General features: G+C 46.4%; 94 protein-coding genes (1 of these 94 cut by a window edge). 34 read left to right on the top strand and 60 right to left on the bottom strand.

The window, feature by feature from the left end; translation table 11 throughout:
• The 13 genes from B5G42_RS18080 to B5G42_RS05165 form a co-directional block, all read left to right on the top strand.
• Positions 1 to 259 (top strand): hypothetical protein (locus tag B5G42_RS18080; protein WP_204247479.1); only part of this gene is annotated, 259 nt, incomplete at its 5' end.
• A gap of 15 nt (positions 260 to 274) precedes the next feature.
• Positions 275 to 502 carry a DUF6199 family natural product biosynthesis protein gene (locus B5G42_RS05220; RefSeq protein WP_087188394.1) on the top strand — a complete coding sequence of 76 codons (228 nt, stop codon included), beginning with the start codon at positions 275 to 277 and terminating at the stop codon, positions 500 to 502.
• Positions 503 to 756: 254 nt separating this feature from the next.
• Positions 757 to 1,530 carry a hypothetical protein gene (locus B5G42_RS05215; RefSeq protein ID WP_087267444.1) on the top strand — a complete coding sequence of 258 codons (774 nt, stop codon included), beginning with the start codon at positions 757 to 759 and terminating at the stop codon, positions 1,528 to 1,530.
• A gap of 105 nt (positions 1,531 to 1,635) precedes the next feature.
• Entirely contained in the window at positions 1,636 to 2,460 is an 825-nt protein-coding gene (locus tag B5G42_RS05210; RefSeq protein ID WP_087267440.1) for a helix-turn-helix domain-containing protein, read from the top strand.
• 141 nt (positions 2,461 to 2,601) lie between these two features.
• Entirely contained in the window at positions 2,602 to 2,916 is a 315-nt protein-coding gene (locus tag B5G42_RS05205) for a cell division protein ZapA (RefSeq protein WP_087188397.1), read from the top strand.
• Between the two features lie 43 nt (positions 2,917 to 2,959).
• Positions 2,960 to 5,044: a U32 family peptidase gene (locus tag B5G42_RS05200; RefSeq protein ID WP_087267437.1), complete on the top strand. Its 2,085-nt coding sequence runs from the start codon at positions 2,960 to 2,962 to the stop codon at positions 5,042 to 5,044.
• A gap of 6 nt (positions 5,045 to 5,050) precedes the next feature.
• Complete coding sequence (gene dut, locus B5G42_RS05195; RefSeq protein ID WP_087267434.1) at positions 5,051 to 5,500, top strand: dUTP diphosphatase; 450 nt, start codon at positions 5,051 to 5,053, stop codon at positions 5,498 to 5,500.
• 20 nt (positions 5,501 to 5,520) lie between these two features.
• Positions 5,521 to 6,111 (top strand): Maf family protein, encoded by a 591-nt coding sequence (locus tag B5G42_RS05190; protein WP_087267431.1) that lies wholly within the window; start codon positions 5,521 to 5,523, stop codon positions 6,109 to 6,111.
• A 48-nt stretch (positions 6,112 to 6,159) separates the two neighbouring features.
• Positions 6,160 to 6,972 (top strand): rod shape-determining protein MreC, encoded by an 813-nt coding sequence (gene mreC / locus B5G42_RS05185; protein WP_242961137.1) that lies wholly within the window; start codon positions 6,160 to 6,162, stop codon positions 6,970 to 6,972.
• Between the two features lie 23 nt (positions 6,973 to 6,995).
• Positions 6,996 to 7,508 (top strand): rod shape-determining protein MreD, encoded by a 513-nt coding sequence (gene mreD / locus B5G42_RS05180; protein ID WP_087267425.1) that lies wholly within the window; start codon positions 6,996 to 6,998, stop codon positions 7,506 to 7,508.
• 17 nt (positions 7,509 to 7,525) lie between these two features.
• Positions 7,526 to 8,995, top strand: a complete 1,470-nt coding sequence (locus B5G42_RS05175; protein ID WP_087267422.1) for a DUF6056 family protein — start codon at positions 7,526 to 7,528, stop codon at positions 8,993 to 8,995.
• 22 nt (positions 8,996 to 9,017) lie between these two features.
• A complete protein-coding gene (locus tag B5G42_RS05170; RefSeq protein ID WP_087267419.1) occupies positions 9,018 to 11,195 on the top strand; it encodes a penicillin-binding transpeptidase domain-containing protein in 2,178 nt (725 codons plus the stop codon).
• Positions 11,196 to 11,209: 14 nt separating this feature from the next.
• Entirely contained in the window at positions 11,210 to 13,057 is a 1,848-nt protein-coding gene (locus tag B5G42_RS05165) for a glycoside hydrolase family 13 protein (protein WP_087267416.1), read from the top strand.
• A 43-nt stretch (positions 13,058 to 13,100) separates the two neighbouring features.
• Here B5G42_RS05165 and B5G42_RS05160 read toward each other — a convergent pair whose 3' ends face one another.
• Both B5G42_RS05160 and B5G42_RS05155 read right to left on the bottom strand, forming a co-directional pair.
• Positions 13,101 to 14,177 carry a hypothetical protein gene (locus tag B5G42_RS05160; RefSeq protein WP_087267413.1) on the bottom strand — a complete coding sequence of 359 codons (1,077 nt, stop codon included), beginning with the start codon at positions 14,175 to 14,177 and terminating at the stop codon, positions 13,101 to 13,103.
• A complete protein-coding gene (locus B5G42_RS05155) occupies positions 14,174 to 14,647 on the bottom strand; it encodes an RNA polymerase sigma factor (RefSeq protein WP_087267410.1) in 474 nt (157 codons plus the stop codon). Before B5G42_RS05155 ends, B5G42_RS05160 begins: the two co-directional genes overlap by 4 nt.
• A gap of 148 nt (positions 14,648 to 14,795) precedes the next feature.
• On the opposite strand from B5G42_RS05155, the gene B5G42_RS05150 reads away from it, so the two are divergent.
• From B5G42_RS05150 to B5G42_RS05135, 4 genes are all read left to right on the top strand, one after another.
• Positions 14,796 to 15,596: a 7alpha-hydroxysteroid dehydrogenase gene (locus B5G42_RS05150; RefSeq protein WP_087267408.1), complete on the top strand. Its 801-nt coding sequence runs from the start codon at positions 14,796 to 14,798 to the stop codon at positions 15,594 to 15,596.
• Positions 15,597 to 15,693: 97 nt separating this feature from the next.
• Positions 15,694 to 18,318, top strand: a complete 2,625-nt coding sequence (locus tag B5G42_RS05145; protein ID WP_087267406.1) for a translation factor GTPase family protein — start codon at positions 15,694 to 15,696, stop codon at positions 18,316 to 18,318.
• Positions 18,315 to 19,016 (top strand): tRNA (N6-threonylcarbamoyladenosine(37)-N6)-methyltransferase TrmO, encoded by a 702-nt coding sequence (tsaA, locus tag B5G42_RS05140; protein WP_087267403.1) that lies wholly within the window; start codon positions 18,315 to 18,317, stop codon positions 19,014 to 19,016. The genes B5G42_RS05145 and tsaA overlap by 4 nt, the downstream gene beginning before the upstream one ends.
• 4 nt (positions 19,017 to 19,020) lie before the next feature.
• Positions 19,021 to 20,142 (top strand): hypothetical protein, encoded by a 1,122-nt coding sequence (locus B5G42_RS05135; protein WP_087267400.1) that lies wholly within the window; start codon positions 19,021 to 19,023, stop codon positions 20,140 to 20,142.
• A gap of 75 nt (positions 20,143 to 20,217) precedes the next feature.
• Here B5G42_RS05135 and B5G42_RS05130 read toward each other — a convergent pair whose 3' ends face one another.
• The gene (locus tag B5G42_RS05130; RefSeq protein ID WP_087188412.1) at positions 20,218 to 20,697 is read right to left on the bottom strand and encodes a deoxycytidylate deaminase; all 480 of its coding nucleotides are present in this window, start codon (positions 20,695 to 20,697) and stop codon (positions 20,218 to 20,220) included.
• Positions 20,698 to 20,905: 208 nt separating this feature from the next.
• Between B5G42_RS05130 and B5G42_RS05125 the strand changes: the two genes are divergently transcribed.
• Positions 20,906 to 21,295: a hypothetical protein gene (locus B5G42_RS05125; protein ID WP_242961136.1), complete on the top strand. Its 390-nt coding sequence runs from the start codon at positions 20,906 to 20,908 to the stop codon at positions 21,293 to 21,295.
• 62 nt (positions 21,296 to 21,357) lie between these two features.
• The gene (locus B5G42_RS05120) at positions 21,358 to 21,633 is read left to right on the top strand and encodes a metal-sensing transcriptional repressor (RefSeq protein ID WP_087267397.1); all 276 of its coding nucleotides are present in this window, start codon (positions 21,358 to 21,360) and stop codon (positions 21,631 to 21,633) included.
• A gap of 36 nt (positions 21,634 to 21,669) precedes the next feature.
• On the opposite strand, the gene B5G42_RS05115 is transcribed toward B5G42_RS05120, so the two are convergent.
• Entirely contained in the window at positions 21,670 to 22,404 is a 735-nt protein-coding gene (locus tag B5G42_RS05115; RefSeq protein ID WP_087267394.1) for a copper homeostasis protein CutC, read from the bottom strand.
• An 83-nt stretch (positions 22,405 to 22,487) separates the two neighbouring features.
• Between B5G42_RS05115 and B5G42_RS18840 the strand changes: the two genes are divergently transcribed.
• The gene (locus B5G42_RS18840) at positions 22,488 to 24,650 is read left to right on the top strand and encodes a transglutaminase-like domain-containing protein (protein ID WP_087267390.1); all 2,163 of its coding nucleotides are present in this window, start codon (positions 22,488 to 22,490) and stop codon (positions 24,648 to 24,650) included.
• A 1-nt stretch (position 24,651) separates the two neighbouring features.
• Here the strand turns inward: B5G42_RS18840 and B5G42_RS05105 are convergent, their stop codons facing one another.
• The gene (locus tag B5G42_RS05105) at positions 24,652 to 25,380 is read right to left on the bottom strand and encodes a nitroreductase family protein (RefSeq protein ID WP_087188417.1); all 729 of its coding nucleotides are present in this window, start codon (positions 25,378 to 25,380) and stop codon (positions 24,652 to 24,654) included.
• A 30-nt stretch (positions 25,381 to 25,410) separates the two neighbouring features.
• On the opposite strand from B5G42_RS05105, the gene B5G42_RS05100 reads away from it, so the two are divergent.
• Complete coding sequence (locus tag B5G42_RS05100; RefSeq protein WP_087267387.1) at positions 25,411 to 26,268, top strand: RluA family pseudouridine synthase; 858 nt, start codon at positions 25,411 to 25,413, stop codon at positions 26,266 to 26,268.
• Between the two features lie 3 nt (positions 26,269 to 26,271).
• Here the strand turns inward: B5G42_RS05100 and B5G42_RS05095 are convergent, their stop codons facing one another.
• Complete coding sequence (locus B5G42_RS05095) at positions 26,272 to 27,273, bottom strand: hypothetical protein (RefSeq protein ID WP_087267384.1); 1,002 nt, start codon at positions 27,271 to 27,273, stop codon at positions 26,272 to 26,274.
• 408 nt (positions 27,274 to 27,681) lie between these two features.
• Complete coding sequence (locus B5G42_RS05090) at positions 27,682 to 28,746, bottom strand: branched-chain amino acid aminotransferase (protein ID WP_087267381.1); 1,065 nt, start codon at positions 28,744 to 28,746, stop codon at positions 27,682 to 27,684.
• A 244-nt stretch (positions 28,747 to 28,990) separates the two neighbouring features.
• Between B5G42_RS05090 and ychF the strand changes: the two genes are divergently transcribed.
• Positions 28,991 to 30,100, top strand: a complete 1,110-nt coding sequence (gene ychF / locus B5G42_RS05085) for a redox-regulated ATPase YchF (protein WP_087267378.1) — start codon at positions 28,991 to 28,993, stop codon at positions 30,098 to 30,100.
• A gap of 117 nt (positions 30,101 to 30,217) precedes the next feature.
• On the opposite strand, the gene B5G42_RS05080 is transcribed toward ychF, so the two are convergent.
• Positions 30,218 to 32,122, bottom strand: a complete 1,905-nt coding sequence (locus B5G42_RS05080; protein WP_343286690.1) for a glycogen synthase — start codon at positions 32,120 to 32,122, stop codon at positions 30,218 to 30,220.
• Positions 32,123 to 32,549: 427 nt separating this feature from the next.
• Entirely contained in the window at positions 32,550 to 33,392 is an 843-nt protein-coding gene (locus tag B5G42_RS05070; protein WP_087267369.1) for a helix-turn-helix domain-containing protein, read from the bottom strand.
• A gap of 624 nt (positions 33,393 to 34,016) precedes the next feature.
• Here B5G42_RS05070 and B5G42_RS05065 point away from each other — a divergent pair.
• The 9 genes from B5G42_RS05065 to B5G42_RS05025 all read left to right on the top strand — a co-directional run bounded on the left by B5G42_RS05065 (position 34,017) and on the right by B5G42_RS05025 (position 41,687).
• The gene (locus B5G42_RS05065) at positions 34,017 to 34,241 is read left to right on the top strand and encodes a phosphoribosylglycinamide formyltransferase (protein WP_087267365.1); all 225 of its coding nucleotides are present in this window, start codon (positions 34,017 to 34,019) and stop codon (positions 34,239 to 34,241) included.
• A complete protein-coding gene (locus tag B5G42_RS05060; protein ID WP_087267362.1) occupies positions 34,210 to 34,854 on the top strand; it encodes a recombinase family protein in 645 nt (214 codons plus the stop codon). The genes B5G42_RS05065 and B5G42_RS05060 overlap by 32 nt, the downstream gene beginning before the upstream one ends.
• A 227-nt stretch (positions 34,855 to 35,081) precedes the next feature.
• Positions 35,082 to 35,471, top strand: coding sequence for a TM2 domain-containing protein (locus B5G42_RS18615; RefSeq protein WP_242961135.1), 390 nt, complete (start codon positions 35,082 to 35,084; stop codon positions 35,469 to 35,471).
• Positions 35,472 to 35,486: 15 nt separating this feature from the next.
• Entirely contained in the window at positions 35,487 to 36,470 is a 984-nt protein-coding gene (locus B5G42_RS05050) for an SPFH domain-containing protein (RefSeq protein ID WP_087267451.1), read from the top strand.
• Positions 36,471 to 36,493: 23 nt separating this feature from the next.
• Positions 36,494 to 37,255, top strand: a complete 762-nt coding sequence (locus B5G42_RS05045; protein WP_087267355.1) for an Ltp family lipoprotein — start codon at positions 36,494 to 36,496, stop codon at positions 37,253 to 37,255.
• 190 nt (positions 37,256 to 37,445) lie between these two features.
• Positions 37,446 to 37,862 (top strand): DUF3847 domain-containing protein, encoded by a 417-nt coding sequence (locus B5G42_RS05040; RefSeq protein ID WP_242961134.1) that lies wholly within the window; start codon positions 37,446 to 37,448, stop codon positions 37,860 to 37,862.
• 2 nt (positions 37,863 to 37,864) lie between these two features.
• Positions 37,865 to 39,337 carry a MobQ family relaxase gene (gene mobQ / locus B5G42_RS05035; protein WP_087267350.1) on the top strand — a complete coding sequence of 491 codons (1,473 nt, stop codon included), beginning with the start codon at positions 37,865 to 37,867 and terminating at the stop codon, positions 39,335 to 39,337.
• A 14-nt stretch (positions 39,338 to 39,351) separates the two neighbouring features.
• Positions 39,352 to 39,972, top strand: coding sequence for a hypothetical protein (locus B5G42_RS05030; RefSeq protein WP_087267347.1), 621 nt, complete (start codon positions 39,352 to 39,354; stop codon positions 39,970 to 39,972).
• Between the two features lie 77 nt (positions 39,973 to 40,049).
• Positions 40,050 to 41,687 (top strand): recombinase family protein, encoded by a 1,638-nt coding sequence (locus tag B5G42_RS05025; RefSeq protein WP_087267344.1) that lies wholly within the window; start codon positions 40,050 to 40,052, stop codon positions 41,685 to 41,687.
• 83 nt (positions 41,688 to 41,770) lie between these two features.
• On the opposite strand, the gene nifJ is transcribed toward B5G42_RS05025, so the two are convergent.
• The gene (nifJ, locus tag B5G42_RS05020; RefSeq protein ID WP_087267342.1) at positions 41,771 to 45,337 is read right to left on the bottom strand and encodes a pyruvate:ferredoxin (flavodoxin) oxidoreductase; all 3,567 of its coding nucleotides are present in this window, start codon (positions 45,335 to 45,337) and stop codon (positions 41,771 to 41,773) included.
• A gap of 470 nt (positions 45,338 to 45,807) precedes the next feature.
• On the opposite strand from nifJ, the gene B5G42_RS05015 reads away from it, so the two are divergent.
• Positions 45,808 to 46,641, top strand: coding sequence for a magnesium chelatase domain-containing protein (locus B5G42_RS05015; protein WP_242961133.1), 834 nt, complete (start codon positions 45,808 to 45,810; stop codon positions 46,639 to 46,641).
• Position 46,642: 1 nt separating this feature from the next.
• Here B5G42_RS05015 and B5G42_RS05010 read toward each other — a convergent pair whose 3' ends face one another.
• The 39 genes from B5G42_RS05010 to B5G42_RS04860 all read right to left on the bottom strand — a co-directional run bounded on the left by B5G42_RS05010 (position 46,643) and on the right by B5G42_RS04860 (position 84,150).
• A complete protein-coding gene (locus B5G42_RS05010) occupies positions 46,643 to 47,887 on the bottom strand; it encodes a phospholipase D family protein (RefSeq protein WP_087267339.1) in 1,245 nt (414 codons plus the stop codon).
• Between the two features lie 81 nt (positions 47,888 to 47,968).
• Complete coding sequence (locus B5G42_RS17830) at positions 47,969 to 48,460, bottom strand: hypothetical protein (RefSeq protein WP_162611046.1); 492 nt, start codon at positions 48,458 to 48,460, stop codon at positions 47,969 to 47,971.
• A gap of 93 nt (positions 48,461 to 48,553) precedes the next feature.
• On the bottom strand, positions 48,554 to 49,246 hold the full coding sequence (locus B5G42_RS05005; protein ID WP_087267336.1) for a hypothetical protein: 693 nt from the start codon (positions 49,244 to 49,246) through the stop codon (positions 48,554 to 48,556).
• Positions 49,247 to 49,259: 13 nt separating this feature from the next.
• Complete coding sequence (locus tag B5G42_RS05000; RefSeq protein WP_087267333.1) at positions 49,260 to 49,556, bottom strand: hypothetical protein; 297 nt, start codon at positions 49,554 to 49,556, stop codon at positions 49,260 to 49,262.
• Positions 49,557 to 49,573: 17 nt separating this feature from the next.
• Positions 49,574 to 50,257: a hypothetical protein gene (locus B5G42_RS04995; RefSeq protein WP_087267330.1), complete on the bottom strand. Its 684-nt coding sequence runs from the start codon at positions 50,255 to 50,257 to the stop codon at positions 49,574 to 49,576.
• Between the two features lie 221 nt (positions 50,258 to 50,478).
• Complete coding sequence (locus tag B5G42_RS04990) at positions 50,479 to 51,306, bottom strand: hypothetical protein (protein ID WP_087267328.1); 828 nt, start codon at positions 51,304 to 51,306, stop codon at positions 50,479 to 50,481.
• A 114-nt stretch (positions 51,307 to 51,420) separates the two neighbouring features.
• A complete protein-coding gene (locus B5G42_RS04985) occupies positions 51,421 to 52,035 on the bottom strand; it encodes a hypothetical protein (protein ID WP_162611045.1) in 615 nt (204 codons plus the stop codon).
• A gap of 14 nt (positions 52,036 to 52,049) precedes the next feature.
• On the bottom strand, positions 52,050 to 52,745 hold the full coding sequence (locus B5G42_RS17825; protein ID WP_140399808.1) for a hypothetical protein: 696 nt from the start codon (positions 52,743 to 52,745) through the stop codon (positions 52,050 to 52,052).
• Complete coding sequence (locus tag B5G42_RS04980) at positions 52,732 to 53,163, bottom strand: hypothetical protein (protein WP_087267322.1); 432 nt, start codon at positions 53,161 to 53,163, stop codon at positions 52,732 to 52,734. The genes B5G42_RS17825 and B5G42_RS04980 overlap by 14 nt, the downstream gene beginning before the upstream one ends.
• Positions 53,163 to 53,801: a recombinase family protein gene (locus tag B5G42_RS04975; protein WP_087267319.1), complete on the bottom strand. Its 639-nt coding sequence runs from the start codon at positions 53,799 to 53,801 to the stop codon at positions 53,163 to 53,165. The genes B5G42_RS04980 and B5G42_RS04975 overlap by 1 nt, the downstream gene beginning before the upstream one ends.
• The gene (locus B5G42_RS04970; protein WP_087267316.1) at positions 53,802 to 54,188 is read right to left on the bottom strand and encodes a hypothetical protein; all 387 of its coding nucleotides are present in this window, start codon (positions 54,186 to 54,188) and stop codon (positions 53,802 to 53,804) included.
• Between the two features lie 5 nt (positions 54,189 to 54,193).
• Entirely contained in the window at positions 54,194 to 55,228 is a 1,035-nt protein-coding gene (locus B5G42_RS04965; RefSeq protein WP_087267313.1) for a hypothetical protein, read from the bottom strand.
• Positions 55,229 to 55,409: 181 nt separating this feature from the next.
• Positions 55,410 to 55,904 carry a hypothetical protein gene (locus B5G42_RS17820; protein ID WP_140399807.1) on the bottom strand — a complete coding sequence of 165 codons (495 nt, stop codon included), beginning with the start codon at positions 55,902 to 55,904 and terminating at the stop codon, positions 55,410 to 55,412.
• Positions 55,905 to 56,770: 866 nt separating this feature from the next.
• Positions 56,771 to 57,856 carry a hypothetical protein gene (locus B5G42_RS04960; RefSeq protein WP_087267310.1) on the bottom strand — a complete coding sequence of 362 codons (1,086 nt, stop codon included), beginning with the start codon at positions 57,854 to 57,856 and terminating at the stop codon, positions 56,771 to 56,773.
• A gap of 58 nt (positions 57,857 to 57,914) precedes the next feature.
• The gene (locus B5G42_RS04955) at positions 57,915 to 58,613 is read right to left on the bottom strand and encodes a hypothetical protein (RefSeq protein ID WP_087267307.1); all 699 of its coding nucleotides are present in this window, start codon (positions 58,611 to 58,613) and stop codon (positions 57,915 to 57,917) included.
• A 66-nt stretch (positions 58,614 to 58,679) separates the two neighbouring features.
• On the bottom strand, positions 58,680 to 59,429 hold the full coding sequence (locus tag B5G42_RS04950) for a hypothetical protein (protein WP_087267304.1): 750 nt from the start codon (positions 59,427 to 59,429) through the stop codon (positions 58,680 to 58,682).
• A 29-nt stretch (positions 59,430 to 59,458) separates the two neighbouring features.
• Positions 59,459 to 59,818, bottom strand: a complete 360-nt coding sequence (locus tag B5G42_RS04945) for a hypothetical protein (protein ID WP_087267301.1) — start codon at positions 59,816 to 59,818, stop codon at positions 59,459 to 59,461.
• A gap of 19 nt (positions 59,819 to 59,837) precedes the next feature.
• Complete coding sequence (locus B5G42_RS04940; protein ID WP_087267298.1) at positions 59,838 to 60,302, bottom strand: hypothetical protein; 465 nt, start codon at positions 60,300 to 60,302, stop codon at positions 59,838 to 59,840.
• Between the two features lie 17 nt (positions 60,303 to 60,319).
• Positions 60,320 to 60,553, bottom strand: a complete 234-nt coding sequence (locus B5G42_RS17815) for a hypothetical protein (RefSeq protein WP_140399806.1) — start codon at positions 60,551 to 60,553, stop codon at positions 60,320 to 60,322.
• Positions 60,554 to 61,052: 499 nt separating this feature from the next.
• Positions 61,053 to 61,256: a hypothetical protein gene (locus B5G42_RS04935; protein ID WP_087267295.1), complete on the bottom strand. Its 204-nt coding sequence runs from the start codon at positions 61,254 to 61,256 to the stop codon at positions 61,053 to 61,055.
• A gap of 15 nt (positions 61,257 to 61,271) precedes the next feature.
• The gene (locus tag B5G42_RS04930) at positions 61,272 to 61,535 is read right to left on the bottom strand and encodes a hypothetical protein (protein WP_087267292.1); all 264 of its coding nucleotides are present in this window, start codon (positions 61,533 to 61,535) and stop codon (positions 61,272 to 61,274) included.
• 6 nt (positions 61,536 to 61,541) lie between these two features.
• The gene (locus tag B5G42_RS17810; protein ID WP_162611044.1) at positions 61,542 to 62,159 is read right to left on the bottom strand and encodes a hypothetical protein; all 618 of its coding nucleotides are present in this window, start codon (positions 62,157 to 62,159) and stop codon (positions 61,542 to 61,544) included.
• Positions 62,160 to 62,389: 230 nt separating this feature from the next.
• Positions 62,390 to 63,151 carry a hypothetical protein gene (locus tag B5G42_RS04925; RefSeq protein WP_087267289.1) on the bottom strand — a complete coding sequence of 254 codons (762 nt, stop codon included), beginning with the start codon at positions 63,149 to 63,151 and terminating at the stop codon, positions 62,390 to 62,392.
• A 157-nt stretch (positions 63,152 to 63,308) separates the two neighbouring features.
• Positions 63,309 to 67,058, bottom strand: a complete 3,750-nt coding sequence (locus B5G42_RS17805; protein WP_140399804.1) for a leucine-rich repeat domain-containing protein — start codon at positions 67,056 to 67,058, stop codon at positions 63,309 to 63,311.
• Positions 67,059 to 67,214: 156 nt separating this feature from the next.
• Positions 67,215 to 71,096 (bottom strand): hypothetical protein, encoded by a 3,882-nt coding sequence (locus tag B5G42_RS17800; protein WP_140399803.1) that lies wholly within the window; start codon positions 71,094 to 71,096, stop codon positions 67,215 to 67,217.
• A 245-nt stretch (positions 71,097 to 71,341) separates the two neighbouring features.
• On the bottom strand, positions 71,342 to 72,808 hold the full coding sequence (locus tag B5G42_RS04905) for an S-layer homology domain-containing protein (RefSeq protein WP_087267286.1): 1,467 nt from the start codon (positions 72,806 to 72,808) through the stop codon (positions 71,342 to 71,344).
• Positions 72,809 to 72,813: 5 nt separating this feature from the next.
• A complete protein-coding gene (locus B5G42_RS04900; protein ID WP_162611043.1) occupies positions 72,814 to 73,353 on the bottom strand; it encodes a signal peptidase I in 540 nt (179 codons plus the stop codon).
• A 13-nt stretch (positions 73,354 to 73,366) separates the two neighbouring features.
• Entirely contained in the window at positions 73,367 to 73,654 is a 288-nt protein-coding gene (locus B5G42_RS17795) for a hypothetical protein (protein WP_140399802.1), read from the bottom strand.
• Between the two features lie 84 nt (positions 73,655 to 73,738).
• Positions 73,739 to 74,290, bottom strand: a complete 552-nt coding sequence (locus B5G42_RS04895; protein ID WP_087267281.1) for a hypothetical protein — start codon at positions 74,288 to 74,290, stop codon at positions 73,739 to 73,741.
• A gap of 20 nt (positions 74,291 to 74,310) precedes the next feature.
• Positions 74,311 to 75,435, bottom strand: coding sequence for a hypothetical protein (locus B5G42_RS04890; RefSeq protein WP_087267278.1), 1,125 nt, complete (start codon positions 75,433 to 75,435; stop codon positions 74,311 to 74,313).
• Positions 75,436 to 75,494: 59 nt separating this feature from the next.
• Entirely contained in the window at positions 75,495 to 75,779 is a 285-nt protein-coding gene (locus tag B5G42_RS17790) for a hypothetical protein (RefSeq protein ID WP_162611042.1), read from the bottom strand.
• A 274-nt stretch (positions 75,780 to 76,053) separates the two neighbouring features.
• Positions 76,054 to 76,656 (bottom strand): hypothetical protein, encoded by a 603-nt coding sequence (locus B5G42_RS17785; RefSeq protein WP_140399800.1) that lies wholly within the window; start codon positions 76,654 to 76,656, stop codon positions 76,054 to 76,056.
• A 53-nt stretch (positions 76,657 to 76,709) separates the two neighbouring features.
• Positions 76,710 to 80,177, bottom strand: a complete 3,468-nt coding sequence (locus B5G42_RS17780) for a hypothetical protein (RefSeq protein ID WP_162611041.1) — start codon at positions 80,175 to 80,177, stop codon at positions 76,710 to 76,712.
• A gap of 305 nt (positions 80,178 to 80,482) precedes the next feature.
• Positions 80,483 to 80,920: a hypothetical protein gene (locus B5G42_RS04880; RefSeq protein WP_087267273.1), complete on the bottom strand. Its 438-nt coding sequence runs from the start codon at positions 80,918 to 80,920 to the stop codon at positions 80,483 to 80,485.
• 24 nt (positions 80,921 to 80,944) lie between these two features.
• Complete coding sequence (locus B5G42_RS17775; RefSeq protein WP_140399798.1) at positions 80,945 to 81,451, bottom strand: hypothetical protein; 507 nt, start codon at positions 81,449 to 81,451, stop codon at positions 80,945 to 80,947.
• 185 nt (positions 81,452 to 81,636) lie between these two features.
• A complete protein-coding gene (locus tag B5G42_RS04875; protein WP_087267270.1) occupies positions 81,637 to 82,275 on the bottom strand; it encodes a hypothetical protein in 639 nt (212 codons plus the stop codon).
• A gap of 18 nt (positions 82,276 to 82,293) precedes the next feature.
• Positions 82,294 to 82,767, bottom strand: coding sequence for a hypothetical protein (locus tag B5G42_RS04870; protein WP_087267267.1), 474 nt, complete (start codon positions 82,765 to 82,767; stop codon positions 82,294 to 82,296).
• Between the two features lie 17 nt (positions 82,768 to 82,784).
• On the bottom strand, positions 82,785 to 83,579 hold the full coding sequence (locus tag B5G42_RS04865) for a hypothetical protein (RefSeq protein ID WP_087267265.1): 795 nt from the start codon (positions 83,577 to 83,579) through the stop codon (positions 82,785 to 82,787).
• Between the two features lie 16 nt (positions 83,580 to 83,595).
• Positions 83,596 to 84,150: a hypothetical protein gene (locus B5G42_RS04860; RefSeq protein ID WP_087267262.1), complete on the bottom strand. Its 555-nt coding sequence runs from the start codon at positions 84,148 to 84,150 to the stop codon at positions 83,596 to 83,598.
• Between the two features lie 835 nt (positions 84,151 to 84,985).
• On the opposite strand from B5G42_RS04860, the gene B5G42_RS04855 reads away from it, so the two are divergent.
• A complete protein-coding gene (locus tag B5G42_RS04855; RefSeq protein ID WP_087267259.1) occupies positions 84,986 to 85,219 on the top strand; it encodes a hypothetical protein in 234 nt (77 codons plus the stop codon).
• A gap of 36 nt (positions 85,220 to 85,255) precedes the next feature.
• Here B5G42_RS04855 and B5G42_RS04850 read toward each other — a convergent pair whose 3' ends face one another.
• The 5 genes from B5G42_RS04850 to B5G42_RS04835 form a co-directional block, all read right to left on the bottom strand.
• Entirely contained in the window at positions 85,256 to 85,804 is a 549-nt protein-coding gene (locus B5G42_RS04850) for a 5' nucleotidase, NT5C type (RefSeq protein ID WP_087267256.1), read from the bottom strand.
• Positions 85,805 to 85,926: 122 nt separating this feature from the next.
• Positions 85,927 to 86,208, bottom strand: coding sequence for a hypothetical protein (locus B5G42_RS04845; protein ID WP_162611040.1), 282 nt, complete (start codon positions 86,206 to 86,208; stop codon positions 85,927 to 85,929).
• A gap of 41 nt (positions 86,209 to 86,249) precedes the next feature.
• Positions 86,250 to 86,735, bottom strand: coding sequence for a hypothetical protein (locus B5G42_RS17770; protein ID WP_140399797.1), 486 nt, complete (start codon positions 86,733 to 86,735; stop codon positions 86,250 to 86,252).
• Positions 86,725 to 87,597, bottom strand: coding sequence for a HipA domain-containing protein (locus B5G42_RS04840; RefSeq protein WP_087267250.1), 873 nt, complete (start codon positions 87,595 to 87,597; stop codon positions 86,725 to 86,727). The genes B5G42_RS17770 and B5G42_RS04840 overlap by 11 nt, the downstream gene beginning before the upstream one ends.
• A 94-nt stretch (positions 87,598 to 87,691) precedes the next feature.
• Positions 87,692 to 88,351, bottom strand: coding sequence for a hypothetical protein (locus B5G42_RS04835; RefSeq protein WP_140399796.1), 660 nt, complete (start codon positions 88,349 to 88,351; stop codon positions 87,692 to 87,694).
• Between the two features lie 784 nt (positions 88,352 to 89,135).
• Between B5G42_RS04835 and B5G42_RS04830 the strand changes: the two genes are divergently transcribed.
• The gene (locus B5G42_RS04830) at positions 89,136 to 89,534 is read left to right on the top strand and encodes a DUF3846 domain-containing protein (RefSeq protein WP_087267244.1); all 399 of its coding nucleotides are present in this window, start codon (positions 89,136 to 89,138) and stop codon (positions 89,532 to 89,534) included.
• A gap of 37 nt (positions 89,535 to 89,571) precedes the next feature.
• Here the strand turns inward: B5G42_RS04830 and B5G42_RS04825 are convergent, their stop codons facing one another.
• The 6 genes from B5G42_RS04825 to B5G42_RS04810 all read right to left on the bottom strand — a co-directional run.
• Positions 89,572 to 90,051, bottom strand: a complete 480-nt coding sequence (locus tag B5G42_RS04825; protein ID WP_087267241.1) for a hypothetical protein — start codon at positions 90,049 to 90,051, stop codon at positions 89,572 to 89,574.
• Positions 90,052 to 90,056: 5 nt separating this feature from the next.
• Positions 90,057 to 90,356: a hypothetical protein gene (locus B5G42_RS04820; RefSeq protein WP_087267237.1), complete on the bottom strand. Its 300-nt coding sequence runs from the start codon at positions 90,354 to 90,356 to the stop codon at positions 90,057 to 90,059.
• Positions 90,357 to 90,359: 3 nt separating this feature from the next.
• Positions 90,360 to 91,118: a ParA family protein gene (locus B5G42_RS04815; protein ID WP_162611039.1), complete on the bottom strand. Its 759-nt coding sequence runs from the start codon at positions 91,116 to 91,118 to the stop codon at positions 90,360 to 90,362.
• A 610-nt stretch (positions 91,119 to 91,728) separates the two neighbouring features.
• A complete protein-coding gene (locus B5G42_RS17765) occupies positions 91,729 to 92,130 on the bottom strand; it encodes a hypothetical protein (RefSeq protein ID WP_140399795.1) in 402 nt (133 codons plus the stop codon).
• Positions 92,131 to 92,150: 20 nt separating this feature from the next.
• Positions 92,151 to 92,762, bottom strand: a complete 612-nt coding sequence (locus B5G42_RS17760; protein ID WP_140399794.1) for a hypothetical protein — start codon at positions 92,760 to 92,762, stop codon at positions 92,151 to 92,153.
• Positions 92,763 to 92,774: 12 nt separating this feature from the next.
• Positions 92,775 to 93,192, bottom strand: partial view of a hypothetical protein gene (locus tag B5G42_RS04810; RefSeq protein WP_140399793.1) — the 3' end only. 3,482 nt of this gene lie beyond the right edge of the window; only the last 418 of its 3,900 coding nucleotides appear in the window; the start codon falls outside the window, past its right edge — the gene reads right to left on this strand; it ends in the stop codon at positions 92,775 to 92,777.

Here is a 93,192-nt window from a genome sequence, read left to right as displayed (position 1 = left end):
GCCCTCCCCCGGACAAAAAGCCCCCCTCTGCCGGGTGGGCTGGACCTGCCTGCGGATTCTGGCCGCGGCTGGGCTGCTGGTCCTGTTCCTGAAGGATCTGCTGCCCCTTTGGGCGGTGTTCCTCCTGCTGGGCGTGGTGATCCTGCTGATGGTTCTGATTGCCTGGCGCTTCTGCCGCTGCCCCCGCTGCGGCGGGCGGCTTCGGGAGCGGGATGTGGGCGCAGAAGGTATTTGCCCCCACTGCGGGGCCCGGTTATGAGGGAGGTAATCTAGGATGGGCGTGTTTGAATGGCTGGTTGTAATCGTCCTTGCGCTGGCCGGTCTGGTCAGCCTGATCTGTCCGGGCGCAATGTGGGAGCTCTGGCGGATCAGCCGCAGTCCCTGGATCAAGTCGGCGGAACCCACCCACCTCTTTCTCATTTCCACCCGCATTTCCGGCGCTCTCTTTCTGCTGTTTGACCTGATCATGGTCCTTCGGCTGTGCCGGGTCTTGCGCTTCTGACCTCAATCTATTCGATCCCATGAGCGGAATCCATGGATTCCGCTCATGGGATTTTTATTTGCATTTCCTCAGCAGACAATCTGTTTTCCCTTGAAAAACCGCACAAAATGTGGGAGCAACGCTCCGTTGCCCCCGCTGCAACGGGAAAATGGTTTACAAATAACAGCCCTTGCACTACGATGTTGGCGCGGTGGAGGCGATGGAGCCTGCGCCGCAGGAAGGAACATCAACGCAAAAAGTTAGGAGGGTATTATATGAACAAGAAACGTCCTGTCATTCCGTTTTTAAGCGGCGTCCTGGCCACGGTCCTGACCATGGGCTGCGTCACCACCGCCCTGGCCGCCTCCGGCCTGGTGCAGTTCAGCCCCGTGGGACTCCAGTTGAATGGTAAGGCCATCTTCGCGGCGGGCGACAGCGTGAACACAGAGAGCGGGCAGTCCGTCCCCTCCAGCATCGTCTACACCGACGAGGCAGGGGGCGGCACCACCTATCTGCCCCTGCGGACCATCGCCGATCTGCTGGACGTACCCATCACCTGGGACGGGGCCGAAATGACCGTCGTGCTGGGCCGGGGCGATGGGGGCGGCATTACGGTGGAACCGGGTACCGGGGCGTCCGCGTGGGATTCCCTTCCGCTGCATCAGGCGGGAAAGACCGCAGGGCCCTTTGCCGAGGTCCAGCCCGACGCCCGGAAAGGCGGCATCATGCTGCTGGAGGAGACTCAGTTCCGCTCGGGCAGCGATTTTAGCCGGGACATCCCCTTTGTGGGCGGAAATGGCCGCTATGTCAGCATCACCGTAACCAACAACGGTACCCAGCCCCTGCTGTTCCAGGCCGGGCACCTGTATGCCACGGGGCGGGATATGCTCGCCACCCAGATCCCCGCCGGGGCCACCGTCACCCGCACCTTTGAGGCGCTGGAGAGCAATGCAGCCATTCAACCCCGCTTCGGCGTAGACATCTCCACCGGCAGCGGAGATGGCGGAACGGTGGATATTCAGATCTCCGCGGTACAGTTCAACGGGTAACGTCCCGAATCTTACCAGATTCAGGCGGGTTGCGGAATAGGGAAAAGAACAGTAGAATGAGAGGTACTAACTCCTGCATACGCTGCGCTGTTGAGGTGAAAAAACATGGATTTGACAGAAAGACTGGCCCAAGCCCGGAAGGCCAGGGGGCTTTCCCAAGCCGAGGCGGCGGAGCGGCTGAACGTATCCCGGCAGGCCATCTCCCGGTGGGAGACCGGAACGGGGATGCCCACCCTGGATAACCTGATCCAGATGGGCAAGCTGTACCAGGTGTCGCTGGATGAGCTGGTATACGGTGTGGGAGGAGCGGAGGTCCCGGAAGAGATTCCGGAACCGGCGGCATTGACGGAAGAGCCGGAGCCGGTACAGGCCCACAAAGGCCGGCGGCACCTTCTGCCGGTGGTGTTGGGGCTGGTGGCCGTGGGGATCCTGGCCCTGGGGATTTGGGCCAGCGGTCTGATGAACAGCAGCAAGAGCAAACAGAGCGGCTCGGTCATCGTGGTGGGCGGAATGGAGCAGGATTGGGACAAGCTGCCGCTGGACCGGGCGGGGGAGCAGGTAGGCCCCTTCGGCGAGGTGGAGCCTGTGGAGCAGGAAATGGGCATCCATGTGCTGGAGGATACCGAATACCGCTCGGGCAGCGATTTTGAACGAGATATCTCTTTTATAGGCGCCAATGGCCGCTATCTCAGCGTCACCGTCACCAACAATGGTACCCAGCCCCTGCTGTTCCAGGCCGGTTACCTGCAAGAAAACGGGCGGGATATGCTGGAAACTCAGATTCCCGCCGGAGCCACCGTCACCCGCACTTTTGAGGCGCTGGAGAGCGGCGGGGATAACCAGCCACGCTTCGGCGTGGACATCTCCCCCGCCAGCGGCGCGGGCGGTACAGTGGACATCCAGATCTCTGCGGTGCAGTTCAAAGGATAAAGCGCTAAGGCCCGTGGGCGGAATGAATCATTCCGCCCACGGGCCTTTTGCGCGCCCTCGAAAATTCACGAAGAATTTGTTTTTCTTCCAGGGCTGGATGTGATATAATACTGTAAATTATTATGGTCAGGAGGGGTTTGCATGAAAAACCGCGTCGCCGTTACCATCGCCGGGCAGGAGTACACCCTGGTTGGCACCGAGGACGCCGGCTATACCGAGAAGGTGGCAGCCCACGTGGACGAAAAGGTGCGGGAGGTCATGGAGGGCGCCCGCGTCTCTCTGGTGGACGGTGCCGTCCTGGCGGCGGTGAACATTGCCGACGAATATTTTAAAGAGGTGGAGGCGGCGGAGAACCTGCGCCGCCAGCTGAAGGAATATCTGGAGGAAGCCACCAAGCTGAAGATGGAGCTCTCTGAGGCGAAACGGGAGATCTTCAAGCTGCAGAATAAGAAGTAAGGAAATGGGGGGCGTCCTGCCCCCCTGCTCCGGGAGGGATCGTATGTTGGAACTGCTCGCCCCCGCCGGGTCCATGGAGGCCGTGGCGGCGGCTGTACAGAACGGCGCGGACGCCGTCTATTTGGGATACGGAGATTTTAATGCCCGCCGCAACGCGAAGAATTTCTCCCGGGAGGAATTTGCGGCGGCGGTTTCTTATTGCCATGTGCGGGGAACCAAGGTGTATCTGACCCTGAACACCCTGCTCACCGACCGGGAGCTGCCTCAGGCCGCCGACTTTGCCGTGGAGGCCAGCACCCTGGGAGCCGACGCGGTGCTGGTGCAGGACATGGGCGTACTGCGGATGGTCCGCCAGGTGGCTCCCGATCTGCCCATCCACGCCTCCACCCAGATGACCGTCCACAATCTGGACGGCGTCAAAATGGTGGCCGATCTGGGCATGACCCGTGCGGTGCTCTCCCGGGAGCTGTCCCGGGACCAGATCGAATATATCTGCCAGCACTCCCCCATTGAGATCGAGGTATTTGCCCACGGAGCCCTGTGTATGTGCTACTCGGGCCAGTGCTTCCTCTCCTCCGTCATTGGGGGCCGTTCCGGCAACCGGGGCCTGTGCGCCCAGCCCTGCCGACTGAAATACGGCTGGGAGGGTAGGGCGGACTCCTACCCCCTGTCCCTGAAGGACCTGTCCCTGGCGGGCTACCTGCGCCAGCTGCGGAAGATGGGGGTAAAATGCGTCAAGCTGGAGGGCCGGATGAAGCGGCCTGAGTATGTGGCGGTGGTCACCGGCATCTTCTCCCGGGCCATCCATGAGGACCGGGAGCCCACCCCCCAGGAGATGGAGCAGCTTCAGGCGGCCTTCTCCCGTCAGGGCTTCACCCAGGGCTACTACCTGGACCAGCAGGGGAGCCATATGTTTGGCGTACGGGAGGAGACCCGCGAGCCCAAGGAGCTCTTCGCCGCCGCCCGCAACACCTACCAGAGCGGCGAGGCCCAGCGGGTGCCCGTCACCTTCTATGCCATGCTCCGCCCCGGCGAGCCTGCCCATGTGGGCGTGAAGGACCCCGAGGGCCGGGTATCCACAGTGGAGGGTCCTGTACCCGAGGAGGCCCGCACCCGTCCCCTGACGGCAGACGCGGTGGAGAAGCAGCTTGCCCGCACCGGTGGTACCCCCTACCGGGCGGAGCGGATGCGGGTGCTGGTGGAGGACGGTCTGTCCCTCCCCCTGTCCACCCTCAATGCCCTGCGGCGGGATGCCCTGGACGGTCTCACAAAGCAGCGGGAACAGCTGCCCCAGCGCCGCACCGGCGAATACCACCCCGGCGCCCGGTATGAGAACCGGCGGGAGACCCCTGCTCTCACCATTTCGGTGCGCTCCGCGGATCAGGTCACCCAGGAGCTGCTGGACCTGGGCCCCGCCATGGTGTATATCCCCCTGGAGGAACTGGCCGCCCATCCGGAGAAAGCCAACGCCCCGGCGGGCACCTCTATCGGGGTAATCCTGCCCCGTATTGCCTGGGATCGGGAGTTCCCCCAGATGGTGGAGAATCTGAAAAAGGTGAAGGACCTGGGGGTAAAAGATGCCCTGGTGGGCAACCTGGGCATGATTCAGGTGGCTAAGGAACTGGGCTTCACCCTGCGGGGAGATTTCGGTCTGGAGGTCTATAACGCCCAGGCTGTGAAAGAATATAAACGTCTGGGCTTTGAGTCCCTTACCCTGTCCTTCGAGCTGAAGCTGCCCCAGATCCGGGACATTTCCAAGAGCCTGGACACGGAACTGATCACCTACGGCCGGCTGCCTCTGATGATTATGGAGAACTGCATCATTCAAAACCGCACCGGCGGCTGCAAGCAGGGCTGCCAGGGCACCAACATTCTGACCGACCGGAAGGGCGCCAAGTTCCCGGTGGTGAAGGCCCCCGGCTGCCGCAACGAGCTGCTCAACTCCCAGAAGCTCTTCCTGGCGGACAAGGCCGCCGACTACCGCCGCATCGGCCTTTGGGCCCAGCGGCTGCTGTTCACCACCGAAACCCCTGACGAGTGCGTCCAGGTGACCCGGCGCTATCTGGAGCAGGGCAGCTGGAGCCCCAACGAGTACACCCGTGGTCTTTATTATCGAGATGTGGAGTAACCATAGATGAAGCTGAAAATCAAAGCGGTGTCCCCCAGAATCGGCCGGGACCTGCCCTGGCCCAGCCGGGCCACCGCCGGCTCCGCCGGTATGGACCTGTCTGCCTGCATCGAGGAAGATATCATCATCGCACCCCGGCAGCTGGTGAAGATCCCCACCGGCATTGCCATCGCTCTGCCGGGGCCGGAGTATGTGGCTCTGGTGTTCGCCCGCTCGGGGCTGGGCATCAAGCACGGCATCTCCCTGTCCAACGGGGTGGGTGTCATTGACAGCGACTACCGGGGTGAGATCATGGTGGGGCTCACCAATCTGTCTGAGGAGCCCTACACCATCCACCCCGGCGACCGGATCGCCCAGCTGGTGGTGACCCCGGTGGTACTGCCCCAGCTGGAGCTGATGGCCGAGCTGGATGAGACCGACCGGGGGACCGGCGGCTTTGGGTCCACCGGGCAATAATGGAAAGGAACGAAAATCGCATGGATATCATTCTGGCCTCCAAAAGCCCCCGGAGACGGGCGCTGCTGGAGCAGATGGGGGTGCGGGATTTCCGCATCGTCACCCCCGACATTGACGAGCATATGGACCGGGACCTGCCTCCGGCGGAGCTGGTGCGGCAGATCTCCCTGGAAAAGGCCCAGGCGGTGGCCGCCCAGGCCGACCCCAACACGGTGGTCATTGCCGCCGACACGGTAGTGGCCCTGGACGGGGTAGTGCTGGGCAAGCCTGCCGACAAAGAGGAGGCCTTCCGGATGCTCTCCCTGCTGTCGGGCAACCGGCACCAGGTATACACCGGCCTCACCGTACTGCGGGGAGAGCAAGTGTTCAGCCAGTGGGAGGAGACCGCCGTCACCTTCCGCTCCCTGACCGCTGAGGAGATCGAGGCCTATATCGCCACCGGCGAGCCCATGGACAAGGCGGGGGCCTACGGCATCCAGGGCTACGGGGCCCTGTTCATTGAGGGCATCAGCGGCGACTATTATAATGTGATGGGTCTGCCGGTGTGTCGTCTGGGTCAGATCCTGGGACAGCTGGGCATGGACTGTATGGCCCTGGCCGCAGCACGGTAAGAAAGGCTGGATGCAGGCGTGAAGGACTTTTTCCGGCGTAACGGACTTTTGATATTGATCGCCGCCATCCTGCTGGCACTGGTGACGACGGTAGTCTCCATGCTGCTGGGAGGCAAGGCCAACCCGGTGGCCAACTTTGTCAATTTCATCACCACCCCGGTCCGCAACGGCATCAGCGCCGTCACCAACTGGGCGGAGGAGCGCTATTCCGACGCCTTTGAGCTGGAGCAGATGAAGACCGAGCTGGCGGATCTGAAGAAGGAGAACGCCGAACTGCAGGCCAAGATCCGGGAGGCGGAGGCCGCCATCCAGGAGAACGAGCGGCTGTACAACCTGCTGGAGCTCACCCCCAAGGGTAAAGAGTTCACCAAGGAGGCCGCCATGGTCACCGCCCGCTCCACCTCCAACTGGGAGTCCACCCTCACCCTGAGTAAAGGTTCTGCTCAGGGGATCGAAGTGGATGACTGCGTGGTGGACGAATACTGGAATCTGGTGGGTATCGTGGCCGAGGTGGGCGAGAACTGGTGTACCGTCCGCACCCTCATTGACGCCAACACCGAGATGGGCGGTCAGCTGGTCCGTACCGGCGGCGCCGCCATTCTGGAGGGCGACCTGGCCCTCATGGGCGAGGGCAAGCTGAAGCTGACCTACCTGCCGGAGAACAGCCAGCTCATGTCGGGCGACCTGGTGACCACCTCGGGCCGGGGCGGCGTCTATCCCTCCGGGCTGGTGGCCGGCCATGTGGAGGAGGTACGCACCGACGCCTCCGGTATGACCGACTATGCCGTCATCGTCCCCGAGACTGACTTGGGCAACCTCCAGCAGGTCTTTGTCATCAAGGACTTTACCATTGTGGAGTAGACCCTGAAGGAGGAACGTACCCTGTGACCAGACAGGATTTTTTCATCAAGTGGGGCGTATATGCCCTTGCCCTGCTGCCGGTGTGGTTTTGTGAGGTCTATATCCTCAACCGCTTTCCCCTGTTTGGGGTGGCCCCCATGCTGCTGCCTCTGGCCGCCATCGCAGTGGCGGTGCTGGAGGGTACCGTGGCCGGTGCCGGGTTTGGCCTGGGCGTGGGCATTCTGTGCGACGCGGTCTATTTCAACCCCGACGGCGCCATGACTCTGGGCCTGTGTTTGCTGGGCTTCGGCGCCGGGGCGCTGGCCCAGTATGTGCTGCGGCAGAACCTGCTGGGCTGTCTGCTGTGCTCCCTGCTGGCCCTGGTGTGTATCGACGCTGTGCGCATCCTCTCCCGGCTGCTGGCGGGCACAGCCACTCTGCCCGCCATGCTGTCCCTGGCCGGGCGGGAGATCGCCTGGTCCATGGTATTTGTATTTCCGGTATACGCTCTCTTCCTGTGGGTGTTTCACCGGGTCCCCAAGAAAACCGTTCTATAGGAAAAGAGAGAATAACGATGCAAGGTATCCATTCGGCCTGGAAAAAATACGGGCCCTGGCTGCTGCTGGCTCTGCTGGCGATCAGCCTGATCCCCATCCTGCTGCTGGGCCGGTACGACTGGCCCTCCGCCGACGACTACAGCTACGCCCTGTTTCCCCATGAGTCCATCCTCAAGGGGGAATTCCCCCTGGTGGGCAGCTGGAACTATATCCTGAGATGCTATACGGGGTGGCAGGGTACTTTCTCCGCCATTGGTATGATGACCCTGACCCCCCTCACCTTTTCGCCCTTCCTCTACTGGCTCACCCCGGTGGTCATGCTGGCCTCCCTGTGCATCGGCACCTTCAAGCTGGCGGACACCCTGGCCCGCCGGGCTCTGGGCGGCACCTGGCGGCAGAGCGTCTTTCTGGCCGTCCCCATCCTGCTGCTCTCCATCCAGTTCGTGGTCTCTCCCAAGGATACCTTCTACTGGTGGAACGGGGCGGTATACTATACCTTTACCTACGGTATTTTCCTGCTGCTGATGGAGCGGATGGTGGCCCTCAAGCTGGCCGCCACCCGGCGGCAGCTCCTGTGGGCGGTGATTCCCGGCGTGCTGGCCGCCCTGATGGTGGGCGGAAGCAACTATGTCTCCGCGCTGCTGGGCACCCTGCTGTGCGGACTGTTCCTGCTGTGGTTTCTGTGGAAGGACCGGAAAAAGTTCCTTCCCGCCCTGATTCCCACGGCGGTGCTGGTGGCTGGCTTCCTGATCAGCGTGGTCGCCCCCGGCAACCAGGTCCGGCAGGCCACCGTGGCGCCCCCCATCGGGGCGGTGGACGCGGTGTGCCGCTCCATTGAACAAGCATGGGCCGATGTGCTGGAGTGGTTCAGCTGGCCCATTCTGCTGGTGTTCCTGCTGATGATCCCCCTGCTGTGGGCCCTCACAAGCAAGGTGAAGTTCACCTTCCCCCTGCCTGTGGTCTTTTCGGTCTTTACCTTTCTCCTCTTCGCCGCCCAGAACGCCCCCCACTTCTACGCTCTGGGGGAGGCCGGACCGGAGCGGCTGCGGAGCATTGTGTTTTATTCTTTCTTCTGGCTGGTGACCGCCAACCTGTGGTACTGGCTGGGCTGGATTCGCCGGGCAGTGCTGCCCCGGCTGGCCGGTGGGGAGAAGGTGCTGCGCCGGGCCTGGGTGGCCGTGCCGGTGCTGCTGGCCCTGCTGGCCTTTACCACTGTTTACTACCACTACTACGACATGAGCACCGCCGGCCGGACCGCCGCCGCCCTGGCCGACGGCTCGGCAGAATACTACTGGCAGCAGCAGGTGGACCGCCTGCCTCTGCTGGAGGACCCCACCGTTACCGATGTGGTACTGAAGCCGTTGGACGTGCCGGCTAACCTGAATGATCTGCTCTTCAACGGCGACCTGAAGGAAGACCCCGCCATCTGGGTCAACCAGGCGGTGGCCAACTTCTACCACAAAACGACCGTTCGCATTCGCCCCTGACCCCGGAAGGAGACCTGAACTCGTGGAAGGCAAGCAATTCAACATCCGTACCCTGATTATTTCCATCCTTCTGGCATTGCTGTTGATTGGCTTTGTCATGGTCCTTTACAATCTGCAAATCGTTAAGGGCGATGAATACCGGGCCGCTTCCACGGTAAAGATCGCCAACACGGTGACCGTGGAGGCCGCCCGGGGAGAGCTCCTGGACCGGTACGGCCGTTCTCTGGTGGGCAACCGTGCCACCTATGAGATCACCCTCAACTCCTCCCTCATGGGGGCGGAGGCGGAGCGCAACGCCAATTTGATGGAGCTGATCACCATCTGCCGGGAAAATGATCTGGAATGGACCGATACCCTGCCCATCTCCAAGGACGCCCCCTTTACCTACACCGACGAAAACGCCCTGGTGTACACCAACAGCGAGGGAAAGGTCAAATTCAGCTACCTGGGATCTCTGCTGAACGCCCTGCCCCTGGGGGACAAGATCCTGCCCAACCGCTGGGACAGCGACGACCTGGCCGCCGCCTCCAGCGTGGCTGACCTGGGAGAGGGCCCCACGGCGGAAGAGGTCATCGACGGCCTGCGGCAGTACTTCCTTATTGACGAGTCTCTCTCCGACGCCGACGCCCGTGCCCTCATCGGCGTGCTGTACGAGCTCAATCTCCGCAGCCAGAACGTGAAGCAGACCGAGTATATCTTTGCCCAGGATGTGGATATCGACGTGATCTCAGCCGTGAAAGAGCGGAGTCTCACCGGCGTGAATATCTCCGCCACCACCGTCCGGCAGTACAACACCACCAGCGCCGCCCATCTTCTGGGCCGGGTGGGCTCCATTCAGAGCGCAAACTGGGAGACCTACAAGGCCAAGGGCTATAATATGAATGATAAAGTGGGCATCGACGGCATGGAGGCCGCCTTTGAGGACTACCTCCGGGGCAAGTCGGGCACCCTGATCCAGGAGATGAACACCAGCGGCAAGGTGGTCAGCGAGAGCTGGATGGTGGACGATGAGACCGGCGAGGCTATGGAACCCGAGCCGGGCAACCATGTCATGACCACCCTGGACCTGCGGCTCCAGGAGAAGGTGGAGGAGGTGCTGGCCAACACCATCGAGAGTCTGGCCGACACCAAGGAGAAGGGCGCCATCATCGTGCAGAGCGTCAACGACGGCGGCATTCTGGCCATGGCCTCCTACCCCACCTACGACCTGTCCACCGTATACAGCAGCACCGAGGCCTATAAAGCGGTGTCCGACGATCCCCGCAACCCCTTTGTCAACCGGGCCACCAGCGAGATCTACTATCCCGGTTCCACCTTCAAACCTCTGGTGGCCATTGCCGCCCTAGAGGAGGGGCTGGTGACCCCCACCGAGGAAATCCAGGACACCGGTGCGCTCCAGCTGCCCGAGGAGGAGCACTATCCCTACGGCGACTACCATCCGCAGTGCTGGATCTACCGTCAATACCGGGGCACCCACGGCTGGGAAAATATGGCCGACGCCCTGCGGGACTCCTGCAACATCTATTTCTACACCCTGGGCCACCGGCTGGGCATTGATAAGATCGACGAGTACGCCGCCATGTTCGGCCTGGGCCAGAAAACCGGCCTGGAACTGAGCGAGGCGGAAGGCTATGTAGCCGGCCCGGAAACCAGCGCCATGCTGGGCCAGGAGTGGTACGGCGGCAACCTGCTGTCCGCCGCCATCGGTCAGGACAACACCAAGATCACCATGCTTCAGCTGTCCAACTACATTGCCACCCTGGTCAACGGCGGCAACCGCTACCAGACCCACCTGCTCAAGACGGTGAAATCCAGCGACTTCTCCGAGACAGTGTATGAGTATGAGGCTCAGCCTGTGGAAACCCTGGACCTGGACCCCGCCTATGTGGAGGCGGTGAAGAAGGGTATGTGGGAGGTGGCCAACGACGAGGAGAGCACCGTGGACCAGTACCTGAGCAATCTGGCGGTGGAAGTGGGTGCCAAGACCGGTTCCGCCCAGGTGTCCGCCGATGAAAACGCCAACGCCGTGTTTGTCCTCTTCGCCCCCTATGACGATCCGGAGATCGTCATCTCCATGGTGGTGGAGGGCGGCGCCTCCGGTGCCAACCTGGCCAGCGCCGCCGGTGAGATCGTGAACTATTACTTCGGCAGCGAGCATACCATGGAATCCATTGGGACAGAAAATACCTTGATCCGCTGAAGGGAGTCTTTTCTTTGCTGGATGCAATGACCTTTGACAGCCGGGACAGCCGGTATAAACAGCCCTATGGCGCGGTGCCCTCGGGCACTCAGGTATCCCTCACCCTGCGCCCCCTCCGGACGGAGGGCTTCTCCCAGGCGGTGCTCATCGCCTACTTTGAGTCCTCTCAGGAGCGGCGGCTGGAGCTGCCCATGGCCTGGGACGGCATTGACGGGGACCGGGACGTGCTCAAGGTCATCCTGGACACCGGGGACCATGTGGGGCTGATCTGGTACTCCTTCCGCCTGGAAGGGCTGGACGGCCGCCAGGAGGAGCTGGGCCCCTATCAGCTGACAGTGTACGACGGCACCGACCAGGTGCCCGGCTGGTTTGGGGAGGGGGTCACCTACCAGATCTTCCCCGACCGGTTCCGCCGCACCAGAGTGCCCGATCCCACCGGGATGCCCGGGGGCCGCACCGTCCACACCAGCTGGCGGGAGGAGCCGGAGTACCGGCCCGACCAGAACGGCGAGGTCCGCAACCGGGACTTCTTCGGAGGCAACCTGAAGGGCGTTATGGAAAAGCTCCCCTACCTCCACGACCTGGGTGTGGAGACCATCTACTTCTGCCCCATCTTTGAAGCGCCGGAAAACCACCGCTACGGCACCGGCGACTATGAGAAGATCGACCCCATGCTGGGCACCGAGGAGGACTTCAAGGCCCTGTGCGACGCCGCCCACAAGCTGGGCATGAAGATCATGCTGGACGGTGTGTTCAACCACCAGGGCTATGTGAGCCGCTATTTTAACGGGGACGGCTCCTATCCGGAAAACGGAGCCTGCCAGTCCCAGGACAGTCCCTACTACAAGTGGTACCATTTCTCCCATTGGCCGGATAAATATGACTCCTGGTGGGGGATCTACTCCCTGCCCGCCGTCAACGAGGGGGAGCCCTCCTACCGGGACTATATCTTCGGGGATGAAAACAGCATCGTCCGCCGCTGGCTGCGGGCGGGGGCGGACGCATGGCGTCTGGATGTGGCTGACGAGCTGCCCGACGACTTTGTCCACGGCATCCACCAGGCCGTCCGGGAAACCAACCCTGAGGCGGTGGTCATCGGCGAGGTGTGGGAGGACGGCTCCACCAAGATTGCCTACGGCGTCCGCCGCAAGCACATTCTGGGAGGCCACTGTGACGGTCTGATGAACTACCCCTTCCGCAACAGCCTGCTGGGCTATCTGATGGGGGGCGACGCCGTCCACTTCAAGAACACCATGGAGGCCATCCGGGAGAACTATCCCCCCTTTGCCTTCCACTCCGCCATGAACTTTCTGGGCACCCATGACACCCCCCGCATCCTCACCCTGCTGGGTTACGGCGGAGACGGCCAGGACCACGACAAGGACTGGCGCTCCTCCTATTTCCTTACCCCGGAGCAATACCTGCTAGGCCGGTCCAAGCTGATGCTGGGGGCCCTGGTGCTCTTCTCCTTCCCCGGCTCCCCCATGATCTATTACGGGGACGAGGCGGGTATTGAGGGCTTTGAGGACCCCTTCAACCGCCGGACCTACCGCTGGGAGATGGCGGACGACGTGCTCCGCCGCTGGTACGCCAGCCTGGGCAAAGCCCGGAGGGAACTGCCCGCCCTGCGGCGGGGAAGCATCCGCTGGTGGAAGGCGGAGGGCAAGCTGCTCTCCTTCCTGCGGGAGGGGGAGGGCCAACCGGTGCTCACCGCCGTCAACATCGGCAAAGCTCCCGAGCTCATCACTCTGCCCTGGGCCGCCAAAGACTGGATGACCGGCATGGAGCTGCCTGCCGGGCAGGTGGCGCTGCCTCCCATGACCGGCTGGCTGCTCACCCCCTACCGGCCGGGGAACCGATAAAATCAAAAACGGGCCTGCTGCGCTTGCAGCAGGCCCGTTTGGTTTATGTTAAATCAATGACCCAGTTCAGGTCCCCATAGACCACGTCATCCTGGGTTCGGACGATGCCTCCTCCCGGACCGTCCCACCAGATATCATGCTCATAGACCAGCCTGATCGCCCCGATCTCCACCGCCACAATGGGTTCCTCCACCCAGTCGGGGGCAGAGGCCAGCTGGACGTTCACATGGCCGGAAGTGAAACTGCGGAAGCCCTCTCCCGCGTCGGGGTAACGCTCCCCGGAGGCCCCGATAAAGGTGACCTGATGGTGGAAGAGAGCAGCCCCCGTCAGCAGCAGGCCGTCGTCGTTCTCCTCCTGGTGGGCGTATACCGACAGCTGCCGTCCATCCTGGCTGACCAGGGCAGTAACCGTGCCCTCCTCAAAGGTCCGGCTGTCCGTGTGGGCAGCCAGGGTCTCCGCCGAGGTGAGTTCCAGCAATCCGGTGCGGGACCCGCCCGCCTCCAGGTCCAGCAGCTCATAGGTCACCTCCCGGGGCGTTTCCTCCGGCAGCCGATAGAGGAAGGCCATGTGGACCCGGGACTGGTAACCATCCTCCCGCCAGGCCACCTCCGGCCCACAGTCCAGGCCAGAGAGGGACACCCACGCCTGGCCCTGGGGAGCAAAGCCGTTGTAGGGCAGCCACTCGGAGTAGACCAGACACCCCTGTTCCAGGGGGGTGTCCCCGGCGTAGACCTGGAGCTTCCGGGTGGCCAGCTGATGCTCTTCCAACTCCGGGCTCACCAGGTAGAGTTCCAGCAGCAGCCACTCCCCCTGGCTCACCCCGTCCAGCTGGCACAGCCAATCCCCCTCAGTCCACTGGTCGGCCTCCTCCACCACCATGACGGGGGTCTCCGACGCCCCGGTACCGGCAAAGAACCGGATGATCTTTTGGACCCCCGCCGCCAGGGCCTGATAGTTGCCCACCCCCAGCACCAGGGCCAGACACACCAGGGCGGCCGCCAGCCGCTTGGCGGGGATGCTCTTCCGCCGGGGCCGCTCCGCCGCCGCCAGGGTATCCTCCACCAGATCCCGGCTGGGGGACGCCCGGTCAAACAGCGCCCGATAGTTCTCTTCCGTCATAGCTCTTCCGCTCCTTTCCATGCGTCGTGCAGCAAGGCCCTGCCTCGGGCCAGCTGACTGCGGACGGTGTTGGGACTGCGGCCCAGGATGGCCGCGATCTCCCCGGTGGCGTAGCCCTCGTAGTAGTAGAGGTGGAGCACCGCCCGGTACTTCTCCGGCAGGCCCTCTATCAGCTGGAGCAGCTCCCCCTCCTCCTCCGTCCGGGCGGGGATGGTCTCAGACAGGGCCGTGGTATGCCGCCTCCAGAAGGAGGTGTGGAATTTCTTACAGCAGTTCACTGTCACCCGCAGCAGCCAGGCCTTCCGGTGCTCCTCCTCCCGAAAGTCCGGCGCGGAACGGAGATAGCGGAGAAAGACCTCCTGAAAGACGTCGTCGGCGTCATGGCCGCTGTGGGTCTGGGCCAGCGCCAGGCGGTACACCATGTTCCCGTAGGTCTCCACCACCTGCCGCAGGCCGGTTTCCTCTGCCATTGCCCTCCCCCCTTTCGCCCCTAACATCCCTGAGGGGGCACTTTTGTTGCATCCGCTCCAAAAAATAATGCTTGCGCCCAACGGCGGATAGTGCTATTATCATAGTATCTTAATCATACCATATGGTTTAAAAAGGAGAATTACCATCATGAAAGAACTGGAACAAAAGGTCGCACTGGTCTCCTCCTCCACCCGCGGCATCGGCCTGGCCTGCGCCAAGGCTCTGGCCGCCCAGGGCGCCACCGTCTATCTGGGCGTGCGCCGTATGGACGCCGGTCAGCAGATCGCCGACGAGATCATCGCCGCCGGTGGGCGGGCCGGGGTGGTCTACTTTGACGCCGCCAACGAGGAGAGTTACTCCGGCATGGTGGACGAGGTGGCCAAGAAGGAGGGCCGGCTGGACATTCTGGTCAACAACTTCGGCGCCACCGACGTCAAGACTGACCTGGACGTGGTAACCGGCGATACCGACGACTTCTTCCGCATCGTCAACACCAACCTGAAGAGCGTGTACCTGCCCAGCAAGGCGGCGGTGCCCGTCATGGCCAAGAATGGCGGCGGTGCCATCATCAACATCGGCTCGGTGGGCGGCCTCTATCCCGACCTGAGCCGCACCGCCTACGGCGTCAGCAAGGCCGCCATCCACTTCCTCACCAAGGACATCGCCGTGCAGTACGCCCGGCAGGGGGTGCGGTGCAACGCGGTACTTCCCGGCTTCACCGCCACCGACGCGGCCCTGAACAATATGTCTCAGGCCTTTCTGGACCTGTTCCTGAAAAACGTCCCCCTCAACCGTCCCGGCCGTCCCGAGGACATTGCCGACGCCGTGGCCTTCCTGGCCAGCGACCGGGCCGCCTTCATCACCGGCGAGATCCTGCCTGTGGCCGGCGGCTTCGGCCTGCCCACTCCGCTGTACAGCTCCTATATGGGCGACGGCGCCAAAGGCTGATTCCAACTTCCCAAAAGGGCCCTTCGGGGCCCTTTTTATTTGCCCCGTTCCCCCGGACATGATATACTATCCTATCATACCGCAAAGGACGGCAGCTATGGAAAAATTAGTCGTGGGCATTCTGGCCCATGTGGACGCAGGCAAGACCACCCTCAGCGAGGGGTTGCTCTACACCTGCGGAAAATTGAAGAAGCTGGGCCGGGTGGACCACGGGGATGCCTTTCTGGACACCGACCCTATGGAGAAGGAGCGGGGCATCACCATCTTCTCCAAGCAGGCGGTGCTTCCTCTGGAGCATCTGGAGGTCACCCTGCTGGACACCCCCGGCCACGTGGACTTCTCCTCCGAGATGGAGCGCACCCTGTCGGTGCTGGACTGCGCCATTTTGGTGGTCAGCGGAGCCGACGGGGTCCAGGGTCACACCCATACCCTGTGGAAGCTGCTGGAGCGATACGGGGTACCCACCTTCCTCTTTGTGAACAAGATGGACCTGGCAGGGGCGGACAGGGCCGCTCTGCTGGGGGAGCTGAAGGGCAAGCTGGATGAGGGCTGCGTGGATATGGGGGACAAAGAGGCTCTCTGTGAGCAGGCCGCTCTGTGCGACGAGTCCCTGCTGGAGGACTATCTGGAGACGGGGAGCATTGCCGACGCTGCCCTCACCGCCCTCATCGCCCAGCGGAAGCTCTTCCCCTGCTGGTTCGGCTCCGCCCTGAAGCTGGAGGGGGTGGAGGACTTCCTCCGGGGCCTGGAGCAATATGCCCCCCGGCCAGTGTACGGCGAGGAGTTCGGCGCCCGCATCTTCAAGATCTCCCGGGACACTCAGAACAACCGGCTGGCCTGGATGAAGATCACCGGCGGCAGCCTGAAGGTAAAGACGGTGCTGGACGGCCCCGGCTGGAGCGACAAGGCCGACCAGCTGCGGGTATACTCCGGCCTGAAATTCCAGCCGGTGGACACGGCCCCGGCGGGGTCCGTGGTGGCGGTCACCGGTCTGGGCTCCGCCGCCGCCGGGCAGGGCCTGGGCTTTGAGGCTGAGGGTGCGCCCCCCGCTCTGGAGCCGGTACTCACCTATCAGGTGATCCTGCCCGAGGGCCAGGACCCGGTCACCGCCATGCAGAAGCTGCGCCAGCTGGAGGAGGAGGACCCCCAGCTCCATCTGGTGTGGAGCGAACGGTTAAAGGAAATCCACATCCAGCTCATGGGCCAGGTCCAACTGGAGATTTTACAGCGGCTCATCGCAGAGCGCTTTCATATGGAAGTGACCTTCGGTCAGGGGGGCATCGTGTACCGGGAGACCATCGCCGCGCCTGTTATCGGCGTGGGTCACTACGAGCCTCTCCGCCACTACGCTGAGGTCCATCTGCTGATGGAACCCGGGGAGCGGGGGGGCGGTGTGGTGCTGGATACCGCCTGCCCGGAGGACGTGCTGGACGGCAACTGGCAGCGGCTGATCCTCACCCACCTGGCCGAGCGGGCCCACCCCGGCGTGCTCACCGGCTCCCCCCTCACCGATGTAAAGATTACCCTGCTGGCAGGCCGGGCCCACCTGAAGCACACCGAGGGCGGCGACTTCCGGCAGGCCACCTACCGGGCGGTGCGCCAGGGACTGATGGAGGCGGAAAACATTCTGCTGGAGCCCTGGTATTCCTTCCGTCTGGAGGTACCCGCCCCCCAGGTGGGCCGGGCTATGAGCGACCTCCAGCGGATGGGGGGCGACTGCCAGCCCCCGGAGACGGCGGGGGAGCTGACCGTCCTCACCGGCTCCGCCCCGGTGGCGGGTTTGCGGGACTATGGCAGCGAGGTGGCCACCTACACCAGAGGCATGGGGCGGCTGAGCTGCACCCTGAAGGGCTACTACCCCTGCCATGACCAGCAAACTGTGGTGGAGGAGCTGGGCTACGACCCGGAGCGGGATGTGGATAACCCCACCGGCTCGGTGTTCTGCGCCCACGGGGCAGGGTACAACGTGAAGTGGGACCAGGTGAAGGAGATGGCCCATGTGGACAGCGGCCTGTCCCTGGACGCACCCCAGGAGCCTGAGACTTCCTCCGCTCCCGTACGGCGGAGCAGCTCCAACTCCGGCCTGTCCCTGGAGCAGGACAAGGAATTATTGGCCATCTATGAGCGCACCTACGGTAAGGTGGAGCGCAACTCCTTCCGGCCCCAGCCCAAGCCCGCCCGTACCAGCCTGGACCAGCGGAAGTACAATGTCCAGACCCAAAACAAAGGCCCGGAGTACCTGCTGGTGGACGGCTACAACATCATTTTCGCCTGGGAGGAGCTGAAATCGGTGGCCCAGACCAATCTGGACGCCGCCCGGCAGCTGCTGATGGATCTGCTGAGCAACTATCAGGGCTTCAAAAAATGCGTGGTCATCCTGGTATTTGACGCCTACAAGGTGCCCCGCAATGTACAGGATGTATTCAAATACCATAATATTTACGTTGTGTATACCAAAGAGGCGGAGACGGCGGACACTTATATCGAGCGGGCCACCTATGAGATCGGCAGACACCACCAGGTCAAGGTGGCCACCTCCGACGGGGCCGAGCAGCTCATCATTCTGGGCCACGGGGCCCTGCGTTTGTCCGCCACCACCTTCAAGGCGGAGTTGGAGCAGGTAGGCGGGCAGATCGCCGCCATCCTGGCCCGCAACAATAGGACCACCCCGTCCCGGCCGGTGGCCGCCGCCCTGAAGAAGGCACAGGAGGGAAGCAAATGATCCCCATGCACATCATTGCCCATATCCGCAGCGACTTCCCCACCAAGTTCGGCATCCCCCGGCAGAGCGGGCTGGTGGGGGAGTTGAAGGCCACCATCGTCTTTGAGCCTGAATACCGCAACCCGGACGCCCTGCGGGGACTGGAGGAGTTCTCCCACATCTGGCTCATCTGGCAGTTTTCTGAGGCGGTGCGGGACAAGTGGTCCCCCACGGTGCGGCCTCCCCGGCTGGGGGGCAACACCCGTATGGGGGTATTTGCCACCCGCTCCCCCTTCCGGCCCAACGCCATCGGCCTGTCCTGCGTGAAACTGGAGTCCATCCAGAAGGACCCCAAACTGGGTACCGTGCTGGTGGTATCAGGGGCCGACCTGATGGACGGCACCCCCATCCTGGACATCAAGCCCTATCTGCCCTACGCCGATGCCCATCCGGAGGCGCTGGGGGGCTTTACCGGCAACGTGGGGGGCAAGGTGCTGGAGGTGGAGTTCCCCCCGGAATTGCTCTCCCAGGTACCGGAGGACAAGCGGGAGGCGCTCATCGGGGTGCTGTCCCGGGACCCCCGACCCTCCTACCAGCACGACCCCGACCGGGTGTACGGTATGGCCTTCGGCGGGGTGGAGGTAGGCTTCTCGGTAGACGGAGAGACCCTCACCGTCCGTTTCGTCAAACACGCCTCCCCCGCCGAAACGAGGATGTGAACTTATGACGGAAAAAGAGATCCGCACCATCAAGAAGTACTATACCCGTCCTGTGACGGCGGCGGCCTATCTGTGTACAGGCCTGCTGTCCATGTTCATCTGGATCTTTCTGGACATGATCCGAAGCGTGGTGTTTCACCTGTCCGGTTCCAGCATGGAGGTAGCCTATGTGGCAATTGCCATTCTTCTGATCTATATGGTCCTGTTTTTATTTCAGGGTGTCAGCGTCATATGGGGAGTCAGAAGAAAAAAGTGGGAGGTCATTCAGGAAAAGGCCCACACCTATCTATCCTACACCGACCGCTCGGCGGAGGTACTGGCCGCCAACACCGCCATCGCCGCCGGGCGGCTCATGTCCCGCTCCGACGACGACAGAGTGAAGACTGCGGGCGACATCAGCACTGCCGTGGGCGGACTCATCGGACTGCACGCCATTGTGAGCATCCTGTTTGAGATCCGGAAAAGCGCCAAGCGCATTGCAGAAGCTCTGGGCATGAAGCTGCCCTCCGTCAAGCTGCGGGTGGCGGTCATCATCCTGGTTCCGCTGGTCCTGCAGCTAGCCGTGGCGACGCCGTACTATGTGCAGGCAGTCCGGGAGAGCCGGGAGGGGGCGGCCCGGGCGGCGGTGATACTGGAGAAGCTGGAGCAGATTTTTGAAGCCTCCTGTGACCGCGCATATGCCGACGACCCCATGGAGTATTACAAGGATTACGGGTACCGCGTAACGGGTTACCTGGAACATGAGGACAACGACACCCAGTCCTACCTGTCCGCCACGGTGAACAACGACGGCGTGGTGGAGGAAATTACCTACTCCCTGGACATCGACGTCAATGCCTCCAAGGAGGACAACATCGCTCAGGCAAAGGCAGATCTGGCCCGCCTGAACCAGGCCCTCCGTTCGGCGGATGTTCCCTTCCTGTCCCCCAACCTGGGGGAAGAGCACACCCTCAGGGAGGACTTTATCGCCCTCTTCCGGGAAAACTCCTACTACGAGAACTGCCGGTCCTATTATGATGAAGAGGGCCTGTTCATCGGCTACTATACGGAGAGCCAGGAGGACTACAACGACTACAGCTCCTCCTACATTTACATGACTGTGGAGCCGCCGGAAGAAGAGAGCTGACCGTCTGTTCCGTTAAAAAGGGCCTGCTGCACCATTGCAGCAGGCCCTTTGCCTGTCCATATTCCCCTTTCCGTCTCAGGTCTGGGGCAGGGAGTCGTCCTCCCGGACCCAGTCCTCCACATGGACCACGGAATAGTCGGTCTTGGTGTTACGGATGACCACCCGCTGGATACCCGCGTTGATGATGAGCCGCCGGCACATGGAGCAGGAGGTGGAGTTGGGGATCAGCTCCCCGGTGGCGGGGTCCACACAGGCCATGTACAGGGTGGCCCCGATGGTCTCGCTGCGGGCGGCGGAGATGATGGCGTTGGCCTCGGCATGGACCGAGCGGCATAGTTCATACCGCTCCCCGGAGGGAATATTCAGGGCCTCCCGGGTACAGTAGTTCAGATCCACGCAGTTTTTCCGGCCCCGGGGAGCCCCGTTGTAGCCGGTGGCAATGATCTCGTCGCTCTTTACCAGGATCGCGCCGTAGCAGCGGCGCAGGCAGGTGGCCCGCTCGGCCACAGTCTGGGCGATGTCCAGATAGTAATTTTCCTTGTCGATGCGGCCCATGGGGACCCTCCTTTGTGTCACTTCTCATTTGATACCGTCAGTATAGCGGTTTTTTCTCCAAACCGCAAGTACCGCCTTCTCCGCCGGTCCATCGTTCATGAAATGTTTACGGTTGTATCCTTGACGAAAAAAGCCGCAGGCGCTATCATATAGACATCAAAAGTGCACCCAATTCTTACGTCAAAGGAGACGACCGTATTTCATGCTCATGAATTTTTTGCGAAAATTGATGTACGGACGGTATGGCAGCGATCACCTCTCCTTTTTCCTGCTTTTCCTGTATGTGGTGCTGATTTTTATATCGGCACTGCCCCATATGGCATGGATCTCCTGGCTGGCACTGGCCGTGCTGCTGTGGAACCTGTTTCGGATGTTCTCCCGCCGCATTGACCGCCGTCGGGCGGAAAACGCCCGGTTTCTGGCCCTGTTCGGGCCGTTCATCCGCTGGTTCAAAATGCGGCGCACCATCCACCGGGACAAAGATCACCGCTATTTCAAATGCCCCAACTGCGGGCAGTATCTGCGGGTGCCCCGGGGCAAAGGAAAGATCACCGTCAACTGCCGCAACTGCGGCGCCAGTTTTGAGGAACGTAGCTGAATCCAGTCAAGGGCTGCTGCCGGACGCAGCAGCCCTTTTCATCACAGAAAGGGGGAGCGCCCATGAGACAGTGTATGGACGCTGACAATCTGCACCGCCGCTTGAAGAAGATCATCGGCCAGCTCAACGCCATTGACCGGATGGTGGACGAGGACGTACCCTGTGAGGAGATGCTCATGCAAATCAACGCCGCTAAAGGCGCCCTGCACAAGGTGGGTCAGGTGGTGCTGGAGGGTCATCTCAACCACTGTGTCCGGAACGGCATCGAGCACGGCGACGCCGACCGCACCATCGCTGAATTTGCCAAGGCCATTGAACACTTCTCCCGCATGAGCTAAGAGGTGTGCCCCACAGACATGGGGCACACCTCTTTTTTATTTACCCAAGGCACGGAGGGCCGCCCGGACGGCGGCGGCGTCGGTGACCGGCACCTGCTCCTCCGGGGGACATACCCCGCCGGAGAAGGACACCGCCGGGTTGTGGGTGGCAGAGATGTCGGTCCGGCTGGTCTTGAAGGAGCCGTGGAGCTGATGGCAGCCGGTGGCCGCCAGCAAGGCGGCGGCGTTGTCCGGTTTCACCCCGCAGCCGGGCAGAATCTGGATGCGTCCGGCGGCATACTCCTCCATGGCCCGGATGGTATCCGCCCCCGCCGGGGCGGAACTGGCCTGACCGCTGGTGAGCACCCGAGTCACCCCCAGCTCTATCAGCACATCCAGAGCCTCCCGCCAGTCGGGCACCACATCGATGGCCCGGCTGAACACGCTCTCCTTCTCTCCGATGACCTCCAGCATGGCGGCGCACCGGGCCTTGTCCACCCTGCCGTCGGGGTGGAGGCAGCCGAATACGATGCCGTCCGCCCCTGCCGCCAGCAGGGCGCGGGCATCGGCCAGCATGGCGGCAAATTCCATCTCGCTGTAGCAGAAGCCCCCCTCCCGGGGCCGCACCATGGCCATAATGGGGATGGACACCTGCCGGGCCACTGTCATGGCCCCGATGGAGGGAGTCAGTCCCCCCAGAAACAGAGCGGAATTCAGCTCCACCCGGTCGGCGCCGGCCTGTGCGGCAATCAGCACATCCTCTGCCGAGCCGCAGCACACTTCCAGAATCATGGCAACACCTTCTTTTCTTATCTGGGGCTATGATACCACAAAGAAATGTGATATCATAGCCCCATTCCAAAGGAGTGGATCATATGGATCAGGAACTGACTTTTATCCGGCAGGCCCTGCCGGAGGACTGGGACAGCTACCCCCAGTCCCTGTTTGAGGGCTTCGCCGCCCACAGCCATATGCTGCGCCAGACCGTCCCCTGGTGCGCTTCTCTCAGCCGGGAGGCCTACGAGCAGTACGTCCTCTGCCCCCGGGTCAACGACGAGGATCTGTCCGACCACCGGGCATTGTTTTACAGCCATCTGTGGAACCGGGTGAAGGACCTGTCCCAGGAGGAGGCCGCCCTGGAGGTCAACCGCTGGTGCCATGAGCAGGCCAGCTATCAGGCCCAGGACGACCGCACCGCCTCCCCCCTGACGGTATACCGCTGCGGCAGCGGCCGGTGCGGGGAGGAGTCCGCCTTCCTGGTGTCCGCCCTGCGTTCCGTTGGCCTAGCCGCCCGGCAGGTGTACGCCCCCCGCTGGTCCCACTGCGACGACAACCACGCCTGGGTGGAGGTGCTGTGTGAGGGCAAGTGGCGCTTCCTGGGAGCCTGCGAGCCGGAGCCGGTGCTGGACCGGGGCTGGTTCAACACCGCCGCCTCCCGGGCCATGCTGGTCCACAGCCACACCTTCGGCCCGGTGGCCGACCTGACCCTCCACGGCGCCCCTCTGGGCAGGCAGGGACAGGCCCTGTACCACAACCAGACAGCCCGCTACGCCCACACCAAGACCTACACCTTCCAGGCCGGGCCGGGGGAGACCATTACGCTGGAAGTCCTCAACGAGTCCCGCTTCTGCCCCATTGCCGCCCTTACCGCCGATGAAACCGGCAGGGTCCAGGTTGAGCTGGGGATAGGTGACCTCCATCTGTCCGCCGGTGAAAAGGAAGCCTTCTGCCACGGCCAGACCGAGGACGGGGCGGAGCTGACCCTCCCCTCCCCCTGCACGGACTGGACTCCCTTCGATTTCCGTGCCCCCCAGGACGCCCCCGTCAACCCCGCCCCTCTGGACCAGGCCCAGCGCCAGGAACGGGCAACAGTACTGGCGGCAGGGACCGCCAGGCGGCAGGCCCGGATTGCAAGCTATTTCGACGAGGAAAAGGCCCAAAACTATCCTCAGCAGCGAGAACTGCTTCAAGAGGCCCGTGGCAATTTTGGGGAGATCTATGCCTTTCTCAGCAGGGATCATGACCCGCTGCGCCCCGCTCTTCTCTCCTCCCTGTCCGACAAGGACCTGCGGGACGTGACTGCCCAGCTGCTGGAGGTCCATCTGGAACGGGCCCGGCCCTGGGCGGACCGGTACCCGGCGGAGATATTCCGGCGGTTTGTCCTCTGTCCCCGGGTGGCCTTTGAGCGTCTCACTGACTGGTCCATCCCCCAGCCCGGCGTGGCGGGTGAGGTCATTGCCCTGCGGCAGCAGGGGGTGCCTGCCCTGCTGCGCCCCCTGGACGGGGCGGTGCTGGTGTGGCAAAACGGGAAATTTGTCCCCAAGGAGCCGGAGGAATGTGGAAAAGTCACCTTCCGGAAGGCCCCGGTGGAGCGCTTTCTCTACCGGCAGAACTGGTCGCTGGACTTCTGGACGGGGGAAATGTGGAAACCCCTCAGGCTGACCGACCGGGCCTGGCACAAAAACAAGCTGAATGTCACCCTGCCCGCCGGACGCTACCGGGTGCTCACCGCCCTGCGGCTGCCGGCGGGGGACCAGTTTGCAAGCCGCCTGGAGTTCACCCTGGAGGCGGGGCAGGAGCGGGAAATCCCGCTGGAGCTGCGGGACTGCTCGGTGGACGATCTGATCTCTCCCCGGGAGCTGCCCCTGGCGGAGCTGGCCGGAGCCCATGAAAAAGCCGCCCTCCTCCTCTGGCTGGAGGAGGGGGCGGAACCCACGGAACATATTTTAAATGAACTCTCCGCCGCCCTGCCCGCATTTCAGGCCCTGGACGGGGACGTGGTCTTTTTCCTGCGGCGGCCCGGCGCAGAACAGCAGGCCACCCTGGCGGGGCTGCTGGACAAATGGCCCCAGGTACAGCTGGTCTATTCCGAGTGGGGCTATCAGGTGGAGACGGTGGCCCGCCATCTGGGTCTGGACCCGGACAAGCCGCCTCTGGCGGTGGTACGGGACCAGGAGGGCCGGGCGGCTTACGCCTGCTGCGGCTACCAGGTGGGGGCGGCGGACCTGCTGCGGCGGGTGCTGGAGCAGCTGGTGTAAGTTACTCCTTAAAGTTCTTCAGATACTCCTCCACCGACCGTGTCATCTCCCGGGAGAAGTCGGAGTTATACTTTCGGGCACAGAAGGCCTGGAGCCAGTCAGCATAGGGCCGCTGGCCCGCGTTATCAGCCAGCATCCGCTCCAGCTCCCCGGCGTTCATCCGGCGATAGCCGTTTTCATGAACCATGTAGGGCAGGGCCCGGCGGCGGGGCTTCTCCCGGCTCTGCTGCTGGGCGGTGGGGTAGCCGAACACCACCATGGCGGCGGGGAACACATAGTCCGGCAGGTTGAGCAGCTGCCGGTGGGTCTCGCACTGCTCCATCACGTCCCCGATGTAGCAGGAGCCGATGCCCAGGCTCCAGGCAGCGGTAACGGCGTTCTGGGCGGCGATGTTGGCATCGGAGCAGGCCAGCAGCAGGTCTCCCACCCCCGGCTTCCGGGGCTGGCAGCCGCCAGCGTCAAAGGCGTCGTACCACTTCTGACAGTCGGCGCAGAAAATCAGCACCAGAGGCGCCTGGGCGATAAAGGGCTGGTGGTCACAGGTCTCCGCCAGGGTATCTTTCAGCTTCTGATCGGTAATGTCCAGAATGGTGTACAGCTGCTGGTTGCCCGCTGTGGGGGCGGCGCAGGCGGCCTCCAGGATAGCCCGCTTGTCGTCGGGGGCAATGGGCTTTTCCAGATAGGCCCGCACCGATTTGCGGTCCCGAAGCTGATGCAAAACGTCATTCATTGACAAAACCTCCTGAATGGATGTGAAAATATGCAAGAAAAACGCTATTCCGTAGACGAGCAGGCCACCCTGCTCCCCTTCCTGCTGGCCCATGTGACCGGCAAAAGCCGCAACAGCGTCAAGTCCCTGCTCACCCGGGGCCAGGTCCAGGTGGACGGCAAGACCGTCACCCGCCACGACCATCCCCTCTTGCCGGGACAGATGGTGGTGGTACTTCCTCAGGGCGCGGGAGACAAAAAGGCCCCCTTCCCCATCCTCTACGAGGACGGCAGGCTGCTGGTCATCGAAAAGCCCGCCGGTCTGCTGAGCATGGCCACCGACAAGGAGAAGGCGCGCACCGCCTACCACATGGCCACCGACTACGTCCGCAAGGCCGATCCCCGGAACCGGATCTTCATTGTCCACCGGCTGGACCGGGCCACCTCCGGCGTGCTCCTCTTCGCCAAGGACGAGGAGACCAAGCGGGCCTTCCAGGACAACTGGGACAAGCTGGTGGGCCGCCGGGGCTATCTGGCGGTGGTGGAGGGCAGGCCTCCCAAGGACTCGGATACCATCCGTACCCTGCTGCGGGAGAACGCCGCCCACAAGGTATACTCGGTGCGCTCCGGCGGTAAGGAAGCGATAACCCATTATACCATGGTCAGCGCCGGAAAGGAATACGCCCTTCTGGAGATCGATCTGGACACCGGCCGGAAAAACCAGATCCGGGCCCACCTCAGCGAGCTGGGCTGTCCGGTAGCCGGAGACCGGGACTACGGAGCCGCCACCGATCCTCTGGGTCGGCTGTGCCTCCACGCCCATGAGCTGGTACTCACCGATCCCTTCACCGGCGAGGAGCGCATCTTCCGGGCGGAGGCCCCCGCCGGATTCCGGAAGCTGACCCGGTAAAACTTACAGCCCCAGCTTGGCCCGGGCCTGATCCCGGAAGGCCACCAGTTCCGGATAGTCGTAGAAAAAGTTCTGCTTCTGTTCCCACACCGACGTGCCGGTAGGCCTGTCGTAGAGCACGAAGTAGGAGAAGCACTCGGCGATGTCCTCGGAGGGGCTGGTGGCGGCGTAGCTGGTGATGAAGTCATCCTCATGCCGCAGATAGAAGTTGATGCTCTCCGGGTCGGCCAGCCGGTCGTCCAGATAGTCCTTCCAGAAGCGCTGGTAGAAGGCATTGAGGTAGGAGTCCGGGTTGCTTACCAGGTCGTTCTCCCCGTAGCAGTCGTAGCGCTTGGGCGCGCCGTAGGTCACCTGTTTGTCGTTCAGGGTCAGATAGTGGGCGTACTCATGGTATACCGTCTCGGTGAACTCCACGGGATCACCTGCGTCCTCCGGGTCCACCGCCAGCTCCCACTGGACGCCGTTGTCGTCCGCCGGGACCACATAGGCCAGAATTTCAGCCTCCCCGTCGGTGAAGATGGTGAAGCGGGCGAAGGGCTTCAGGCTCCCTTCGGGCAGCAGTTCATTGACCTTGTCCCACAGGGCCCGGTACTCCGCCTTGTCCGATTTATCCGGGATGAGGGTGCCGTCGGCTCCGATCTCATATTGGGCCAGGACGGGGAGCTCCTCTTCCTCCAAAGGCTCCTCCGGTTCCTCCAGATAGCGCTGGGTGAAGTCCTCATACAGCTGGTTAAGCTGCTCCACCAGCTCCTCCTCCTGAGGGAACAGTTCCCACCGGCCTACCTGGGCCCGGGCCTGCTGCAGAGGCACCAGTTCCTCCAGCAGGTTTTGGACCTGATCTTTCTCCATCTGGTTCAGCCGGTCCGCCAGCTGGCCCAGCTGAATGGTGGCCAAACGGGCCGCCTCGGTCTGGACGTCGGGACCAGTGACATCCGCCGCCGGTCTGGCACAGGCAGACAGGAACAGCAGAGGCAGTAAAAGCAAAATGGGATTGGCTCGTTTCATAACAAACACCTCGTTTTCGCCGGTCCGGAGGACCGGCGTAGTGGAGCGATTGTACCACAGTGAACCGAGCGCCGGAAGAAAGCTAAACAAATCTACAGGAAAACGTCAGATGTTCCATAGAAACGGCAGAAGGCCAGGGCCCTTGGGTCCCAGTCTTCTGCCTCAGGCTGCTGAAAAACCTCTGGCCAGAGGTTTCGGAGGGAAGGATAGTGTGAAAGGGAACCGTCAGGGTTCCCTTTCGCGTGCAGTCAAACAACTTTTGAGGACTTTTTGAAGGCCTCAAAAGTTTAACATCCTGTCAAAAAAGTGACCGCAGCCACTTTTTGACAGGATGCGGCAGAAGGACGGGACCATATGGTCTCGTCCTTCTGTCTGGGAAGGTATAGGAAGGCATAGAAGATAGCAAAGTTACAGCTTGACCACCCAGCCATAGGGATCGGGCTGGGTCCCCCACTGGATGCCGGTGAGGGTGTCGTACAGCTTCTGGGCCAGGGGGCCGATCTTGCCGCCATTGACCACAACGTGCTTGTCCTCCCAGCCCATCTCGCCGATGGGAGAGATGACAGCGGCGGTACCGGTGCCCCAGGCCTCCTTCAGGGTGCCGTTGGCGCCCGCCTCGAAGAGCTCCTCCGCGGTGATGAGCCGCTCCTCCACCTTCAGGCCCCAGCTCTTGAGCAGTTCAATGCAGGACTTGCGGGTGATGCCGGGCAGCACGGAGCCGGTGAGCATGGGGGTGACCACCGTGTCCCCGATCTGGAACATGACGTTCATGGAGCCCACTTCTTCAATATACTTGCGGTGTACGCCGTCCAGCCACAGCACCTGGGCGTAGCCCTTCTGCTCGGCCCGCTCGCCGGCCCGGATGGAGGCGGCATAGTTGCCGCCGCACTTGGTGTAGCCGGTGCCGCCCTTGACGGCCCGGACATCCTCGCTCTCCACATAGATTTTCACCGGATTGATGCCTTCGGCATAGTAGGCTCCCACAGGGCAGGTGATGATGGCGAAGATATAATCGTGGGCGGCGTGGACTCCCAGAGTGGGGGTAGTGGCGATGATGAAGGGGCGGATATACAGGGAGGTGCCGGGCTGATCGGGCACCCAGTCCGCCTCCAGCCGCACCAGCTGCTCAATGGCGGCCAGGGCGTCCTCCTCATCCAGGGGCGGGATGCACATACGCTCACAGGAAGAGTTGATGCGCTTGATGTTCTCGGTGGGACGGAAGAGCTGAATGGTACCGTCGGGAGAACGATAGGCCTTCAGGCCCTCAAAGACCTCCTGGGCATAATGGAACACCATGGCGGAGGGGTCCAGGGCAATGGGGCCGTAGGGAACGATGCGCCCGTCGTGCCAGCCCTGGCCGGCGGTATAGTCCATCAAAAACATATGGTCGGTAAAGGTTCTGCCAAACACCAGCGTGGAGGGATCGGGCTTGGGCTTGCCCACTGCGGCACGCTGAACAGGATATTCCTTCATCAGAATGGCCTCCTTGCAGTTTCATTGCTTGTATTCAGTATGACAGGGCAAAGAAAAAAAGAATGTAAACCGTGATACAATGCCGAAAATATACCGGCAGGTTTTCCTGTCTCCTTCTCCTGTATGGTAGCACAAACCGGCCGGAAAGACAACCGGGGCAAGAGTTCCTGCCCCAGCACTTGTAATTTGGCCGGGGATACGATATAATACTTGGGCTAATATGCCGAAAGAGGGTATTTAACCGATGAAATTAGGTATCGTGGGCCTGCCCAACGTGGGCAAATCGACCCTTTTCAACGCCATCACCAATGCCGGCGCTGAGAGCGCCAACTACCCCTTCTGCACCATCGACCCCAACGTGGGCGTGGTGGCCGTGCCCGACGCTCGTCTGGACGCGCTGACCGAGATGTACCACCCCAAAAAGACCACCCCCGCCGTGGTGGAGTTCGTGGACATCGCCGGTCTGGTCAAGGGCGCCAGCCAGGGCCAGGGTCTGGGCAACAAATTCCTGGCCAACATCCGGGAGTGCGACGCCATCGTCCATGTGGTGCGCTGCTTTGACGACGAGAACATCATGCACGTGGTGGCCGACACCAGCACCAACGTGCCGGTGGACCCCGCCGGGGATATCGGCGTCATCGACATCGAGCTCATCATGGCCGACGTGGAGATGGTGGAGCGCCGCATCGACAAGGCTCAGAAGGCCGCAAAGGGTGACAAGAAGTACCTGAGGGAGGTGGAGGTGTTCACCGCTCTGAAGGACTGGCTCAACGACGGCAACTCCGCCCGCTCCTTCGAGTGTGATGAGGACGACGCCGCCATCATCGCCACCGCCGAGCTGCTCTCCCTGAAGCCCATCATCTACGCCGCCAACCTGGACGAGGACGGCTTTGCCGACTGCCACAGCAACGCTTACTACAAGATCGTGGAGGATCTGGCCGCCAAGGAGGGCGCTCAGGTGATCCCCGTGTGCGCCAAGCTGGAAGCCGAGATCGCCGAGCTGGACGCCGACGAGAAGAAGATGTTCCTGGACGACCTGGGCATCGCCGAGTCCGGCCTGGACCGGCTCATCAAGGCCAGCTACGCCCTGCTGGGTCTGATCTCCTTCCTCACCTCCGGTGAGGACGAGTGCCGTGCCTGGACCATCAAGAAGGGCACCAAGGCTCCCCAGGCTGCCGGTAAGATCCACACCGACTTTGAGCGTGGCTTCATCCGGGCCGAGGTGGTCAACTTTGACGACCTGATGGCCTGCGGCTCCATGAACGCCGCCAAGGAAAAGGGCCTGGTCCGGTCCGAGGGCAAGGAGTACATCATGAAGGACGGCGATATCGTCCTCTTCCGCTTCAATGTTTAAGCCCCCTTTTCCCCATATGCCGCCACAAGCAGTTTGACAGCAAGGCTCCCTGATGCAGTGTCCTGCATCAGGGGGCCTTTTCTTATGGACCGGTTTCTATTTCTTCTTTTCAGAACTTTACCACTGAGTCAGTTCCAGGTACAGGTCCTTGTACTGGCGGGCAGACTTCTCCCAGGAGACGTCCTTGGCCATATCCCGCTGGACCACCTCGTCCCAATGGTAACGGTTGTTGAAGTAAAGCGACTTGGCCCGGTTGATGGCGTCCAGCAGCAGACCGGCGTCATACCGGTCAAAGGTGAAGCCGTTGCCCTCGCCATTGAACTCGTTGTAGGGCTCCACGGTATCCTTCAGTCCGCCGGTCTCACGAACGATGGGCAGGGTGCCATAGTGCATGGCGTTGAGTTGGGTCAGACCGCAGGGCTCAAAGCGGGAGGGCACCAGCAGGGCGTCCGCACCGGCATAAATACGGTGGGCTCTCCCCTCGTCATACTGGATGCAGGCGCTAAAGGTGCCCTTGTAGCTCCCTTCATAGGCCCGGAAGGCGTCCTCATACTGCTTGTCACCAGTACCCAGCACCACCACCTGTGTGTTGCCGTCCAGCACCTGGGGAACGATGGCGTTGACCAGATCCAGGCCCTTCTGGTTGGTGAGCCGGGAAATCAATCCAATGACAAATTTGCCGGTGTCCTGCTCCAGACCCAGTTCCTTCTGGAGGGCCAGCTTATTAGCCATCTTGTGGTCAAGCACGTTGCCCAGACCGTAGTTTTCCGCCAGGGCGGGGTCGGTCTCCGGGTTCCACATACCGTAGTCAATGCCGTTGACGATGCCCCGGAGCTTGTGGCTGTGATAGCGCAGGTGATCCTCCAGCCGCTCGCCGTACTCACTGGTCTGGATCTCCCAGGCGTAGGTACCGCTGACGGTGGTGATCCGGTCGGCGTAGGCCAGGCCGCCTTTGAGCATATTGGCCTCCACCCAGTCCTGCTTCAACGCGCCCATGCCGAAGGCCTCGTCAGGCAGGCCGGACCAGTACTTGATGGTGGGGATATTGTACACGCCCTGGAAGCGGAGGTTATGGATGGTGATCACCGATCTGGCCCGGCCCACCGGGGAGTCCTTGAACAGGGTACGCAGATACACCGGCACCAGAGCCGCCTGCCAGTCGTGGCAGTGGACCACGTCGGGAATCCAGTTCATGTAGTTCAGGGCAGCCAGGGCGGCCTTGCTGAAAAAGCAATACTTGGGGATATCGTCCACCAGATTGGTGTAGGGATTGCCCCAGGAGAAGAACTCCTCGTTGTCAATAAAGTCGTACACCACGCCGTCCCAGATGTACTCCATGATCCCCACATAGTAGCTGCGGCCGGTGTTGCCCAGGTCCATGTAGAATTCGCCCCGGTAGATCATCTTGTTCTGATACTCCTGGGGAATGCAGGCATAGCGGGGCAGGATCACCCGGACGTCACAGTTCAGCCGGGCCAGCTCCCGGGGCAGGGCATACATTACATCTCCCAGACCGCCTGTCTTTACAAAGGGATGGCACTCCGAGCCGATGAAGGCCACGCTCCGGCGGGGCAGGTTGGGCTCTTCCATCACCGGGGCAGTCTCGGCCACCGCGGGGGTGCTTTCCGGCTCGACCACAGGGGCCTTTGCCTTCCGTTTGTCGGCAGAGGCGGCCTTCTTTTTCGTGGACGCCGTCTTTTTGGCGGGCGTGGACTTTTTCGCGGCGGAGGCCGTCTTTTTAGCAGGCTCCGCTTTTTTCGTAGTGGGGGCTGCCTTTTGGGCAGGCTCAGCTTCCTTTGCCGCGGGAGCCGCCTTCTTGGCAGGCTCAGCTTCCTTTGCCGCGGGAGCCGTCTTCTTGGCAGACTCAGTTTCCTTCGTGGCAGGGGCCGCCTTTGGGGCGGGCTCAGCCTCTTTCGCGGCAGGAGCCGTCTTTTTCTTTGCGGCGGCTGTCTTTTCCGGGGCAGGCGCAGCCTCCTTCGCAGTGGAGGCGGGGCTTACTGCGGCGGGAATCTCCTTTTCCACAGGCTTCTTTTCAGCCGCAGCCTTTTTTACGTTCGCGGAGTCCGATTTTTCCCGTGCCATTCTAATTCTCCCTTTCACATATGATCCGAATGACAAAGCCCCTGCCACTTCAGAGATCTGCGTGCTCAATGCAGAGGCAAAATTTGCTGACGCTAAAAATATAACACATCTACGCTCATTTTTACAGTCCTTTTTGGTATATCCCAGCTGCAAATCCATAATTTTACTAAAGCATGATACATATAAGTGGATTGTTCCAGTTTTTTGCTTCACAGGGCAGAATAAAAAGACCCCCGGGCTGTTAGACGGGTGCTCGTAAGAAAGTAATTCACTCAAAATTACACTTACGGCATCTGTCAGACGGGATTGGGTAAATGAAATATGCTGGACATGGTTGATTTTAACCGTGTCCAGCATATTTTTTTGCCTATTTGCGCTTTCTTTTTCCTTTTCCGTGGGTCATGTTGGTTTTCCCCCGCTGGTTAATAGAGGATTTCAGATGTTTGGACAGTTTCAAGACCTCGATGATATTGATAAATTGCTCCATCGTGATCGCATCATAGTCAATACCAAAGGTTGCGAGGAAAATGCGGGCCTGCTTTTCCGCATTGCTGCCTTTGTAGTTCGTGGCTTCCTGCAAACTCTTTTGCATATCCAGCGCCGGGGAATGGCTGTCCGCAGTGGTTGCATCATTTTGATGGGCTTCCCGAATATCCCGAAGGATCAGTTTCAAATCGTCAGAAATAACATGGCCAAAATACTCGTCCTCTTGTATTTGTGCAAGTTCCAGCGTCCGCAGGTACAGATCATTTTCCGTTTCTCCCTGCTGCATCAGTACCATTTGGCGGACGGCTTGCAGTACGGCGTTCATATCGTTGATCCGCATATCTGCGATCCGATCCACATAAATCTCCGCATCCAGCATCATTTTCTGAAAATCATGGTGACTGATAATTTCCGACAGCAGCCGGTGGTTGAATTTCCCGGCTTTCAGAACATCAATCGCATCATCACTCAGGTGCAGAGCACTCAACTCTGTGTCTGAGTGATTTTTTTGTTCTGACACACCTAACAGATAGTCCGTAGTCACATGATAAAACTTTGCCAGCGTGACGATGGCAAAAGGGCTGATGTCTTTATAATCGTCATTCTCGTATTTGCCGAGTGCAGATTTGGAAAGCCCGGTCTGGTCGGCCAGCTGTTCTAAGGTAAGTCCGTGCTCCACCCGCAAATCCTTCAATTTTTCCTGAATCGTTAAGGTCGTATTCATGCCAAGCCTCCCCGCTGCTCCATTTCTTTTATTATAACACAGCTCGTCCATAAGCGTGGAAATTCCTGCTTTTTCAGGGCATTTTCCATCCTTTTGGATATACGGGAATGGTCATGTTTTTTCGCTAAAATGTACTTGTCGCAAGACTTCGCAGCTTGAAAAGTACATGACCGTCCGAATGGGATATGCCGGTTGGCGAAGCAGCGCCAGAATCAGCCTCGGGACAATTTGTCCCGAAGCTGCGAGCGTGCCAAGGCTGGGGATACGCCGGGGTGAGATTCCCGGGCAGGAACGGCATTCGGGAAAAACGGCGCTTAAAAACACAGGCAAAAATCAATCCATGTGAAATCAGCGAACAAACGGCAATTTTTGTATTGCCGCCCATACCAAAGAGCGTTGCACCGCACAGCGTACACAGTACAGCGTTCTGTGTGGATATTCGCTGTTTTACTTGATTTTGCACAAACCAGCAAAACGGGAAAGCGGGTGCTGTGAACAGGGCATCACAAGCAAAAATTCCAGTTTGAAATCGAGTTTTACCAAAACAATGCTTTGCAGTAAATGGAATTTATCACGGAATAGATTCTGTTCGCCGCAGAGCCAACAAAACAGGAGGACTTTTCTATGAGCAACCACGAGAATTACAGGAATGAGATCAAAGCCTACATTGTCAGGGCTGGCATGACCATGAGCGAGGTAGTGGAGATTTTGGCTGACGAATATGGATGGAGCAGCAGCGTCCCCAACCTGTCCGGGAAATTAAAGCGTGGTTCTTTACGCTATGGCGAGGCGGTGGAGTTGGCGGATGTGCTGGGGTATGACATTGTGTGGCAGAAACGGAGGAAATAAGATCGAGCAGAAAATTTATGGGTACATCCGTGTTTCCACCAGAGAGCAGAATGAAGATCGCCAAGTCATTGCCCTCCGAGAAGTGGGCGTACCTGAGAAAAATGTTTATATCGACAAACAGTCCGGCAAGGATTTCGAGCGTCCGCAGTATAAGAAACTGCTGCGAAGAATGAAAAAAGACGATCTGCTCTATATCAAGAGCATCGATCGTCTGGGACGCAATTACGCAGAAATATTGGAGCAATGGCGCTTTCTCACAAAGGAAAAAGGCATTGACATTGTGGTTCTGGATATGCCGCTTCTGGATACACGGAGAGGTAAGGATTTACTGGGAACTTTCCTCAGTGACATTGTGCTGCAAGTACTGTCTTTTGTGGCAGAGAACGAGCGCACCAACATCCGTCAGCGGCAGGCTGAGGGAATCGCAGCGGCAAAAGCCAAGGGCATTCGGTTTGGGCGGCCACCCAAACCGCTGCCCAAGAATTTCCATTCCGTTTACCAGCGTTGGAAAATGGGAGAAATCACCGGGACGGCAGCAGCAAAGGAATGTGGGATGCCCCTTGCCACCTTCCGCTACCGGGCAGAGATTTACGAAAAAGCCAAGTTGTTGTAAAGGGGGTGTTTTTACAGGAATGTGTACCTTTCTGTAAAAGGTGCAAAAGCTTAACAAATTTATTATATCATGCAGCAACAAAATTTTCCACATCAATTTGACGAAAAGCCACACAAAACAGCGAAGTAAAAACTGGTTATGTTTTCTTTACAGAAAGGTACACGATTTTGCATTTGTAATCCCAGCGAGAGCTTTTATCAATTTTAAGACAGGGAGAGGAATCAATTATGGCAGCAAAATGTCCGGTGTGTGGAGCACCGATGGAAAACAACAGCTGCGGATATTGCGGATACAAAGAAGAAACCATCCCCAATTCTGCAACTGTACCGCCTCAGCCGGGGCAGCCCTTTGTTCAATCGCAGGTTATTATCAACAATCAAACCATCCCCAATCCGGGGGTAGTGCCGGGAGTCAGCAAGAAAAATAAGATGGTCGCACTGTTACTTTGCATCTTCTTGGGCGTGCTTGGCGTACACAGGTTTTATGTGGGTAAGATCGGTACTGGCCTCCTCTACCTGTTTACGGTCGGTTTGTTTGGAATTGGCTGGATCATTGACATCATCTTGATTGCGGTTGGCTCCTTCAAAGATCAATTTGATTTGCCGCTGCGTCAGTAAGAAGGCGGTGGTTGTATGGGACTGTTGGATGCAGTAAAGGACCAGTTTCTTGATGTAATCGAGTATGTAGATCAGAGTAACAAGCTGATTGTTTCCAAATACCAGCGTGAAAGTGGAAATAATGAATTGAAACAGGGTTCCAAGGTAATCGTGCGGGAAAGTCAGAACGCTGTTTTTTTGAAGGGCGGAAAGCTTGCCGATATTCTGCCGCCCGGAACCTATTCACTGACAACGGATAACTTTCCGGTGCTGTCCAGCCTCAAGGCATTCCCTTATTTATTCGTTTCTCCGGTAATTGCCGATGTGTACTTTGTGAGCACCAGACAATTCATCGACAATAAATGGGCGACCAAGAATCCGATTATGAAGCGTGATAAGGACTTTAATATGGTTCGTATCCGTTCCTTTGGAAAATTTGCTTTTCGCATCACCGATGTTCCAGCTTTTATGAGGGAGATCTTTGGGACAAAGGGAATTGTGATGACCTATGATATTGTCGAATACCTTTCTTCCATGGTCACAGAAGCTTTCTCAACCGTAGTAGCGGAAAGCGAGATGTCCGTGCTTGATCTGGCCACAGAATATCGAAAACTATCTGGTGAGCTTCAACAGAGACTAAATGCACAAGCTGCTGCAATGGGTGTGCAGTTCAGTGATATTCTCATTGAAAATATCTCCCTGCCCGACGAGGTTGAAAAACTGATTGACGAGCAATCCGGGATTGGCATGGCAAAACAGGATATGACAACCTTTATGCAGTATCAGACCGCCAGAGCTATGCGGGATGCCTCCAAGCAGAGAGGCGGATTAGCTGGACTGGGTGCTGGTATGGCTTTGGGCAATACAATGGCACAAGGAATTCAGGCAACTGTTAATCCTGCCGCTTCCAAGAGCATGGTCGAACAACTGCGGGAATTGAAGGAACTACTGGACGAGGGCATACTGACACAGGACGAGTTTGATGCACAAAAGAAAGCAATTTTAGAAAAGCGGTCATAACCGTTGAGAAAGAGGAGAGAGAAATGGCGAAACAACCTAAAATTCGAGTGTGTAAAAATTGCAACAACCCACTTCCAGAGAAAGCGACTGTATGTCCGTCATGCGGGGCCAAAAACAAAAAGCCCATCTATAAGAAATGGTGGTTCTGGCTGATTATTGCCCTGATTGTGATTGGCGCAGCCTCAAGCGGCGGTACTGAGTCTGATCCTTCTGATAATCAGCCTTCTTCTTCGGTTTCTTCTGGAATCGACAATGATGCAACTTCTGGTGATGTTTCTTCTGGCGAGACGGAGGATGCTTCCTCGAACGAACCTTCTGAAACTGACTCCATCCCCAAAGAGTACAAATCCGCTCTGAAAAAAGCGGAATCTTATAGTGACATAATGCATATGTCAAAGGCCGCAATCTACGACCAACTCGTGTCTGAATATGGTGAACAGTTCTCAGAGGAAGCCGCACAGTATGCCATCGACAATCTGGTTGCTGACTGGAATGCAAATGCTTTGGCCAAGGCCGAGGATTACGCAAAGACCATGCAAATGTCGAAAGCTGGAATCTATGACCAGTTGATTTCTGAATATGGTGAGAAATTTACGCCAGAAGAAGCTCAATACGCCGTGGATAATGTAGAAGCCGATTGGAAAGCAAATGCACTTGCAAAGGCGGAAAGCTATCAGGAAATGATGAGTATGTCTCCCAGTGCAATCTATGATCAGCTGGTTTCTGAGTATGGAGAAAAATTCACTGCGGAAGAAGCGCAGTATGCTATTGATAACCTGAGTTGACAAATATCCCTTGGTAACAAGGGCGCACTTCTATACAGGGTAAACCCTGTATGCGTGCGCTCTGCGAGGCAAACAGCCCGGACGATGGAAGTCCGGGCTGTTTTGCGTCACTTCGTTCCGTACAAGGGGCTGTACCCCTTGCGCCGCTTATGCGGCTATCCCTGCCCGCTTTGGATGGGAATCAATCTGTTTGCACAGACAGTTTCCCATCCAAAGCCTAAAACTCAACACGCAAATTTTACCGCTTGTCCGAAAGACAGGCGGTATTTTTTATCTGCAAATAAAGGAGGAATCTACGATGCCAACAACCGAAAAACTGAAACAGGAGATCGCAGACGCAGAAAAGAGGCTGGCGCAGGAGCGCAGTAGGCTCCAGCGGCTGCAAAACCGGAAATCCTATTATGAGAAGGGAGACCGGAAGAAACGGGCGCACCGCCTCATTACCAGAGGGGCCGCCGTGGAGAGCATCGCACCGCTGGTAAAGGCTTTGAGCGAAACGGAGTTTTATGCTTTCACGGAAAAGGTTTTTACCTTGCCGGAAGTCAGGGCTTTGTTGATGGAGGCAGTCAATGCACACAATCAGGCAAGCCAGAAAGGAAAGGGATAAGTATCGCACTATTTCACTTCCATGTTACACAGATCAAACGCAGCGCAGGGCAATCCGCTGTTGCGTCCGCTGCTTACCGATCCGGTGAAAAGCTGCACAGCGAGTATTACGGAGAGGACAGTGACTACACCCAGAAAGGCGGTGTCCTCTGTTCTGAAATCCTGCTGCCGCCCCACGCTCCTCCTTCCTTCGCAGACAGGCAAACTCTGTGGAACGAGGTGGAAAAGGCAGAACGGGGCAAGAAAGCCCAGCTTGCATACAGTTTTGACATTGCCTTGCAGAACGAGTTTTCCATGCAGGAGAACATCGGCCTTGCAAGGCAATTTTTATTGGAGCAGTTTGTGAGCCGGGGCATGGTGGTGGATTTCTCCGTTCACGCCCCCGACAAGGAGGACGGCGGCATTGCCAACCCGCATTTTCATGTCATGTGTCCCATCCGTCCCCTGCTGCCCGATGGAAAATGGGGCAACAAGCAGCGGCGGGAATATCTCTTGGATGAAAACGGGGAGCGCATACGGGATGAAGCAGGAAACTATGTGTTCAACGCTGTCCCCACTACGGACTGGGGCAAACCGGAAACGCTGGAACATTGGCGGGAACAGTGGGCGGCAATGTGCAATGCTCGATTTGCCGGGAAAGGTCTGGAATGCCGCATCGACCACCGCAGCTACGAGCGTCAGGGTGTGGAGCAGCTTCCTACTGTTCATGAGGGGCCGGCGATCCGCCAGATGGAGGCAAGAGGTATCCGTACTGATAAGGGCGATTTCAACCGCTGGGTGAAGGCGACCAATGCTTTGATCGGCAAGCTGAAAAAGAAAATTACGGCGCTACTTGACTGGCTGAAAGAAGCGCATGGGGAATTGAGCAAACCGCAAGTCCCCAATCTGGCGCAGCTGCTCAGCGAGTATTACACCAACCGCAGCACAGGCGCATGGAGCCGGAAAGCGAAAATCGGAAATCTCAAAGAGTTCAATGAGATTTGTAATTATCTCATGCAGAACCATTTGACAACGCCGAAACAGTTGCAGGAGCGTGTATCTGCGCTGAGTGACCGCATTGACATTTTGAAAAGCACCCTGCGTGGCAAATCTGACCGCATGAAGGAGTTGGAGGAACTCCTTCGCATGGTGCAGTTTTACACCGACGGAAAGCCTGTTGCTGACAAGCTGGCAGCCATCAAGTGGAAAGGTAGGCGTGAGCAATTCATGTCTGAAAATGAAAATGCACTCCGCCTGTATCACATGGCAGAGCGCAAATTAAAACCGCATTTTAAGGACGGAAAATTGCCGGTCATTGCATGGCGCAAAGAGCATGACCGTCTGGAACAGGAATATAAGACGGGGCAGGCAGAACTTTCACCCATCTATGCGGAGGTGAAAAAGCTTTGGCAGATCAAATACAAGGTAGAACAAGTTGTTCGTGCGCAGGAAAATCACGAGCAGAGCCGCAGGAAACAGCAGCAGCTCGACCATTAAGGAGGATTTCAAAGATGGAACTCAACTGGAAAGAGGATCGTAACCTCATAAGGAAACTCGCAAAAATACTTCTCGGAGATACGCTGCCCAATGGTGAGCCTGTAAGTTCACTCATATCGCTTGATGATACTTCACGGGCTGAATTGCAGCGGTGGGCAAATATGAGTGATGCGGAATTTGCAGCCGCACAACTCAGCGGCGATTCCATCCGCATTGATGTGGATGATGTCATCAAACAACTGGAAGAAAAATATGCCCTTGACCCACAGTTGCTCGATGAATTGCTTTCGGGTTTTGATGCAGATGATTTGGAACTTTGGGAAGAAATCAGTCAATGGGAAGATTCTGCCCATGGCGAACCAACGGAATATTTTTTCTCCAATCCTGATCCCTATTTCAAGCCCGAATCGCTGCCGCCCGACCGCCCCACACACAATTTCTGGTTTGACGAGACTGGACATATCCGTGTGAAAAATCCATCTGCTTTCTGGCTGCCGGAGTTCACTTTACAGCGTGAGATCGGCGGCACCATTTACACCATCACGGGCAGCTATGACGGGACAGAAACGCTGGATAGAAAGATGGAGCGTATTCTGACTGAAAAGTTTACAGAAAATACGGAGGATGATGAATGACAAATACCGGGAATCTTGGTACAATAGAAGCAACCAATCCTGTACTGACAGTTGCCCCTTTGAAGGAGGATACAGAAATGTTACGGGCAACTGATAAAATCACCGCACTCTATTGCCGCCTCTCCCAAGAGGATGCCAACGAGGGCGACAGTAATTCCATCACCAACCAAAAGGACATCCTGCTCCGATACGCAAAAGAGCACCGCTTCCCGAATCCAACATTTTTTGTGGATGACGGATACAGCGGCACAAACTATGACCGCCCCGGATTTCAGCAGATGCTGTCAGAAATTGAAGCGGGGAAAGTGGCTGTTGTGCTGTCGAAAGACCTGTCCCGTCTGGGGCGAAATTCCTCGCTGACGGGCTTGTATATCAACTTCACTTTTCCGAAATATGGTGTGCGCTATATCGCCATCAACGACCACTTTGACACCATTGACCCCAACAGCACCGACAACGATGTTGCGGGAATCAAAAACTGGTTCAATGAGTTTTTTGCCAAGGATACCAGCCGCAAAATCCGTGCGGTACAGAAGGCCAAGGGCGAGCAGGGAATCCCGCTGACAACCAATATCCCCTTTGGTTACCGCAAAGACCCGGAGGATCGGACAAAGTGGGTCGTGGATGAGGCAGCCGCTCTTGTGGTCAAGCGTATCTTTAAGCTGTGTATGGAAGGCCGGGGGCCGATGCAGATTGCCAAACTCTTGCAGGCGGAACAGGTGCTCAACCCTACCGCCTATAAGCGGAGAGAGGGCATTAACACCCCAAGTCCTGAAACCGCTGATCCGTACCACTGGAACCCCAATACCGTTGTTCATATTCTGGAACGGCGGGAATACACCGGCTGTACGGTTAATTTCAAGACCTACACCAACTCCATCTGGGACAAGAAGCAGCGGGAAACGCCCATTGAGAAGCAGGCGGTATTCTACAACACCCATCCGGCTATCATTGAGCAGGAAGTCTTTGACAAGGTGCAGGAGATCCGCAAGCAGCGCCACCGAAGGACAAAAACCGGAAAGAGTAGCCTGTTCTCCGGCATGGTTTACTGTGCTGACTGCGGGGCAAAGATGCGCTACTGCACCACCAACTACTTTGAGAAGCGGCAAGACCATTTTGTATGCGCCAGCTACCGCAGCAACACGGGAACCTGTTCAGCCCATTTCATCCGGGCGGTTGTACTGGAAGAATTGGTCTGGATGCACATGAAAACGGTTATCTCCTATGTAACCCGGCATGAAGCGCATTTCCGGGCAGTGATGGAGCATAGACTCCGGTTGTCCAGCGAAGAAGCTGTCCGGGGATACAAGAAGCGTCTGGCGCAGGCAGAACGCCGTCTTGGGGAACTTGACCGGCTGTTCATCCGTATCTATGAGGATAATGTGGCCGGAAAGCTCTCTGATGAACGGTTTGCGCTGATGAGCAAGACCTATGAGGACGAGCAGATGCAGCTTAAAGCGGAAATCCAGACCTTGCAGCAGGAAATCGAAGTACAGGAACGACAGATTGAAAATTTGGAGCAGTTCATCCAGCGGGTACACAAATACGAGGATTTGCAGGAAATGACCCCCTACGCCTTGCGGGAGCTTGTCAAGGGCATCTACATCGAAGCACCTGACAAGAGCAGCGGGAAGCGCAGACAGGGCATCCGCATCTCTTATGACCTTGTGGGTTTTATCCCTGTGGACGAACTGATGAAACAGGAAACGGCATGACCAAAGCCATGCCGTTCCTGCAAAAAGTAATATTACTTTCTTATGACCCCCGGCCATTGCCCGGGGGTCTTTTTGGTGATCAATTACTTGTACAGCTCCACCAGACGGGTCAGGTGCTCCCAACGCTCCTTGGCGGCCTCTTCGTTCTGAGCGAAGAGCTCCTTGGCGCGCTCGGGGAAGGCACGGGTCAGGGAGGAGTAACGAGCCTCGTTCATCAGGAACTCCTGATAGCCGCCAGCGGGGGCCTTGGAGTCCAGGGTGAAGGGGTTCTTGCCCTCGGCCTTGAGAGCGGGGTTGTACCGGAACAGGTTCCAGTAGCCGCAGTCCACAGCCTTCTTCATCTCCTGCTGGCAGTTGGCCATGCCGCCCTTGATGCTGTGCATCTCACAGGGAGCGTAGCCGATGACCAGGGAAGGACCATGATAGGCCTCGGCCTCGGTGATGGCCTTCAGGGTCTGGTTGGGATTGGCGCCCATGGCGATCTGGGCCACATAGACGTAGCCGTACTGCATGGCGATCTCAGCCAGGCTCTTCTTGGGCTGGGTCTTACCGGCAGCGGCGAACTGAGCCACCTGGCCGATGTTGGAGGACTTGGAAGCCTGTCCGCCGGTGTTGGAGTACACCTCGGTGTCGAACACGAAGATGTTGACGTCCTCACCGGAAGCGATGACGTGATCCAGGCCGCCGTAGCCGATGTCGTAGGCCCAGCCGTCGCCGCCGAAGATCCAGACGGACTTCTTGTTCAGGTACTCCTTCTCCTTCAGGATCTCACGGACCAGGGTGCAGGCCTCGCAGGTGCAGCCCTCGCGCTGGCCGATAACGGCCTCCATGGCGGCGATGTAAGCCTTAGCGGCCTCGCCGTTGGCAATGCCGTCCTCCATGGTGTCCAGCCACTTCTGAGCGGCGGCGGCGATGGTCTCGTCCACATAGTCGATGGCGATCAGCTTGCGGGTCTGGTCGGCCAGACGGTCGCGGATGGCCTTCTGACCCAGGTACAGGCCCAGGCCGTGCTCGGCGTTATCCTCGAACAGGGAGTTGGCCCAGGTGGGACCCTTGCCTTCCTTGTTGACGGTGTAGGGAGAGGTAGCAGCGGGGCCGCCCCAGATGGAGGAACAGCCGGTGGCGTTGGAGACATACATCCGGTCGCCGCACACCTGGGTGATCAGGCGGGCATAGGCGGTCTCAGCACAGCCGGCGCAGGAGCCGGAGAACTCAAGCAGAGGCTGCTTGAACTGGCTGCCCTTGACAGTGGCGATATCCTCCACGTCGGCCTTGGGGGCAACCTTGGCCACCATGTAGTCGAAGACTTCCTGCTCGGCAGCCTGGGACTCCTGGGGCTTCATGGTCAGAGCCTTCACGGGGCAGGTGCTCACGCAGACGGTGCAGCCCATGCAGTCCAGGGGGCTGACAGCCAGAGCGAACTTGTACACGCCCTTGCCCTTGCCGGCCTTGATGTCCACGATCTTCGCCTGAGCGGGGGCGTTCTTGGCCTCCTCCTCGGTGAGGGCGAAGGGACGGATGGTGGCGTGGGGGCAGACATAGGAGCACTGGTTACACTGGATACACTTGGAGGCATCCCACTCGGGCACGGACACGGCCACGCCGCGCTTCTCGTAAGCGGCAGCGCCCTGCTGGAAGGTGCCGTCCTCGTGGCCGTTGACAAAGGCGGAAACAGGCAGGCTGTCGCCGTCCATGCGGCCCACGGGCTCCATGATCTCCTTGACCATCTTCACGGTCTCGGCCTTGCCCTCCAGGTGCTCGGCAACAGGCTTGTCCTCGGCGGTAGCCCAGGAAGCGGGAACCTCGAACTTGTGGAAGGCGGTGGCGCCGGCGTCGATGGCCTTGTGGTTCATGTCAACCACGTCCTGGCCCTTCTTCAGGTAGGAGTGGGTAGCAGCGTCCTTCATGTACTGGATGGCCTCGGCCTCGGGCATCACCTTAGCCAGCTTGAAGAAAGCGGACTGCAGGATGGTGTTGGTACGCTTGCCCATGCCGATCTCGATGGCCAGGTCGATGGCGTTGATGGTGTAGACCTGGATGTTGTGCTCGGCGATGTAGCGCTTGGCCACGGCGGGCATATGGTGATCCAGCTCCTCATCGCTCCACTGGCAGTTGATCAGGAACACGCCGCCGTCCTTCACGTCGCGGACCATGGGGAAGCCCTTGACGATGTAAGCGGGCACGTGGCAGGCCACGAAGTCGGCCTTGTTGATGTAGTAGGGAGCGCGGATGGGCTGATCGCCGAAGCGCAGGTGGCTGATGGTCACGCCGCCGGTCTTCTTGGAGTCATACTGGAAGTAAGCCTGGACGTACTTGTCGGTGTGGTCGCCGATGATCTTGATGGAGTTCTTGTTGGCGCCCACGGTGCCGTCGCCGCCCAGACCCCAGAACTTGCACTCGATGGTGCCGGGAGCAGCGGTGTTGGGAGCGGGCTTCTCCTCCAGAGAGGTGAAGGTGACGTCGTCCACGATACCCACGGTGAACTGACGCTTGGGCTGATCCTTGGTCAGCTCCTCATACACGGCAAACACGTTGCTGGGCGGGGTGTCCTTGGAGCCCAGGCCGTAGCGGCCGCCGATGATGGTAGCCTGACGGCCGGCGTTGGCGAAGGCGGTAACCACATCCAGGTACAGAGGATCGCCCTGAGCGCCGGGCTCCTTGGTGCGGTCCAGCACAGCGATCTTGGTGGCGGTGGCAGGAATGGCCTCCAGCAGCTTGTCGGCGCGGAAAGGACGATACAGGCGGACCTTCACCAGGCCGACCTTCTCGCCGTGAGCGTTCAGGTAGTCGATGACTTCCTCAGCCACGTCGCAGATGGAACCCATGGCGATGATGACGCGGTCAGCGTCGGGAGCGCCATAGTAGTTGAACAGCTGATAGTTGGTGCCCAGCTTAGCGTTGACCTTGCCCATGTACTCCTCGACGATGCCGGGGATAGCGTCGTAGTACTTGTTGGCAGCCTCGCGGTGCTGGAAGAAGATGTCGCCGTTCTCGTGAGAACCGCGCATCACAGGATGCTCGGGGTTCAGGGCGCGCTTGCGGAAAGCTTCCACAGCGTCCATGTCCACCATGTCCTTCAGGTCATCGTAGTCCCAGATAGCGATCTTCTGGATCTCGTGGGAGGTACGGAAGCCGTCGAAGAAGTTCAGGAAGGGAACGCGGCCCTTGATGGCGGCCAGGTGGGCAACGGCGCCCAGGTCCATAACCTCCTGGGGATTGGACTCACACAGCATGGCAAAGCCGGTCTGGCGGCAGGCCATAACGTCGGAGTGATCGCCGAAGATGTTCAGCGCGTGGGTGGCCACGGTACGGGCGGACACGTGGAACACGCAGGGCATCAGCTCACCGGCCAGCTTGTACATATTGGGGATCATAAGCAGCAGGCCCTGAGAAGCGGTGTAAGTAGTGGTCAGGGCACCGGCGGCCAGGGAGCCGTGAACGGTACCGGCGGCGCCAGCCTCAGACTGCATCTCCACCACATTGACGGTAGTACCGAAAATGTTCTTCCGGCCCTGAGCGGCCCACTGGTCCACGTTGTCGGCCATGGGGCTGGACGGAGTGATGGGGTAGATACCCGCCACTTCGGTGAAGGCGTAAGACACGTGGGCGGCTGCGGTGTTACCGTCCATGGATTTCAGCTTTCTAGCCATTGAAACGATTCCTCCTTGTTCGTTGTTCCAGGGCAATGGGAATCGGTCCCCGCCTCTCCCAAAGACCGGGCCGGATTCCCATTACCCTGGCTTTTTCCCCGCTTACCGGAAAGAAACTTTCCCGGAGCGCCTTCATTGTAACACCATCCAAACCGTTTGTAAATCAAATCTTACTTATCTATGAAAATTTTCTTCAAATTCTCAAATTCCTAGGAATACACCCGGTTTTACCGCTTTTACTCGAAAAAAATTCAGAACTCCCTTTTTTCTGCTGAACCGCCCGTACTAGACTTCATATTCTGGAAAATTGCCGTCTTTGGAAGCCCCTCTCCCCTGTTTTGCAGACTGTCAGACAACCCGTACCTGTCCCTCCGCTCTGGCAGCAGACGCCCTTATGTGCTATAATTTAATATGGTATAAGATTACAGCCCCCGGAGCCGCGGCCCGGGGCGGAAAGAAGGCGACAGGCCATGCTGTGTGAAGTGCGTTCCCTGGGGCTCACCGGCATCTCAGGCTATGAGGTGCGGGCGGAGTGCGACCTGTCCGGCGGGCTGCCCGCCTTTGAGATCGTAGGCCTGCCCGACGCGGCGGTGAAAGAGGCCCGGGACCGGGTACGCGCCGCCATCAAAAACTGCGGCTTCTCCTTCCCGGTTTCCCGCATTACCGTCAATCTGGCCCCGGCGGACCGTAAAAAGGGAGGCACGGTATATGACCTGCCCATCCTGGTAGGTATCCTGGCGGCGGGAGAGCAGCTCCGCCTGCCGGCCCGCCCCTGCGCCTTTGTGGGAGAGCTGTCCCTGTCCGGTCAGCTGCGGCCCATCCCCGGTATGCTGCCCATGGCCCTGGCCGCCGTTCGGGCGGGTATCAAGGATCTGTACGTCCCCGCCTCCTCCGCCGCTGAGGCTACCCTGGCCGGCGCTGTGAATGTCTACCCGGTGGAGAGCGTCTCCCAGTTGGTGGCCCACCTGCGGGGGGAGACCCCCATCCTCCCCGCCGACCCCTGGACACCGGGGGCCGACCTGGAGGCGGAACTGGACTTCGCCGACGTGAAGGGCCAGGAAAACGGCAAGCGGGCCCTGGAGATCGCCGCCGCGGGAGGCCACAACCTTTTTACGATGTGCTACATTATCATGGCTCTGGAAAATCAGTATTTATACGACTTTTTAAGATTTCATTCGTTATATACCCATCTATTTTCAGAGTACTTTTTACTCAATATACCGAAGTCGATTTTATTTTTTAAAGAAAAAAGGAAGGCTGATTTGACTCAACCTTCCTTTTATTTTGTCTTTCCAAAAGTATAATCTACTTTTGTGAGTTATAGATTATGACCCCATACTTCTTTTTAAGAGCATCAAACTTTTTATCTATTAAGTCCTTTGCATTACCCGAAAGTCTGATATGAGCCTTCTGATAGTGTTTTCTACCTACTGCTGCTATATCTTCATTTCTACCAAAAGAAGATATGTAGGTATCTGAACCCAAAGCATCCCATATTTCATCCATAGGAATACCATTCTTGACTGTAGTATCAAGGACTTCACTCTCACTAATGATGCAATACCAAGGATAACGACTCATCCATTCATATTTAGTAAGCATATCATCAGTTACACTATTTTCTTCTTTAAAACCCTCTAACTTACCACGACCAACGATTACCGGCTGATTTTTACCATGTGTATCTGTTGTTAATGCTGCCATATAAATCACATCATCATCTTTGATGGAACCCACTTTGAAAGGATAGTTAGACAAGTAGCAAGTTTTCCCATTGATTATTACATCAGTCATTGGAAAACCCTCATTAGCATTTAAACGATCATTTCCTTCACCATCAAACTTTAGCCAAATGGTATACGGATAAGTTTTCTGTTCTGATTTTGATACACTCTCAAAACATTCACTTACACAATCTTTTTTCTCTGCTCTACAGAATTTCAATTCTTCCAAAAGAGTATCTGTATCATCTAAATTATCCTTTTTATTTAAACTTGCACCATAGATTTTCAAACTCGTAACTGTACCACTACCCGCATGTTTCTTTGATGTATATAACTTCTTATACTGTTCACGAGATGTTTCTATAACGGACTTTGTTATTAAACCCTCTGGTGATCCTTTCACAACATCCATTATTTCATCAAAATACGAGTGTAATTCACTCAACAAAGCATTTTCTTCCTCTATTAAAATCGAAAGTTCTACATTACTCTTAAAACCCCCATTAGTAAAATTAGCAGAACCCATGATGCCGTACTTATTATCAAAAAGGTAGAGTTTTGTATGTAACTTTCTAACTGCATAGACCAATATACCATTGTCTATCATTTGCTCCAAAGCATCTAAACTATTTGCCTTTGCTATGAAATCTTCTAAATAGAAACGAGTTATAAAAGTACAAGTTAAACCCTTATCTTTTACAATTTGGCACAGTTTGTCTGCCATAGATTGAGATAAAAAAGGGCTTATTATCTTTATTTCTTTACTCGTTATATCAAAAAGGTCTAATACCTTATCAAAATGATTGACTGTTAATAATTCTATCATACAAAAACCCCATTCATCTTTTTATTATACAAAGAAATCATTGGGAGTATATATTAAAAGAAAAACAAAGCAATTTTGATTTTAGACACTATCAAATAATCTCAATGTTTCCCAAAGTTTTACCCATTTCTCTTTCTTCTCAGTGTCATTTATACCCGATACTTCTACATATATTGAGGGTGTAAGGTATGCTTCAGACTGTTTTACCACATACGAATTACCCAACTTATTCTGCAAATAATCATAGAGTTTAACATCAAACACAAAAGAAATATAACCCACATCCGACTTATAATCTACATTTTCATGCTCTTCATCTAAACCTGAACAACAAGACAAAGTTTTAAAACCTCTAAGATTTAACTCCTCTACAATAGGAGCAATATAACAATCTATTTCTATGGATTTACCATCTAACTCTACGACCCTTGAAACACCTTGATTATCTAATAGACCCAAGAGAAAAAGCAAGGCTCTATAACCCTCTGCATCCAACTGAGATTTCATTTCAGCAGCAAAGGATTTTACTTCATCCATACTCTTAAAAGGTAAGTCTGACATACGATCACCCATACTCAGTATAGTAGGTAACTGATTTTTTGACAAGAGAAAAGGCGGGTATTCTCCCGCCTTTAATAAAATCTATAGACCCATTATGCTTTTGAGTCACTTTTTTATTTGGATAACATCACTCAACCAACTAATATTATATATAGAACAAACACAAGGAAGATACTCTTTTTTATAACCCAATTTACTTGCTTTTTCCATAAGTCCAAACGACAAATCATTTAGTTCATCTTTGTAATTTTCTAAACTTTCATATCTCCAGATTAATGAACTATAATCTTCATCACTTTCTTCATTACTTAACTCATGACATGGAGTATCTAAATCTTCCATACCACATGACAATTTTGCTTCATAATCTGGATCAAAATTGTCATACACTTTGTATAAGGCATGAGAAACGGCTGCTAAATCAAAAGGATTAATATGACCCAAATGTTCCACCATAGGTATTCCATCTTCCAAATAACCTACTAATACTAACTCTTTATCTGATGTAACATAACATATATCAAAACCTTCAAAAACCGCTTTATACCACTTTTTGATGATTTCTAACTGCTCTTTTGCAATTTTTTCTTCCTGAGTTTTCTTATATATTATTTTACCATCTTTAGTTAAACCCGCATTTTTTATATTTTTTATATTGGAAAGCACCCAATTTCTATCTACTATACCACGAGAACCACTTTCTATCTCCTTTGCGACATATACAATCTTACCATTCTGTGTTCCTTTCTCTAAAACCTTTTGAGTACCATTATAAACTGTATTTAACACATATTTCATTTCAAACACTCCTTTAATTTCCATACATTGCTTTTGTATACCACTTCTGCTTATAATATCTATTGACAAAACTTGGATTTACCACATAGATAACCCCATTCTGAATTCCAGTAGTCATATCTGATAAAGTTATCTTCTTATATGTCTCAAAACCCTCACAAACTCTTACGGCTACTTCCAAATAATCTCCATAAAAACCCTTTACTTCTATCTTTATTGTAGCACCCTTTTTATTTCTTTCATTGAACTTCACTATTACATCATCTAAGTCTCTTAAAGAAAATGCCTTATCTCTATCTGTCATACTCATTTCAAACACTCCTTATATTAAACTTTCTGTCGCCAATACCATTTATCATAAGACCACTTATAATCTCTTACATCAAAAACGGTCTTGAGACCATTTAAACCATATCTATTATATAAAACACAACCACAATCATGATTATAGTTTTGAGTTATGGTGACATTTTTCAAATCTACACTTATTTTCTTGATTATTTCCTTTGTCTTTTCCAACTCTTCCTGACCCCAATGCCAACCATTTTGAACCTTTGTATCAAAATAATGAATATCAAACTTGTTATACAAATCCAACAACGATTTATAAACCCTTTTCAGATTATAAGGATTGATGTTCTGACCCAAAGTATTATACAAATAACCATCTGCTACAGGAATAACTAAAACCAAAGAAGATGTTGCTTTATAATATTGAAGTTTATAGTTATCACCCATTACATAAGTATAGATGTCTTTTACTTTTTCTAACTGAATACTCATTTTTTCATCTGAAAACCTTTTATTCTTATGAAACTTCAACTTTCCATCTTTTGAAAGAATTGCATTATCTATATATCCTATATTATTTATAACCCAAGACTTATCTACGGGACCAAATGAACCCGTTTCAGCATCTATTGCTAAATAATAGAATTCACCATCTACTTTTGCTCTATATAATACCTCTGTATCATTTTCATTGAACCCTGTTTTCAATATATAACTCATTTCAATTTACCACCTTTCAACTTACATTCATTTCGTTTTTCACTTTCTTCTAATTAATATAGATTTCAACTGTAGTCATTTTAGTGCAAAAAAATATTTCATGTGTCCTTTTTAACCAAAAACACACGAAACGACTACAAAAAATAATTAGGGGTCTCGATAAAATAAAAACCCCTAATTATCAAAACCTATATTTTTTATACTTATCATTTCACAACCCTTTAAACATTCACTAAACTTAACACATAAGCAATTATTCCTGAAAGACCACCACAAATTAAATATGTGATACAGACTGCTAATATTATATAAGTCAACGAACGATGTTTAAAGTATTCAAAATACTTACTTTTGTATTCTCCATCAACCCTTCTCTGAAAGTCATATTCTACTTGTTTTGCATCGTAAGATACAAGAAAATTCGTCCAACCATCTGTAAAGTACGAAAAACCCAAATAGCACAAGTCAAACAAAGTAGATAATAGCAACAAACATATAAGGACTACAGCAGCAACACCCAAAAGCACATTGATAGCAGATAAAAACGGATTCATTACAGTATAAGCACCGTACATATCACCTTTAATTTCACTATATACACTCAAAAAAATTATTCTTGAAAAATCATTATCCACATCTTCCAAGTCAGACATAAAAGATGCAATTTCATCTCTATTCTTATCATTTTCCATATTTTCTAAGTTATTAATAAAGAAGTGAAAGGCTCGAACTACATTTTTTTCAGGTATTGAATCAAAGGCAACCTTGTCTATAGAAAAAACCCCATTTTTTACTGTTGCAAACATTATCTGCTCACCATTTTTTAAACCTATTAACCCCTCACTATTTTCAATATTTGACTGTTGATTTGCAGACTCAAAAACCATATGAAACACTTCATCGGGTAAGACAGTAGGATTAACCCCTACCGATATTATATTGGATGACTCTGTATTAAAAGTAGGAGACTCACCAAAAACAGTATATGTAAAAGTAAAAAACATCAAAATGATAAAGGCAAATGTTAGAATACTATACGATTTCCTCATTATAACCAACTCCTTTCTTTATTTAATTTATATCAAACCCTCTTTTTTTCTTCTAATTAATATAGAGCATAACTGTAGAAATTTCTGTTTTAAAAAAGGGTCATGTCCCCTTTTTTAAAAGAGCATAGACCCTATAATTTCTGAAATATCTACTTCTGCTGGACTTTCAATATCTCTTTCTACTTCATCCATCGTTTGAAACTCTTTATCTACTTGATATAAGAGACTTTCAACTTGATTATGCACATATCGGATACTTTTGATAGACCTTCTTTTATTCCACTTTGGTATGCTTACATTTCCATTACCCAAACTCTTATCCAAAGGCACAAAATCCATAGCATTTACAAGGCAGAGATTCTTCCATACCACCTTGAACCCTCGCAGATAGGTGTTCTCATACTGAGCATAAAGCAAAGAAACCTTGCGACCAGAGAACCCTATACGAACCTTGCCTTTAGGTGTCTCCACATCCTGTTGCTTTTCCTCTGACAGAATAAGTTCTGTATCTTTAACAGCAATAACAGAATCCACCACACGACAATACCTCAAAAAGATAGGATCAACCCACAAACTATTTTCTAAATCGAAGGAGTTATGAGTGAATTGCTGGAATTCCTCATTAGTTACTATGTAAGGACAGAACCCATACTCATTAACTACAGGACTTCTTGCATAGATGAAATACCTCTTTTTTAACATAATTTTATCCTCTCTACCTACCAACATGTATATATAAAACCCTAAGGTATTTTTTTCAAAGTCTTTATGATTTTCTTTTCTTGACTACTATAAAAAGTTCTTTCCTTTTCTAAAGTTAAACCCTCTTTGTGTCTCAAAGCCAAATCATAAACTTCATAAATGGACTCACACTCTAAACAAACTCCATTGATTTTAATAGGATAAGACCAAGTAATATTTGAGCCATCATAAAGTTTCAATGTTTCTGGTAAAACTTTGCTCATTTTCCCATAAAGTCTAATCTTTCGTTTATTACCACAACCAACACTTTTCCCATGACCTAAACCTGGGATTATAACAGGATTTTCATGTAAAGTGGTAGAAGTGTAACCCTTCAAACCAGCAATATAATAAAAACCACGATTTCTCCTATATGCCTTATTAAGCCTATTTTTAATTTCTGTATGACTTAATTCTGGATTTGTTTTTCTTTCTACTTGGAACAGACTATAATAAGCACCCATTTCTTTTTGATAACGAATTATTTCACGAATTATTCTCTGTTCATTGATTGAATAAAACCTTGCTGTTTCCTCAATAATCTCAAAAGTGTTATAAGAAAAAATAGCCTTAAATACCACTTCTTCAAATGTATTTATTTCTCCAAAAACCCCATTTTCTTTATAAGGAAACACCTCTTTTAAATCAAATTCATTTAATTTATTTTTTATTTTATTTTCAAATTCACTCAGTAGCATAATATAAACCCTCTGGAAATATTTTTCTATACAATGTAAAAATACGATTTATTGCTAACTCATTTAGTTGACAAGATGATATTGCTTCCATCATAAGCAAAAGTTCTTCTTCTTCAATATGATATGGTGTTTTAGGTACAAGTTCATGATAGTTGTAATAGGTAAGGGAGGGCTTCATTATGTCAGTAATCTCCTGCTTTGTAGTTGCTCCTAAAATAAAATTGCCTTTTTTTCTAATGATGGTAAGTATAATATCTAAACGATAACCCCTATTAAAGAAACTTAAAGCATGAGGAAGGAGTTGTAAAACAGACTCCTTCCTCATTTCTCTGATTTTTAAAGAGACCCCTTCTGAGAACTCCGCTTTTGTATAAAGGTCAGCAATAACTTCAAAAATCTCTATTTCTCTAAAATCCATTACTTAACCCCTTTTCTATACTTATCTCGATACCTATAAAAAGTAGGGATAGACATACCCAACTCTGCTGCCGCATCACAAGGACGAATAATACCATCTTCTACTTTCTCATACATAGCAACAAAAACATCCCAAGCACACTTCTTAGGACGACCATACTTATCCCAATCACCACGATCTTTCATGGCCTGAATGCCTTGCATCTGCCTTTTGTTCTTCTTCTCCAACTCACTTTCTGCAAGGCAAGCAAAAAGTTCGATTACCATATTTTGAATGGTATCCAAAATCAGACGGTTCAGGGTTTCATCTGCCTTAATCTCCATAAGAGTAGTAGGCAACTCCAAAATCATGACTCGAACACCCATAGCCTTAAAATCATTAAGTTCTTCAACAATCTGTTGTTTATTTCTACCCAAGCGATCTACCTCTGTAATAATCAGAGTATCACCCTCACGAAGAACATCTTCTTTAAGGACTATATATCTTGGTCTATCAAAGGTTTTTCCACTTTGCTTATCTGTAAAAACAGGACTTTTTAACACGATTCCTCGTTCTTTACAGAACTTTTCAATTTCATCAAGACCACGATCAAGTTTCTGCTGCTTAGTAGAGACTCGATGATAAGCAAAATAACTCATTTACATCAACCCTTCTCTTGCTTCTCCAACCTTTAACAACAATTTCTGACCACAGAAACAATCTCTGGTCAAACTTTTATAATAGGTGAGGGCATCTTCCTCTGTTTCAAATCTTTTGAACTCATAAAAATCAGTACTGAAGAAAAAAGCAAAAACCCAATAACCCGCTTTGAGTTCATCATGTAAATGCTCCAGACCACCCTCTTTTCCTTTTGCAAGGATATACCCATCTTCCCTTGGTTCAACTACAGAATTTTGAAGCATACCTTCATACAAGGTTTTTAGATATTCTTCTGAACTCATAAAAGATGAGTTATAAACAGCATTTTTCTTTAACCTCTCTTGCTCATACTTACAAACCACAAGAATAAAATCCATTAATCTCATAAAAATCACTCTCTTTCTAAGTTATTATCAACCCCATTATCAAAAACAAATTCAATTTTCCTTTCTCTACGACCCCCAAAGTCTAAAGGGTAGAAGTCCAAACACTCATAAACCCCAAAAAGATTAGGGATTGTTTGAAACTCTCTGCCAATAGAACCCTGCAACTCCTGGATCACACAATTAAAACTCTCCAAGTCATCATTAAAGAAATTGAGGTAACTTGCTTTTACAATCTTATGAGAAAGGATTTCTCTACTCAGCAGATTTACTTCAAGAGTATCTAAAAGTGTAAGTTTAGGGTCATTTCGTCGTTCTGACCCCTCATACCAATCACACTCATATGCCCGCAGCATTAAGGTATCAGGCATCTCAAACATTTCAACTTGTGCTTTTCTCACCTGCAAAACAGAAAACTCCCTAAAAGACTTCTGCAAATTACGACTGAGTTTATAACCCCATCTCCACTTTGCAAAAGAAAAGGTCATAATCTCAACATCCACAGGAGGGACATCTACAAGGTTCAGTTGTCGCAGTATAGAGAATTGCTTTTCACTGACAAAAAATGAAGATAATTTGAAGTTAATGTGATAGCACAGGACTGAATTAGGTTCAAAACCAAATAGACCACGAAAATCGCAATTTTTTCTATCTTCATCAGTCACCACAATCTTTGAAATCACTTGATACTTCAAGGGTTTCAGAGTGTTTAAGTCTATGGATTTGAACCTATTTTCTCTAACCTCAAAAACACAGCAGATACAAGAGTTTAAGGGGATATTCCAAACTCCTACCTTTTGTGTTACAGCATCCCAAGATTTCAAGTGTTGGAATTCATGTCTACCATCAGGAGTAAGGTGATAGACCCACAACCCATCCAGGACTTCAACCTCTAAACCATCACTCAGACCTTCAGCCACAGTAAAAAGGGAAATAGCAGTAGGGGAAGAAACACACTGAGCCTTAGATACCAAATCTTCAAATGACCCCACCACTTCTGCATTTGATTTACAAATAAATTGAATTAAGTCCTTTGCTTTCATAGATTCACTTCCTTATTAAAAAGCATACATTTTAAGAACTTACTTTTTCATAGGCAAATCATTCTTAAAACTACCCATAAACTACTTTTGAGAATATCATAAGTTTTACAGGTAATTTTGATAATTTACATGCTTATATTACCGTGACCATTTCGCTATAGTCGAGGCTTTTTGAGAAAAATTATATTTTCTCAATCTCTTTTTGAATTCCATTTTCTTTGTCATAAGGTTTGAATGAGCATTTGTATTCTTCACCATCTACTTTCACAAAAACAGTTGAACCCTTTTCAAAAGAATAATGGAAACAACGACCCTTACCACACTTTACTTCAAAAGGTATCTCCACATAAGAATCATCAACCCTCTTAAAAACCACAAACCCCTTTTGAGGGAACGACACAAAACGATTGATTATCTGCCTGACTTCATCAGCAACAAAAATGCTACTGATATATCCTCTTTTACAAGGTAAGCAAGTTAGTTCACCCTCTACAAAGTAAGAGGAAGCATAACACATACAAACTATATACTTAAAAGAACTATCAGAATAATCTTCACTCTTATAAGATATTTCACCGTCCAAATTATCTTCTACCCATAAATCTCTTAGTGCCTGATTTTCACTGACTAAACACGACACAATTTTCAACACTTCTTCTCTGCTTAATAACTTCATAACAGCAACCCACCTTTAACACACAAATCACACTTTTGAATTTTTTTATTTTTTTCTAATTTTTTATTTTTTCAAACAACCCTTTATTTACTGCAAAATAAATTATTTATAATTAAGTTGTGAAATCAAACTCTATTTTCTACCACTTTTTAATAACTCTTTTATATGCAAATAAACAAAGCACAAAATATACACACTTATAAAATATTGCATCTTTTTTGAAACTACGAATATATAATCTCTGTTTCTCATTAACAATATTAAACTTTCAAACATAATCAATTCACTTTTTCTTCGTTTGTATAGTTTGTTCCCAAACAAGAAAACCCTTTTTGTTATCAACAATTATCACATTTCTAATTATGTAGTCCCAAAAAACAAGCAATATATTATATATACTGTCATAACCAAATTTTATTTTATATAATTGAAGCATATCTCTTTGTGCCAAAATAAGCACTTCAATTTACGAACAAGAAAAGCATTTAATTTGACTTTTATAAAAACAGATAGTTTTATAAAACCAACCCTATTTTTATAAAAAGTCCAAAGTTTTATAAATCAAGTTTTATAAAAATTAGATTGTTTTATAAAACTAACCCCACTTTTATATAAAACCCGAAGTTTTATAAATTGAGTTTTATAAAAATCAGATTGTTTTATAAAACCAAACCCATTTTTATAAAAACCCAAAGTTTTTATAAATCAAGTTTTATAAAAAGTTGATTATTTTATAAAACCAACCCTACTTTTATAAAAAACTTCAGTTCTTATAAAAGCACTTTTTTCTATCATAGAACCCCCTACACGATCACTTCTTACTATCTGGTATATGGAATGCCTTCACTTACTACAACCCCTTATATCTAATCCTGGGGGCTATCTATGACATTAAGATGAGAGTTTAAAACCCATAGCATAGTGTAGAAGTCTATAGATACTGAGTCTGACCTTATCGTGTTTGGTATAGTAGGGCAGTAGACCATATACAAATCTCGTATCAAACTGTCTGCAGGTGCCATTCTGCTGATACAGTCATAACCCTTGACCTTTAAACCCTCAAAAATATCTCTCAAGCAATAAACCGTCAAAGATATAGGAAACCCTGTATAGACCTCTTGAAACTCCTTAAAAATATCTCTACCATCAACACAAAGGTATGTAGAATAAGGGTCCAATACAGAATTCAAAGTCTTACCTGTCAACTCAGATTTTTTTATTTCAGTAGAAGTAATAACCCCTTTACGACTTCTCTTAAAAACAATGCTGTCACCAAAATGCTCTACAAAGGTGCAATCAGCATAAAGACCCATATACTGCTCTTTCGTCATGGTCGTCCTATACTCCACCTCTAATTCACTCTTATAAAGTCCCACAGTCTCACGAGTGAAAGGAATCAGTTTATCAAAACGATTGAAACCTACCTTTGTACCACGAGCAGCAGATACCGCTTTCAACTCAACATCTTCAATCAAGTCCAAATCGCCATATTTTCTTGCTATGTCACCTGTCAAGATGCCACAGATATAGAGGGAGGAGTCTGATTTATCATAAACACAAACAACTTCACCACTTTTAGGATTCAGTTTTACCTTTGCACAACGACCCCTCACAGCAGTTTTACAACCTAAGACATAACCCAACTCCAAGAAATCAGGGTGATTATAAGAACTGCTGCTACCTAACACAAAATGAAAAGAAAAGTTATTGTCAGTTAAACCCCAATTATGCAAAACCTTTGAAACTGCCCATTCTCCTATAAGACCTACAAACCAACGAGCAGAAATACCATAAGTATCACCAAAACCATTATATTCTTGCTTCTTCAAACACTGCATTTCAGAGGCATAGTGTCTAATATCATGCAAAATATCACTTGGTACTGAAACCTTAATATATTTATCTAAGTTCTTCTCAAAGTAGTAATCATTTATGTTTTTTGTCAATTCCATAATTAAACCCTTCCTTTATTTACATTATCAACCCCTTTCCATTAACTAAGTTATTTACTCAATCCAAACTAACATCCTGATTTTTTATATCTTCTTCCCACTCAATTATCTCATCTATACTTGTTAAACCCTCTAAAACATCTACCATATAAGGTCTAAATAATTCTGCTCTTTTTGATGAACCCTCTATTAGATGTCTTATATATGCTAACTTCTTTAAATCCGCTTTTCCTATAACACTTTCCATTTTCTTTTTACTATACTGATACAGCACCCTCAACTCATACTTGCACTCCTCTAAAGAGTAAGGATAGTATTCTTCATCTGGTAAAGCATCCACCAGATCACTCATAATAAGATTTTCCATTTTTAATTTACCCGTATGAGTTTCATAAGATGCCCTTGCTTCATACGGAAAACCCTGTTGGAGTAAAGATACCGTATTTTCACCTATCTTCTGTCTAAATTGTTTTGTTGCCCATTTAACAGTTGTTTTTGCATTATCATAGGACAAATTAAACTTACCCATTAACACTTCATAATCAAAACCACTTTCAATATATACTTTCATTTTTTCCTTTGAACTATCTTTCTTTAACCACTCATATGTGTTCATATAGTCAATTAGTTCATTATATAAAGCAAGACCCGCATTTGCATCTTCTCTTGTTTCTCTATCTGTTTTCTCATTGAACTCATCTATTTTTGTTTGTAATGCTTTACGACCACTCAAAAGGCTTTTAAATACACTTCGCATACTGTCTAACCTCCCTTTTTATAAAATAAGGGATTATATAAAATGATATAATCCCTTTAACAAGCATTAATCTATTTCAACAGGTGTACCCTTGGTGTTTAGAACAATTATTGTGATATTTGCTCCACCTGTACCCGCATACGACTGTTCCAGGATATTACCTTCTTCATCTCTCTCTACTAAAACTGCATTGAAGTAAGCAGTACAAGGATACTTACCTGCAGGAAGGTTCACATCCAAAGTATCCTCCAACAAAGTCTGACCTATATCTATTAAATCTGACTTATAAATTAAGGTCTCTGGATTGCCCTCTGCATCTTCTAAATATATCTCTATGTATTGAGCAAAAACACTTCGTGGGTCATTCTCGATATTCAAATTACCCTTCGCTAAACCATTCTCAAACACTGGCATATAATTCATACTCATTATAAGTGAAGAGTATCGAGGATCATTAGGTTCTTCATCATTTTCATGAACTATGTCATCTGTATCTACCGTATTCTCAAAACCAAAATCAACTATATCCTTAATGGGTTCTGGAACAGGCAATACACTACAACGAGCCAGCAACAACAGAATAAACAAGATGATTGCTGCAAACTCTAAATACCTACGAACCTTTTTGTTTTTTTCCTCTTTCTTTCTCTCTTTCTCTTGATCTTCCATTAACTTTTTATCTTTATCTCTTAAATCAGCAGCCTTACTTGCGGCCAAGGCTTCTACTTCTTCACGAGTCAAATCCGTATAATCTTCTTCTTTAAAAGAAACATTCTTCAACTCTTTTTCTTTATCTTTATCTCTCTTAAAAAACATTCTAAACCCTCCTCTTGTTTTTCATATTCTTATTTCCTGCAAAAAAACCAACTAATTGCAAGAAAAAGAAGTGTTACTATTATTATAGAAATAGGAAAAACTATACATATGGCAGAAAAAAGGTCTAATTCTGTAAAAGAGCAGATGAATAAGGCATTCAAAAAACTCATGAAAAGTATTATAACGGACAGTAAATATTCGGAATCAAAGTGGCGAGTTTTATTTTTAAATGCTTTCATCATTTCTTCTTTTTCTGTCTTAATAGTTACATCTCCAATACCATTTATCTCTTTACAACTTAAATTTAATTTATCTTCATTCTTAAACACTATCTTAATATAATCTATTTCTTCACGATTTAAGTTCAATTTGTATTTTTTCTTAAACATCCTTAAAACCCCCTCTTACTTAATTACCCGTAAAATATCCTGTTACTGCATCATAAGCACTTTGATATATCCCTTGAATATGAACTACCCATTCATCAGGGATAGGAATTCTATAACCTGAATACCAAGCCAAAAACAATACTGCTACAACAAAAACTAAAATACTTGTTTTGATAAATCTCTTCATCCTCTTACTCTTTTTCTCTTTCTTCCATTCATTTTCTCTCTCAACTTGCAACATTCTCTCTTTCTCCAAAATGTCTAATGCCTTTGCATTTCTTTCCTCACTACCCATAACATCTACTAAATCCAAACGAGGAGCATCTTTTTCATCCTCTGTTACTTCCTCTATTTTTTCTGCTTCTTTATGCAACTTATCTACTTGCTCCTTGGTTTCCTCTGCCAACTCATCTACAGTAGTGGGAGTACTATCTATCTCCAAAGCCACATCATCTAAACCCAAGTTTTTTACATTTAATTTCATTGTTTTTCAACCCTTTCTTACTTTAATTTATTTGTAAAAATCTCTTTCAATATTATGTCTGATAAATACCAAACACCAAAAATACCCAAACATATACCCGCTATCAAATAACTCTTTAAAAATAAATTAACTATACCTATTAAAAACCCCAATAATATCAACATACATACTGGTCTGCTCTCTATTATAGAGAGAACACGATACAAACCACTTTTCTTTACTTCTTCTATTTTTCTATTTATATCACTCATTTTTTAACACTCCCTTTCTTCTTTTCATACTAATATAGTTTTACATGTCCAAAACGAGTTGTATATGTCCGAATAACTACGAATATATGTCCATTTTTATTTTGAGTTGTTTTCTTCCAAAAAGCTCTATAAGAAAAAAGATAACGGGTGATTTTAAAATCACCCGTTATCTTTTGAAATCTTCCTCTTTTATTTGACACCTGTTTTTATATTACAAAACCCAAAAACACTGTTTTTTATTAAAACCCTTATAATATATACTCTTTCTGCTAATCAAAAAAGAAAAAACAAAAATACCCATTATATCTACTATATTCTGATACTCAATAATAATTTTTGCTGATTTTTTGATATTAAGAAATTAAATATCAAGTCAAGGTGGTGGCAAATAAATTAGATGGTAATTTTCTGCAAAAATTATCACTTCAAAGAAAGCAGCAAGCATAAGATAACGGGTGCTTTTCTAAAAAGCACCCGTTATCTTTGAAACATTCTCATTTTAAACCGCAACTAACTCTTTTTTTACCCAAGGATACAGACCTAAAATAACATCATCTGATACGGACTTAAAACAGTCATCTATACCATCATCTTCTTTTAACCAAGGATATTGCTCTAAGATTTCATTATCTGATACAGAATTAAAGATTACATCTACTTCATCCAAACCATCTAACATTATATCTACCCAATTCTTTTCCATAATAACACTTCCTAATCAATATTTATATTTATCTGTAAACAAAATCTCATATACATCATCAGCAGTTAATTTCTTTAACTCTTCTGCTTCAAATCTCTCATAAAAACCCTTTTCATTTATCTCCTTATCTCTATACAAATAATTGAATTTTTGCATTATAGCCATTTTGACCGTCTCAGGATTCTCACATAAAGCCATCAGATTACGATGACTTCTTTCCAACATTTCAGCTATTGCAGTTGGACCATCATTTACTATTTTCTTCTTAAAACCAAACATAAACGATTACTCCTTATCCTTTAATACATCTATTAATTCATCAAAAGTATCTTTATGACCATCTTCATCAAGAAGGCTTCCACATACGGGACAACTTACAATATCATCATCTTCAAGAGAAAAATCTTCATCTAATTCATCCTCAATATCATCTGAATCATCATCATAACATCTACCACAATGAGGGCAGGCAAACGAATCATCTTCATCTTCAAAATCAACCCCATCGTCACTATTATCATTTATACCCAATATTGTTTGATAATTGGCACACATTGAATCTGCTATCAATTTATCCATAAAGTCCATTAAACCCACTCTCAAATTATCGCCTACATCTTCTAACATATCATAAATCGCTTCTTCCTCTGATTCTGAACAATTATGTCTCTTTAAATTATCTAATATTGTATCTATGATACCGATTGACAAAACAGTATTATCTACTAATGTTTGGGTCATTCCAAAATTAATATATGGAGCATTGGATATACCAGTATTATCAGGAGATAAAAACATGCTACCCACAGTACGAGCATAACTACTCAACGAAAGAACTTTATTTAAGTCCATAAATATCAACCCTTTCTCTATTTTATAAAATACAAAATGATAAGCAATCATCTTACAACAAAAACGACTTTCATAACTATAAATATCAATCAACTACTCAAACACCGAATAACAAGCATTCATTCTCTACACTTTATTTTAATTCCTCAATTAATATAGAAGTTACATGTCATCATTTATGTCCATTTGAAATTACACTGTCAAAAAAAGAATGAACCCATTTTTCAACAGGTTCATTCTTTGAAATATCAAGAAATATGTATATTCCAACTAATTATTTATTAGTTAAAATCAACTGTAAATACCACTGCACCGACATTAGTGTCAGTAACTGCAGCGCTGTAAGCAGGTAACTTTGCTTCATAGTCAATAGGTAAAACAGAAGCATGAGCAATTACGGGGAAAGCAGAGTCACCAGATGGAGTGATATTATAATCACCATAGACACGAGTTAAATCAGTCTTACTATCTTCATTATTCTTTACAGTAGTAGTAATCGTATCAGTAACAGCATTACTTGTCACAACTGTACCATTAGTCTGAGTCTCTACACCATTAATCTTGAAACCAAAGGTCTTACTATTGACTTTCATATTGTTATAGTCAGCATCCCAAGCAGAAATAGTGTAGCCCTCAGCAGCAACAACCTTAACATCAGTTATCTTAACCTGACCCATTGAACACTCGTTGATTATCTTAGCAGTACCTGTTGCATTTTCTGCATTCATAGCATCAGCATAAGTCTTTACACCCTCTGTATCCTGATGTACATGTAAAGCAATAGGAACAGTTACCTTAAAAGTAGTAGCTTCAGCATCAACTACAACAACAGAAGATGCCTTACCAGCAGTAACTGGATCACCAGCAGTAGGCTCATAAACATTATAATTTTCATAACCACTCTGTATAGAACCAGAATCATCATCATAAGCATCAGCAATATCACCAGCAGTTAACTCACTTGCAAAAACACCAGTTGTCATACCCATCATCATAGCAACGGCTAAAACACCTGTCATAACCTTCATAGAAACACTTTTCATTGTTAATACACTCCTTTTATATTTTTAAAATTTTTCTTTATTTCTCTAACTTTTGATTTTTGCTTTCATACAAATATAATCTTTTCTGTAGTCCTTACTTTTCACATGCTAAAGAGTTTAGTCGTATGTCCAAACTCTTTAACATGTCCTTTTTTATTTATACCTTATCAAAGTCAACAGTAAAGACCACAGCCGCTACATTTTCATTTAAAGCAGTCTTTTGAGCAGAAAGTTTTGCATCAAATATTAAACTCTTACTTTCTTTATTTCTTATAACACTACTCAAACTATCATTCATAATGACAGAACCATCAGTGCCAACATTCACACCATTAATCTGTAACCCTATCACACGAGAAGATGCAGCCATATTCTCATAGTCAGCATTGAAGTCAGATATACTCCAACCTGTCGCAGTATTCACCTTAATGTTTGTTATCACTACAGGACCCATAGCACATTCATTACGAACTTCATAACCAGAACCTGTTGAAATATGACCCTCTGTATCCATTGAAACATCAATCTTTATAGGTACAGTAACCTTAAACATAGTAGGTTCTGCATCTACTATGATATAAGTTGATTCATCTTTGGGTGTACCACTATCTGTACTGGTATCTCCATCTTCTCCAGTAGAACCACCATCAGAACCATCTCCACCACCTGAACCATCTCCACCGCCACCAGTGCCTCCTCCACCGCCACCAGTGCCTCCTTCACCACCTGGGCCTGTTCCACCTGAACCACCGCCATAACTACCTAAATCACCTATGGATGCTCCAGGGAAGTAACCACCTAATATACCACCTAAACTACCACTTGAACCACCTGATACCCATATACTTAATCCACTACCATCTACACGACTACCACCAACTGGATCATAGAAAGTATCTGCATCTACAGCAGTTATACCCTCTTCAAAAACCCAAGTAGTAGGAAAGCCATTCTCTATAAAAGCACCATACCAAGGAGCATAACCCAACTCATACTTTGGAACTTCACCAGTACCACTAAAAGTAATTGTTGAACTTTCTACATCATAAACCCAAGTAACACCATTTTCTAAAGTCCCACTTGTTGCTGGTTTATCTAAGAAAATGATTGTTGGGTCTGTCATATCTACGGTTTGAGCAAGCATACTCTGGTTTGTGCTATACAGATACAAGGTTGATAAATCAGGGAAAGCATTTCTCCCAAGTGTCTGACTGACTTGTGATTGATTCTTAACCACTAAATTATCTATATCAGAAAAGGCATAAGCCTCAATAGTTTCAACAGAAGAAGGTATATTAACTTCTGTCAAATTAGTCCCTTCAAAAGCACTTTGTCCAATCGTTGTTACAGAAGAAGGTATATTAACTTCTGTCAAATTAGTCCCTTTAAAAGCACTTTTTCCAATCGTTGTTACAGTAGATGGAATAGTTATTTCTTGCAGGGGAGTATTTAAAAATGCAGACCTACCTATTTCTTCTAAACCTTCAGGCAAAGTAATATTTGTTATTGCACTACCTTGAAAAGCTGTATGACCTATAACTTTTAAAGTAGATGGTAGATTTACTGTTTTTAGATTCTTAGGATAATACTTATACAGACTACCTGAGTATGAATGGAAAAGCATTGAACCTATTGAAGTTATACCCTCGTTCACATTCAGAGTTTCTACACCTTCCCGAAATGCTGCCAAAGCACCACTTCCACTATTACTACCTGAATAACCATTTTCCATATTACCAGTGCCAAATACATCACAGACCTTAGTATACTCATTATAGTAAGCAACGACATCTGCTTCATTAGGAGAACCTATTTCTTTTACCATATTTGCAGGGTAAGTATCATACTTATTACCTATACTTGAACCCTGAGTTGTTACATTATAACCTAATGCTTCCAATGCCTCTATCATATAAATATTTGAAGCATTTACTGTTGCTGTTTTATTACTTGCACTGCCTCCTATACCATTAAACAACCCATCTGCTGTATCCATATAACTATTGTTTGCGGGTTCAATAACTACATTGCTAATATTTGCACAATCTTTATAAACATCATAACCTAAAGACTCGATAGATGCTGGTATAGTTAGAGTTGTTATTGCAGAACCCATAAATGCATCATCATCAATGGTTTTTACACTGCTTGGCACATTGATATTAGGTATCTTTGAATCCTTAAAGGCACTATCACCAATAGTTTCTAATCCTTCATTTAATACTAAATTATCAGCAGTAACCTTATAAAAAGCACTATCATCAACTGTCTTAACTGTAGAAGGCAAGGTCAAAGTACCCATTTTAAAAGTAGCACTACTAAAAGCACTATAACCTATTGCTTCTAAACCCTCTGGCAAATTTATGCTTTTTATTGTTGCACCCTGAAAAGCATAATCCTCAATGTTTTCTAAAGTTGAAGGTAAGTTGATGACTACACCATCAATAGGAATACCATAAGTTGTTTTACCTAATTTATTTCCAAAAATAGGTTTAGATGAATTACTGGTATTTATTTGTGTAATACCTTCACCTATATTGACTTCTTTAATACCAAAATAATCAGAACCATTGTTAAAAATAGTCGATTTATACTGCATTATTCCTGTACCTACAACATCTACCACACCCGTATAAATATTGTAATAAGCAGTTACAGATGAACCAGAACCACTCAAATCAATAATACCTGTAGATGGGTAGGTTTCATATTTATCATTTGTTACTTCTCCAAATGTTTCAACAGTATAACCAATTACTTTTAAAGCCTCTATCATATACTGCTGATTCGCATGAACTCTTGCAGTTTTCTTACCAGTAGCATTTGAGCCCATTGTATAACTACTATAACAAAACATAAAATTTGCTTTATAATTTGTTATAGGAGTAGAACCTGTATATTCAAAATGTTCTACACCTCGCAAATCATAAAAAAATCCATAACCCGTACTATATACATCAGTAAGTGTTGAAGGTAAATATAGATTTTTTATAGAATTACCACTACTACTAGCCAAAGTACCACGAAGTGTTGTCGTACCTTCACCAATTCGTACAGTCTCAACATTTGTATAAGAACCTATTACATTTGAAGCAATATCTTTAACATTTTCTAAAGTTATTTCTTTGAGTTTGCTACATCCCCAAAACAAACTAGTTTCTAAAACATCTACATTCTTAAAAGTTACAGAACTTAAAGAAGTGCAAGAGGAAAAAGCATTTGTTTTTATTGTTCCTACACCATCCAAGGATATTGTTGTTAGACTCTTATCGCTTTCAAAAGCACTTTTTTCAATAGTGCCTATTGTTTTTAAAGTAATAGTTGAGAGATTTCTTTGATCTGAAAATGCACCTTGTCCGATAGTATTTATATTCTCTACAGTTACAGTTGTTAAAGTATCTGTACTTGTTCCTTTACCCGCAAAAGCAGATTTACCTATTTCAGTCAAACCATCTAAATCAACACTTTCAAGACCCGCAAAAGAATAAAAGGCATATTGGCCTACACTATCTAAATTGGGTAAAGTATCAGAACTGATAGAAGTTAAACCTGAACTTTGTCTAAAAGCATAATCACCTATACTCTCTAAAGTACTTGGTAAACTGATGCTTTGAAGATTTGACCCCTGATAAAAGGCATAATTACCTATACGAGTTATACCTTCTCCAATAACTAAATGTTCTACTTCACTCCTTATAGCATAAAAAGGAGAACCCGAATAAGAATAATCCTCGATTGCACCTGTACCTGTTACAGTAAAAGTCTTTGTTTCTGCATCATACTCACCTATGATTGACCCATCTGTATTGACAGACATATCATAAGGATCAGCAAAAACATTTGACACAAACAAACTTAATACAAGTGCTATTACTATTCCAAAACTAATAACACTCTTTTTTCGCATATTTCCCCATCCTTTCTATATTTTTTAACTTTATCTTTAACCTCTTTACATAGTAATATAGTTTTACATGTCCTCAATCAGACCGTATATGTCCATAACTAATCGAAAAAGGCAAAATAAAAAAGTGTTAGGGAAATAGCCCCTAACACTTTATTTTTAATATAATCTTGAAGTATCTAAAACACTTACATTTGCTACTAAATAATCTGTCTGCTGCTTTCCAAAAGGAGAACCCAAACGGGAGTTATGTTCAAAGAATACTTTTGCTGTTGATAAACCACCATTTATATTCTTTAAATTGTTATTTGTGTAAGTGTAATTTATAAAGGTGTAACCTTTACCCAAAATAGAGAAGAATAGACCTTTATCTAAAGGAGTTTCCAAACCCGCTACGGATTGTGATAACTTATCAGAGTAGGAGATTGAAGGAACCCCATAATTTGTTACATACTCTTTTACTACAAGAACAGTTGAATCCTCACTATACCAACCCTTATTTAATGATAAGTTATTAGTTGTTAATCCGTCTAAAGCCTGTTTTGCAGAAGTAGCAAGGTCAATGTATTTCTGCTCATTTAAGGATGCACCCGTCTGATGCTCAAAACCCTTAAATACTGTTTCATTTTTATTTTTACCTATCAACTTCATGCCTTCTAAAGCCTCATATAACCCTGCATCCTTTTTCTCTAAATCAGAAATAGCAACAACAGAGTAAGCACCTGTACCTCTATCCTGATACTTAACACCTACGACTTCACCACCACGAACAATTAACTCATGAGTGAATTCTACAACTTCTTTTCCATCATATTTCAGTTTTGTCAAACCTACAGACTGATTCTTCTCAGCACCCACATATAACTTGGAGGACTGAACCTCTAATCTTTCTGTTGATAACCCTTTGAAACCATCCCAACTATCTATAAAGTTGGTATGCAAGGTTTCTGGTTTATAACTACTGGCACCCCAAGCATCCTTTACATTGACACCATTCTTATTTGTTGTGATATCCAAAGCAAAAGTCTTTACTGTTAAAATACCCGCATTTTTATTATCATCTTCACTTCTTTGAATTTTGAAGGAAGTGTTGATGGAAGTTCCTTTATAAGCAATTTGTTTATTTGCTTCACCCATACGATTTGCTGTTGTTATACCACGACTATCTGTTGCAAAAGAAGCAGCATTACTATTTTCATCTACATAGACTTTAAATTGCATTGTATGCCATACAACAGGATTTATCTCTCTTGCTTGCTCACCAACAGCCCATTTAATTGAACTCTGATTCATATCATTATCAAACAGCATAGCGATCTCAGGATAAATCTTTAATGTCGTATCTGTCTGATAAGATACGATTGTTTTACCATTTTCTTCTGATACATAAGGAGAAACGACCAACTTATCAGAACCCTTTGCTAAATAACGGTCAAATGTAATTTTGGTAGTCAGACCATAAGGAATATAAGATGCACCCAAAGGACTTATTGTTTTCGAGTTTATCCATCTATGGCAATGACCACCATACTTATGAGAGTGTCTACTTGGCCATGTATTTGTATAAGTGTCTAAATTCAAAGTATTAAAGTTTAAAAGCACATTATAACTATATTGACTCTTATTAAAAGCAGAACCCTTTGTATCACTTGAAATATCATAAGATTTCAAACCATTTATACTGCCTTTATCTAACCAACTTACAACCTTTAAACCAGAAGTATCAGTTGATTTTATTGCATTTATAATACCATCAACTGTTACTATTGCTGTAGGCTGATAAGCACCAACTGATGCTGTATCACCCGTATTTACAGTCTCAGTATGAATCCAACTATATAACTTCATATTGGAAGGACTATGAGAACCATCATTTGTCTTTCCATTAGGATTTCTTACAGTATATCTCCAAAAGCCTGAAGGACTTAAACGAGCCTGACCACAGCACCCATAAGTGATAGGTAAGGTCATTGTTGCTGCACCATCTGGAACACCCTCAGGACCCCAATACTTACTCAATCTCCACTCTGGAACCTCATACTCAGTAGAAGGATTTTCTGTATCCTTTGCTGGTACTTTGATTTCCCACAAAACATAGAGATTATGGACTAATGGAGTTTGAGGATAGTTGGGTATCACACGATCTGAACCAGTCAAACCATTAGAACTTGGACTTGGTAATGTCCCATTTGAGATGTCCTTCAAAGGATACTCACTATTTGTTACCCACTCAATCAACTCTGGATTACCCAATTTTGCAATATTATCTACAACAGGTTCTTGAACATTTACTGTTGTACCTACTGTTTCTAAACGAGAACGACCACCATCTATATAACTAACTTTGCCTGTACCTTCCTCAACTAAACGAATGACATTTATTTGCATAGGGTTTGGTATAACAACATAACGAAGTAATAAGTTATTTGCAGGAGTTCTTATACCCAAATTACCCATTTCTGTTGAATCCTCTGTAATCTTTACAACTTGACCATCTTCAATTTTACCCATTTTTATGTCATTGATATATACATAAGGAATAGCATCAACAATCTTTATGACTACAGTAAATGTAGAACGACCCCAAAGACCAACAGGGATGATTTGAGTTGTTTCAATAGCACTATTACCACTTGATTCACTCATAGCAGCATAACTCTCTTTGACTGCTTCCATAGCAGCAGAAGAAGGTTCAACCAAAAGTGAATATTCTTTATAGGTATCAACAAAAATCTCTGAACCTGTTATGATACCCGTACAATAACCAGCCACATCACGAGAAGATGCTAATAAATCAACTCCAACACCTGTTGGCATTTCAGTATCAGTCCACTCAGTAGCATCAGAAACTGTAACATCCTTACCTATCGTCATAATGTCATTTAAGACCGCTGTACCTACATCTAAACCCTCTTCAAAAGCAAAAGCAGGAACTTGACTTAAATCACCCGTTGCATCCACACGGAATTCTGCTTTCTCTATAACTGAATCTGCCGCTTTTTTATAATGAACTGTACCATCTGCATCCACACGATCTACTACAACATAAGTCTTTAAAACATCTGGAGCAGGAGGACCATAGATACCACCCGTCACAACACCAACACCCATTGAGTCATACATTAAACCCCCTTTTTTCATAGAGGATTTCACATCAGAAGAACTATCACTTGAATCCATTAAAGTACCCGATGAATTTCCTTTCATATCAATAGATACTTCATCCTGAACCAAGTATGCCGCATTCGCAAGGTATTTCAAAAATCTAAAATAGAAAACTACAAAGTCATAACCTTGTTCACTCGTTAAATTGGGTTTGCAGTTATAAAATGCTATGGCATCTCTTAAAGTCATTGCATAAGTTGTGCTATTCACCTTGAAATAAAAAATTGGCTCATAGTATAACTTGAAGATACCATAACGAGTTTCATCTTTAGTTTTGTAAATGCCATCTTTGAAATTGACTTCTATATCTGATGTATTTTTGATTATCAAATCTACAATAGCATCGGTATTTGTAAAGTCCATGTCTTTTGTTTCAATTGTAGTTAAATCAGCGGGTAATTCCTCAATACCCATAAAGTATTTATTTAATACTTTTGAGGATAATCCATCCTGCATGAGATTAGGAAACTTCTGCAAAGCAGGAGAACTGCTACGAGTTAAACAAATGGAAGAATAATCTACTGCTTCAAAACTAAATTCATTCATCTGACCATTCATTCTACGATAAACATTTAACATTGAAGCACGATTTGGTGTATAACCAAAACTTGTCATGCAAGTGTCTATCGTATCGCCCACGGGCTCAAAACCGTCTTTACCCGTCTTATCCTCTGAGAAATATAGTGAAAAACGGACACCCCAATAATCTCGGCCTGGTATGCTCCAGGTCGCCGTTCCACTGCCACCATTACCTTGATCCTCATAACCAGTTTCACCATTGTTACCAGTGTCAGCAAAAGCAGAAAAAGGTAATAATCCTATAACCATAACTATCACTAACAACAAAGAAATAAACTGTTTTGATAGTTTTATCATTTTTTAAACCCCCTTCTTCAACATTCTTTCAAAAAGAAAGGAAAGTAAAAGGATAGTTATGACCTTTAACCAAGACCACCAACCATCTACTTTTACTTTCCTAAAACTATCTTTTATCTTTTTCCTTTTCTTTATCTTACTATTATTTACTTACTTTCACTACCACAAATATTATTCCCTATATTAATAGAAGAACACTGTGTTTATTTATGTCTATTTATTATCCTCACATGTCTATTTTTAGATTAACCCCTTTTTGGTCCAATCCACAACCATTCCTCTACGATGGAGTCCCATTGATACCAATTATCCCTTACTTCGCCATCTTTACTACCATTTGAAGTAGGTTTAAAGGCACTATAGATTTCTAACCATTCAGCACCAGAATGGACTTCACCTGTCTTTTCACATTTACGGAGGACACTATCATCATCCCAATGCAAATCACCAACATTCCAAGTATAACCATTTCTTGTTGTGCCTGTTACAATATCTACACCCTGGCCAGCACCAAGGACACCACTCTTTGGATCAACCTTTAAGACTACCTTTGTACCATCTGCCTTGATGACAGTATCACCAGCCTTAGGAATACTATGAGTTTGACCCTCTACCCAAGTCTGGGCCTGACCCGTTACTTGAACTGGGGAAGTATCAACTTCTGACCTTGTAGAAGGCTCTACAAGACGATATAAGACAGTAGCAGCCTGAGCCCTATTCAGAGTACCCATTGGACTGAAAGTGCCGGCAGTGTCCGTTCCAGCAAGCATACCCTTCGTATAAGCCTGTCTTACATAATTACGATAATAAGTACCAATAGAACTATAATCAGGAATTCTACTTTCATCTATAAGTGTGCCAAAGGTTTCACCCTGAGCAGTAGCAGCACGACTTAAAACCATTGCCATCTCTTGACGATTCATAACCTGATTCAAATCACCATTATCTAACTCTGATTCCTTCAGCAAACCCTGATCAACTGCTACCACATAGGAAGCATACCACCAAGGAGAACCCGCAACAGCACTTTGAGCCTGCAATTCCTCATTATATAAAGCACGAACCACAACTGTTACAAACTCACCACGAGTCATTGTGTCATTAGGAGCAAAGTTTGCAGAACCATCAGCATTTGTAGATTTACCCGCAAACAAACCCTTTTTACCCATTTCATAAATTGCTGTATAAGCCCAATGAGAAGAAGGTACATCCTTGAAATTAACAGTTGCTACACGATTTTCAACACTTATATGAGTGATACCCAAAACACTTCTCACATAACCTATGGCAACCTTAACCTCAGTCGTATCAGTAGATAACCCCTGTATAGTAGTCTCTACTTTATTAAGGATTTCACTTACAGACTGAACTTCACTACCTTTTGCAGTTTCAAGAGAAAAAATCATTGTTGCCAAAGTAGAAAGTTCACCCTCTGATACACGACCACTCTTTTTTTGAGCCTCTATACTTTTCAAGGTATTTGTAATCTCTACGATAACACCCTGAACTGTCTCTTGAACAGTCATTTCAAAAGCACTATCTCTTACTGCATCTTTTATAGTCTCTTGAGCAGCAAAAGCAGGAGTTACCATACCCGTTGCAGTTGCCAAAATTAACCCTGAAACCAAAACCTTATTTAAAACACCTTTAAACTGAATTTTCTTATTTGAACCCTCACGATTATGCACTTGTTCAATTATAACTTCATGCATATAAATTACCTCCTTTTCTTGTTTAAAACCGCACAAACAATACTAACTACACAATAAATTAAACCAAAAAGAACTAATAAAAAACCAACCACTATCAATATCAAAGATATTGTATTTACTTGTTGAGCATTACCACTATATAAGAAATCAAGGATAGGAACTACATCATTATTTACATCTACTACTTTACCAATATAGGTATCTTCTGTAACAGTCCATCTATCAGGAACTGCAAGATTATCACCTTTTGTTATGATGATTATTTCACCATTTGGTAACTCTGTTTTTTGATAAACCCGATGCATTATCTCTCTATCTGTAATACTTTTCTCAGTGTATCGGATTATATCACCAATTTCAATATCCTCATAAGGAATCGTATAATCAGTACAAACCAAAGAGTTTGTCATCAAAGTTGGTTCCATTGAATTTGATGTTATCAAATCCCATTTTATAGATGAACAACTATTTACAAGATATAACCCAATAAAACTCAATAATAAAATAACATATATAATAAATGAAGTACCCATTTTCTTTCTCATAGTCATAACCCCTTTATTTTACAGCATCTGCAATAGCATTACGAAGTATAGCAGATTTTGAAACACCTTTTTCTTTTGCAAAACCCTCTACTTCTTTATAAAAATTATCAGAGACCCTAAAACTCAAATGTTTAGAGTTTTCTGATTTATTTGAGTTATTTGGTGCTTTCTCTAAAAGCATATACTTTGTTAATGCTATTATACAAAACTCTGTAACAGGTTGATTTTTACTCCCTAAATACTCTTTTAAAGCCTTATACTCTGCATCTCCTATAAAAGCACCCAATCTTTTTGTTTTCATAAGAACCCCTCCTTTTACTTAATTTAAAACTATCTGGAGGAGGGGTCATACAACATGCCTTTAAGTTTAGTCGTATGTCCAAACTTAATATTTTGACTTTATCATGTCAAATAATTTTTCATCACACAACACGAGTTTAATAAAGTCCTCTATATCATACTTTTCAGATAAACATCTTAATCTTTCAAAGCATTTTTCAGAAGGGTCATTTTTTGTCAACCAAAGCAATTTAAAAAAGTCAAACCCATCATTTCTAAATATCATTTGATACAGAACCCAAAACTCATTTATCTTACTCTCATAATCTATTGAATTCTTTTCTATCTTTTCCATTAAATCTTCCTCAAAAGAAAGAAAAATAAGTTCAGGAGAGTCCGTCTCTAAAACCCCTTCATAACCCATCTCTTTTTCTTCCTCACTTAATAGAGGTATAGTTTTATCACGACTTTGCTCTTTATCTCTTAACTTTTTTGCTTCCTTTGAAAAATAATTCAGGTTTATCTTGGAAGGATTATTTTCAAGGGCATATATGTAAGCATCAGTAGCATACTCCCTATTAAAATCATTTAATTGGTTTGCTATCTGAGCAACCAAATCAACCCTTAAACTTCTGTTATTTACTGAAAATGACAGCATATCAAACACTCCTTTTCTTATTACACGGCAAGCAAGATTTCTTCTGCTGCCTTTTCTTTTAAAATGGGGGTCCAATACTCTGTCATAATATCTTTTCTCATACGGACCTCTGAACGAGCCATCTTAAATGAACCCTCTATAAACTCCCAAAAAGCACCCAAATTATAAGAATAAACACACTTCTTTATGTTTACATCTTTACTCTTTGCTCTCAAAAGATTATCCTTACGAGTTACCATTTCCAAGTTATTTATACCATTTTGACTCGGTACCATATTTAAGTGATCACATGTAATCAAACTATCTTTCAAAATTAAGTGTTTAACTGGGTTTATACCAAATCTCGCTAACAAAATGATAATATGGGAAGGAAACTGAACAGCAGGTGTTTTTGTTTCTAAATCATAGTCTTTTAACACAACATTTTGATACTGCTTTTTAAAATCTTTCAATCTTGTCTCTAAATGCCAAATATCCGTCAAATTTTGATTTTTCATAAGTGGGATTTTTCTACCTTTATTTAAAACTAAGTAGTAAAAAATATCTCCTTTTTCATTTTCTCTCGTTATTTCTTTAATACCCTCATCTGATATAAACTTTGTTACTCTTGACTTCTTCAAACTAAAAATCTTGCCAGATAAAGTGTTTATAAATAATACAGATTTTTCATATATAGCAAAGTACCAACCATCTACTTCTTCAACCCTCTTAAAAGACCTATATAAAGTAACCAACTCTCTAAACTTTCTTTCTGCTCCTTGCTCGATCATAAGAGAAGCATCAAAAAGGGCCTCCATCAAGTGATAGATAAAAAGTTCATACCCACTCAACCACCAATCAGGATAAAAAACCTTAATTTTTTGCATATCATCTAAGGTAAAAGTTCTCTGTAACTGCTTTCTTTCCTCATAGGAGTCACACACTAAACCCGCCTGAGTAGGTATATAACCCTGTTGCACTTTAACTTCTGCCAATTTTATATACGATACAGCAGCCTTTAAAAAGTCAGGGCAAGCCTTTTTGACTTCTTCGACTGACTCTACCGCCGAGGTCTCTAACAAATCTTCTAAAACCCTACCTGCTTTAAACTCTTTACGAACTTCCTGTAAATATTTTTCTACACTCTTTTTTTCAGTCAATCTCATATAAAACACTCTTTTCTTCTTTAATATCACCCCTTAACCTAAACTAATTACTTTTGTTTTTATTCCATAGAACCCGCTACATTTAAATAAGCCCTTAAATCCTGTAAAGTTTTCTTATATAAAATCCTTTTCTTGCGAGTGTTATACTCTAAACTCAATTTCGTTCTTTCTAAAACAACATCATCCTCTAAGATTTCACTTAAACTTTCAGAAATTGCTAACAAACCATCATGGATAAAAGTTTTATCTGTAGAACTCAATTTGTAAGGACGATTTAATCTTTCCTCCAAAGCACCCAAACGGATTTTTAACTTATCCAAACAATTCAACTCTGTCATTTTCATAACCCCTTTCTTACCTTTTTCATTTTTTCCTTAACTGATTTCATACTAATATAATTTCACATGTCCATAACAAACCATATATGTCCGAATGATTACGAAAACATGTCTATTTTTATTTTTTATAAAAACCCCATCCACCTGTTTAAGGTTTTCAACCATCTAATTACTTTAATATCAAGCATACAGGCTCTACACGGTTATTTATAAAAGGGGGTGGTATCCTTACCACCCCCCTTCTTAAAACAAGCATACAGGTCGTGTACGACCCTTTTTATTAGTCCTTAATACCCAACACTCTTTTCAACAAACTCTTTTCCTCTGAGTAATTGTAAAGATAAGAAATTTCCACAAAAACATAACCATGCTCTTTTGCATACTCTCTTTTCTTTTTATCATACTCTTTTTGCTTGTTTAAGTTTTCCTTTCTTTGTTTTAATGTTTCTTTTTCATTAAACTTAACAGCCTCATAATGTTGAACCCCGTTGCACTCAATTAGATATGTTTTACCATCTTTTTCAATACAAAAATCATATCTTAACTCTTTATTTCTACCCATTAAATCTTCAAAACTTTTTTCAACCTCATAAGAGTCAATGCCCAAATCCTCTAAAACCTTTATTGTTTGCCAATGTAACGACGATAAATATGTTTTCCCTTTCTCCTTTATATCATTTGTACGACAATTTTTGCAAAATATTTCGCTATAATATCTCTTGGTTGGACGATACCTCTTTCCATACTTCTTATTTGATATTTTTTCACAATAAATTGTCAATTTATTTTTAGGTATACTATAATACCCATTACATAACATACAAAAACAATTATATTCACTCTTCAATTCACTATAAATATTTAAACTATCAAATGTTCTCATAATTTTCAACTCCTTAAAAAAAGGAGTTGCGATAAACACAACTCCTTTTTTAATTAAGCCTTATCAAAATCAACTGTAAAGATAACAGCAGCAGCATTCTCTTGAATACCCGTTTTTTGAGCAGGTAACTTTGCAGCAAAAGTTAATTCCTTAGATTCCGCATGTCTTATAACACTACTCAAACTATCATTCATAATGACAGAACCATCAGTTTCTACATTAACTCCATTAATTTGTAAACCTATCACACGAGAAGAAACTTTCATATTTGCATAATCAGCATTAAAATCTGATAATTTCCAATTTGTTGCTGTTGTTACTTTTATATTTTCTATCACTACAGGACCCATAGCACATAAATTATCTACGGTATAGCCTGAACCCGTTGTAACTGTTCCTTCGGTATCCATTGATACATCTATCTTAATAGGTACTTGAACCTTAAACATTGTAGGCTCTGCATCTACTATGATATAAGTGGACTCATCTTTAGGAGGATTTGTTACATCTGAACCTGGATCATCTGTATTACCATTATCTACTACATAATCTGATAAATAGTACTGACCACCAGAGGCTATTATACCCATTACTGTTACAGGAGTTGAGTTATCATTCTCTAAAACTACATGACCCGCTGTATCAACTACAACCTGACCATAAGCATCTGACTCAACTATTGAAAAACCTTTGCCATAAGTAGAACTTACCCATGATGACCAAGACATATCTGTTTCTGCTTCATAAGAAGTAGTTTCTATATTAAATTGTATTTTTTCTATATCCACATTAGGTTTATCTTCAAACAAATACTCAAAATGGTTATCTATTACATCAGTCTTACCTACCAAAATACTTTCTGGTGTACCTGAAGTAGAAGAAGACCAATCTCTATAATAAAGAACCCTATCGCCATCTTTAATATTCTCTCCATCTAAAGTATAACCTACGGTATTAAAAGAAGAAGAAATCCATTCACCCCAAGGCATATCTTTCTTAGCATATAATTGATTTCCTTCAACCCAAAACTCTATCAGTTCTGATATTTCACCATCGATAACCTCTAAATTATATGTATAATCTTTTGTTATTTGATTTTCCCTTTGAACCGTAGTACCCATATCTGTAACAATATAATTTGTGCCATCTAATGTTACATAGATACCCATTCCTTTTTCATCACTATAACCATACAAATAATTATCTGTATTTGCTGGAGACATTAACCAATCTCTCCACATTTGACCCTCATTCATAAAATAAGTGTTTGAACCTATATGAAACTGAGGAGCAATTGGAGCAAAAGTTTGATAATTTTTATCTGTTACTATGTTTTCTTGTAAGCCTACAGTCCATAACCAACTACCATCATAAGTAAAATCATAATGACAAACAACATTACCCACACTACTTAATACACCCTGACTATATGCATCATAATTTCCAATGGTGAAACCATCAGTATTAAAATCTGATTCTAACCACTCACTCCAAGTCATATAATCATATTTTTCATAAGTAACACTATCTATCATAAACTCTACAGTTGTTTCCTGATTATATAAGATGGAGTAATGAATATCTCGCTGTAATTGACTATAACTATTTTCATATATTACAGAATTATCCCATTGAATTTGACCCACTTTATTACCTAAGTTATCTACTAACAAACCATCTTTGTTTATACTAAACTTATTATCCGTATTAAAATCAGAAGATACCCAATCTAACCAAGTATAATCTGAATAACCCTCATATTCTTGTTCATCTATATAGAACGATATTTGAGTAACATAACGAGTATTCTTTATGATGTTGTCTCCAACTGTTACGGGAATATGAGTTACTGGCTGTAATATCTTATCTCCATAATTATCATACACATTGGTATTATCAGTAGTGTAATTGTTTATATTATTGGATGTACCCAACCAATTCTGCCAAGTTGAATTATCAGAAGAAATTAAACTTTCATAATTGACACTAAATGTTATATTTTTGGCTGTGTATTTCTGCTCATAAATAGTTTCATAAGAGTGAACAGGATTACCATTCATACATACAGGAGTACCATCCAATAACTCAACTTCACTATTTGAAGGATTGATTTTGATACCATCAGTATTATAAGAACTTTCTACCCATTGAGACCAAGTCATATTATTACCATATTCATCTTGACCAAATTCATATTTTGTATCATCTATATACATATAATAACGAACTTCTTCTTTGCTTATATAAGTAGCACCATTTATTAATAAATCAGAAGGAGTTACAGGATTTTCATTATATTTTATTATACTATTTGTTAAAGTTGATTTAACAAATCCCTGATCTACAATAAACTCACCTGTATGTAATATTTCCAATAAATCTGACCAAGTTTCTCCTTCAAGAGCAGAATAAGGTTTATCATCAACAGTAAAATTAATTGCAACTTGATTTAATAATGTTCTATACATTGCTGATTCTATAATTTCATTTGAACTCTCCACAATATTATCACCATAATAAACAAGAGCATTTGATGCACTTTTTATATTATTATCTACAGCAGAGAATGAAGCCTTATTTAATGTTTCGTTCTCTACCCAAGTTGTCCAAGTGCTTTCCCTATTTGCAGCATAAACAGTTTCATCAATTTGAAATTCTATATATTCTAATTCTTTATCTGGTAAAATAGTATCCCACCAAGCAACAGGTCTTCCGTTTTGATAAACTATTTGTCCATTATAATAAACATAAGTACTTTCATCAGTATATCCCTTTTGTGTGGTAAACAAAGAATCCAAATTGGAAGGGTTTCCATATAATCCATCTGCACCACCTACAAATGGATTCATACCCGAACTATTAAACCATTGAGTTCCTTGAACACAATAAAAAGTATCACCTTGTACTGTAAACTCTATTAAAGGGGCTTTTGTGTATTCACCCTCTTGAACATAATCACTTACAACAACAGGAATATTCCCTTGTCTAATTAAATCACCATAACCATCACGAATATTATCTCCACTAATATAATATTGGTCATGTTTAGAAGTAGTAGTGTCTGAACCACCTTCTTGCATATATCGTTCTACAAAATCACCCCAAGTTTCACCTAAACGAGCTGATACCATACTGTAATTTATATATATAGTTATATCAGGGGCAACATCCCAAACATATCTACCATTTGAAACTATTTTATCAGTAGGTTTAACGGGAGTATTTCCTATACCTATTTTATATAAGACACTATTATCTTCTCGTCTAAAAACATGATTTTCAAAAGAATAATACTCTGTTGGTCCACTTAAAAAGTAATCTTCAAAAGTCGTGCCATAAGTTGTTTGATAGGTAGATGCCAAATCTGAGGGACTTCTTTTTATAGTAAAAGATATTACATCGCCTATACTTACAGCAAATATCTCTGTCAAATTAACCATTGACAACACCATTATTATAACTAACAACAAAGATAAAGGTCTCTTGCCTTTCTCATATAACTTAGTCATTATTTCTTTCATCGTTTCTTATACCTCACTTTCTTATTTTTTATTATTTAACATAAACCATTGTTTTCTTGTCACCCCTCAAAACAATATAAGCTCACATGTCCATAACTAACCATATATGTCCGAATGATTACGAAAACATGTCTATTTTTATTTTTCCTAAAATCTAATACGAATAATTTTAGAATTCCTAAAACCTTTGATTTTAGAAACCCTAAAACAAACACTAACAATTTTAGATTTCCTAAAACCCTTAATTTTAGAAACCCTAAAAATAAAAAGGAGTGGTCTAAAACCACTCCTAAATAATCTTTACTTTAACTCCAAGCATACATCGCAGCACGAATGCCCTTTTCAAAGATTACCAGGGCATTATAGATACCATAAAGAGAGTCCGATCTCTTTAAGACACGGAAATACAACTTGTTTTTCTCTAAGTCAGGCTCATTATAACCCAACACATACTTACCATCTTTCTCTCGGATTTCAACATCTACACTCAGACCCTCGCGGATATAATCACAAAACGAATTCACAAAAGCAGGGGATACCTCTTTTTTACCCATATAAGACTTCTCTAAAAGGGAAGTACCCAATAACTTATATATGTAAGAATCAAGCATATTTACAGTAGAAAACGGACCCATTTTATGACCATCCAAACTAACAGAATAGCCAGAGGAAACCTCTTGCACCTCTAAAGTGTGATTTTTTATATGCTTTGAAAACTCTCTTTTATACTCTCTTATCGTCATAGTCTCTGGTCTCCTTTATTTTATTTATGCCACATATTTATAGAGTTTTTCATCTACCAATGGCTCTTGATAATACAACCCATAATAAGAGTTACACAGATTTAAAGCAGGCAATAAGTCATGAACCCTTTTACCTTTATCCAACGAGATACACTTACTTTCCGTTAAAGAACACTGTGATTTTGTGAAAATACGACATATCACATTATAAATCAATTCAGTTATATCCTCATTATAACTGTTATATAACTTGATATATACTCTATTGCTTGACTTTACAAACTTATACTCTACATAAACCGTTTTGGTTTCTAAAACCTTTTTATATAATAAACTTAAACATTCTAAAGCATGAGGCACTTCTACTATTTTACCGCCTTGATAAGCAACATTATAAACCATATGATCCTGTATCATTTCTTTTAATTCTAAGGTTTTTACTGCTTTTCTATAACCTGATGTATCATCTTCTATACACCAAACAATTTTATTGCCCACCTTATTTTTACCTACTACAGAATATAAATTCATTTTTAATAACCCCTTTCATTTAATAAATTATTCAACAATATATATCAACAATTCTTTATTAATATATAGATAAAATGTCTCTCAATTTATGTCCTTTTAAATCCTAACATGTCTAAATAAAAAAAGTGAGAGTCTTAGTTACCATCAACCAAAACCCTCACCAAAAACCATTATCATCAAAGTTATCATCTATTATTATGGTCAATAACACCCAAAAATTCATCAATAGACTTACAATCAAAATCTTTTGCAAACTCTTTTAAACAAATATCAGGGACATATCTATAATATCTAGTGTAATAACCACTCTGACAAAAATCACTCCAATCTTGCCAATGCACAGAAGTACTATGCTTTGAAGTTATTCTACGAATATTATCACAGTTCTTGCAACAAGCACAACCAGAGTTTATTCTATCCCAATTTTCTTTCAAGGTAACTAAAAATGTTTTAAATGCTGCTAAATCCTTTTTACGAAAGGCTTTATATTCAGTTCTATTAATTATTTCCTTCTCAAAAAAGTAATTCACAGGAACTTTGTCTTCATTATACCCAAAGTCATTAAAATCTCCTACAAAAGCATCTTCTTCACCTAAAAAGACATTTAAAACTTTTGATAACATAATTTTTTCACAACTTTCAGGTGTCTTTTTTCTTAAATTTTCCAAAAGCCTAACCTCATCTTGTGAAAGAAACTGATTAGCCCCATAGAAGTCCAAAACTGCACTACCACCCTCATAATATAATCCAGTAGCAATCATATAACCCAAAAGGTCATAATACTCAAGATAAAACCCTACATTATTGTAATTTAACTTTTCCATCAATACATCCTCCTATCATCAATCTGTTAATCTATTTATAAACTCTTTCTCACTTATACCCAACTTCTTAGCCATAGCACTTACACAAATCTTAGGAACTTCAACTTCTTCTTCTTCAAAAAACTTATTACTTTTATTGAGTTTACACCATAAATCTGCATTTAAGGTCACACGATTTTTTGAAGTAAGTCTACGAGTAGAACAAGGAGCCCCAAGCCCTTTACAATTTGAATTAAAAGTACAAGCAATGCAACCAGAACACATTTTCCTTATACTTTCTCCCAAGCCATCCATTACTTTTTCATAAGCCGCAAAATTATCACCATCTTCAATAGCCATATATTCTCTTTTACTGATAATGTCATTCTCATAAAGCCACTCAGCATCACCCATATTCGCAGGATCACCTGGTTCCATACCATACTCTAAGATTTTCTTTATACCCTCGTAATTCTCAAAATAGAAATCCATATCATCTAATAACTTTTTCATTTCTAAAACCCCTTTCTTTATATCCTTATTTGATAAACAGAAAAATTCGTTTTCTCTACAACCCTTTCAAAAGTCATACCCAAATAGTTACATACCTTTATATACTCACTAACGGACAAATTTTCTCGATAATTTGCAGTCTTTCCTATAAAAACACCATCTGGTCTCTCTTTGAAAGCAGGCTGCCTTTTACCATCAATCAGTTCATATAAGCAACCCCTCAAATACTTATTAAAGACCCTACCCAGTATGTAGCCTACGGTACTTTCTGATGGAGATAAGATGACTTTCTGACGACTTAACTTTCCTGCACGATCTTCCAAAGTCACCATACCAGATACTTTTGAACCCTTTTTTGTTATCTCTATAATCACACGATTTAAGTCATATCGCTCCGCTCTGACAACCTGAGTAGGGAAGGACTCACCTAAACTCACCACAAAAGAACCATTTTTCTTTGTTACTACCTTCGCATTAGCAAAACCATAACTCAGACCGACATTTACAGCATCTTCTAAACTAAAATCACGGATTGTACGGGATACATCAAAAATCCTATAACCCCTCAAATTACCCGTGTCGTCCTCTAAACGAAACAGGATCACAGGCACTTGACAATCAACAGGATACCTTTTCAAATCTCCACGAGAACCCTTCAAATTGCCTTTCTCTATGGTCAAATTCTCTATCTTAACCCTTTTTCTCATTAACTCTATGGCTGAACTCTTTGTAAAGGTCTTTACCTCCGTTGTCGTTGAGTTTATTACAAAATACACATCTTGCATTAAATCTGCACCTATTAAAGAAAGCATACTTAAACCTCCTCACTTAATTATTTTTTGAGTCATAAACGGTCATATGGTGATAAGGAGCATGATCAGGACCTATAGCAGTAAAGAGTTGCACAACTCTCCATGCTGTAATTTTATTCTGACTATTAACCTTAAAGAAAATTGAGGTGTAAGGTGCTTTTTCATATCGCATAATTAAATCTTTATTCTGCACCAAAGTTACTGAAGTTGGTATAATCAGCTTCAACTCATACACAACTAAACCCTTTGTAGCAGTTATGTCAAAACCCAAATAGTCTCTTAACTTCTCAAAAGAAACTGACTTTTCTTCTAATACTCTTTTGAACCCTGCTCCAACATGTCTACACAGTCCATCAAAATCTAACCCACATAAGTTGCAAGTCATTTGAGCAAGAGTATGAATGTTTTTATCAAACAAAGACAGTTTTCTACGAGACTTACCTTGCTGCATAAGAGCATAAGACCCTTTATAGAAATCAAACTCTACACCTGATATAACACTTTTTAACCAGTCATTATAAACGGTCAAAATTTCTTTTCTACTAAACTCATAAGGTTTTGTTGCCCTCATAACAACCACTCCTTTCATCTTTCAATACAATATAATTTCAACTCTTCCTTAAACGAGTATATATGTCCTAAAACAGTTTTAACTGTAGTAAAATAATTTTGAACTTCCAAAATGTTTTTAGAAAATACTCAATATCTTTTTAAAAGCAAGCAATTTTCTATGCTTAATGTAAGTGATAAAGATTTTTGTTGATTTTGGACTACTAAGAAATCTAATATCAAGTCAAGGTGGTATCAAAGAAATTAGATTGAAGTTTTCTAAAAAAATTGATAAGTAAGATAGGAAAATACCTTGAAATATAAGAAAAATAAAAATATAAAATCTAAATACCCAAAAAGATAAGTGATATAAAGGTTTTTCCTACTTTATATAAAAAATGGGTTCTCCGCTGGAGAACCCATCAAAGCATATTAGTGTTATCTATAAACTAATATCCATAATTTGAACCCCACTACTTTTGATTTTTTGATGTCAAAATAGATTTGTCTTTTTCCTAATTCGCAATTCTGTTTTGTGTTTCCCAGTATAAACGATGGAATTCAGAAAGTCAATACCCAAAATCAAAAATAATTTGATTTTTTTAAAATTCACAAATCTGATTTGTTTTTCTGGTTGTTTTACTTTCAAAACAAAATCTGTTTTTGTTTTTTTATTTATAAGTTGTTTTATATACCCAAGAACTTTTCATCTTATACTCAATGAACAAAGCACAAAATCAATTATTTTCTTCTTCACGAAACGGAAAACTTCTTCTTTACTTTTTCACATATAAGTGATAAAATGGCCTAAAGAAAAACCCATGACCATTCATCTTTGCAGTAAAGGAGTTTTTATTATGGCTGAAAGAGTTATGAGAAGCAAGGAAGAAAGAATTGCTGAACTCGACAAGAAAATCGCTTTCCACAAAGAGAAGGCAGCAATGCTGGAGGCCAAGAAAGAAGCCATCCTCAATCCCAAGCCCAGAGGTGGTCGCAAAAAGGGCATGAACACTGTCCTCTCCAAAGCAAAGGAAATGGGCATGACCCCTGATGAAATCGCTGAAAAACTCGGTATCTCCCTGGAGGACTGACAATAAAAAAATAACTCCCTGTTTCACGACAGGGAGTTATTTTTTTATATTTAACTGTTGCAATATAGAGAAGATACCCATTAAATTTGATACCTGAGGTATGGGCCTTTCTTTATTAGAAAAAGTTTTTTTAATACCCACACCACCTACACGATATATACCCGTTATGTTTTTATAAAAGTCATCTACAAGGATAGACCTCTTTGGAGTTGGTATGTAAGCAATTTTATCTTCACCCTCTGGTACTAAAACAATATCCTCCGGAGGTATAAAAGGTAAATGGTTAAGTACCCATTCTATTTTCTCAGTTACACAATATGGACTATTGATACATGATGACAAAATCTTTATATTAAACCCCTGATTTTTCAACTCTTTTAAAACATAGGGAACCTCACGAAAGCAAGGCAGATTACGATAAAACCCTTTGTGCCACATCTTTCTTAAACTGTCTGGATCACCATAAGGAGAGAACAGACATAAAGTATTATCCATATCAAAATATATCGTTATCTCCTGAGGTCTATAAGAGTGCTGCTGAAAATCACGAATTACTTGATTTATCAACTTTATATTGTATTTCATAACATCACCACCTTACTTAATGTAGGTTTTACTGTCCAAAAGTTTAGTCGTATGTCCAATATCAAAAAGAAAGACTCTTGAAATTACCCATTTCAAAAGTCTTTCTTGATTTACACGATATTTTACTTTTTCAAAAACTTCACGATTAAATCTACAATAGAGGGATGCCATGCTTGAGCATCTAATACAGGACCATTAAATATTGTATATTTGACACCCGCTTTTGTAGTCATCCAATGGCTGCCTGATTTTATGAGAATACCCATCTTTTCCAAAATCAAATTCAACTCATGAACATCTTTGACATTGAAACCCTTATTTTTTAGTATTGATACAATCTCTAATTTATAAAGGTCACCTAAAGCATTATAAGGCATTATAAAACCCCCTTCCTTTTCTATCATACACGATAACAAACGATATGACAAGAAAGGAAGGGGACCTTTTAATCTATCCACCCATAACTGCTGGTATCAAAATCAGGTATGTCATAAGGAGGATTCTGCTGAAGCACATCTACAACTATATCGGGTGTACGACTTACATAGTATTCGTCATTACCGCAATACCCATGAGTCCTACAAAGCACTTCAAACAAATCATTAAATGTCAAACCTATCTTTCGTAGCAAAGGATACAAGTCTTCACGACCCTCTGGAATTGTCCTTTGAGTTACAAAAGAAGGATTGAACTGTCTTATATACTCTTCTTTATGTTTTGTGTCGTCTATACCCGCTATATCTACATTGTGGTCATATTTCTCTTGACACAAAACCCAATTTTCCCAAATTGGTTTAATTACCCAATCAAAATCACCATTCAGACTACTACTTTCTTCTGTTATCGTCGCTATGGCTATGTCTTTAAACATGATGTAGGCAGTCCTTACACGATCTATATGTTCTATTCTTTGATATAACTCACATTCCATACTGCAAACCACCCTTCACTATATTTACAGCATCTTCTACACTATATCTTTCAATAAAACGGAGATACCTCATACAGACTACAGCAACATAGAAATCTCCATATCTTTTAGGTATTATCTTACTTACTTCATCTACGACATTGACTATATTAGACCTGATACCTAAATACCCAAAATTTTCTCTTATCTGTCTAACCTCTTGTAATAACAAAGGATAAGATTTCAAATTATTAAATACACTGGTGTATTTAATTTTTGACACTTTATTTCTAAATAAAGATGTTGGATTATCAATAAAATAATGTTTATCTTTTATATTAAAGAAATCCACATCTGAAAACAGGACATTTTCATTATCATAGATAGGAGCAGGTATATACCCATCTTTCGTCCATAAGAAACCCCAATTTCCATGATGCCTATCTCTATTACCCAAAATGGCATCACATAAAAACATTTTCCAAAACTGCAATTTTATTTTCTCTTTGTTTTCACTGCTTATTTTGGTGTGATAATCTATGAGCCTAAAAATATCATCAAAAGTATAAAACTTTGAGGATAAATCAAGTTCTTTACTCTGTCTTATATCTTTGAAAGATTGAAACTGACTGAACCCTTTAACAGAAAAATCCTTTGAGATAAGGACTAAATCATTCTTATAATAACCCAACCAAACTTCTTGTACGGGTAGTTCTAATCCTGCAATAAACCTTGACCCTACATACTCACTATAAAGAAAAGCATTTGTGTTTTTCTTTACTATAAAATCTTCTTCAGCAACACGAATTCCAAACTTCAAAGTAGTACCATCATAAATCTTACTATTTAACATTTCATCTTGAACTTCAAACCCATTATACATATAAATAAACACCCTCTTTTTAAGTATAGCAAAAAAAACACTCTACACAACAGAGAAAAGAAAGGAGGGGTCTTGAAAAGACCCCTCCACGGATTTACTCACTAATCAAGAAATCCAAATCCTCAACCAAATCTATCTTGACAACCTGCAGTCTTTTACCCATATAGAGAAGTCTTATTAAATCAGACGAAAAACGACCCTCTGACAAAGGTACATTGAAACACTCTCTCAAATCTCGGAGTTTGAGCTTGAGGAGATCCATGTTTGCCGTGTAGAACAAAATAGTCTCACCCATATAGAGGATATATAAGGCAGGACAAAAGGTAAGGGGAGTGTTTAAGGTCATTTCTTCATCAGTATTGAATTCACCCAAGACACACTCTTTACCTAAAGGCAAAAGCACCTTAAATGGAACAGGCTGCATATCGCAGTAAAAACGGATATCCTTGATTTTGTCATAGTCCCAATAGTAGGCACGAGTTATCAACTCGTGAAACTGCTTATCAAGCAAAGTCCTAAAGGCATAAATGATGGACTCATCAGCAAAATCAAAGTATGCAAAAAGTCTACCCATTTCAAACTCTCTGTCCTGCACACCAAACCAAAAATGTTTTGATGCACTGAGTTTGACTGTATTACAGTAGTCAGATTGAATCTCACAATGACTTAACTTTTTACTTACCCAAGCATTTTTATCCTTAATTTGCTTATCTTTTGCTACACGACTTAGGAGCATACTTAAAGATACTAACACACGATCACCCCTTTTTAGTCTAAAGTATCGCATGTTCTAAGATTAATCAACTCTTTGTCCTACTTAAATATTGGTAAAACATTCTTTAGTTATTTTTACTAAAAGGGATAGAGCAAACCCTTTATCTAACACTAACATTAGATTATCTTTAATTTGAGCCTATATACTTTTTTAATATCTGATAACTACCATCAATAAAAATGTGGGAGAAATACTCCCACATTCTTTGATGTTAAGCATACTCCAAAACCAATTTATGATAAAATGCAGGACTTAAACTATATATAGTAAAGTGTATAAAATATATTGACTGATAGTAGAAAAGCAAGATAGCACGAAACTACCTTGCTTTTCTGAGTTTAAAGAAAAAGAATGTTTTATATGGCGAAATAAGTATTGAATTTCTTTCAGTTTAAGTCTTGCATACTACTACTTTTTAGGAGGTTCAATACTTATTTCTTACGAGAGATTTTTTTATTTTTTCTCTCTATATTCTATAGACAATACATGTCTCGATTTATGTCTCAAAAAATATCTCAACTGTAGTTATAACAATTTTCCTTTATTATACTTCTTGCTTATATAAAAATAGTACAGTTTTCTTTTTAACTCATAAAAAGGTGAAACCCTTTGAACATAAACAATATGACCACCCCAAGATACTTTTTTCCAACTCATAATAATCACTCCTTTTATTTTACAATATTTTTTGCTGCCCATCTTTCTTTTTTCATGTTGGCATAAACTTTTTAATCTGATAGAATACCCATAAAGGAGTGATCGTATGACACGGTGTATTCTTATTGAGCCACACAAAGATGCTCAAATCATTTTCCTTGAAGATACCACATATAAAACAATTTTAAGCATTATCAAAGGTATGATAGGAAGAACCCCTGTAGCAGGTATGCCCAATTTTTATATACTGGCTGATGATGAATTCCTTTACAAAGAGGGTTTGGAGTTCAACAGACGGTTAGATAATTACCTCTTTTATGGTACTCTACTGGTTGTGAATGAAGACCCTGATGACCCTGAGGCAGAAGGATATATTTCACTTACAGATGAACAGGTAGAATGGACCATGCAGAACCTGGGCAAAGCACCCGACCCATCTGAAACTCCTACGGAGCAAGAAAAAATGGACTATCTAAAAGGTGCTGTTTCCTTCTACTCCTTTTGAGCATAAGAAAAAGACCCCGTTTTTCAACGGGGTCTTTTTATGTCCAATTATCAACCCAATCAATCTCCAATACTTCACCCTTCTTCACCTTAATAACAAAAAGACAGGGTTTATCTTGCTTTCTTCTTTCTTCTGCTTCAGTGCAGTAGTTTTTTACCCACTCGTCATAGAGTTTTCTCGTAAGCAGAAAATAGAAAGACTCCGATTTAGGTTCAGTAGTCGCTACCTCAAAACGACCCATCACAAAATCCATATCTTCACAAGGTTGATAACCCATGAACTGACCTACAAAAAAGGTATAACCCTCTGCATCTGGTAGTTCTTTCAGCATCTGCTCAATCAAACGAATGTTTTCCTTGGTAGACTCCCAAAGAGCATCATAACCCTTTTTGGGTGTAGTCGTAAGAATATCCAGAGAGTAGCACAAAAGATTATATTTCTCTTGTTCTAACTGTTCCAACAGATACTTTCTCTTACTAACACCATACACAGAAAAATCCACATAAGAACAATCCATATCAATCAACCCTCCTTGGCTTTCAGTTCTTCCCGAAGAACATACTGAAGTCCCTCCAGGACTAACTCAGACTTGGTTTTGCCCTCTTGTGCTGCCTTAACATTGAGCAGTTTGATAATATTATCTGGAAGGTAGTAGGACATAGGTTTAGTACCACCACGACCCCTATTTCTCTCATAACTCCTGGGATTTTCTTTACGGGGGTCTCTCTGAACCTTTGGTGCTACTGTTTTTTTCTCCTTTTTAGGGTCATCACCCAACATGGCCAGCAGAGCCGTGTTCTTCTTCACTTCACGATCTAACATAACTTAAACCTCCATCTGACACATAATTTTTCTTGTAATCTCTCGAAACTCTTTGGCTACCACAGTACGACGATTTGCAATCACACAAGGCAACCCTTTTTTTACAGCAGAACTTACAGCAGTAGTTCTCTTGATGATACCCAATACTTCTACCTTTTCTTTCAAAGTCTGAAGGACTTCTTTATCCTCAGTGGCCTGGCAGTTATACATGGTAGCAACAACACCCAAAAGATTAATATTGGGATTTCTGACTTCTTTGATGGTCTCATAGGTAGTAAGAAAAACATCCAACGAAAAATCAGATTGATACTTTGTCTCTGCCGGCACAAGCAGATAGTCAGCAGCACTCAATGCACTTACAGAAAAAACATTAAGAGCAGGTGAGCAGTCAATCAGGATCACATCAAAGATAGGCTTTACAATCTCCAAAGCATTTTTAAGTCTGTCATACTTATCCTTTTTGGAGACCATCTTCAACTCCAAAGTATCCAGCATTGGAGAAGAAGGAAGAAGAGAAACACCCGCTATCTCTGTATCATAAATAGCACCCACAATATTTTTAGAGTTTTCCAACACCTCAACAATGGAGGTATCAAATTTAGATGGGTCAAAACCATTAGCCTTTGTCAGAGTACAAAGACCATCCAAATCGACTAACAAAACTTTTTTACCTTCCAAAGCAAAAGAGCAACCCACATTATAAGTCAGAGTAGTTTTACCAACTCCACCTTTTTGATTTGCAACACAAAGTACCTTACACATAAAAGCACCCTCTTTTATCATTAACTATTTGATTTCTTGACTTTTTGACATCATACCGTCTTCTTTCACTTAAGCCAAGGCCATTTTTTAATTTTTTTCGTTTTTTGACATCTTAAAATCAAATTGACATCTCAACATCAAAAACGAGAAGATTAAATTGCAAAAATCAGCAAATAAATCAAAACATCAAGATGTCAATTTTGACATCTTGATGTTACAAAAATTATAACCCCTCTAATTCGCCCCAGGATTGTTATAAGGATAGGGCGGGTATGTTTACCTACCCAGCACCCTTAAAATCCGCTACGGGTCGTCCTGGACTGTCCTGGAGGGGTTCTATACCTTTTCATCAACTGCTATTAATAATACAACCCTTTCATTTCTATAAAACTACTTTTTCTATGAACTCTTACCTTGTAAACCCTATATAAAACAAAGTAACTTTTAGAGGATTAACATCAAAAAATCAAATGAGCATGGAGAGAGCAAATCCATACTCATTTGATTTTTTGAAATATACTTTTTTATTAAAGAAAGAAGGTTTGGGGATGCCTCCCCAAAGGTAGGTAAGGGAATCGAACCCTTATGAAAACCATTCCTACCCGTTTTATTAAAAGAGTGGTGTTGCAAGTCCCTTATTGACTAAGACTTCTAAATCTGCCTTAAAAGGCACAGGATGCGCCCTATTCAATGGCTGCACAACATACTGATGAACAACCCCTCTATTTCTATCTACACTACTCTTAAACCCTATGTAACCTTTACGAGCCTCTATACAAGCACTTAACTGCTTTTGAGTAAGAGTAGGAACTATAAAATCATGACCTGTATAAAAAACTATGTAAGATAAACCTTTGAAGTTTGCATCATTTAAAGACTCTGTCTTAAAGTAATATATCTTATCAAAGCACTCTTGAACTTTTTCTGTTTTCTTCTGAAATAACCCTGATACACCATCTATAACCTTATATCTTAAAGGTGTACCCACAAAATCTAAACCCTGATTTCTCATAGTGAACCCTCTTTTCTAATTTATTTTCTACTTAAATCATCTATATTTTCCTGTCTATGTCTTGCCTTTGCATCCTTAGTTTCTTGCTTTTGCCTCATTTCAGTGTGTTTTAAATCAACAGCACCCGAAATTGACGGAGCAACACTAAATCTTGTTACTTTTCCTAATGCTTCTTTTTTATGCCCATACCACCTGACTACTCTTTCTTTTATATAGATTACCTTTCTTTTAGTCCAATCATATGTTTTCTTTGCTGCTAAACCTGTAAGATAGACTGTTCCTATACCTGCATCTATTAAATTTTGTCCACTCTCAAAAAGATTTTGTTTTGTTTTAGCAGACAATAATTTTCTTTTCCTTTCTTCACGAACCCTTCTTCTTTCTTCTTTATCATAAGGTGAACCCCCACCATTTAAGTTATCTCTTATACGATCTCTGACTGTCCCTATGGCATGACCACCCAAAGAAAGAAAACCACCAACCAAAACAACAACACCAACTGCTTTAAAAATCTGAAGGAGGGCTTCATCTGATAAAGCATCTTGAATGGCCTGAGCATCCCAAGCATAAATACTTGGATTAAACATAATCATAAAAATCATTATAGACAATACAATATATATCTTTTTCATAATCAACCCTCCTTATTTTTTTGATTTCTTTGACTTATTTGTTGATTCCTTATTCCTTTTCTGTTCTAACTCTTTGGCAGGAGAACCACCTTTTAAAGTAGAGTAGGCATTGGCTGCTGCAATCGCTCCAAATAATAACCCCCAGGGTCCAAACAAACCCGCAATCATCCATACTGCCTGAACACCAACAGTCCAACCCACTGCATTTGTTATGATACGGACTGGTCTTGAATCCCAAACTTGATCCATCCTACTTGAAATCGAGGGGGTCGCATAGGTAGATTGAGGATTCCTCTGGAATAAGTCTAAAAACTTATTTTCAGCATCTGTATCTGGATTATCTCTTACATACTCTACAGAACCCACTTTGATATAACCCAAATATGGAAACTTTTTAAATAATACAGACCATCTTTTTCTAAATCCTATA

This window comes from Flavonifractor sp. An91, assembly GCF_002159225.1.
GTDB lineage: Bacteria > Bacillota > Clostridia > Oscillospirales > Oscillospiraceae > Flavonifractor > Flavonifractor avicola.
The sequence above is the reverse complement of the archived record's forward strand: the minus strand, read 5'-3'. Positions and strand labels throughout refer to the sequence as shown.

Coding starts and splice junctions, on each gene's coding strand:
- B5G42_RS05220 (WP_087188394.1), top strand. CDS start 275: ATGGGCGTGTTTGAATGGCTGGTTGTAATCGTCCTTGCGCTGGCCGGT.
- B5G42_RS05215 (WP_087267444.1), top strand. CDS start 757: ATGAACAAGAAACGTCCTGTCATTCCGTTTTTAAGCGGCGTCCTGGCC.
- B5G42_RS05210 (WP_087267440.1), top strand. CDS start 1,636: ATGGATTTGACAGAAAGACTGGCCCAAGCCCGGAAGGCCAGGGGGCTT.
- B5G42_RS05205 (WP_087188397.1), top strand. CDS start 2,602: ATGAAAAACCGCGTCGCCGTTACCATCGCCGGGCAGGAGTACACCCTG.
- B5G42_RS05200 (WP_087267437.1), top strand. CDS start 2,960: ATGTTGGAACTGCTCGCCCCCGCCGGGTCCATGGAGGCCGTGGCGGCG.
- dut (WP_087267434.1), top strand. CDS start 5,051: ATGAAGCTGAAAATCAAAGCGGTGTCCCCCAGAATCGGCCGGGACCTG.
- B5G42_RS05190 (WP_087267431.1), top strand. CDS start 5,521: ATGGATATCATTCTGGCCTCCAAAAGCCCCCGGAGACGGGCGCTGCTG.
- B5G42_RS05175 (WP_087267422.1), top strand. CDS start 7,526: ATGCAAGGTATCCATTCGGCCTGGAAAAAATACGGGCCCTGGCTGCTG.
- B5G42_RS05160 (WP_087267413.1), bottom strand. CDS start 14,177: ATGACGGAAGAGAACTATCGGGCGCTGTTTGACCGGGCGTCCCCCAGC.
- B5G42_RS05155 (WP_087267410.1), bottom strand. CDS start 14,647: ATGGCAGAGGAAACCGGCCTGCGGCAGGTGGTGGAGACCTACGGGAAC.
- B5G42_RS05150 (WP_087267408.1), top strand. CDS start 14,796: ATGAAAGAACTGGAACAAAAGGTCGCACTGGTCTCCTCCTCCACCCGC.
- B5G42_RS05145 (WP_087267406.1), top strand. CDS start 15,694: ATGGAAAAATTAGTCGTGGGCATTCTGGCCCATGTGGACGCAGGCAAG.
- tsaA (WP_087267403.1), top strand. CDS start 18,315: ATGATCCCCATGCACATCATTGCCCATATCCGCAGCGACTTCCCCACC.
- B5G42_RS05135 (WP_087267400.1), top strand. CDS start 19,021: ATGACGGAAAAAGAGATCCGCACCATCAAGAAGTACTATACCCGTCCT.
- B5G42_RS05130 (WP_087188412.1), bottom strand. CDS start 20,697: ATGGGCCGCATCGACAAGGAAAATTACTATCTGGACATCGCCCAGACT.
- B5G42_RS05125 (WP_242961136.1), top strand. CDS start 20,906: ATGAATTTTTTGCGAAAATTGATGTACGGACGGTATGGCAGCGATCAC.
- B5G42_RS05120 (WP_087267397.1), top strand. CDS start 21,358: ATGAGACAGTGTATGGACGCTGACAATCTGCACCGCCGCTTGAAGAAG.
- B5G42_RS05115 (WP_087267394.1), bottom strand. CDS start 22,404: ATGATTCTGGAAGTGTGCTGCGGCTCGGCAGAGGATGTGCTGATTGCC.
- B5G42_RS18840 (WP_087267390.1), top strand. CDS start 22,488: ATGGATCAGGAACTGACTTTTATCCGGCAGGCCCTGCCGGAGGACTGG.
- B5G42_RS05105 (WP_087188417.1), bottom strand. CDS start 25,380: ATGAATGACGTTTTGCATCAGCTTCGGGACCGCAAATCGGTGCGGGCC.
- B5G42_RS05100 (WP_087267387.1), top strand. CDS start 25,411: ATGCAAGAAAAACGCTATTCCGTAGACGAGCAGGCCACCCTGCTCCCC.
- B5G42_RS05095 (WP_087267384.1), bottom strand. CDS start 27,273: ATGAAACGAGCCAATCCCATTTTGCTTTTACTGCCTCTGCTGTTCCTG.
- B5G42_RS05090 (WP_087267381.1), bottom strand. CDS start 28,746: ATGAAGGAATATCCTGTTCAGCGTGCCGCAGTGGGCAAGCCCAAGCCC.
- ychF (WP_087267378.1), top strand. CDS start 28,991: ATGAAATTAGGTATCGTGGGCCTGCCCAACGTGGGCAAATCGACCCTT.
- B5G42_RS05070 (WP_087267369.1), bottom strand. CDS start 33,392: ATGAATACGACCTTAACGATTCAGGAAAAATTGAAGGATTTGCGGGTG.
- B5G42_RS05065 (WP_087267365.1), top strand. CDS start 34,017: ATGAGCAACCACGAGAATTACAGGAATGAGATCAAAGCCTACATTGTC.
- B5G42_RS05060 (WP_087267362.1), top strand. CDS start 34,210: ATGACATTGTGTGGCAGAAACGGAGGAAATAAGATCGAGCAGAAAATT.
- B5G42_RS18615 (WP_242961135.1), top strand. CDS start 35,082: ATGGCAGCAAAATGTCCGGTGTGTGGAGCACCGATGGAAAACAACAGC.
- B5G42_RS05050 (WP_087267451.1), top strand. CDS start 35,487: ATGGGACTGTTGGATGCAGTAAAGGACCAGTTTCTTGATGTAATCGAG.
- B5G42_RS05045 (WP_087267355.1), top strand. CDS start 36,494: ATGGCGAAACAACCTAAAATTCGAGTGTGTAAAAATTGCAACAACCCA.
- B5G42_RS05030 (WP_087267347.1), top strand. CDS start 39,352: ATGGAACTCAACTGGAAAGAGGATCGTAACCTCATAAGGAAACTCGCA.
- B5G42_RS05025 (WP_087267344.1), top strand. CDS start 40,050: ATGTTACGGGCAACTGATAAAATCACCGCACTCTATTGCCGCCTCTCC.
- nifJ (WP_087267342.1), bottom strand. CDS start 45,337: ATGGCTAGAAAGCTGAAATCCATGGACGGTAACACCGCAGCCGCCCAC.
- B5G42_RS05015 (WP_242961133.1), top strand. CDS start 45,808: ATGCTGTGTGAAGTGCGTTCCCTGGGGCTCACCGGCATCTCAGGCTAT.
- B5G42_RS05010 (WP_087267339.1), bottom strand. CDS start 47,887: ATGATAGAATTATTAACAGTCAATCATTTTGATAAGGTATTAGACCTT.
- B5G42_RS17830 (WP_162611046.1), bottom strand. CDS start 48,460: ATGGGTGATCGTATGTCAGACTTACCTTTTAAGAGTATGGATGAAGTA.
- B5G42_RS05005 (WP_087267336.1), bottom strand. CDS start 49,246: ATGAAATATGTGTTAAATACAGTTTATAATGGTACTCAAAAGGTTTTA.
- B5G42_RS05000 (WP_087267333.1), bottom strand. CDS start 49,556: ATGAGTATGACAGATAGAGATAAGGCATTTTCTTTAAGAGACTTAGAT.
- B5G42_RS04995 (WP_087267330.1), bottom strand. CDS start 50,257: ATGAGTTATATATTGAAAACAGGGTTCAATGAAAATGATACAGAGGTA.
- B5G42_RS04990 (WP_087267328.1), bottom strand. CDS start 51,306: ATGAGGAAATCGTATAGTATTCTAACATTTGCCTTTATCATTTTGATG.
- B5G42_RS04985 (WP_162611045.1), bottom strand. CDS start 52,035: ATGTTGGTAGGTAGAGAGGATAAAATTATGTTAAAAAAGAGGTATTTC.
- B5G42_RS17825 (WP_140399808.1), bottom strand. CDS start 52,745: ATGCTACTGAGTGAATTTGAAAATAAAATAAAAAATAAATTAAATGAA.
- B5G42_RS04980 (WP_087267322.1), bottom strand. CDS start 53,163: ATGGATTTTAGAGAAATAGAGATTTTTGAAGTTATTGCTGACCTTTAT.
- B5G42_RS04975 (WP_087267319.1), bottom strand. CDS start 53,801: ATGAGTTATTTTGCTTATCATCGAGTCTCTACTAAGCAGCAGAAACTT.
- B5G42_RS04970 (WP_087267316.1), bottom strand. CDS start 54,188: ATGAGATTAATGGATTTTATTCTTGTGGTTTGTAAGTATGAGCAAGAG.
- B5G42_RS04965 (WP_087267313.1), bottom strand. CDS start 55,228: ATGAAAGCAAAGGACTTAATTCAATTTATTTGTAAATCAAATGCAGAA.
- B5G42_RS17820 (WP_140399807.1), bottom strand. CDS start 55,904: ATGAAGTTATTAAGCAGAGAAGAAGTGTTGAAAATTGTGTCGTGTTTA.
- B5G42_RS04960 (WP_087267310.1), bottom strand. CDS start 57,856: ATGGAATTGACAAAAAACATAAATGATTACTACTTTGAGAAGAACTTA.
- B5G42_RS04955 (WP_087267307.1), bottom strand. CDS start 58,613: ATGCGAAGTGTATTTAAAAGCCTTTTGAGTGGTCGTAAAGCATTACAA.
- B5G42_RS04950 (WP_087267304.1), bottom strand. CDS start 59,429: ATGTTTTTTAAGAGAGATAAAGATAAAGAAAAAGAGTTGAAGAATGTT.
- B5G42_RS04945 (WP_087267301.1), bottom strand. CDS start 59,818: ATGTTTAAGAAAAAATACAAATTGAACTTAAATCGTGAAGAAATAGAT.
- B5G42_RS04940 (WP_087267298.1), bottom strand. CDS start 60,302: ATGAAATTAAATGTAAAAAACTTGGGTTTAGATGATGTGGCTTTGGAG.
- B5G42_RS17815 (WP_140399806.1), bottom strand. CDS start 60,553: ATGAGTGATATAAATAGAAAAATAGAAGAAGTAAAGAAAAGTGGTTTG.
- B5G42_RS04935 (WP_087267295.1), bottom strand. CDS start 61,256: ATGGAAAAGAATTGGGTAGATATAATGTTAGATGGTTTGGATGAAGTA.
- B5G42_RS04930 (WP_087267292.1), bottom strand. CDS start 61,535: ATGTTTGGTTTTAAGAAGAAAATAGTAAATGATGGTCCAACTGCAATA.
- B5G42_RS17810 (WP_162611044.1), bottom strand. CDS start 62,159: ATGATTGCTTATCATTTTGTATTTTATAAAATAGAGAAAGGGTTGATA.
- B5G42_RS04925 (WP_087267289.1), bottom strand. CDS start 63,151: ATGAAAAGTGTTTCTATGAAGGTTATGACAGGTGTTTTAGCCGTTGCT.
- B5G42_RS17805 (WP_140399804.1), bottom strand. CDS start 67,058: ATGCGAAAAAAGAGTGTTATTAGTTTTGGAATAGTAATAGCACTTGTA.
- B5G42_RS17800 (WP_140399803.1), bottom strand. CDS start 71,096: ATGATAAAACTATCAAAACAGTTTATTTCTTTGTTGTTAGTGATAGTT.
- B5G42_RS04905 (WP_087267286.1), bottom strand. CDS start 72,808: ATGCATGAAGTTATAATTGAACAAGTGCATAATCGTGAGGGTTCAAAT.
- B5G42_RS04900 (WP_162611043.1), bottom strand. CDS start 73,353: ATGAGAAAGAAAATGGGTACTTCATTTATTATATATGTTATTTTATTA.
- B5G42_RS17795 (WP_140399802.1), bottom strand. CDS start 73,654: ATGAAAACAAAAAGATTGGGTGCTTTTATAGGAGATGCAGAGTATAAG.
- B5G42_RS04895 (WP_087267281.1), bottom strand. CDS start 74,290: ATGCTGTCATTTTCAGTAAATAACAGAAGTTTAAGGGTTGATTTGGTT.
- B5G42_RS04890 (WP_087267278.1), bottom strand. CDS start 75,435: ATGAGATTGACTGAAAAAAAGAGTGTAGAAAAATATTTACAGGAAGTT.
- B5G42_RS17790 (WP_162611042.1), bottom strand. CDS start 75,779: ATGAAAATGACAGAGTTGAATTGTTTGGATAAGTTAAAAATCCGTTTG.
- B5G42_RS17785 (WP_140399800.1), bottom strand. CDS start 76,656: ATGAGAACATTTGATAGTTTAAATATTTATAGTGAATTGAAGAGTGAA.
- B5G42_RS17780 (WP_162611041.1), bottom strand. CDS start 80,177: ATGAAAGAAATAATGACTAAGTTATATGAGAAAGGCAAGAGACCTTTA.
- B5G42_RS04880 (WP_087267273.1), bottom strand. CDS start 80,920: ATGACGATAAGAGAGTATAAAAGAGAGTTTTCAAAGCATATAAAAAAT.
- B5G42_RS17775 (WP_140399798.1), bottom strand. CDS start 81,451: ATGAATTTATATTCTGTAGTAGGTAAAAATAAGGTGGGCAATAAAATT.
- B5G42_RS04875 (WP_087267270.1), bottom strand. CDS start 82,275: ATGGAAAAGTTAAATTACAATAATGTAGGGTTTTATCTTGAGTATTAT.
- B5G42_RS04870 (WP_087267267.1), bottom strand. CDS start 82,767: ATGAAAAAGTTATTAGATGATATGGATTTCTATTTTGAGAATTACGAG.
- B5G42_RS04865 (WP_087267265.1), bottom strand. CDS start 83,579: ATGCTTTCTTTAATAGGTGCAGATTTAATGCAAGATGTGTATTTTGTA.
- B5G42_RS04860 (WP_087267262.1), bottom strand. CDS start 84,150: ATGAGGGCAACAAAACCTTATGAGTTTAGTAGAAAAGAAATTTTGACC.
- B5G42_RS04855 (WP_087267259.1), top strand. CDS start 84,986: ATGGCTGAAAGAGTTATGAGAAGCAAGGAAGAAAGAATTGCTGAACTC.
- B5G42_RS04850 (WP_087267256.1), bottom strand. CDS start 85,804: ATGAAATACAATATAAAGTTGATAAATCAAGTAATTCGTGATTTTCAG.
- B5G42_RS04845 (WP_162611040.1), bottom strand. CDS start 86,208: ATGATAGAAAAGGAAGGGGGTTTTATAATGCCTTATAATGCTTTAGGT.
- B5G42_RS17770 (WP_140399797.1), bottom strand. CDS start 86,735: ATGGAATGTGAGTTATATCAAAGAATAGAACATATAGATCGTGTAAGG.
- B5G42_RS04840 (WP_087267250.1), bottom strand. CDS start 87,597: ATGTATAATGGGTTTGAAGTTCAAGATGAAATGTTAAATAGTAAGATT.
- B5G42_RS04830 (WP_087267244.1), top strand. CDS start 89,136: ATGACACGGTGTATTCTTATTGAGCCACACAAAGATGCTCAAATCATT.
- B5G42_RS04825 (WP_087267241.1), bottom strand. CDS start 90,051: ATGGATTGTTCTTATGTGGATTTTTCTGTGTATGGTGTTAGTAAGAGA.
- B5G42_RS04820 (WP_087267237.1), bottom strand. CDS start 90,356: ATGTTAGATCGTGAAGTGAAGAAGAACACGGCTCTGCTGGCCATGTTG.
- B5G42_RS04815 (WP_162611039.1), bottom strand. CDS start 91,118: ATGTGTAAGGTACTTTGTGTTGCAAATCAAAAAGGTGGAGTTGGTAAA.
- B5G42_RS17765 (WP_140399795.1), bottom strand. CDS start 92,130: ATGAGAAATCAGGGTTTAGATTTTGTGGGTACACCTTTAAGATATAAG.
- B5G42_RS17760 (WP_140399794.1), bottom strand. CDS start 92,762: ATGAAAAAGATATATATTGTATTGTCTATAATGATTTTTATGATTATG.